The sequence below is a fragment of the Segatella copri genome (assembly GCF_949820605.1).
Taxonomy (GTDB): domain Bacteria; phylum Bacteroidota; class Bacteroidia; order Bacteroidales; family Bacteroidaceae; genus Prevotella.
In genome coordinates, this window is the sequence record NZ_CATKVU010000007.1 from 1 (window position 1) to 115,343 (window position 115,343).

A 115,343-nucleotide genomic window follows, 5' to 3' on the forward strand; every position below is an offset into this window, starting at 1 on the left:
AGACCGTGAAGATTTACGAGCAGGGCAAGAAGTACTACGATGCGCTGAAGTCGGTGAACAACCTCGTCAAGGACGCACGCAAGGTGCAGCAGACCATCCTCATGGTGGGCGACATCACGGACATCTACATCAACAACTACCAGAAGATGATGCACGATGACAATTTCTCCGTGGAGGAACTCTCCGCCATCGGCTTCGGCTACACCAAACTGCTGGAGGAAAGCAACGATGTGCTGACAGAACTGAAGAATGTGGTGAACATCACGACCCTTTCCATGACGGACAAGGAGCGAATGGACGTGGTGGAACGCTGCTACTCGAAGATGAAGCGTTACCGCAATCTCGTGAGCTATTATACCAACAAGAACATTTCCGTGAGTTATCTGCGTGCCAAGAAGAAAAACGACCTCGACCGCATTATGGGACTCTACGGCAAGTCAAACGAGAAATACTGGTAGCCTATGGATTTCGAGAATCTTCACCAGATACTGCGCTCCCTGTATGACGAGATGATGCCGCTGTGTTCCGACATGACGGACATCGCCAAGGGACTTGCAGGACTTGGGGCGCTGTTCTATGTCGCCCTGAGGGTTTGGCAGTCACTGTCAAGGGCAGAGCCGATAGATGTATTTCCGCTGCTCCGTCCGTTTGCCATCGGACTTGCCATCATGTTCTTCCCGACCATCGTGCTCGGTACGCTCAACAGCGTGATGAGTCCCATCGTGCAAGGTACACATTCCATGTTGGAGACACAGACCTTCGACATGAATGAATACCGGGCGCAGAAAGACAAACTGGAGTATGAGGCGATGAAACGCAATCCGGAAACTGCATACCTTGTAAGCAACGAGGAGTTTGACAAGCAGCTTGACGAACTCGGCTGGTCACCAGGCGACGTGGTGACAATGGCAGGAATGTATGTGGAGCGTGGCATGTACAGCATGAAAAAGAGCATCCGTGATTTCTTCCGTGAACTGCTGGAGCTGCTGTTCCAAGCCGCTGCACTGGTCATAGACGTGCTGAGGACATTCTTCCTCATTGTCCTGTCCATCCTCGGACCGCTTTGTTTCGCCATATCGGTATGGGACGGATTCCAGTCCACGCTGACGCAATGGTTCTGCAGGTACATACAGATTTATCTCTGGCTACCCGTTTCGGACTTGTTCAGTACCATCCTTGCCAAGATACAGGTGCTGATGCTGCAAAACGACATCGAGGCATTGCAGAACGATCCGAACTTTTCCATTGAGGCAAGCAACGGTGTTTACATCGTTTTCCTCATCATCGGAATCATCGGTTACTTCACCATACCGACCGTGGCGGGATGGATCATACAGGCAGGTGGCGGCATCGGCAACTACAACCGGAACGTGAACACGGCAGGCTCACTGGGCGGAAGCATTGCAGGAGCAACGGCTGGAAATGTGGCAGGACGTGCCGGAAGGCTCATCAAGAGCGGATTTAAGAAAATATAGTCATTCATGAACAATACAACGAAAAGAAAAATGGAATTCAAGTCATTGAAGAATATCGAGACCTCGTTCAGGCAGATACGCCTGTTCTGCATCGTCCTCGTCATCGGTTGCGCTGTTGTCGCAATATGTTCGGTGGTGTTCGCATTCAGATTTGCGGAGAAGCAACGCGAGAAGATATACGTCCTTGATGGAGGCAAGTCGCTGATGCTCGCCCTCTCGCAAGACCTCTCACAGAACAGACCTGCCGAGGCAAGGGAACACGTGAGACGCTTTCATGAGCTGTTCTTTACGCTATCTCCCGAAAAGAGCGCCATCGAGCACAACGTGAAACGAGCCTTGCTGCTGGCAGACAAGAGCGCATACAACTATTACCAGGACTTTGCGGAGAAAGGTTTTTACAACAGACTCATCGCGGGAAACATCAACCAGTCGCTGCAAGTTGACAGCGTGGTCTGTAACTTTGATAACTACCCTTATCAAGCCAAGACCTACGCACGGCAGGTGATACTCCGAGAGAGCAATGTGACGGAGAGAAGTCTTGTCACCGTATGCAGGTTGGTGAACGCCACACGCTCCGACGACAACCCGAATGGTTTTACCATTGAAGGTTTCACCATTGTGGAGAACAGGGACATCAGTACAGTAGAACGATAAAAATAGCAAGAATGGAAAATCCGATAAAGACAATCCAAGAAAAGGTGAATGGTATGAAGGGAAGACTGCGTGACAGGCTGGATTCCCTTCCGCCAAGGGTGAGACTGAAAGTCGTGCTCGTCATGTTCGGCTTGTTTGCCCTCTGTAGCCTTTACATGATAGGTTCAGCCATCATCAACTTTGGAAACGGCAAGACCTCAAATATAGAGGTTGAGCATATTGAGAGTGTAAAGTTGCCCACCGACAAGGGGCAGCAAGTGACCAACCAAAATGAATTGACACATGGAGAAGGAGAAGAATGACAAGGTGGAGCCGGATAAGGCTCCAAAGGAAAAGAAGCCTTTGACAGAGGAACAGCGTATCAAGCGCAACAAGATGATAGCCATACCGTGCATGTGTCTCGTCTGCGCATTGGTGTTATGGCTCATCTTCAAGCCGTCGGCATCAGAGGGTGAGAAAGGCAGCAAGGGATTCAACATGGAAATGCCTGATGCGGAGAAGACTGATGTGGAGGCGGACAAGCGTAAGGCATACTCCAAGGAGGATCTTGCCAACAAGCAAAAGGAAAAAAGCAGAGCAATGAACACTCTTGGTGAGTACATGCCAGGCATTGATTCGACAGCATCCGGTCAAGGCAAGGATTTTGACCTGATGCAGTCTGGGCAGCAGCCAACAAAGGAAGAAAGGAAAGAGGCGGATGCCATCCGCTCGTCTGCCGAGGCATACCAAACCTTGAACACGACCTTGGGCGGTTTCTATGAACAGCCACAGCAAGGGGGAAGCAGCGAAGATGCTGAGTTGAGGAAACGTCTTGACGAGCTGGAGGCAAGCATGATGCAGCAGGAAAACAAGCGTTCCAATATGGACGAGCAAGTCGCCCTTATGGAGAAGTCCTATCAACTTGCGGCAAAGTACATGCCTGGTGGAAATGCCAATGCGGCAAGTCCTTCATCGGCTGAAACAGCAACAGAGGAAAACAAGGAAGCTGTCACCAAGGGCAAGAAAGCCAAGGTTTCCTCTGTAAGGCAAGTGCAAAGGCGTGTGGTCTCGTCTTTGACCCGCCCCATGAGTAACGAGGAGTTTGTCGCCTCTTACTCGGAAAAGGCTTCGGCAAGGTTCAATACCGCCATCGGAAGAGGTGGTGTTTCCGACAAAAACACGATTTCTGCCTGCATCCACGGCAACCAGACCATAACGGACGGACAGGCAGTAAGGTTGAGACTGCTGGAAGCCATGCGTGTCGGCAATAGAGAGATACCACGAAATTCTGTCATTGTCGGAGTGGCACGATTGCAAGGCGAAAGGCTTTCCATAGCCTTGAAGTCCATTGAGCACAACGGCATGATTATCCCGATTGAGCTTGCCGTCTATGACAATGACGGTCAGGAGGGCATCTTCATTCCGAAGTCGATGGAGGTTGACGCAGCCAATGAAGTCGGTGCCAACATGGGAAGCTCGCTGAACAGCAGCATCAACATTTCCTCCAATGCCGGGGCACAGCTTGCCTCCGACTTGGGAAAAGGTGTCATACAAGGCGTGTCGCAGTATATCTCCAAGAAGATGCGTACCGTCAAGATACACCTGAAGGCTGGCTACAGGGTCATGCTCTACCAAGAGGAAGATTAGCCGAAAGGCAACAACATTTATACCACTTAATCCAAAAGTTTAATTAAAAGCAAACCAAAATGAAAAAGACAACAATCATGTTCGCCCTTATGCTGGGCGTAGCCTGCACTGCATCAGCGCAGAAGACAGGCAAGAAAAAAGCGCAGAAGTCTGTAAAGACTGAGCAAGTAAGCAATGTTTCTTCCGACCAGGAAGAGAAGCTGACCTTGACCAAGGAGGTGTATCCGCAGAAGGAAGAGAACAGCAACCTCTATCACGGCTTGACCAAGAAGTTGACCTTCGACCGCATGATTCCACCTCATGGTTTGGAAGTGACTTATGACAAGACGGTTCATATTCTCTTTCCTGCCTCTGTCAAGTACGTTGACTTGGGTTCAGAGGATTTGATAGCTGGCAAGGCGGACGGTGCGGAGAATGTTATCCGTGTAAAAGCAGCCGTGAAGAACTTCAAGAAAGAGACCAATATGAGCGTCATCACGGAGAATGGCTCATTCTACACATTCAATGTGAAGTATGCCAAGGAACCGCTCATGCTCAATATCGAGATGGCTGACTTCATCCATGACGGTGAGGCGGTGAACCGTCCGAACAATGCACAGGAGATTTATCTCAAGGAGTTGGGCAAGGAAAGTCCCATGCTGGTACACCTCATCATGAAGTCCATCCATAAGGAGAACAAGCGCAAGGTGAAGCACATCGGCAGCAAGCGTTTCGGAATCCAGTACCTTTTGAAGGGCATCTATGTACACAGCGACTTGCTGTATTTCCACACAGAAATCAAGAACCAGAGCAACGTGCCGTTTGACGTGGACTATGTCACGTTCAAGGTGGTGGACAAGAAGGTGGCGAAGCGAACCGCCATTCAGGAGCAGGTGCTTCTTCCTGTCCGTGCCTACAACTATGTGGTGCGTGTGGCTGGCAAGAAAACGGAGCAGACGGTGTTCTGCTTGCCGAAATTTACCATTCCCGACGACAAGGAGCTTGTCGTGGAGATGAACGAGAAGGAAGGCGGTCGCCATCAGTCGTTTGTCGTGGAGAACAGCGACTTGGTGCGAGCTTTGACAATCAACGAACTTAGCGTGAAGTAACGGATGAAAAGAAGAAACATTGCAATCATGGCGATGCTTGCCCTCACCGCAGGGCAGGCATTCGCCCAACGATGCCTTCCTCAGATGAAAGGCATCGAGGTGAAGGTCGGCATGGCTGACGGAGTATATAACGGCAAGAAGTCCTGCAAGGCTGGCTATTATGCAGGTCTCGGACTTTCGAGCTATACCAAAGGTGGTGACAAGTGGACGTATGGGGCGGAATATCTGCAAGTACATCAGCCTTACCGTAACACTTCCGTTCCAATAGCACAAATGACGGGCGAGTTCGGTTATTCCTACAACTTCCTTTCCGACAACAGTAAGACGGTGCTGTTCTATATCGGAGGTACGGCACTGGCTGGCTATGAGTCCGTAAACTGGGGCAAGAGAACCATGTCGGACGGAGCGACCTTGCAGAACAAGGGAGCGTTTATCTATGGTGGTGCCGTGGCATTGGAAACGGAAATATACCTGTCGGATGCTATAGCTTTGACCGCTTCCGTTAAGGAAAGGCTTGTTTGGGGCAACAGCACGGGACATTTCCACACGCAGTTTGGCATCGGCATGAAGTTCATCATCAACTAAAACAGTGAGCCTATGGATATCAATGAAATCAAACAAGTGCCTATCGTGGACTTTCTCTATATTCTCGGCATTGAGCCTGTCAAGCACAAGGCTTCGGGACTTTGGTATCATGCGCCATACCGCAACGACCGCAATCCTTCGCTTCGGGTATCAACGGACAAGAATGTCTGGTATGACTATGGCATCGCCAGAGGTGGTGACATCTTCAACCTCGCAGGGGAGTTCATCAACAGCAATGAGTTTGTGGCACAAGCCAAGTTCATATCTGAAACGCTTGGTGGCAGTTTCCCGACATCGTTTCAGCATTATCAAAGAACAGAAGAAAAGGCTGTGAAGGCGAAAGGCAATCCCTTTAGTGATATTGTGGAAAAGGCATTGAGCCATCCTGCACTTCGGCAATACTTGCGTGAGCGTGGCATATCGGCTGACGTGGCGAGCCGTTTCTGCTGTCAGGTGGAATACCGATACAATGGCAAACAGTTCTTTGCTGTCGGTTTCAAGAACAACAGCGATGGCTACGAGATACGCAACCGCTTCTTCAAAGGTTGCGTGTCGCCAAAGGACGTCACTCTCATTGGCAGGAACAGCAACGTCTGCCATCTGTACGAGGGTTTTATGGATTTCCTCTCTGCCGTCATGCTCGGTATAGGTCGTGGTGAGGATCATATTATCCTCAATTCGGTGGCTAATATGCAAAAGGTGCATCATCTTTTAGATGGCTATGCACAAGTGTATTGTCACTTGGACAATGACGAAGCTGGCGAGAATGCCTGTGTCGAACTGCAAAAGCGATATGGCGATAAGTTCATTGACCATTCGCATCTATACACAGGTTACAAGGACTTGAACGAGTACCTGATGAGCCATAAGACAAGAAAGTAACAATCATTCAAAAACATCAAGACAATGAAGAAGAACAATAAAATCAAGAAATCAGTGAGCGTATTGGCATTCCTTTTCGTGTGTGCCGTGTCGGTAATCCTTTCATCGTGCAGCGATGAGCTGGACATTCAGCAGTCGTATCCTTTCAAGGTGGAGACGATGCCTGTGCCAAAGGACATTGTGCGTGGACAGACCGTTGAAATCCGCTGCGAGTTGAAGGCGGAGGGAAAGTTTGACGGCACCATCTATACCATCCGCTATTTTCAGCATGACGGAAAAGGCTCGTTGAGAATGGAGAACGGAACGGTGTTCCAACCAAACGACCGCTATCTGTTGGAGAACGAGAAGTTCCGTCTTTACTATACCTCGGCAAGCACGGAGACACAGACGCTGACAGTGGTGGTGGAGGACAACTTCGGCAAGTCATACGAAGTGGAGTTCAACTTCAACGATACTGATGAGGAGGAAGAGTTTGCGAGAAGTGCCAACAAACTCGGTAGCGTATGAGGTTGATGATATTGTTAGCCTTGCTTCTTGTATCGGGCAGCTTGTCTGCCCAGACGCAAGGGGCGATAAAGCGAGTTCGTCATGTGTCACGTTTTGAGTTGGCTGTCGCCTGCATCAAGAAGTACGAGGGTCTGCACGGACCGAAGCATCATCCTTATGTCGGATATGGGCACAAGCTGTTGCCTGGCGAGCGGTTTTCTCCAAGAATGACGGAACGGCAAGCCGATGCATTGCTGCGCTCTGACCTCAGAAAGCTCTGCGCCATGTTTCGTGACTTCGGTCGTGACTCGCTGCTCTTGGCTGCACTTGCCTACAATGTGGGATGTGGAAAGGTGATGAAAAGCCGGATGTATGCCAAGATGCGAAGTGGCAACAGAAACATCTATCGTGACTATGTGGACTTCAAAAGGTGGAACGGAAAGATAGTGCCTTCCATCGAGCGAAGAAGAAAAATGGAGTATCTGCTCTTGTTTACTCCATAGTATAAGGTTTTATAAAATAGGACAGTCCTTTTGATTGGGGGCTGTCCTTTGTTCTTTGCAAGCATCGCAGATAAGGAAAAGACGGTTTCTTTGCCACTTTCTTTTCCGCTCCTCGGCTCAAGAAAGAAAGTGGCGGAACGAATTTTCATCGCTCCGCCGATATGGATTTCATGTCGTTGCAACCATACGCTGCTCTATAAGTCTTGCATTGCTGTTCACCAAGTTGATGATGTCAGCATGGTGCTCGGTATCCTTATTCTGTAGTCCGTGGCATTGTACGACTTTCATCTGTTCGAGTGAAAACTCCACGGTCTCAACCCTTTGTTCGGCTATTCTTGCAGAGAAGATGATGCAGTCGGGATTGAGTGAATAGTTTGTACCGCTGCCTACGCAATGATGCATCGCCTTGCCCTCAAGAACGTGCTCCCTGACGCTTTCAAGCATTCTCACCACGATATTGCCGTCCGTGAACATCAAACCGAAGAAACGGCTCTTCATTTCCTTGAACTTGTCCTCGTTCTTCAATGCCTTGCGTATCTCCTCCTCGGTACGCTCCTTTTCTTTCTTTGCTCTGATTTTCTCGGATATTCTGTCGTGCTCGGCTTCAAGGTTGTCGGGGCAAATGTAATGTGGACTTCTGATGTCCTTGCCCATTTCTACCAACATACAGATGTAGTCCGCCCATTTGCCGATGTCTGTAATAAGGTAATGGTTGCGGTTGGCTATCTTGTAGGCATTCCAACAAGTTTCCAAGTGCCGTGGGTGGTCTATGAAGTGGCGGACGTGTCCGTAACGACATTGCTTCATCATTGTTTCGATGCGGTGGTCTGTCAGCATCGCCTTGAACAATGTAAGCGGTTCGATGCCGTGAAACGCTCCGTCAAAGCCGTTGCGCCATATCTGAGGAATGACTTTCATATCGGGGCAGACCGGAAATGAAGCAATATGCTGATAGGTGGTGTTGTCCTTGCGCAGTTCAATGTCGGAGTCGTAGCAGAACGTGTCCATATAGATACCCATTGTGCGCTTGCGTGCCATAACCTCCACCTTGCCTTTCTCGTTCATCCAATAGCGTGCCACCTCCCAACAATAAATGTCTGCCTTTTGTCCCTTGCGGTAATAGGCTTTCATCTGAAATGCTCGCATAAGTTGCAGTTCCTTGCGCTCGGTGAGTACACTGAAATAGGTAGAAGACATTGCCTTCTGTCGCTTGGTGCGCTGCACTTCCAACTTTGCCTTACACTTCGGGCAGACACATTTGTCCGCATCCTCGTCCGTAGTCCAAGTGTGTCCGCAGTCCATGCAGGTGGTCTGTCCGTGTTTCAACTGAAAGGCATAGTGGTCAAGGCATTCACGGAATGCCCATTGCATTTGCGCTCCCTTGATAGGTCGTAACCCCTTGTTTGAGGTTACGACTTGCTTCTGATATTTCGTTCTTGGTTTCATAACGTGTCGAATAATGATGGTTGGTGTACTTCTGTTTCCGTTCTCTGTGAGGTGCGCTTGGCGGTATCTCTGTTACGCATCTTGTTCATCTGCTCTTGCTGATATTGGCGGATGGCTTCCTGTCTTGCCTGTGCCTTCTCCTCCTCTGTGAGTTCGATGTGGTGGTTAACAGACACTTGGCAGTTCAATGGTTTTCCTACCTCGATGTCCTTCTCCTCGTAGTAGTGGATGGCTTGCCCATATATCTCGTCATCGCAAAAGCCGTTGCAACCGCTCTTCTGTACCCAATTAAGGATATAGGTGACGCAATCGTCTATGTTCTTGTCGGGGTTGTCATACTTGGCTGCAAAGAGTTCGTCCTCCATAGCACGCTCCTCCAAATAGGATTGTATGGTTCTCTTGAAATATTCTGTAGTGTTCATGTCTGATGTTGTTAAAGGGGTTGTTACTCGTGATAGATGATGTCGCAGTCCTCAACTTCTGTAGGCAGTCCGAAGAACGGATAATGGCTGAAGTAAGGTTCTGTGCACATGTCCTCGTTGTATCTTGGACTTACTATCTCAATATTGTTCTTGCGCATGGCTTCGTCCACCATACGGATTTCCTCGTCTGTCAGTCCGCTTGCATCGCCATTGATGATGTAGCAGAGTGCCCATGTAGGTATCGCTTCAATGCTTCTGTTCATATCGCTTGTACTTTAAAGTGTTAATAACCAAATGAATGTTCCAATCAGTACCACCATAGAAAGAATGGAAATGATGATGCCGAAGATGAACTTCACAATTCCTAATATGACTTCACCGACCATGCAGAGAGCCATATATCCCAACCAAGCCACCAAAGTGATGAGGGTTGAGCCGACTGCGGAGAGTAATCTCCACCAAGTCTGTGTTATGTTGATGTTTGTTGTCATATAGCCTTGAATTAAATTTATTTGCGGTTCCAGGAACTGAAGGGAAGTTCTCGTTTCTTCACCTTTTTGTCGCTCCATTTTCCGACATTTTTTTTTGCGTCTTCCTGTCGCATCGGTCGTTTCGTTTCAGGTGCCTTTCAAGGGCGGCGAGGCTGGAAATACAAGGTTTTTCGGAAAAATACTACCCAACGGTGTGGAGATTTTTTTGAAAACCGAAGGCTCGACCTTTTATTTCCAAAGCCCGCTGCCATACCTTTGCACCTGCACGATAACGGTTGATGCCAAAAGGAAAGACCATGTGGAGGAAAGAAAATCAGAGCGGCAAATGAAAATAGAAACTTCACGGAAGTTTTTGGACTGCACGATTATCGCATACTCATTTCTGAGAAATGGATACAACGTCGTCTTACAAACGTCTTGAAAAATGGAAATCGCATACAAAAATGGCACAGCCATCAGAAAAATTCCGATGAAAGAAGAGTATGGCTTGTCCATGCTTCTTGCATCGGGTTTTCTCCAAGGCTGTGCAGCCAAGCATGAAAGTGGTCGTTGAGGTTTACATCAATGACTTCTTTCTTGCGGTGGAGTATGCAAACAAAATGGTACGGCAAATCAAGGAATGGTGTTTCTTTTGATCGGTTAGCCTGCAACCGACAAAAAGAAACACTTTTCCTCATGCCGTACTACTGAGACATGAAAGGGTGGCGTGCCACTGTTTCATGTCGTTTGGATTGTGCGATAAAAAATGGAACTGCGAGTTGTGGCTATAAAAATCAGCCGTTGTCAGCACGGCAAACAAAGAAAAGTCCTTGGCAGTATAGTCTTGAAGCATTTCAAGGCATACTGTCAAGGATTTTTCTTGCCGTGCCATAGTCGGAGGAAGTTAGTCTGAGGTATGAGGACTGTCTTTCTTCGACGACGGCTGACTTTTATACAAAACACACGAAAGAATGAGAATATGCAAACGAAATAGACAATTCAAAAAACAGGAACCATTGCCACATAAGTTTGAATGGATTGAAATGGAAATAGCAAAGAATAGAGAAGAATAAGGTTTAATAAAAACAGATTTACCCAAGCAAAAAATCGAGGATAAAAAATCTTAAAACATTCTTTATCCCCGATTAAATATCGTACCTTTGCAACCGAAAGAGTTCTTTGGATGGTTATGCAAATCACAGCAGGATGCTACATTCTGTTTATTTCTAATTCGTAACCTCTTCTTTTTATGAGATAAAAACTTATCTCATTCTCAATCACTTATAAAAAATACGTACTTTCCTCTTCTGAAACAAACAGTTTCATGGTATGAAATAAAGTGTCTCGTGTCGATAAACTTTTTAAAATGACAGATAATGAAATTTACCATAACACATAGAAATAAAAAGAACCAACTCCTGGTAAGTACCAAGAGTCTGGAACGTTTTCTGGGGCGCATTGTAAACGATGACGCCAGGAATACCGTGGAGAACTTCCGTGAATATGTACCTTATCTCACGAATGGTTATGATGGGTATAAGGATATGCCAACCTGGATGCATGTTCACCCTGCGGCAGAATTTCAGAAATCGGAGAATGGACTCCTGAAGATGAAGAAAAACAACGGCGTTCTGCTGCTTACGTTTGTTGATATAAATGAGGATGGAGGTATGGATGCCATCAAGCAGAAAGTAGCCAGTCTGCCTTCTACTCTTGCAGCCTTTGTGGGAGCCGATGGCATCAGTCTGCATGTTCTGGCGAAATATGCGCTGGCAAAGGGGACGTTACCTGATGAGGAGGTTGCAGCCGACAGGATTTACAAGCAGGCCTTCCTGACCTTTGCTCCGCTTTATCAGGTGCTGGTAAAGGCAAAGATGCAGATGCCCGAGCCTTCTATCTTTTCCGATTTCCTGATGACAAGAGATTCTTTTCCTTATTATCGTGAAGATGCCTTGCCCCTGACGTTGAATGAAGTCTTTCATGGCGCAGAAAAACCGGTGGAGAGCGTTGATGAGAAGGAGGCTGGCCACTCTTCCGGAGGTGTGGATAACGACAGTAAGGAGTTGAGTGACAATATCTTGAGTATGATAGGATTTCTGTGTAAGAAATATGATTTCCGTTATAATTCGGTGATGAAATGCACAGAATATAGGTCGAAGGAAAAAGATTATTGGGGTTATCAGCCTGTGGATGCCCGTGTGCAGAAGCGCATGACGCTGGAGGTACAACTCGCCAACATCCGTGTGAGTATCAAGGATGTGCGCAATTATCTGGAGTCGGATCTTCTTTCTACCTATAATCCTGTAGAAAACTTCCTGTTCAAGTGCGAGGGGAAGTGGGATGGCAAGGATCATATCCGTGCCTTGGCGCGCACGGTGCCTACGGATAATCCTTATTGGGAGGATTGGTTCTATACCTGGTTCCTGGCGATGGTTGACCAGTGGCGTGCTTACAGTCATCGCAAATACGGCAACTCTGTGGCACCACTTCTCATCTCCAAGCAGGGTTACAACAAGAGTACTTTCTGCCGGTCTCTGGTTCCGCCGGAGTTGCAATGGGGGTATAATGATAATCTCGTATTGTCAGAGAAACGGCAGGTGCTTCAGGCGATGTGCCAGTCGCTGGTCATCAATCTGGATGAGTTCAACCAGATTTCTCCTCAGGTGCAGCAGGGATTCCTGAAGAACATCATCCAGTTGCCGAGTGTCAAGATAAAGCCTCCGTATGGCAGTCATGTTCAGGAATTTCCGAGAATGGCATCTTTTATCGCCACGAGCAATATGGAGGATATCCTCTCCGATCCTTCCGGTAATCGCCGGTTTCTGGGTGTAGAGCTCACGGGACCTATCGATGTGAGCCAGCGTCCGAATTATGAACAGCTCTATGCGCAGGCGCTTTCTGCATTACGGGCAGGCGAGAAGACTTATTTTGATGCGGAGCAGACCCGACTGATCATGGCGAACAACAGGAAGTTTGAGGTGGTTTCTCCGGTAGACCAGTATTTCGATCTCTATTTCGACCTGATCGATAATGCCGAACAGGGCGAGTATCTTACGGCAGCCGAGATTTTCCAGGAGCTGAAGAGTCACATCGGTTCATCGTTGAAGTTGAACAGTCTCATAGCCTTCGGCCGCAAGCTTTCTCAGATGCCAACCATCCATCGCAAGCGTTTCAACGACGGAATGCGGTATCTGGTAGTGAGAAAATCGTGATGGATAACCCCAAATCGTGATGGATAGCGTGATGGATATTCCCGTTTTCGGAGTATCTATCACGCTATTTAAGTATCTGTATATTAGTGCATTAATGCGCGTGGTATATGTAAATCGTGATGGATGATAGATAATTATCTAAAACTTATTCACGAATATGGCTGCGCTGGGTTACGAATATGGCTGTGCTGGGTTACGAATATGGTTGCGCTGGGTTACGAATATGGCTGTGCTGGGTTACGAATATGGTTGCGCTGGGTTACGAATATGACTGCATCGGGGTACAGATATGGCTGCGTAGGCTAACGGAGCCGTATCCGTAGGCTTACCGAGACGTCTGCATCAACTAACTGAGACGTCTGAACTCGCTGACTGAACTACTTGAGTTAGCAGATTGAGCCACTAGAGTTAGCAAACTGAGCCACTTGAGAATTTTTCTTCATGTGCTTGCGTGCAACCATAGAAAAAATCAATTACGAAAACTCATTTGATTTCGATGCGGAGGGAATCCTTGTTGAATCGGATGCCGTCACGATTGATGAATCTGGATAAGGAACCATCGGCAGCCAGTTCTTTAGGAGTGCCGATAGAGAAACGGCTTTCTTCCATCAGCCAGAGACGGTCGGAGAGCTGGAGCGCCAACTCTACATCATGGGTTGACAGTAATATGGATTTATGCTGTTCGTGCGCCAGACGGCGGAGCATCTGTAGGGTTTCTATCTTGCTGGGGAAATCGAGGAAGGCGGTTGGCTCGTCCAGGATGATGATGCGGGTTTGCTGCGCTAGGGCTTTGGCTATCATTACCTTCTGACGCTCACCATCGCTCAGTTCGCTGATGTTTCTCTGGGCAAGATGCTGAATGCCCGTTTCCTGAAGAGCAGAAGCAACAATCTGCTTGTCGGCAGCAGATAATGTGCCCCAGAAACCGGTATAGGGAGAACGGCCTATGCCTACAATCTCTTCTGCTGAGAGCTGGGCATGGTCTGTCTTCGATGTGAGAACGATGCTGATTTCTCTGGCGAGTTCCTGGGCTGAGAAATCGGAAAGAGATTTGTCTTGAATCAGAATTTCGCCATCAAGTGCTGGCTGAAATCCGGCTAAAGTTCTGAGTAAGGTAGATTTGCCCACTCCGTTGGCTCCGATGAGACAGGTCAGTTCACCGGCTTTGAGCGAGGCATGAACAGGTGAGGCTATCGCCCGGAGCTGGTGCTTCGAACGATAGCCTATAATCAGATTCTTTAATGCAATGCTTGATACCATCTAAAGAATATTTTCACCTTGAATGTTTACTTCCTGATAGAAAAAAGGAAGAATTACTTGGCTGCCAAAACCTCAACCTCTACGAGGGCGCCCTTTGGCAACTTCTCTACAGCTACGGCAGAACGAGCTGGATATGGCTGGCAGAAGAACTCGGCATAAACCTCGTTCATGGCAGCGAAATCGTCCATGCTGTTCAGATAAACTGTAGTCTTAACCACATGAGAAAGGTCGGTACCTGCTGCCTTCAGGATGTTCTGGGCGTTGGTGAGGCTCTGGCGAGTCTGCTCCTTGATGCCACCTTCTACGAAATTGCCTGTTGCAGGGTCGATAGGAATCTGACCAGATGCAAAAACAAAACCATTTACTTCGATAGCCTGGCTATATGGACCGATAGCTGCAGGCGCATTGTCTGTGTGAATTGCGTTCATAATTTATTTTCTTTTTCTATTATTAAATCAATCTAGATGCAAATTTAGATAAAATTTCTGAATTATAAGCCAGTATAATAAAAAACTTCAATGATTTCCCTCGAATTGTGCGAAATTAGCCTTGTTTTTCGAGAAATCAAGACCACAACTGCAAAAAATCCTACTAACGTGCTCTGAGTCACAAAAATATTTATTATCTTTGAAGCAGTGTTCGTTAACTGATTTTTTAAACTTCAAAAATGTAGGCTTATGAAAGCAGTATGTGGTCTTGACGTGCACAAAGATAGTATTTTTCTTTGTATTTTGCACAGTGATGGTGAATTATTTGAGCAAGTTTTCGGTGTTTTAACATTTCAGCTGGAAGAAATGCGGAAATTGCTCCAAAAGCATCATGTTTTTGAGGTTTGTATGGAGAGTACCAGTATCTATTGGATACCAATATGGCGTGTGCTTTCTCCTCATTTTACTCTGCGTCTGGTAAATCCTTATTTCATCAAGCAACTTCCAGGTCATAAGAGTGATATCAAGGATGCCCAGTGGATAGCAGAATGTACATTGAAGGAATTGGTTAGGGGAAGTTTCGTTCCTCCAGAGATTATTCAACAGCTTCGCCAGTACGATCGCCGAATCTTTGACCTCAATGCTGAGATTGTCCGTAAGGTTTCCAAGGTGGACGGCGTACTCCAACGTTGCAATATCCGCTTGAGCAATTATGTATCCAACATCGAGTGTAAGAGTTACCGCGATGTCGTGCGCAGGCTCTCGGAAGGTGTCACAAATCCAAACGAGCTGATGAAGCTTGTTCATGGTCGCATTGTCAATCGTCATGGTGCGGAGACGATATTAGCCTCATTGACAGGCGTTGTCTCCCAGGCAGAAATAGATGTACTGCGCCAACTCCATGAGGAGATTGGCATCGCCGAGAGCCACAGAAACGAATGTCAGCAGAGAATGTTGGAGATATGCGAGAAGCATTTTCCAGAGGAACTCGAACGCTTGCAGAAAATTCCAGGAATCAAGGAACGTGCCGCAACATCATTGATCGCAGAGATCGGAACGGATATGAGTAAGTTCGAAACGGCAAACCACCTTGCTTCCTGGAGTGGACTGAGACCAAGAAATGACGAGTCCAACAAGAAAATCAAATCTCGTAAAATTACCCATGGCAATGTCTACCTCCGCAACACCATCATTCAATGTGCCTGGGCTGCCAGTCGTCAGAAAGACTGTTTCTTCAGTAGATTCTCGTATCACCAAACAATTGTGAGAAGAAAGAACAAAATGAAGGTGATTGTTGCTGTGGCGAGAAAGTTACTTGTCGCCGTATGGCATGTCTTACATGACAAGACAGACTATGTTGACTTCAAACCAGATCGTGAAGAATCCGCCAACAACGGATGACCATGATATACCTTCCATGATAAAGCTATTATCTTTGTGATGGGTTTAGACCTCGTTTGCAAATTAACTTAATGTCATGGGAGGCTATGGAAGTCAGTATGAGTAAAACTCGAAGAGGAAAGTATACTGATAATCGCATTTGCTATATAAGCAAGTGCAAGGGAGACATGCGCCTTTATTTACGAAGAAAAGGCAAACTCCCTTGTTTTAGTTACCTTGTGCGAGGGAAATCATTTTCGTTTTATAGAGGAAAGATAAGCATTTTTTCCCATAATAGGTCTATTTCGCATCAAAATTTAATAAGTTTTCTTACTATATTCGCTCGGTGTACATCCAAATTGCTTCTTGAAGCTGGTTGAGAAGTGGGAGAGGGTGTTGAATCCCGTCATGTAGGCAATCTCCGAGATGTTGTACTTGCCTTCCACGATGAGGGTGGCGGCACGATTGAGCTTATAGGTCTTGAAGAAGACGCTTGGATTCTCTCCTGTGAGTCCCTTGACCTTGTAGTAGAGCTTTGTGCGGGAGATGTGCATCAGTTTCGTTACCTTGTTGACATCCAATTCCGAGTTGGCTAGTTCCTGCTCCATCATATGATAGAGTTCGTCCATGAAGAGTTTGTCTTGTGGCGACAGCACTTCTTCCACGTTCTTGTCGGTCTCCGTGGCGTTGGTTAGGATGGTCTTGGTCTTCTCACGGTTGGTGAGTTGCGAGTTGATCATTGCCAGGAGAACCTTGGGGGTGAATGGTTTGGTAACGTAGGCATCTGCTCCACTGTTCAGACCCTCCACTTGGTTTTCGGTGGTTGTCTTTGCCGTTACCAGGATGACTGGGATATGGCAGAGTTGGATGTCTTGCTTGATTTCCTTGCAGAGATCATAGCCGCTCATTCCCGGCATCACCACATCGCTGAGGATGAGGCTAGGTTCTTCCTCCCTTGTCGCCTTCAAGGCACTCTCGGCATCGAAACGATAGATGATGCGATAGGATGATGCCAGGAGGGTACGAAGATAATGCACCACTTCGGTGTCGTCATCTACGATGAGTATTTTCGGACGGTTGTCAGTACTGTTGTCTTGACTTACCTTGTCTGCCACTTTCTGACTGTCGTGCAGTGGAAAAGCCATCTTCTGGTCTTGCTCCAAAGGGGCTTTCTCGTTGGCGGCATAGAGGCTCTCATCGGTAGGCAGGGTAACGGTGAAGATGGCTCCCTGGCAGTCCTTGCGATTGCCCGCCTTTAAATTGCCATGGTGAAGGACGGCTAGGCTGCGGGCATAGTAGAGTCCGATGCCAGTGCCCCAGTTGATGGTGCCTGTGGACTGGTTGTTCAACTGATAATATCGCTTGAAGATATTCTCCACCTCATTCTGTGGGATTCCCTTACCTGTATCAGCCACCGTGATGGTGATAATCTGTTCTCCCTTGTTAGTGGTACCGGTGTCGAAAGATACATCTATCTTACCGCCACGAGGGGTAAACTTCATGGCGTTGGACATCAGGTTGTTGATAATCTTTTCCAGTTTGTCGGAATCCAGAAGCATCAGGTAGGAACCTTCTAGTCCGTGACAGTTCAAGGTGATACCTTTCTCCTCTGTATTCACGATGAAGAGGTCCATGATGCGTTTCATCTCGGTGATAATGTCGGTTTGCTTGACGTGCAAGCGGAGCGTGTCGTTCTCCAACTTGTTGAAGTCGAGCAACTGGTTGACGAGTCTCAGCATTCTATCCACGCTTCGGTTGATGATGTTCAATAGCAACTTGTCGTGCTTGTTGATGCTTTCACTTTCACAGAGTTGTTCCACTGGTCCCGAAATCATGGTGAGTGGTGTCCGGAACTCATGCGAGATGTTAGCGAAGAAACTCATGTTCATCTTGTTGACGCGCAGTTCTTGCTCCTTCTCATCCTTAGCCTTTTGAACCATGTTCTTCTCGATGCTGATGCGCATCTTCTGCCGATAGATCACGAAGCCGACGCACCCCATTATAATAAGGTATAGGCACCAAGCCCACCAAGAGTTCCAAGGCTCAGGGGCGATGCTTACCAGTATGCTTTTTTCGGCGATGGTATTGTTGGAGTCGTTGCCTACCATCTTGACCTTGAAGGTATAGTTGCCAGCTGGCAGATTAGAGTAGTACGCCTCGTTGTTATTGCCTGCATCAATCCATGTATTGTCGAATCCTGCCATTTGGTAGAAGTAATGGATGTGCTTGTAGTCGCTGTAGTCGATGGCAGAAAAGGCGATGCTGAAGCTGTTCTGTTTGTAGCTTAGGTGGATATGGGGTGATTCTTCCATACTCTCCTCGATACATCCATTCTTGCCAGGAAGCATAATCTCATTATGTACCTTGAGTGTTTCGAAAAGCAGACTTATCTTTTGGTTCGTGTTTACGTTTTGGGGATTGAAAATGGTGAGTCCCTGGGTACCGCCGAAGATGAGAGTTCCATCTGACAGCTTGCACGATGCCCTATCGTAGAATTGGAAGCCTTTCACACCGTCAGCCTCGTTGTAGGTGGTTACCTTTTCTGTTTTTCCATCTATCTTGTTGAGTCCATACAGCGTACTGACCCAAATGTTTCCATCTCTATCTTCCTCGATGCTTGAAATGTCGGAGCAGGAGATTCCTGCTATGGTGGTCAGCTTGCGGCTCTTTGCGTCATACTTCAAGAGTCCGTTGGTAACTGTACCCAACCAGATGTTGCCCTTGCGGTCTTGATAGTTCTTGGTTGGGATATACACATTTCGCTTGATGCACTTCTTCCAGTCATCTGGATTCACTTTAAACTCTTGGACATCGAAGTTGTCTCCATTCATTTCTAGGATAGGTTTGTAGAAGGCAGATATGAGCATGCTGCCATTCTGCAAGAGCATGATGCTGGGAATGAAGCAGAAAGTGGTAGGGAAGAGTTGTTTTTTGGTCATCTCTCCACTTTGTGCTGAAATGCAGTAGATGTTGACGGATGCCGTGGATACCCAGATGTTTCCCTTTGCATCTTGGCTGATGTCCATAGGCATGAAGCAAGGGTAGGAGGCTACCTTGTTGAGATTGTTGCCATCGTATTGGTACTTTGCCACATGGTCGCCATTGGCTAGCCATAGATGATTGCTGCTATCTACAAAGATGTTGATGATGGCATTCTTCTTGTTGCCGTTGCTGTAGGAAACCATCGGTATGTCCTTGAGTTGCTGGGTTTGCAAGTCATACATATAGAGTCCGTTCTTCTTGGTAGAAATCCAAAGGTGGTGATTCCTGTCGGCGGCTACGGAGAGTACGGGCTGTTTGCCGATGGCACGTTGAAGGGCAGGCATGCTGTTAAACATATCCTTGTATCTGTAGATGGTTTTTACGCCATCGTCTTCAGACCCGAGCCAAAGGTTGCCCTTGGAGTCGGTTAACATCTTGTTGACTTGCATATCAGGCACTTCGAATGGGAAATTCTTGTCGCTTTGTGGCAGGATGGTTCCCTTCTGGGCATTGAAATAGAGTAATCCGTGTTTGGTGGTGCTAAGCAGAAGGTTGCCTTTTGCGCCATACGGATGGATGTAGTTGACCATGTCGTTGGGGATTTGCAAGCCTTGCAATGCTGCAGGGAGCCCCCCCCCATTTCCTGGTATCCGTATCAAAGAGCTGCATTCCATTGTAGCCAGAGATGTAGAGCTGATGCCCATCGAGGAGAAAAGAGGCGATGGGATAACTCTGTACAGGGCTTTGGACGATAAGTTTGAGGTCTTGGGTGCGATATCCCTTGACAGAGTAAGAGGTAACAATCCACATCACATCTTTTCGGTCTATATGGCAAGAGTAGTTATAGCAGTTCTTCTCCACCATCTTGGAGAGCTTGATGATGGCTGTGTTGGTATTTTCGTCATATTGATATAGGTCTGTCATCGTGAGGAAGAAGATTCTTCCCTCCTTGTCTTCCAGGATTTTTTCGATGTTCTTGTTAGAGCCATTGATACTTACTCGGTTGAAATTGCCATTGGCCTGGTATAGGCATACGCCATAGACGGTGGCTACCCAGAGTCGGTTGTGGGAGTCACGATAAATGTCGGTAATATTGTTGTCGGGCAATCCCAGTGAATCGTCCACGCAGTAGTATTGGTGATACTGGTTGCCATCATACTTGTTGAGACCACGGAAGGTACCTATCCAGATTTGTCCGTATCTGTCTTCGCAGATGCTCTTCACCTTTTGGTTGGAGATATGATTAGACAGGACGAGGTTCTTCTCGGGTGAAGAGACTTCGGGGATGTCTTTTTGGTCCTGGCAAGCAGTAAGAAGAAGGGCTGCCAAGAAGATGAGTACGTTATAAAATACCTTTGTTCGTTTCATAATCGATGGTTTTGATAGTTGCTGCAAAAGTACTATAAAACCTTGATATATACAAGGTTTATAAGACTTTTTTAACAAATACGCAAGTTTTTGAACATATAGAAAACCCCATTTTGAACAAAAACGTAACACAAAAAAACAAGTTAGAAAAAGGTGTATGATAAAAAGTACTACCTTTGCAGCCGTAAACAATTAACTGATTTACAAGAATAAAAGCTTAACTAATAAAGTATTATCTTTAATGAGTAAAATCTATGAGAAAAATGAATGATTACAGAAGGTTCCTGACCTTCGTGTTCTTATTGATGATTTCCGGTTCTGCTGCCTTGGCGCAGGAACTGATGAAAGTGACGGGTCTGGTTGTTGACCAGAATGCTGAGCCATTGATTGGCGTTACTATCAAAGTAAAAGACGACGCCAAAAGCGGCACTGTCACAGGATTGGATGGAGATTTCTCCATCATGGTACAAAAAGGAAAGACCTTGGTCTTCTCTTATCTAGGTTATCAAACTAAAGAGGTGGCAGCCATCACCTCCAAGTTGAAGGTAAATATGAAGGAAGACAACAAGGTGCTGGATGAGGTTGTAGTAGTAGGATATGGTGTACAGAAGAAGAGTTCTGTAACAGGTGCCATCTCTCAGGTGAAGAAAGAGGATATGGAAAATCGTACCATCACCAATGCCAAGTCTGCTCTTCAGGGTAAGACCGCAGGTGTACAGATTGTCTCTTCTTCTGCTCGTCCGGGTGCATCACCAACCATTCGTATCCGTGGTTTCTCTTCCAATGGTTCTTCCGATCCTCTCTATGTAGTAGATGGTGTGCGCCTAGGCGATATTAGTGGTATCGATCCTAATGACATAGCATCTATGGAAGTGTTGAAGGATGCCGCTTCTGCTGCCATATATGGTGCAGAGGCAGGTAATGGCGTGGTTCTCATTACTACGAAGAAAGGTACTGTGGGTAGTGGAAAGATAACATATGATTTCCAATATGCCATCGAATCGCTTGCTAAAAAGCCTAAGTTGCTCAATGCCGAAGAATATATCCAATATATGAAAGAAGGTAAGACCTTTACCGAGGATTATCTCTTGAAGAATTGGGATGGAACAACCAATACCTCCTGGGTAGATGCCATCTATGGTAAGGGTAAGATGCAGAAGCACAACCTGGGCTTTATGGGTGGTAACCAAAATGGCAACTACTATCTTTCGCTTACTTATCTTGACAATGATGGTATGGTAAGAGGTAATAATGACCTCTATCGTCGTCTCACCGCTACCATCAATGCTGAATATCAGATCAAGCCATGGTTGAAGGTGGGCACTACTAACCAGATTGAAAAGTATAACGTTCGTTCTGTTTCAGAGGGTACTGAGTATGGTTCTATGATGGCAGCTGTGCTTTCTATGGATCCATTGACCCCCGTTGCATACGAGGGTGGAAACTTGCCTGATCATGTTGCTAGGGCCTTGGCAAGCGGAAAGCATCTCTTGACCAATGCGGCTGGTAACTACTATGGTGTGTCTGCTTTCTATGCAGGTGAGCAATACAACCCATTCGTGATGCGTGACAATGGCATATCTCGCAACAGTGGATTCAATGTGAATGGTTCCATTTATGCAGATTTCAAGCCTATCAAGGATCTTGTGATTACTTCTCGCTTTGGTTACCGTTTGTCGGGTACTCGCAGTTCTTCCACTTCACTTCCTTACTATGGAAATCAAACGCAAAGCCGTGATTTTGTAGATCAGAGTGCAACTTCTTCTACCTCTATTTATTATCAATGGGAAAACTTTGCCAACTATATGAAGAAGTTTGGTGACCATACCGTGAATGCCATGGTTGGTATGTCTTTCCAGGAATCTACCTATGATTATGTGCAGGGTGGCTTGAAGGCTAATGGTGAAGACGCTGTCAAGAAAAACAATCCATTGTTCTACTATCTGAATTTTGCATCCGCTTCTGCTACCAAGTCTGTAGGTGGTGAGAAAACTCGCTCAGCCAAGTATTCTTACTTTGGTCGTTTGGGTTACGATTATAAAAATCGTTATTATCTGCAGGCTTCCCTCCGTGCAGATGCTGCCGACTTATCTAAGCTTCCAGCTACCAATCGTTGGGGATATTTCCCAGCTGTGTCTGGAGGTTGGACCATTTCTGAGGAAAAGTTCTTCGAGCCTTTAAGAGATGTTGTGGCTAGTTTGAAATTGCGTGCCAGCTGGGGCCAGAATGGTAGCTTGGCTGCCTTGAGTGGCTATGCCTACAGCACCGATATGGCGCAGGGTAGCATTTATCCGTTAGTTCCTGGTAATAATTATACAACGTCTGTTACTCCATCTAGTATGGGTAACGATAAACTGAAGTGGGAAACATCAGAGCAGACCGACTTGGGTATTGATGCGCTCCTCTTCGCTGGCAGAATGAACTTCAGCATGGACTATTTCGTGAAGAAGACCAAGGACTTGCTCGTGAGTGGTACCACTCCATCTTTGGTTATCGGCGGTACTACATCTCCTATCAATGCTGGTAACGTAAGCAACAAGGGATTCGAGTTTGAACTCGGTTGGAGAGATAACATCGGTGATTTCAGCTACAGTGTACGTGGCAACCTCGCTACCTTGAAGAACGAGGTTACTTATCTCGACCCATCCTTGACTCGTTTGCAGGGTACTACCTTTATGAATGTGCCTCTCACATACTTCGAGAAGGGCTATCCTGTGTATTACTTCCGTGGCTATAAGTTTACAGGCATAGACCCAAAGACGGGCGATCCAACTTTTGCCGACCTGAACGATAGTGGTGATTTGACCGATGATGACAAGATGGACTTGGGTAGTGCCATTCCAGACTTCACCTATGGTATCACCTTGACCGCAGCTTACAAAGGTTTCGACTTGGCAGTATTTGGTTCTGGTGCATCAGGCAACAAGATATTCAACTGTATCAACCGTACCGACTTCCCTATGGTCAACAAGATGAAGGAACTCTTCTATGACGACCGTTGGACGGAGAGCAATCCTAATGGAAGCAAGCCACGTGCTGGTGCCAACAATATGGACAAGTATGCTACATCCAGCGCAATGGTATATGATGGATCTTATTTCAAGATTAAGCAGATTCAGTTGGGCTACAGTTTGCCGAAGACTCTTCTCAAGAAGGTAGCAATCAGCAACTTGCGCCTCTATGTATCTCTTGATGACTTCTTCACCATCACCAAGTACCCAGGCTTCGACCCTGAGGTTTCTACCAATGATGTAGTGGGTATGGGTATCGACAAAGGCGGTTATCCAACCTCAAGGAAGGTAGTGATGGGCTTCAACTTGGAGTTCTAAGGTCTGGAGGTTCATATAACTAACACTATACATAATATATAATAACATTAGGAAATTATGAAAAAGAATATCATATATAGTCTGCTTCTCGTTGTGGCAGTGTTATTTGCCGGTTGTGAAGACAGACTCGATATAGCAAAGCATGGCAATATGGGTGGTCAGGATGATTTCTACAAGACCAATGAGCAGACCGAGCAGGCGGTGGCTGCCATGTATAGCCGTGTGAAAGGATTGTATTTTACTTGGTTCTTTACCAAGAATCTGCTTTCGGATGATGCTTGGTGTGGCGGTGGTAATCGTGGCGACAACAACTCACACGAGCAGATGAATGAATATACCTTCGATTCTAGCAACAGTAATATCGAGGGCCTGTTCTCGGGTCTCTATGGTGTCATCTATCAGTCAAACCTCGTCATAGAGAAGGTGGCTAATGATACGGAAGTCAAGAAACGTGCCATAGCCGAGGCTTATTTCTTCCGTGCTTGGGCTAACTTCGAGCTGGTTACTCTTTGGGGTACAGCTCCATTGGTAGATCATCTCTTGGCTACAGATGAGTACCGTCAGCCAAACAGTACTCCAGAGGCACTTTGGGCTATTGTGGAGGCAGACTTGAAAAAGGCTATCGGTATGAATGTCTTGCCTTCCAAGAAGAACAAGGACGATCAGGAGACGGGTATGCGTGTTACCCAGGAAGTGGCAAAGGCTTATTTGGGCAAGGCTTATCTCTTCCAGAAAAAGTATCAGGAGGCTGCATCCGTACTCAATGAGGTGGTGGATTCCAAGAAGTACGACCTCTTCCGTGGCGACTATGACATGCAGTTTCATGCCGTCAACAACAACAACTGTGAGTCTATGCTCGAATTGCAGTGGCGTAACGACCAGGAGCAGGCTTGGTCCCAGTGGGACATGACCTTCGTGATGCAAGGATGGCGTACTGGCAATATGACGTTCGAAGGAAAGGCTGCCGACGAAGTGGCTCAGGGAACCTACGGCTTCTTGAACCCTCGCAAGTCTCTCTATGATGCATTTGTAAAAGCAGAGGGCAAGAATGGATATCGTTTGCAGAAGACCCTGCTCAACAGTGATCAGATGGCAGCATACGGTGTGAAGTTGAATCCTGGTCAGTACATCTATGGATGTGAAGGATACCTCTTCTTTAAGAACCGCATATTGAAGAGTGACAACATCATGGATAATCCCGGGTTCCAGGTAGTGCAATATACCGACCGAAAGATTATGCGTTATGCCGAAGTTCTCCTCCTGGCTGCCGAGGCAAACTTGCAGGCTGGTCAGCCAGACAAGGCTCTCTATGACATCAACCAGATTCGTGAACGTGCCAAGGAAACTCCATTGACTAGCGTTACCTTGGACGACATCAAGACGGAGAAGCGGTTGGAACTCTGCCTGGAAAGTACCCGATTCCAGGACTTGGTACGTTGGGGTGATGCCAAGAAAGCCTTGGCTTCACAGGGTAAGGAAATTCCTAACTACTCTTCCAAGGGCGTAAGTTGGGATTTCTCCAATTCTACTTTCGGATTCCAAGACAAGCACATGTTGCTTCCTATTCCTTTGAAGGAAAGAGAATTGAATCCTAATATCCAGCAGAATACGGGATGGTAATATTGAAAAAGATAATAGAGTTTTGGTAATTAATATAAATAGTAAAACGTTATATCCAATGAAAAGATTTTCGATATTAGCAATAACATTGTGTGCGTTTTGTGGATCTGCCTTCGGACAACAAGCTTTGTTCGGAGGACAGATGCCTCTATCTCCTGAGATTCATGCAGACAAGACCGTTACTTTCCGCTGCATGGCACCAGAGGCACATAAAGTACAGATAACAGGTGACTTCTTGCCAACTAAGAAAGTTGATACCCCGATGGGTAAGTATGATATGCCTGGAGTAGCCGATTTGAAGAAGGATGAGAAGGGTGTGTGGTCTTTTACAACCACTGCTCCTTTGGCACCAGAGCTTTATAGCTATACCATGATGGTGGATGGCGCCAGTGTTACCGACCATCTCAACGTCTATACCGTGCGTGATATCGCCAACGTTTCCAACTATTTCTTGGTAGACGGAGGAAAGGCTGATCTCTACAAGGTCAACAAGGTAGCGCATGGAACCGTATCAAAGGTCTGGTATGATGATGCCAAAGCTGGCCTTACTCGCCGTATGACAGTATATACTCCTGCAGGTTACGAGACCAGCAAGCAGAAATATCCTGTGCTTTATCTCTTGCATGGTATCGGTGGCGACGAGGAAGCGTGGATGGATTTGGGACGTGCTTCGCAAATCCTCGATAACCTCATTGCGCAAGGTAAGGCGAAGCCAATGATCGTCGTCATGACCAATGGCAATATCTCTCAGGAGGCAGCTCCAGGACAGACTTCGGATAATCTGATAGTTCCTACATTGGGATTGCCTAAGACCATGGAGGGCTCTTTCGAGGTATCTTTCCCTGAGGTAGTGAAGTTTGTGGATGCCCGTTATCGCACTTTGGCAAATAGTCAGAACCGTGCCATAGCAGGTTTGTCTATGGGTGGCTTCCATTCCCTTTACATTTCCATCAACAATCCTAAGACCTTTGGTTATGTGGGGCTCTTCTCGGCAGCCATTGGCAAGGAACAAAGAAGTGGTGGCGCCAACGAGTACATCTATGATAACTTCGACAAGAAGTTGGCAGACTTGTTTGCTGCCAAGCCAAAGCTCTTCTGGATTGGTATCGGCAACACCGACTTCCTCTTTAAGGACAATACCGCCTTTAGAGAGAAACTGACCAAGAACCATTATCCGTTCACCTATATGGAGACCGATGGCGGTCATATCTGGCGCAACTGGCGCATCTATCTGGGTGAGTTTGCCCAGAAAATCTTTAAGTAACTTCAAACAACATCACAATGAAAAAGATAACATTTTTGGCAACAGCCTTGCTCTTGAGCATGAGCAGCTTTGCACAACAAGCTTTGTTCGACAACGTACCTGTGGTATCTCCAGAGGTAAACGCCAACCATACAGTAACCTTCCGTCTCAAGGCTCCCAATGCACAGAAAGTGCAGATTACGGGCGACTTCTTGCCTACCAAGCAGATTGATACCCCTGTGGGAAAGTATGATGCACCGGGAGTGGCAGACTTGGTGAAGGATGACAAGGGAGTATGGAGCTTTACCAGCACTAATCTTTCTCCTGAGCTTTATTCTTATAATCTCATCTTGGATGGTGTGAAGATTGTGGATCCTGGAAGCGTCTATATCACTCGTGACATCACTTCGGAAACCAATATTTTTATCTTGTCTGACAAGAAAGGCGACTGTGGTGACCTCTACACCGTCAATGAGGTGCCTCACGGAAATGTGTCTAAGGTGTGGTATGATAGTCCTACACTCAAGATGCAGCGTCGTATGACCGTCTATACCCCAGCAGGTTACGACAAGGGAAAGGATTACCCAGTGCTCTACTTGCTTCATGGCGCAGGTGGTGATGAGGATGCTTGGACTACTTTAGGTCGTGCACAGCATATTCTTGATAATTTGATTGCCACAGGTAAGGCTAAGCCTATGGTAGTGGTGATGACCAATGGCAACCCTAACTGTCAGGCTGCTCCTGGCGAATGGTCGGCAGGTATGTATGTGCCTTCTTTCTATGGTTACCAAGGTGCCAAGGCGGTGGCTACGATGGATGAGAGCTTCCCTGATGTGATGAACTATGTGGAGAGCCATTACAAGGTGGGCAAGGATAAGGCGCATCGTGCCATCTGCGGTTTGTCAATGGGTGGTGGACACTCCTTTGACATCTCTCGCCGTTTCCCTAATAAGTTTGATTACGTTGGTCTATTCTCCGCTGGTTTGCATGTGGGAAAGACTGGCGATTTTCGCACCGATTTCTATAAGATGCTGCAAGAGGACGAGGAGGCGAAGCAGCAGTTGGCAACCTTGTTTAAGAACAAGCCAAAATTGTATTGGATAGGTATGGGAAAGACCGACTTCTTGTATAAGAGTACAGCCGGCTTGCGTCGCTATTTCGATGAGAAGGGGTATAAATATACCTATATGGAGACCGAGGGCGGCCACATCTGGCGCAACTGGCGTGTCTATCTCACAGAGTTCGCACAGAAGATTTTCAAATGATAAAATAAGTTTTTCAAGTAAGAGTTTTGTAAAAGATTATTAAAAAAATAAGATATAGACAATGATAAAACAATTATTAGTTTCTTCATGTGTGCTTTTTTCTGCGACTTTCGTAGTTCAAGCACAGAACCCAAAGTTGGGTGTGTCTCCTATCCAGGATGTCATCAATGCGATGACTCTTGATGAGAAGATTCAGTTGGTGGTAGGTTCTACGGGTAAGTATGAGAGCCAGATGGAGGCTACCATTGGTAACCAAGGTCAGTTGGTACAGGGTGCCGCAGGTCAGGTGAATGGTATTGAGCGTCTGGGCATTCCAGCTACGGTTGTAGCCGATGGTCCTGCTGGTCTTCGCATCGACCCTAAGCGCAAGAATACCGATAAGACATTCTACTGTACCCACTTCCCTGTGGCTACAGTGATGAGCTCTACCTGGAACAAAGACTTGGTGTATTCCGTAGGTACCTCTATGGGAGACGAGGTGAAGCATTATGGCGTAGATGTCTTGTTGGCACCTGCTACCAATATTATGCGTAATCCTCTTTGTGGTCGTAACTTTGAGTATTATTCAGAAGACCCATTGTTGGCTGGTACCATTTGTGCTGCTATGGTGAATGGTATCGAGAGCAACGATGTCGGTACTTCGTTGAAGCACTTCGCACTGAACAACCAGGAGACCAATCGTACTCGTAACAATGTTATCGGTAATCCACGTACTTTCCGTGAGATTTACTTGAAACCTTTCGAAATCGTTATCAAGGAGGCTCAGCCTTGGACAGTGATGACTTCTTACAATCTCATCAATGGTACGATGTCTAGTGAGCGTTGTGACTTGATAACAGAGATTCTTCGCCATGAGTGGGGATTCAAGGGTATGGTGATGACCGACTGGTTTGGTGGTCTTAGCGCAGCTGCCCAGATGGAAGCGGGTAACGACCTGTTGATGCCAGGTAAGGCAGAACAGGTGAAGGAGATTCGCAAGGCTGTGCTCAATGGTCGCCTGTCGATGGAAATCCTCGACCGCAATGTACGCCATATCTTGGAGTATATCATGCAGACTCCTCGTTTCAAGCAGTATGTTGCCGACAACAACCCTGATTTGAAGGGACATGCTTTGGTGGCTCGCAATGCCGCTACCGAGGGAATGGTGTTATTGAAGAATAACAAGAATGTATTGCCACTCGTTCAGAAGATTAAGAACATAGCTCTCTTCGGCAATACTTCTTATGATTTCATAGCTGGTGGTACTGGTTCTGGCAATGTTAACCATGCTTATGTGGTAAGTTTGTTGGATGGTTTGAAGAATGCTGGCTATCAGGTGGATGGCGACATCCAAAAGTCATACATAGAGTATGCTCCAAAGGCAAAGGCAAATTTGCCAAAGCCAAAGAATCCTTTGGAGGCTTTCTTGCCGGGTCACTTCATCCCTGAGATGAGCCTTGCTGAATTGAATATGTCAGCTGCCGTCAAAAACAACGATATGGCAATCATCACTATTGGTAAGTCGTCTGGTGAGTTCTTGGATCGAAAGATTTCTGATAGCTTCAATCTCACCAAGGAGGAGAAGGATATGATTTCTGGCGTTTGCAACGCTTTCCATAAGGCTGGTAAGAAGGTGGTTGTCATCTTGAATGTTTGTGGCGTTATTGAGACCAAGAGTTGGATTGGCGGTCCTGATGCTGTATTGCTGTCTTGGTTGCCTGGTCAGGAGGGTGGTAACTGTGTTGCTGACATCTTGGCGGGTAAGGAGAATCCTTCTGGTCGTCTTCCTATGACATGGCCTGTAAGTTATAACGATGTTCCTTCTAAGGCTGATTTCCCTAACCCTGAGACTGTCAAGGTTGACGATGTACTTGGTATGTTCATGGGCAAGGGCATCGGTAGCAAGGGCGACATGAAGAATGTGGATTACACCGAGTATAATGATGGTGTTTATGTAGGTTATCGTTATTACCAGACCAAGAACGTGCCTGTATCTTTTCCTTTTGGTTATGGTATGAGCTATACTACCTTTAAGTATGGCAAACCTGTGGTAACGAAGGATGCACAGGGCAATATCAAGGTCCTGGTGACTGTGAAGAATGCTGGTAAGGTAGCTGGTAAGGAAGTTGTTCAGGTATATGTGGCAGCTCCTGGCAAGGATATGGATAAACCAGCCAGGGAACTTCGTGGTTTCGCCAAGACTAAGAATTTGCAGCCTGGTGAGTCGGAGACAGTTACTATCGACATCCCATACAAGAACCTGGCTTCTTTCAATGAGGTTGATAGTCAGTGGCAGGTTGAGGCTGGTGATTACAAGGTGATGGTGGCAAAGAATGCTGCCGATCTCAAGCCTCTCACTACCGTGATTACTGAGAAAGCTGGTGTAACCGAGAAGGTTCGCCCTTGCTTGCTCAAGGAAGTAAAGTAGCTCTATGAAAGATAAAGCTCAATAACAAAAGAGCTTGATGGTAATAAAGCTTTTAATGATATATAAAAAGAGGATGCGCTATCAACTGACGGCGCACCCTCTTTTTATATTTTATGGATTTTTGTAAGTCTCTGCACGGTTATACTATCCAGAGATGGAATCCCTTTGATTCCAAAGCCTCCTTGATTTCTCTTACGTGTTCCTCGTCGCGAGTCTCCATGGTGAGGCGGAGCACGCAGGCATTCACCTTGTTGCGGTTGGCAGAACGGTCGTGGTGAACACCGGTGATGTTGCCACCCAATCCGGCGATGACAGAGCAAACCTCTACCAATTCGCCCGGTTTGTCATCCAGCTCCATCTCGATGGTGCAGAGACGGCCGCTCTTGGCAAGACCACGGGTGATGACGCGGTTCAGGATGGTTACGTCGATATTACCGCCGCTTACCACGCAGATGGTTTTCTTGCCCTTCACCGGAACCTTGTTGTACATCACGGCTGCCACGCTGGCCGCACCGGCACCTTCGGCTACCATCTTCTCGCTCTCTATGAGTTTCAGGATGGCTGCACAGATCTCATCCTCGCTCACGGTTACGATTTCGTCAACATAGTTGGAGCAGGTTTCAAAGGTAATCTTGCCCGGTTCCTTTACGGCAATACCATCGGCTACGGTTGCTACAGAAGGCAACTTCTCCTGTTTGTGATCGTGCAGACTCTGTACCATACTTGCTGCTCCTTCAGCCTGAACACCATATACCTTTACATGCGGATTCAACGATTTGATGGCGAAAGCCACACCCGAAATCAGACCGCCGCCGCCAACAGGTACTACTACAGCCTCTACATCAGGCAGCTGGTCGATAATTTCCAATCCGATGGTGCCCTGCCCGGCGATGACATTCTCATCATCGAAAGGATGAACGAAGGTGTAGCCATGCTCATCTTTCAGTTCCAGTGCCTTCTGGTAGGCATCATCGTAAACGCCAGGGACCAGACATACCTCTGCACCGAGACGCTTGGTGGCTTCCACCTTACTAATAGGAGCACCTTCAGGCAGACAGATGAGGCTCTTGACGCCCATGGCTGTAGCTCCCAGCGCTACACCCTGTGCATGGTTGCCCGCAGAACAGGCTATCACACCCTTTGCCTTTTCTTCATCGGTGAGTTGTGAAATCTTATAGTAAGCACCACGAATCTTGAACGAACCGGTCTTCTGCAGGCACTCTGGTTTCAAATAAACATCACTCTCTGGGTTGATTCTTGGCGTGTGAACCAGCTCAGTCTTTCTTATTACCTTGCTCAGCACGAAGCGAGCCTTATAGAAATTGTCAAGTTGTAACATAACTGCTGATATGTGTATAGTTTATTTCGTGCAAAGTTACTATTATTTGAAGAAAATACAAAATAATTCGGTTTAATTTTTGTTTATTCGATAATATTACCTCAGTTCGGGATAAGAAATAGTGCCTAAAAAAGTTGGTAATCTCCGATATTTTTTGTATCTTTGTAGTTGAAATCCAATTAGTTACAAACATAAAAAGATATCATTATGGAGATTACCAAGGACAAAGTTACAGAATTATTTTGTATTATTGATGAATTTTACAAAGTTTTTGATGCTGAAAATGCAGGAAAATTGCTTTTGGGTGAAGATGGAGTAAAGCGCAGACGACGTAAAGCCTCTTTATCTGATAGTGAAATCATGACGATTTTGCTGTATTTCCATTTCGGCTCGTTCCGAAACTTCAAGCATTATTACCTATTCTTTATTAGAGGAACTTTGAAGTCATATTTTCCAAATGCGGTGTCTTATAACCGTTTTGTAGAACTTGAAAGTCGCGTATTCTTCCCTCTCATGTTCTTCCTGAATCTCCGTGCTTTTGGCAGATGTACAGGTATAACCTTTGTTGATTCAACCATGATACCAATATGCCACAATCTCAGGCGTTATGCCAACAAAGTGTTCAAAGGCATTGCCACAAACGGAAAGGGAACAATGGGATGGTGTCATGGGTTCAAGCTACATCTGGCTTGTAATGATAGAGGTGAGATAATTGCTTTTGTTCTCACTGGTGCAAACGTTAGCGACAAAGATCCAACGGTATTCGATGTGTTGGCTAAACGTCTGTATGGTAAGCTGTTTGCAGATAAAGGCTATATCTCGCAAAAACTCTTCGATTCGCTTTTTGAGGAAGGCATCCAGTTGGTAACAGGACTGAGAGTGAACATGAAGAACAAACTAATGCCGTTCTATGACAAGATGATGCTACGTAAAAGATACATCATTGAAACGATTAATGACCTGTTGAAAAATACGGCTCAGATAGTACATTCACGTCACAGGTCTGTTGCGAATTTCATCATAAATATTATTTCTGCATTAGGGGCATACTGTTTCTTTGACAACAAGCCCAAGGCACTTACTGGATACGTTATCGAAGATACGAAACAGCTTAGTCTTTTCTAACATTGCATATTTTACATGAGGATTTTGTCTCAGCAACCATCCAAGATATATAGATGGTTGCCAAGCCTCTGTGTCCCTTATATAAAAACATTATAAAGCCTTTAGATAGAGCTCGTTATCCCGAACTGAGGTATAATATTGCTTAACTTTGCCGATGTAATTAAGCATAAAAACATAGTAACAAATAAACTAATTACTTTTATCTGGAAATGAAGAAAAATGTTTTAGCAGTAGTGCTGGCATTGATGGCGAGCATCGGTGCATACGCAGAGAAGAATACTGTCAGCTCTCCTGATGGTAAGTTGAATGTCGTGGTAGAAGACCGCGATGGTAAACTCTATTATTCCATCGACTATGCAGGCAAGCGAATGATGGAGGAATCACAGCTCGGACTCCTTGCCAATGTAGGCGATTTCAGTCAGGGGTTGACCTATCAGGGCAAGAATGAGATAAAGGTGGAGAAGAGCTATGACCTCCGCACCGCCAAGGTTTCGCATGTAGATTATCATGCCAACCAGCTCAACGTGACATACATCAATGGTAAGAAGCAGCCAATGACGATTACCTTCAATGTAAGCAACAACGATGTGGCATTCCGTTATACTTTTGATCAACTGAAGGCTCAGCATATCATCGTAAACGAGGAGAAGACTGCCTTCAATCTTCCTAAGGTAACCACCACCTACCTCTGTCCACAGTCGGATCCGCTCATCGGTTTTGCCCGAACCAAACCAAGTTATGAAGAAGATTATAAGGTGGATCAGCCTCTTACAGCCAAGTCGGGTTATGGACATGGCTATACTTTCCCATGCCTCTTCAAGGTAGGTGGCGATGGCTGGGTATTGGTCAGCGAGACGGGTACTCACGGCAACTATCCGGGTTGTCACATCAGCGATTACGATGCTGCCAAGGGTTATCAGATAGCCTTCCCAATGGAGAAGGAGGCAGATGGCATCGGTTCTACATCGGCAGCTTTCATTCTTCCGGGTTCCACTCCATGGCGCACCATCACCGTGGGTTCAGATTTGAAGCCATTGGTAGAGACTACCATTCCATACGATGTAGTAGAGCCAAGATTCGAGGCTTCCCAGAAATACGGAACTGGTAAGTATGCCTGGAGTTGGCTCATCTGGCAGGATGAATCCTGCAACTATAACGACCAGAAGCAGTTCATCGACCTGGCTGCTACCATGGGATATGAATATGTGCTGGTTGATGCGCTCTGGGATACCCAGATTGGTAGAGACAAGATAGCAGAGTTGAGCAAGTATGCGCAGAGCAAGAATGTGAGTCTGATGCTCTGGTATAATTCCAATGGTGTGGCCAACGATGCACCTCAGGGACCTCGTGGCATCATGGATAACATCGTGGCCCGCAAGAAGGAGATGACCTGGATGAAGAGTATCGGCATCAAGGGTATCAAGGTAGATTTCTTCGGTGGCGACAAGCAGCATACCATGCAGCAGTATGAAGACATCCTTAGCGATGCCAACGATTATGGCATTCAGGTTATCTTCCATGGTTGCACCCTGCCAAGAGGTTGGGAGCGCATGTATCCTAACTATGTATCGAGCGAGGCTGTACTGGCTTCGGAGAATGTATTCTTCTCTGATTATCATGCCAAGCAGGAGGGCTTTGAGCTGACCATGCATCCATTCTGCCGCAATGCCGTGGCTGCGATGGATTGGGGTGGTACCATCATGAACAAGTATCTCTCTAAAGATAACAAGAGTCGTCATCGCCGTTATACTACTGATGTTTTCGAGATGGCTTCGGCTATCATGAACCAGGCTGCCATCCTGTGTATCGCCATCTATCCGAATAATCTCTCTGAGCTTCCTCAGCACGAGATTGATTTCCTGAAGAGCGTTCCTACAACCTGGGATGAGACCAAATTCATCGCCGGTTATCCTGGAAAATATGCCGTTGTTGCTCGTCGTCATGGTGATAAATGGTATGTGGCTGGTTTGAACGGCACCGACCAGGTGATGAAGCTCACCCTGAATCTGCCAATGCTTGCCGGCAAGAGCGTTACCTATTATCATGAAACTGCCAGCAAGGACAAGAAGGCTCTCTGGCCTGTTTCTCAGATGAAGACCGTAAAGGTGGATAAGAAGGGAAACCTGAAGGTAGTCATGCAGCCTAAGGGTGGACTGATTGTTGAAAGGTAAAAGGGTAAAAAAGTAAAAAGGTAAAAAGAAACTAGGGAGATTATACCCCGCTAGGCTTTTTTACCTTTTTACCTTTTTACCTTTTTACTTTTAAAAATCCTTTTTACAGAAATGTTCCAAAGCAGCAGCTACGCCATCTTCTTCATTGGAAAGCGTGATGTAGTCGGCTTCGGCTCTAACCTCAGGTGCTGCATTCTGCATGGCTACACCCATGCCTGCCAGTTTCAGCATGCTCAGGTCGTTGTAGCCATCTCCGAAAGCAATCATATCGGCTGGGGTGAGATTGATTTTCGACAGAAGGCGGAGCAGGGACTTAGCCTTGTCGATTCCTTTAGGAACCAGTTCCAGGAAGAATGGGGCTGAACGGAAGATGTCCATCCTGTCGCCCAGAATCTCAGAAAGCTCGTTTTCTGCCTTGAGCATATCTGCCGGGTCGCCTGTCATGAGGAGCTTGGTTGGGTGAGGCTCCAGGGCTTCGAACAGGTTTTCTACCTTTCGGATGTTCATCTTGTTGATGCGCGATTCTTCCTTCACATACTGATCGTCGGGCATCTCGGTGATAATCTCGTTGCCGGCATATCCCAGCAGGGCATGATTTTTCTCCTTCGCATACCTATATAATATAGGTATCACCTCATCAGGCAGGAACTGGGTGAAGAGTTTTTCGCCAGTCTTGGCATTCACGATGTTGCCGCCATTATAAGATAGGATGTATCCGCCTCGCTTATCCAGTTCCAGACATTCTGCCACCGGTTCGATGCCGTAGGTCGGTCTGCCTGAAGCAAGGATGATAACAACACCCTCGGCTTCTGCCTGGAGCAGCGCTTCGCGGGTTTTCGGGGTAACCACCTTGTCGTGGTTGGTCAGGGTGCCATCCAGATCAAGGGCGATGGCACGGTATGGAAGATGATTCATATTTGATATATTATTGTATTTCTAATTTGACTGCAAAGGTAAGATAAAAAAACGATTGTAACAAAAAAAAGCGTTAAATATGATATAAATATAGGTGTTTGACTGATAATTACCTGCTTTTTATTGTTTATTATACACTATAGTCGGAAAGTTTTCTTATCTTTGCAACTGAAATAACAAACAATAATATAAAATTAATAAAACCTATTTGAAAATGAAGAGATTAATTTCAGCAGTATTGCTTTCGGCAGCCGTAGTTGTGCCAACCATGGCGAAGAATGCGAAGACATTGGGCAATGGTTATCCATTTACTCAGGTTCCTTTCACCAGTGTGAAGATTTCACAGAATACTTTCTGGGGTGCCCGACTGAAGGCAGCCCGAGAGGTAACCGTGCCATTGGCTTTCAGCAAGTGTGAGAGCGAGCACCGTTACAAGAACTTCGAGATGGCTGCCTATACCTTGCAGCATCCTAACCACCCGGGTTTGGATACCAAGGAGTGGGATGTGAGCAAGTTCATGGGCTTCTCTTTCGATGATACCGATGTTTATAAGACCATCGAAGGTGCCAGCTACATCCTCCAGACTTATCCGAACAAGAAGTTGAAGGCTTACATCGACAGCGTGCTCGATGTAGTAGCTGCGGCACAGGAGCCAGATGGCTATCTCTATACCGCCCGTACAATCAACCCAAAGCATCCACACCAGTGGTCGGGAAATAAGCGTTGGGTCAAGGACGAGGAGGCGAGTCACGAGCTTTACAACCTCGGTCACATGGTAGATGCAGCCTGTGCTCACTATCAGGCTACGGGTAGCACCAAGTTTCTGAACATCGCCAAGCGCTATGCCGATTGCGTGGTAAAGGAGGTGGGACCTAATCCAGGACAGACTACCATCGTTCCTGGTCATCAGATTGCAGAGATGGCTTTGGCTCGTCTCTATACCTTGACCGGTGAAAAGAAGTATCTGGATGAGGCTAAGTATCTGCTCGACTATCGTGGCAAGACTCATATCCGCAACCCATATTCTCAGAGCCAGGCTCCTATCCTGGAGCAGAAAGAGGCGGTAGGTCATGCGGTGCGTGCCGGCTATATGTATGCCGGTATTGCTGATGTGGCTGCCCTGACCAAGGATTCTGCCTATATGAAGGTCATCGACCGCATTTTCGAAAACATCGTTGGCAAGAAATACTATCTTACGGGTGGTGTAGGTGCCCGCCATGACGGTGAGGCATTTGGTGATAACTATGAGTTGCCAAACATGACTGCCTACAACGAGACCTGTGCAGCCATCTCTATGGTTTACCTCTTCGAACGTATGTTCCTGCTTCACGGCGAGAGCAAGTATATCGACTGTTTGGAGCGTAGTCTGTATAATGGTGTCATCTCGGGTATGAGCATGGATGGTGGTAGATTCTTCTATCCAAACCCATTGTCTAGCGATGGCAAGTATGCCTTCAATGCCGATGGCAACACCATCCGCCAGCCTTGGTTCGGATGTGCCTGCTGCCCAAGTAACTTGTGCCGCTTCATCCCTTCTGTTCCGGGTTATCTCTATGGCGTGAAGGACAACAATATCTATGTGAATCTCTTTGCCGGTAATATATCTACCATCAAGGTGAATGGCAAGGATGTGGTTCTGGAGGAGACTACCGAGTATCCTTGGAACGGCGATATCAAGATTGCTGTGAAGAAGAGCGGTGTGAAGAATGCCAACCTCCTGGTCCGTATTCCTGGATGGGTTCGCAACCAAGTGGTGCCTAGCGATCTTTACAAGTATAGCGATGCAGAGAAGCCTGCTTACACAGTAACCGTAAACGGCAAGGCTGTAGAGGCTGATCTCGATGCCAACAAGGGTTATCTCCCTGTCAAGAACATCAAGAAGGGCGATGTCATCCGCATCCATTTTGATATGCCTATCCGTACAGTTGTAGCTAACGATAAGGTAGCTGATGATAAGGGCAAGGTTGCCGTAGAGCGTGGTCCATTGGTATATTGCGCTGAGGCTGTGGATAATAGCAATGAACCTGTGCTCCATGCCGTTATGCCAGAGAAGCCAAGCTTCACTCTCGTTGACAACTACAGCATTCAGAACACGGAGACCAAGGGAGCCCCAGCCTTCACCGTAAAGGCTATCGTTACCTCTCCTGCCCATATTATCTACCAGAAGAAGGAGGATGTGGTCGCTGTAGATTGCACCCCTCTCACCTTGATTCCTTACTATGCCTGGAATCATCGTGGTGCCAACCAGATGAATGTCTGGTTCTATCAGGGCTTGTCGTTTATGGATAAGTAATAAATAGTTTTTTTAATCAAGAAAGCCTGGCAAACGGCGTTTGCCAGGCTTTCTTGTTAATATAGGTTAATCCCATTAAGAAAAACACTTTTTTTCCGTTTATGTTGTAGTTTTGAACAAATAAAACAAAAGAGAGCAAATGACAGAGAATGAATTCATCCATATCGTTCCGCAGTTGCGGCAGATAACCTTGCAGATCAGTCAAGGTTATGGTGTTGGCTGCGATGAGGCTGAGGATATCGCACAGGATGCGATGCTCAAGCTCTGGGCTATCAAGGATGATATTCAGTCTGCTGCTCATGCCAAAGGTTCGATGGGTTGCATCGCCAAGCATCTTTGCATCGACTTCTTTCGCAAGCGGAAGATGATTTCGATAGATGCCCAGCCTTTCGATAAGTCGCCTAGCCACTATGCGCCGCCCGATGTGGAAGTGGAAAACTCGGAGAACGAGCTGTGGCTGCAAAAACGCCTCAAGGCTTTGCCCTCCAACCAATATCAGGTGCTTTATCTGCGACAGGTAGAGAAGAAAAGCTTTGAGGAAATAGCGCAAATCGTGGGCATCACCCCTGAATCTGTATCTGTCTTGCTTTCGAGGGCAAGAAAGCAGATGTTGCAGGAAATCAGAAAAAGATGTCGATAGCCCTTATATATAAAATAGGTATAATCAATAAAGGAGGAAACTGGATATGAACGAAAAAGAAAAGGACATACGACTGTTGCTCGACCGATTTATGGTTGGTGAGACTTCTCTGGAAGAGGAGGCTCTGATAGGGGAGTGGTTTCGTAAGCATCCCGATGTGAGCGATGACCTGAAGGAATACCAGATGATGTTTGGATATTTCGACGAGGGTATGCCTCTTGACCATGAGGCGGAGGAGCATGTAGAAAATGCTCATCCAAAGGCTAAGGCACGAATGCGCCGCCTATGGTTGCCGCTTAGTTTGGCTGCATCCATCGCCTTGCTGATAGGGTTTGCTATTCCTTGGGTAGGGCGACAGACAGGGCATCGGGATGATTCGAAGATGGCTCAATTCGAAGGAAGAACGCCTCCGGAGGATGTTGATTCTGCTGTTGTCCACGAGGAGAAATCGACAGATGCCAATCTTTCCATGCCTGAAAAGATAAAAAAGTCGGGTGATTCCGTATCTCCCAAGACAAGGAAGCACAAGCAGAGGCAATATCGTCAGCATCTGTTTGCTCCTGCTTCTCCAAAGCTTTGGATAGCTCAGAATATTGCTACCGATTCTTTGTTGGCAGAGCCGGAAAAGCTTGCCGATGAGCATCTCTGTGAGATGGAGGCACAGCAGAACGAAATGTTCTTCAAACTCTATCTCATCAATGCTCTTCAGACCCAGTCGCTCAATGCCGAAGTAGCCAGTGCCTCGTTCGAAAGTGAGGAGAATGTGCATGATGAGGACTATGTGAGTGGTGACCAAGAGGTTTATTAACAAGAAACAATTAAAAAGAAGAAGAATATGAAAACAACTTTTAAATTAGCATTTGTGGCTTGCCTGATGATGCTCTCTTCGGCTTGCCATGCTCAGGAGCCTATACCGGCTATCGACCAGGCTTTTGATGTATTCGCACAGGATTTGTTGAAAGGCGACTTTGTTACTTCTTCCTCTATGAATACCTATAATATTGGTATGATGAAGGGATTTGAGTTCGCTATTCCTGAGAGAAAGCAGAAAATGGTTGATACCTTTCAAAAGGCTTTATTGAGCAATAGTCGCCTCGCTTATATTAGTTTTACCAAGAAAGCGGGCTCTCTCAGTCTTGAAACGAATCGGGTGGGGTATGGCAAGGATAATTCCATGACTTACGAGTTTGGTACTCACAAAGACCGCAACTATAACCTGCAGTATTTCCGCGACAGCAAGGATTCTACCATGCGATATGTTTATGCCTTGGTATGGTATCAGGGAATGGATCGTTCGGTAAAGGGCAGTGTATATAAGTTCTACTCCAAGGATCCGCAAACCTATAAGAAGCCATTATCTTATAAGATGAATGCTGTTCAAGGTTTGGATTCTCTTGTTTCTCTGGGCAACATCAGGTATAACAAAAATCTGGTTCGCAGTTATGGATTGGATATGACTCCTCCAAAGGATGCGGCAGAGTTTATAATGCAACTCAACACGCTCCGTGCTGCCTTTAAGAATGCCAGAAACCAATACCCTTATTGGGGAAATCAGGTGACTCGGCGTACCCTCCAGACGGGCATTGCCAACAAAATAGTCAAGCTTTGTAAGGGATACGGCAAGTTGCTGAATGCTGACGAGAAGAAATTCTGCGCCTCTTCGCTGAATAAGATGAAGAAGGATACAGACGATGAATATCTGCAGAGTCTTCTGGAACTGACTGCCAATTCTTTGAGAAAGTAGTAAGTTTTGGAGGTATAAACAGAGGAAAAAGTGAAATTCTCTCTCTTAAAATACCGCTTAAAGCGATATTTGCTCTAAAATTATCATTTTCTAGACTTCGGTCTTGTTATAATTTCGTAACTTTGTACGCAAAAAGTAAACGATATGACTAAGAAATTGATAATGATATTAGGCTTGGTGCTTTCATCCATGTTGATGAAAGCCCAGGTTTTTTTTTGTGCCTTTCCCGAAGGCTGGCGACAAGTATTGGCAGAAGCAGGTGCCCGTAGCGATGCGCAACGACTATATCCAGTTGGGCAATCTCTATCAGAAGAAGAAGCTGGAGAATATGGGCAGATTCATCACCACGATGTATATCAACGACCTTACCTTCGTGAATTTCTCGGATGCCCAGGCTCAGAATGTTCCGAATATCAACATCCTCTTTCCTTATGGAGCCTATCTCCAGAATGAGCAGATGATGCAGCTGGCGGCATACGTGGCAAAGAAATATCTGTATATGCAGAACCCTTCTGAGCTTTACCGGAAATAGCCAACTGGCAAAATATAAATAGCCAACTAGCAAACTGCAAACAGCCGACTAGCGCATGAGTCGCTAGTCGGCTGTTTTACTGGAACAGTTATCGAAAACTCCTTTATTTTGTTTTCGTATAGGCTTCCTGCCAAATACTCTTCACTCTTCACCAAAAGCCCCGAATCCCCTGTGTTTATCGGCATTCCGAGGGGTGAAGAGTATTCGGGCACTCTTCACCTACTCTTCACCACTCTTCACCCTTCAGTTCTGGCTGATTTGCAATCTACCTATCAGTCTTTCGCCTCTGTTCCCGTTTCTGAAGGTGAAGAGTGGTGAAGAGTGGGTGAAGAGATAAAAACAACTCTTCACCCCTCGGAATGCCGATAAACACAGGGGTTTCCGGCCGAAAGGTGAAGAGTGAAGAGTATTTTGATGATAGCTTCGTTTATTTCTTAAACTGTCTATCTAAAGGTGATGCTTACTGAATCAGCAAGAACAATCTGGGAGTTTGGTGGCCTCTTTGGTTAAGAATCTGTTGATTTCATTTTCAAATTGATCACGATGAGGGCTTCCTATCTTGCCTATATGCTTATCTAATATATCTTCTTCTGTATAAAATCTCATATTATTTCTTTTAAAAAACAAGATTAATACTACTGTAAAACTACGAAAAGAATCCGAAGCGCTAAGGCTGAAAAAACTTATCCCTTTCTTCCGAAATCGGCTGGAATCTCGCCCCATTTCTTCGTCTCCCATTTTATAATAGGTATGTTGATGGGGTGGGTGCGGAGCCAGTTTTCGGCTCGGGCGATGACCTGATAGAGCTGTTCGGTCTGGGGAGTGCGCTCCAGTTTGGTCTTGCATTGTTTCTTGCTTACCCATAGCTGGGCATTCACGCTGTCGCTATAAATTATCTTGTCGGTAATGCCCTTCTGCTGCATCAGGGCGAGGGCATGGACGATGGCGAGAAACTCGCCGATGTTGTTGGTGCCGTGGATAGGACCATAATGGAAAACCTGGGCACCGGTCTGAAGGTCGATGCATTGGTATTCCATCGGACCGGGATTGCCGGAACATGCGGCATCCACAGCCCAAGCGTTGGCTCTTACCTCGTTGGGCAGAGGCAAAACGGTATCGTTTCTCCATGAAGGAGGATTTACGGGCATTTTATTCATCTTTATTCTTTTTGGGGTTGGAAAACAAAAAGGATTGGCTAAAACTGAAATGAGCATGCGCCTTGGAGTCGAGCTCCAGGGCCATGCTCATTATGTCAAATAGTCAATATTTTTTATTTTTAAATTGTAGGTTATTATATCTTATGTATATATTACATTCTTTCTGGAACCTCGATGCCGAGCAGAGACATACCGTTCTTCAGAATCTTAGCCACGTTGGCTGCAAGAACCAGACGGGTAATCTTCTCAGCCTCGCTCTCAGCATTCAGGATGCTGTAGTCGTGATAGAACTGGTTGAACTCCTTGGTCAACTCGTAGCAGTAGTTAGCAATACCACCAGGGTTGTAGTTGTTGCCGGCATCGGCTACGGCTGCTGCGAAGTCGTTCATCTTCTGGATGAGGTCGATCTCCTTCTCGTTGATAGGAGCATCTGCGCCCAACTCTGCAGAAATCTCGATGCCCTCGGCTGCTGCCTTGCGCATGATGCTGCGGATACGAGCGTAGGTATACTGGATGAAAGGACCTGTATTACCATTGAAGTCGATACTCTCTTCTGGGTTGAAGAGCATGTTCTTGCGGGCATCTACCTTGAGGATGAAGTACTTCAACGCTCCGAGACCCACGATGCGTGAAATCTCCTGGCGCTCTTCCTCGCTCATGTCCTTGAACTTGCCAAGCTCATCGCTTGTCTGGCGAGCATCCTTGATCATCTCTGCCATCAGGTCATCTGCATCTACTACGGTTCCCTCGCGGCTCTTCATCTTACCGTTAGGCAACTCTACCATTCCGTAAGAGAAGTGAACCAAGTCCTTACCCCACTTGAAGCCGAGACGGTCGAGCAGGATAGAGAGCACCTGGAAGTGGTAGTTCTGCTCGTTACCTACTACGTAGATCATCTTGTCGATAGGGAAATCCTTGAAACGGAGGTCGGCAGTACCGATGTCCTGAGTCATATAAACAGAGGTGCCGTCTGAACGGAGCAGGAGTTTCTGGTCGAGACCCTCGTTGGTGAGGTCTGCCCAAACAGAGTTATCGTCCTTGCGGAAGAAGAGACCCTTCTTCAATCCTTCTTCTACCTTCTTCTTACCCTCGAGGTAAGTATTTGACTCATAATATATCTTGTCGAAACTTACACCCATCATCTTGTAAGTCTCATCGAAGCCAGCGTAAACCCAGCTGTTCATCTTCTGCCAGAGTGCACGAACCTCAGGGTCGTTGTTCTCCCACTTTACGAGCATCTCGTGAGCCTCCTTGATCAGCGGAGCCTCTACTTTAGCTTTCTCTGTGGCAGCTTCTTCGTCCATGCCCTCTTTCATGTACTGAGCCTTGAGCTCTGCGATTTCCTCACGATAGTGCTTGTCGAAGGCTACATAGTAGTCACCGATGAGGTGGTCGCCCTTCTTGCCGGAAGTTTCAGGAGTTTCGCCATTGCCCCACTTGAGCCAGGCGAGCATAGACTTACAGATGTGGATACCACGGTCGTTCACGATGTTTGTCTTGATTACCTTGTTGCCGTTAGCCTCCATAATCTGGGCCAATGACCAGCCGAGGAGGTTGTTGCGAACGTGACCGAGGTGGAGAGGCTTGTTGGTGTTAGGAGAAGAGTACTCAATCATGACGAGCGGACTGTTCTCAGTAACTGGCTTCTCACCAAACTTAGGGTCAGCGTTGATGGTATTCAAGAGTCCTACCCAAGCGGCAGGAGCGATAGAAAGGTTGAGGAAACCCTTAACCACATTGAAGTCTGCGATAACGTTAGCGCAGTTTTTCTTCAGGTATTCGCCGATTTCCTGTGCTGTATCCTCAGGCTTTTTCTTTGACATCTTGAGGAATGGGAATACGACGAGGGTAAGGTTACCTTCGAAATTACTCTTGGTCTTCTGCAGGGCTACCATCTTCTCAGGTACGTCCTGACCATAAAGCTCCTTCACCGCAGCGATGACCGAGCTGATGATTTCGTTTTCTATCTTCATTATTTAATATATCTTTTTTACCGGTAAAATTATCTTTTTAAACTGATTGAAGAGGGATTTGCATGTTCCCTTTCCGTTTATGCGGCTGCAAAATTACAAATAATAATTGAATTGTGAAAGAAAAATTGCACATTCTTTTGTTTTTTGTCGCATTCTTTTGTTTTTTATTGCTTTTGCAACAGAAATGAAGTCTTACAAGGCTTTTGAAGGAAGCTTTTTATAAGAGGATTTTAGGAAGAAAGGAAAGAGAAACGGAACTAAAAACGAAAAAAGAAGATAGAAAAAGCGAAAAAGGAGCAAAGACTATGAATAAGTCTCTACTCCTTTTCTTATCATTTGACAGTTGGATTTAACTTCATTTGTTGATGTTGGATCTTGCTTCCGTGAATTACCCCTCGAGGATAATAGCTGCCACGTCTTCGGGCGAATTCCATAGGATTCCGTCTTGCAACTCATCGTCGGTAAATCCGTTGAGTGCTTCCTGTGCTTCCTTTGGAGTAATGGCTGGAGTGCCGTCCTCGTTCTTAGTATCGAGCAAAGCCTGCAAGATGGCTGCTCTGTATTCTTCGATTGTCATCATAATTTTTATGTCGTTTCGTTGTTTATTTTATGATGGCAAAGGTAATGCATTTTTTTGGAAACACCAAACTTTTTTGTCATTTTCTTTTAGCGGATATTGAAAAAGTTTTATATATTTATATGCCTTTCTATGATGGTATGGCTACCTTTAAAGGTGGAAACTGCAGCACAAAAGAAGATGTTTCATGGTGCTGACTATGTGTTCATGGCAGACATGTGGAACCCAAAGCACTTGAGTGACAGCAGACACTTGTGGGTACCTATTTCTTGGGAAAATGGTGCTCCGGTGTTGAAAAAACAATAAAAAATACGGTCGTTCTGCTTGTTTCTAACTTAATTTTCATATATTTGCAGTTGCTTAGCTGAGGCTACCGGCAACATGGAGGCATATAAGATGCTCAAGTAAGATGCCTATATATAATAAGGTATAGAATAGCCTATATATAATAAGGTGTAATTTCAATCTAATGTATAAATAACTAACAAACATGAAACAGAGACTGTTCGTAACATTGAGTTTGGCAGGATTAGCAATGGCAACCTTTGGTGCAACCAAACCGAAGACTGCCATTAAGTCGTTGAATAAGACGACCATCCAACAGCCAACTTACACAGAATGGCACGACCTTCAGGTGAATGCCATCAATCGTTTTCCGTTGCACACCAATTTCTTCACCTATCCGGCAGATGACTGGGTTTCGGAGAAGGATGGTAAAATCGTGAGCAAGGATATCCTGCACATGAACAAGACGGAGAGCAAGTATTTCCTTTCGCTCGACGGAACCTGGAAGTTCAACTGGGTGGCTAATGCCGACCAGCGTCCTACCGACTTCTACAAGGAAGATCTTGATGATTCCAAATGGAAGACCATGAATGTTCCAGGCAACTGGGAGATGAACGGATTCGGCGATCCGGAGTATGTAAATAATGGTTTTGCATGGCGTGGACATTTTGACCAGCAGCCACCAGCAGTTCCTACCAAGGACAACCATGTTGGTTCTTACCGCCGTATCATCGACATTCCTGCCAACTGGGATGGCAAGCAGGTTGTAGCCCATTTTGGTAGCGTTACTTCCAACATATATCTCTATGTAAACGGCAAGTTTGCCGGTTATGCAGAGGATAGCAAGGTAGCTGCCGAGTTTGACATCACTCCTTATCTGAAGAAGGGCAAGAATCTGATTGCCTTCCAGACCTTCCGCTGGTGCGATGGTTCCTGGGATGAGGATCAGGACTTCTGGCGCTTGAGTGGTGTGGCTCGTGAAAGCTATCTCTTTGCCCGCGATGCCAAGTTGCATTTGGAGGATATCCGTGTTACTCCTGACCTTGTAAACAACTACAAGGATGGTGTGCTCAATATCTCTACCAAGGTAAAGGGTAATGGCAAATTGGCCTTCATCCTGTTCGACAAGGACGGCAAGCAGGTAGCAACCACTACTGGCGTAGCCAAGAATGGTACTGCCAATTTCTCTCTGCAGGTAGCTAATCCTCAGAAGTGGAGTGCCGAGACACCTTATTTATATACCCTGCAGGTTTCCCTGATGGGTGCTCAGAAGAAGGACGCTATGAAGGCGGCTAGCATGACTCCTGTCAAGGTAGGTTTCCGCAAGGTGGAAATCAAGAACAAGCAGTTCCTTGTCAACGGTCAGCCTGTGCTCATTAAGGGTGCCAACCGTCATGAGATGGACCCTGATGGAGGTTATGTATTGAGCATGGAGCGCATGATTCAGGATATCAAGACTATGAAGCGCCTGAATATCAACGCTGTCCGTACCTGCCACTATCCTGACGATCCACGCTGGTACGAACTCTGCGATGAGTATGGTATCTATGTGGTAGCTGAGGCTAACCAGGAGAGTCACGGTTTCCAGTATGGCGATGATGCTGCTGCCAAGAAACCGATGTTTGCCAAGCAGATTATGGAGCGCAACCAGCACAATGTTTCCATGTACTTCAATCATCCTAGTGTCGTAACCTGGAGTATGGGTAATGAGACTGTGATGGGCGATAACTTCCTGCAGGCTTACAAGTGGATCAAGAGCCAGGACCAGAGCCGTCCGGTTCAGTATGAGCAGGCTCGCAGAGGCGAGGGTACCGATATTTTCTGCCCTATGTACTATCCTGTAAGTGCTTGTGAAAAGTATGCGAAGGACCCTAACAGTCCGATGCCACTCATCCAGTGTGAGTACAACCATACTATGGGTAACTCAGGCGGTAACCTGAAGGATTACTGGGATCTGATTCGCAAGTATCCTATCCTCCAGGGTGGTTTCGACTGGGATTTCGTTGACCAGGGCTTGCACCGCAAGGTATTGAAGCCGATGACCATCAAGAATCCTGAGAAGATGAGCAATGAAGAGCTCCGCAAGATAGAATATTGCTACGGTGGTGATTACAACAATTATGACCCTAGCGACAACAACTTCAACTGCAATGGTATCATCGGTCCTGACCGTCAGCTCAATCCTCATGCCTACGAGGTAGCCTACCAGTATCAGAACATCTGGGCTAAGATGGTGAATGCAGAGAAGGGCGAAGTAAGTGTATACAATGAGCACTTCTTCCGCGATCTGAGCAACTATGCCTTGGCATGGAGCCTCATTGAGGATGGCGTGGAGACTCAGAACGGTACCATCGCTGATATCAATGTAGCTGCCCAGCAGACCAAGAACTTCACCATCCCTTACGACCTTTCTAAGGTAAAGGGCAAGGAGGTGTTCCTCAACATCGATTTCCGTCTGAAGAAGGCTGAACCTCTGATGGAGGCTGGTCAGATTGTGGCTTATGCCCAGCTGGCTGTGAAGGAGAAGAAGTGCTGCGGTCATTGTGCAGACAACATGGCTAAGGCTCAGAACGGCAAGAAGGTGAAGGCTAAGCTCATCGACAAGAAGGGCGAGCAGGATATCACCGTTACTACTCCTGATCTGACCGTGAAGGTGAATCGTACCACCGGTCTCATCTCTGAATATACCTATCGTGGCAAGTCGCTCCTCGGCGAGGGCGGTACCCTGAAGCCAAACTTCTGGCGTGCTCCTACCGATAATGATTTCGGTGCCGGCCTGCAGAAGAAGTTCCAGGTTTGGAAGAACCCTGTCATGAATCTGAAGTATGTATCTGCAGAGAAGGACAAGAAGGCAAACACCATCAGCATCTGTGCAACCTATGAGATGCCAGAGGTGAAGGGTGAGCTGGAAATCGATTATCTCATCATGCCTAACACCGGTGCGATGAAGGTAAGCCAGGAGTTTGATGCTTCTGATGATGCCAAGGTCAGCGATCTGTTCCGTTTCGGTATGCTGATGCAGTTGCCATACGATATGGACAAGAGCACGTATTACGGCCGTGGTCCTATCGAGAACTATTCTGACCGTGAGGACTGCATGCGTATTGGAATCTACAGCGATGATGCCGACAACCAGTACTTCCCATACATCCGTCCACAGGAAAGTGGTACCAAGGGCGATATGCGCTGGTGGAACCAGACCGATGCTTCCGGCTTCGGATTCCAGGTGAAGAGCTGCAAGCCATTCTATGCTTCTGCCATCCACTTCGACACCGAAGAACTGGATGATGGTGATGACAAGGATCAGCGCCACAGTTTCAATCTGAAAAAGTCAAGATTCACCAATCTCTTCCTCGATGCAGAGCATTCTGGTGTGGCTGGTGAGAACTCTTGGGGGGCATGGCCTTTGGAGAAATATCGCCTCCATTATGGCGATAAGAACTTCACTTTCGTGCTCATTCCATTAGATAAATAGTAGAAAAGCAGGGATTTATACGAAAATCCAATATATTTAAACAGAAAATCCACCTCATTCGGGGTGGATTTTTTTATCTTTGCAGAAGATTTACTGCACTCGGCAATTTGAAAGCAAGCTTTCATTGCGCTCGTTTGTGTAATCTTTGCAGCAAATTACTGCACCACCTATATTTAATAAGGTGCAAGTACAGACCTAAAAAATAAAAATAACGAACAATATGAGAAAAGCAAAAATTTTCGCAGCAGCATTGCTGGCGATGTCTTCACTCGGAGCTTTCGCACAGCATCAGTTTACTGTTCAGGCTAACAAGCCTGGAGCAGAAATCCAGCCTACCATGTATGGTATCTTCTTCGAGGATATCAACTTCGGTGCCGATGGTGGACTTTATGCAGAGATGGTAGAGAACCGTTCCTTCGAATTCCCACAGCGCCTGATGGGATGGAATACATTCGGAAATGTAACCCTCAGCGACGTAAAACCTGCCTTCGACCGCAATCCTCATTATGTAACACTTGAGAGCGCAGGCGCACGTGAGAAGCAGACTGGTCTTGAGAACCGTGGCTTCTTCGGCATGGGCTTGAAGAAGGATATGAAGTACGATTTCACCGTATATGGCCGTCTTCATCTCATCGATGGCAAGCAGGGCAAAATTCGCGTAGAACTCGTCAATTCAAAGAATAATGTCATTGCCAAGCAGGTCATCAACATCACCAATAATAAATGGCAGAAGCTTACTGCTACCCTTACTTCTCCTCAGACCGATGCCAAGGGTTTGATGCGTGTTTATCTGGAGAAGGGTTCTGAGAGCGTAGACCTCGACCATATCTCTCTCTTCCCTGAGGACAACTGGAATGGTCTCCGTGCCGACCTCGTACAGGATTTGGCTGACTTGAAGCCAGGCATCTTCCGTTTCCCTGGCGGATGTATCGTAGAGGGAACCGACCTCGACACCCGTTATGAGTGGAAGAACTCTGTGGGTGCTCCTGAGAACCGTCCTCTGAACGAGAACCGCTGGAGAGATACCTTCCCACATCGCCTTTTCCCTAACTACTATCAGTCATTGGGCTTGGGCTTCTATGAGTATTTCCTCCTTTCAGAGAAGATTGGTGCTGAACCATTGCCTATTCTCTCTGTAGGTCTGGCTTGCCAGTATCAGAACGATGATAAGGATCCTAATGCGTATGTAGCAGTCAAGGATCTCCAGAGCTATATCGACGATGCACTCGACCTCATCGAGTTTGCCAATGGTCCTGTCACCTCTAAGTGGGGTAAGCTCCGTGCCGATATGGGTCATCCAGCACCATTCAATCTGAAGCAGATTGGTATCGGTAACGAGCAGTGGGGTCCGATGTATCCTGAGCGTCTGCAGAAGTTCATGGAACAAATTCATGCCAAGTATCCAAAGATCAAGATCTGCGGTTCATCTGGTCCATCTGCTGATGGAAAGGATTTCGACTACGGTTGGAAGCAGATGCGCAAGTTGGGCGTAGACATGGTGGATGAGCACTACTACAAGAGTCCAGAATGGTTCCGCAGCAATGCCAGCCGTTACGACAAGTACGACCGCAAGGGTCCTAAGGTCTTTGCCGGTGAGTATGCTGCTCATGCCGAGAATGATCCAAACTCTTGGGAGGCAGCCCTTTCTGAGGCAGCTTTCATGACCGGTTTGGAGCGTAATGCTGATGTGGTTTATCAGGCTACCTATGCACCTCTCTTCGCTCATGTAGAGGGATGGCAGTGGCGTCCGGACCTCATCTGGTTCGATAACCTCAGCTCTGTCCGTTCTGCCAACTACTATGTTCAGCAGCTCTACGGTGAGAACAAGGGTACCAATGTGTTGAAACTTACCGAGAACGGCAAGGCTGTAGCAGGCGAGAATGGTCTCTATGCCACCGCTTGTTTCGACAAGGCTACCAAGAGCTACATCGTAAAGATTGCCAACACCTCTAACGAGGCAAAGGAAATCAACGTAACCTTTAATGGTATCAAGAAGTTGAACCCAGGTAAGGTAACCATTCTCCATGCCGACGATATTCAGGCAGAAAACAAGATAGACAATAAAAATGTGGTTGTTCCTGTAGTATCAGATGCACAGGTTCAGGGCAATGTATTGAACGTGAAGATGAAGCCAAACAGCTTTGTTGTATACCGTTTCTAATTGCCTACCTCCAATCTTCAATAAACCCTTAATGTACAAATAGATAAGTGGATAATGTGAATCCCTTGCGACTCTAGTGGTTGCAAGGGATTTTTTCTCTTCTAATGCCCTTGAAATTACATGGCGACGCAGGAGTTTCTGTGTCAGGACGTAGGAAAGATTACGTCGCCATGTAGGAAAAAGGCACTTTTATTCCTAATCCTGCTTGTTAGCAGACTATCAACGGCTTCTCAATAGGGATAATGCATAGAGAGGCAGTATGGTGACATGCCTTATGGCATTATCGTCCTGCTTGTCAATGTAATCAAATGATCCAAAATTCTCTAAGGAACAACGGAATGCTTCGGTGAGCTTTTTCTCTCTCATGAATAGCCAGAGACTCTTCATGCCGCCCTGAGTGCCCGATTTGATTTCGATAGGGGTAATCTTCATGTTGTGGATTTCCAGATAGTCTATCTCGGCAACACTCTTCCCCTTCTGCTCCCAATAAAACATCTTCTGGCGCTGGATGCATGGTTTGTAACGCATCATCTCGAGTCCGGCAACCATTTCTGTTACGCCTCCCTTATTGACAAGCTCCTGAGGAGTGCCGGCTAAAATAAGTTCTATGAGCTGCTGAGACAGGTCGCCTTCCAGTTGAAGCACGGCTAACAGTAATCCTGGGTCCAGAAAGAGGACCTTCATGCTTTTCTCGTCAGCTTCCGCATCCAGCGGAATACCATTGCCCGAGGTAGCGACCACAGGAGTAACGATTCCTGCAAGTGTCAACAGGCGGATGGCTTCTCTGATTTGTGAACTCTGATAATCTGCTGATATTTGCTTGTATGTCAACTTCTCTCCTGCCTGATGACAGATGCCACGCATCGTTGTGCGCAGTAAATCTGGGTTGACTCTCTTTTTATACTTGCTGAAATCATCTTCGTATGTCAGAATGATGTCTTCCTGGATGTTTCCGCATGGAATCTTCCTTCCAGGCGATGAGTTCTGAGTCTATGTTTCTATGTATATATTCTGCCATAATCGTAACTGTTTGAATAACAGGTGCAAATATAGCGAAAATACTCAAATCCGAGAAATAAATCGCGTTAAAATACTCAAATCCGAGAAATAATCGGCAATAAAATACTCAAATCCGAGAAATAATATGCGTGAATTGTCTTATCTTTTGCAGGCTAAGAATAAGAAAAGTTTGAATTTTGCATAAAAAATACGCTCAAACGCTAGCAATTTGCTCATTTTTTCGTAACTTTGCACCCGCAAACTTATAATAAATAATAAAAGAAAGAATGGCTAATTTGAGATTTGAGGTTGTAGCCGATGCCTTTAAGAAAAGACCTGTAGAGGTAAAGGCTCCCAAGGTGCGCCCTTCGGAGTACTTCGCCAAGTATGTATTCAACCGCCAGAAGATGTACAAGTATCTGCCATCTGATGTGTATGAGAAACTCATCGATGTGATAGATAACGGTACTCGTCTGGACCGTTCCATCGCTGATGCCGTGGCTGCCGGCATGAAGCTCTGGGCTGAGGAAAACGGGGTAACACATTATACTCACTGGTTCCAGCCATTGACAGAAGGTACTGCCGAGAAGCATGATGCCTTCGTGGAGCATGACGGAAAGGGTGGTATGATTGAGGAATTCTCTGGCAAATTGCTTGTCCAGCAGGAACCTGATGCCAGCTCATTCCCTAACGGCGGTATCCGCAATACCTTCGAGGCTCGTGGCTATTCTGCATGGGATCCAACATCGCCTGTGTTCATCATCGACGATACCCTCTGTATCCCTACCATCTTTATATCTTATACCGGTGAGGCTTTGGACTACAAGGCTCCATTGCTCCGCTCGCTCCATACTCTGAGTGAGGCGGCTACCGAGGTGTGCCACTATTTTTACCCTCAGGTGAAGAAGGTGCAGACCAATCTCGGATGGGAGCAGGAATACTTCCTGGTAGATGAGAGTCTCTATTCGGCTCGCCCTGACCTGATGCTCACAGGCCGTACCCTGATGGGACACGACTCCGCGAAGAACCAGCAGATGGACGACCACTATTTCGGAACAATCCCTGAGCGTGTGCAGGCTTTCATGAAGGATCTGGAAGTACAGGCGCTCGAACTCGGCATCCCTTGCAAGACCCGTCATAACGAGGTGGCACCAAACCAGTTTGAGCTGGCACCTATCTATGAGGAGTGCAATCTTGCCGTAGACCATAATATGCTCCTGATGAGTCTGATGAAGCGTGTGGCTCACAAGCACGGTTTCCGTGTGCTCCTTCACGAGAAGCCATTCGCTGGCGTCAACGGTTCGGGCAAGCACAACAACTGGAGTCTCTGCACCGATACCGGCGTACTGCTCCATGCAGCAGGCAAGACACCGGAGGACAATCTCCGCTTCGTAGTCTTCATCGTAGAGACCCTGATGGGTGTATATAAGCACAACGGACTGCTGAAGGCATCTATCATGAGCGCTACCAATGCGCACCGTTTGGGAGCCAACGAGGCTCCACCAGCCATCATCTCTTCATTCCTCGGCAAGCAGTTGACCGACCTCCTCGACCATATCGAGAAGGCAGACAAGGAAGAACTCTTCGCCCTGGCTGGCAAGAAGGGTATGGAGCTGGATATCCCTGAGATTCCGGAGCTGATGATTGATAATACCGACCGCAACCGTACCTCTCCATTCGCCTTCACCGGAAACCGTTTCGAGTTCCGTGCCGTAGGTTCAGAGGCCAACTGTGCGTCATCTCTCATCGTACTGAATGCTGCCGTAGCTGAGGCTCTCGAAGACTTCAAGGCTCGTGTAGATTCCTTGATTGCTAAGGGCGAGGACCAGACATCGGCTATTATAGATATTGTACGCGAGGATATCAAGACCTGCAAGCCTATCCGCTTCGACGGCAACGGCTATTCTGATGAGTGGAAGGAAGAGGCTCAGAAGCGAGGTCTGGACTGCGAGGCATCCTGCCCGGTAGTCTTCGACCGTTATCTGGATAAGGAAAGCATCGAGATGTTTGCCAAGACCAACGTGATGAGCGAGAGCGAGTTGAAGGCGCGCAACGAGGTGAAGTGGGAGACCTATACCAAGAAGATTCAGATTGAGGCTCGTGTGATGGGCGACCTGAGCATGAACCACATCATCCCTGTGGCTACCCACTATCAGAGCCGTCTGGCAAAGAACGTAGAGGGCATGATTCACATCTTCGGTGGCGAGGAAGGTAAGAAACTGACAGCCCGCAACGTGAAGATTATCCGTGAGATAGCCGAGCGCACCGAGGCAATAGAGCGTGGTGTAGAGGCATTGGTAGATGCCCGCAAGGTAGCCAACAAGATAGAGAGCGAGCGCGAGAAGGCAGTAGCATATCACGACACGGTAGCTCCAAAGATGGAGGAAATCCGTTATCAGATAGACAAGCTCGAGCTCCTGGTAGCCGATGAACTTTGGACTTTGCCAAAGTATCGTGAGCTGTTGTTCATCAGATAATATTTCCTGGATAAGGAATTAAGATAATAAAAAAAGAGTGCATTGTTTGTTACAGTGCACTCTTTTTTTGTTCCGGGAATATGGTAAAGTTGGTTAAGAGTAATATAAAGAACGTGAGGAAGTTTGTTTCCTTGCTTGTTTTTTAGTACTTTTGCCCCATAATTATGGATTCAAGTGTGGAAAATGTGGGGAATTACACAAAAGAGGTATCAAAAATGTGTAAAACTCCACATTTTTCCCACTTCAAGAAAAATAAGGATATGTTTAACAGAACGATTATTCACGAATTGGAGCAATGGAAAGAGCGTAGAGACCGCAAGCCATTGATGATGCTGGGAGCTCGACAAGTAGGCAAGACATCGGTGCTGAAGAAATTTGGAAAAGACAGCTTTGAGCATTGTGCTTATTTCAGTCTTGATGAAGAAGAGGATGTTTGTGATATCTTTTGCAAGACCAAGAACCCGCTGCAAATCATCGAGCAGTTGTCGTATCTTACATCCGAGCCAATCTTGCCTCAAAAGACTTTGCTTATCCTTGATGAGATACAGGATTGTCCGGAAGCCATTAGTGCCATGAAATATTTCTGCGAAAAGACCCCCGAGTATGCTGTGGCTTGTGCCGGTTCGCTCCAGGGGTTGGCTTTTGGGCATCAGGGATTTTCGTTTCCAGTGGGAAAGGTGGATCACATGAACATGTATCCTGTTACTTTTTCTGAGTTTCTGGAACAGCGTGATGCCAGACTCTATCAGTATTATATGTCGATAGATAGTTTGGAACCACTTCCTGATGTGTTTTTCGACCGTCTCTTGCAAGCCTTTACCGCCTATCGTATTTCTGGTGAAATGCCGGCAGTGGCTATGAAATAGAGAAAGATTTGAATGGTGTGGAAACGATGCTTCGTAACATACTGCAGGATTATTCCTTGGACTTTGTGAAGCATGCCACGCCTTTGCTTGCCAATAGAATTTCGCATGTCTGGCGGTCATTGCCGTCACAGTTGGCCAAGGAGAATAGAAAATTTGTTTATCAGCTGGTCCGTCCTGGTGCGGGAGCCCGTGAATATGAGAATGCTCTTACATGGCTTCAGAATGCAGGACTGATATACAAGGTAAGTTTGTGTTCTACTCCACAGGTACCTTTGAAATCATATGAAGATTTGAGCATCTTTAAGATTTACAGTCTTGATGTGGGCTTGTTGCGAGTTCTTGCAGAGTTGAGTCCTGAGGCATATTTGAGTGATAATCCAATTTTTAAGGAATATAAGGGAGCTTTGGCTGAGAGCTATGTTCTTCAGAGTCTGGTGGCCAATGGAATCAGTTGCTCTCATTATTGGGCATCAGGAAATACGGCCGAAATAGAATTCATTATTCAGCGTGGTTTGGATGTGATTCCTATGGAGGTGAAGTCGGGAACAAGTGTTACCGGGCGCAGTTTGATAGAGTATAACAAGAAGTATTCTCCCCGTCTGCGCATCAGATATTCCATGCTTAATCTCAAAAAGGATGATACTTTTGTCAATATCCCTCTTTTCCTGGCAGATAGAACAGAGCAGTTGATAGGATATGTGCAGTGGCCTTGCTATGTGGCAATGTAAATATTTATATCCATAATTAGTTTCCTTGGCTTGGGGTAATCTAGCAGTGAGAAGATGGATTATAACATGCATGTTTCCTCTTTTTTATCACTTTCAGCAAAATAAAATTCTATAGTTGTACGACTATAAAGCTACAGTTGTACGACTATACATGCTATAGTTGTACAACCATAGAGCTATAGTTGTACAACTATAGGGTTCTTAGTCGTACAACTATAGAATTCCTATTCGTTATTTTAAAAGTGTAAATGTGTAACGCGTTGATTTACAGTATATTGCTATTTATTGTTGTATTTGCAATATTCATGAATAAATTGGAGTCAGTTGAAAATATGGAAATCTCAGCGATGTAAAGCTAAAGAAAAAATCACGGAAGAACCTGATGTTGCCTCATCATTATAATCGGCACCTTTACCATATAAGTCTTTTCTGATTGCAGAACGATGGGAACGAAGGCTGTCAGCAGTTTATAGCGGTCGAAGAGATTCTTGATGCCTATTCCTGAGCTGGAGAAAGCCGATGGACTTTCTTCCGGATAAGGAACGAAGGCATTCGCTACGCATACATAGTCGCCATCCCTGTAAATATGTATCGCCAGTGGATGCTCCTCCGAATGCTGGTTATGCTTCACGGCATTCTCTACTAGAAGCTGAAGACTCAGTGGCAATATCTTCTCGTCATCGCTGTGACAGATACCAGCATCTATGGTAAACACAAAGTTGCCCGTGTATCTCATCTCGATGTGATGGCAGTAATCACGGATGAATCTTAAACTTTCGTTCAGCGAAACGGTATCGTCGCTGATATGGGCTACAATATATTTGTAGATATGGGCCAACCTGACGGTAAACTCGCTAGCTTTCCGAGGATCTTCCTCTATGATGCCCGATAATGTGCCCAGACTGTTGAACATGAAATGTGGATCAAGCTGTAGTTTCAGCATGTTCAGCTGGGCCTTCATCGCCTTTTCGCTTTCGCCCTTCAGTTGTTGTGCCATCTCCAGGTTTTCATCATTCTTCTGCTTCAGAATAATTCCACAAGAACGCACCATGCTCACGTTTGATATCAGGATAAACATGACGAGTTGGATATAGAAAAGTTCCACGGCAGAATTCTGCAATCCATTCATTTCCTGGATATCACAGATTCCATAGCTTAAAAAAGCACTGCAGACGGTATTGAAGGCCAATGATATCAGGCAAAAAATATATATCCTGACATTGGTGATACCCTTGTCCAATATGCGTTTGGCTACATAGTCGCATGCCATATTACTGCCAGTAAAGTAACCCGAGAACAATATCAAATATAAAAACACAAGGTACATGGAAGTCTCAGAGAATGGATCTTGCACCAGAATCGACATTGGAAATCTGAAATATACTATGATATAAAAGAAGAAAAATGTGGTGACACTGATTCTGCTAACTCCCAATATTGAGAATGGAAGCCCTATTAATGCCATTATTTTTTTTTTCGTAAGTTTCATAATGAATAACTTTTAATTGGTTCTACATTTTGTTTGCAAAGGTATAATAAAAAGCTTTAACCGAAAAACAAAAATCCCATTAATCGTGAAAAACAGGCAATGAATGCCTCTATTTTTGCCTTAAATCGTTACTTCAGCTCTTGCAAACCATTGAAAACAGGGGCAGAACCATTCATTCCTTAAAAAATACTGTTCAGGGAATCATGGGGATCCATCTTGAAAAACTCTTTGTACTTTTGCATCGTCAATTAGTAATAATCATTAAATATCACAGTTATGAAAAGAATCGTTTATTTAATGGGCGTTGCATTCGTCCTCATGTTAGCGTTGGTGTCATGTACTTCTGCTGATGCAGATTTGTCTGATACAATTACAGTAAATCAAGCTAATAGTATTACGCTTAAAAAAATTCAAGAGTACAATCAAGTAATGCTGTTACAGCATCCTCAAACTAGAGGCACAAATGGTGGACTAAAGATCGCTGCACATGATATTGTTGGTGCATTTTCTGGAATCAATGCTGGAAAAGCTATTGCAGGGCTTTTTGGAATTGCAACAGGAGGAACGGGATCTGCTGCCACAATAATTGGCTGTGGAATCATTGGGGGTGCTGCTGCTTCGTATAAATGTTATAGAAATAATAAGGGATTAACTACAAAAATTGAGGATTTTTATAAATATTCTTTGAATATCGTCAATGAGAATTTAAAGTCCGATACGACTAATTATTATATTCCATATATGTATCAATAGTTCGTTAATAATTCAATAATGTGCTAAGCAGCTATACGCTGTAAGCACGAGAGATCTTTGAAAATCTTGCTAATTAAAGTTCGGTTCGGGGTGTACCCACTTGCTTTAAAAATTCGTTTCACCAGATAAATGTTGGTCATCAGTGACTTGAATGAAGACATAGAATATTCCATTCCCATCTCCTTCATAGTTACCTTGGCAACATTTAGTGATGTGAACGAGGCATTGAAAGCAAAATCGAGTTTCCACTTATCGCGAGCCTGGCAGTCCATAAGACCAGTATAGCCTTTGGCGTCACGAAAGCAAAATTCGATCTGGAACCTGGTTCTATAATAAAGAAGTACCTCTTCACCCGAAAGTGAGGTGTCTGTAGAGAAGAATAGTTTCTTCTTGCCATTCGGCATCTGCCAGATGACAAGTCTAACTTTACACTTGAGCGCCTTGGAATAGGCAATCAAAGTATAAGCTGTTCCTTCTATATCTTTCATCTCCATCTTCTCCATTCGAGTGAGGTCAAGATTCTTCATATCAATCTTGCCATCCTTGGTCTTTGGGCGACCACGTTTTCCAGTACGTGGACCAGCATAGACATAAAAGAGACAAGCATTGTCACGAAAGCGGCTTATCAAAGAGAACCCTTCTTTCTTTATCCCATTAACAAATGTACTTGTAGAGAAGTAAGCATCTGCAACTATGAGGGTTGAGAGTTTGAGAAGTTCATTGCGGTAACGCTTAATGACGCTGATATAGAAATCTACCATAGTCTTGTTTCTAAGACTCAGTTCTTTATTACTTAGCGACTGGTGTGCTCTTAACATCATGCAGTCTTTGGCAACAATATCAATGAGTCCAATACCCATGATTTCGAGACCATGTTTAACAGACTGTGCACATCCCGACCAAAAACGACCGATATGTGGAGTCTTCTTGCCAGCTTTGCTGATGTAGCTGGGATCAATGGCAATAGCCCATCTTCCCTGTTTACCAAAGAAGCGCTTGGCAAGTGAGACATTAAGTTTGAGCCAGTCAATGCTTTTCGACTTTTTTAAGCCGAATGCGTTGCGGTAGGTTTGCTCAACATGTGAGCCATACCTCCCCATTTGGGTGAAATTTATCTTTCTTGGTATTACCATGAACAAAATTATCACCTCGATGAGTATTTTCTCGAAACTTTTTGTTAACTTTGCAGCCGAATCTTCAACTGCATCTTTAAAGATATCCATATATTGGTCAAGTCCTGTATTCATATAATTTTGCGTTTGTCGTGATTTGCAAAGTTACTGAAAATCAGCGACTTGACCAACTTTTTATAGTTAAGTTTTCATAAGCATTTCTTAATATAAGTTATTGATTTACAGACGATTAAATATTAATTTAACGCAGTATTGATGTATAATCCTAAAATTATACATGTAAAGCTTCCAAAAGACTTTGAAACATTAAAAGATGTGGGGGAAGCTCATAACAAACTTCTTTTAGGAAGTAACTATAGCTCTCCTTCAACAAGAGCAACCGTAGTACGAGATCCTGTAGATGCTAAAATACCACCTATTCTTACACTGGACAAAGAAAAAGTTAAGATTGCATTAAATAGTAAGGATTTTAAGAATCAATTTGATAAAATTATCTCCAATTTGGATAAGTCTACCATTGATGGAGAGCTAGATATAAATGGCTATTTTAGAAAAAATCCAACTGGGTCTGTTCGTGCTGAAAATGCTATAAAAGAATACTTGAAACTTTTTACAACATATCCTGAAAATGTAGATGATATCATACAGATTACCAACGATTATATAAATATTATAGAATCGAATAATGAATTTAATGATGATGAGAAAGCTATGATTTATGCTGGTTTAATGGTATCTATTTATAGTCCGCAAATATGGGATAATTTTAAATAGTCTATTATATTTCACAGAACTTTCGTATGTAGCTCAAGTACGTCTGGGCTTACTTGCGAAAGTTCAATATGTCATAGTTACAGGCATATCTGAATGAAGTAATAACTATATTTACTTAAAAAATTGTAGTTTAACATCCTTTTATTGTTCTTGATACAATAATTTATTGTAGAATCGTTCTTATAAAAAAGTACGTATGAAATAAATATAAACAATTGAGTTTTTGTAGGTGGCATTCTTGGTTTTCTTAAGGATAAGTTGTAAGGTTTTTCTTTTCAGTTTCCGAAGGGGGACAAATGTAAGCAAGATTAGATCTTATTAGCTCCTTCGGGGAAATACAAATAGTCTTGGATGCTTGCTGCCTGCAAAACTTCTCCAAAAATATTAAGTCATGGCAATGAAACTGTTAGTAATAGAAGATGAAAAGAGAATGTTCAATCAGCTCAGAAAGATGCTGTTGAAGATAGAACCCAATGTGGTGATAGAGGGTCCGGTGACGAGTGTGGCTGAGCTGAGAGAAATTCTCGAAGACGGCAATCGTTACGACCTCATCCTTTCTGACGTGAGAATCAACGGAGGTACCTGTTTCAATGCCTTTGAAAAGCAGAAGCCGACGGTACCCGTCATTTTCATTACCGCCTATGATGAGTATGCGCTGAAGGCATTCAGAAATAATGGCGTGGCGTATGTCCAAAAACCCGTAGAGGAAGACGAATTGAAGGAAGCGATGGAGAAAGCCAGAAAAATGCTTTCTCCACAGGAGAATATCACCCGGCTCCTCGCCATGCTCCAGCCTCAGACCCCAAAATACAGGGAACGCTTCCTGATCCCAAAAGGTGACCAGTTTCAAATCGTCAACAGTTTTTCCATCAGTCATTTCGATGTTGATGGCAAGAATACGATTGCCTATCTGGAAGATGGCACATCGGTTCATATTTCTGAGAGTATGAACGAACTCGAAGCCGAATTGGATCCCAAGATGTTCTTCCGCTGCAGTAGGCAGCATATCATCAACATCGAAGATATCGTGAAGATGGAGAGCACCTGGAATGCCAAGCTTATCCTCAGGCTCCGCCGCTATCCCGAGAAAGATTTCGAGGTGAGTAGAGATAGAGTGAAGGAACTGAAGGAGAAGCTGAACCAATAGTAGGGGAAGAGGGCTTTTCTTGCTTTTAACGAATGGGTAATGATAAGGTTATATTTTGTAGCCTTATCATGGCCTTATACTATCTATTTTTTATCATTTTTCCTTTTTTTCTTACTAAAAATAAGAAAAATAGAATATTTTTGCAGATTTTATGCAAAAAAAGATAATATTTCATATTTTTATTGTAACTTTGCAGCCGATATCACATTATTACATAATAATTTTAAAATAAGACGAGAAATTATGGAAAAAAGACTCTCGCTCTTCTTTGTTTGTCTCTTGATGAGCATCGGAGCTGCGTTTGCCCAGATTGACGTATCTGGAACCGTAATATCTGCGGATGACAATGAACCGATTATTGGTGCCTCTGTTTTAATTTCTGGGGGGGCAGCCACTAAGGGTACAGTCACGGATATTGACGGTAAATTTAAACTGAATGTTCCTAACGGAACTAAACTCGTGTTTAGCTACGTGGGAATGAAAAGTCAGACATTGGCTGCTACTGCCAACATGAAGGTGGTGCTTCGTCCTGAAGCGCAGTTGCAGGAAGTGGTTGTGACTGGTTTGCAGAAAACAGACCGACGCTTATTTACCGGTGCTACTGACCGTGTAAATGCCGAGGAAGCAAAATTGAATGGTGTTGCCGACATCAGCCGTTCTTTGGAAGGCCGTGCTGCCGGTGTGTCTGTGCAGAACGTGAGTGGTACCTTTGGTTCTGCTCCGAAGATTCGTGTGCGTGGTGCAACATCAATCTATGGTTCTTCAAAACCTCTTTGGGTAGTGGATGGCGTTATCATGGAGGATGTATCCGATGTGAGCGCAGATGATTTGGCTTCCGGTGACCCGGAGACTCTGATTTCTTCTGCCATCGCAGGCTTGAACTCTGATGATATCGAGAGTTTCCAGATTCTGAAGGATGGTTCTGCTACCTCTATTTATGGTGCGCGTGCGATGGCAGGTGTCATCGTCGTTACTACCAAGAAGGGTAAGCAGGGACAGGCTCATCTGAACTATACCGGTGAGTTTACTACCCGTCTGATTCCATCTTATGACAATTTTGATATTCTCAACTCTCAGGACCAGATGGCCATCTACAAGGAGTTGAGGGATAAGGGATGGCTCAATCTTTCTGATATTCTCAATGGTAGCGACTATGGTGTATATGGAAAGATGTATGAGCTCATCAATACCTACAACAGTACTTCTGGTATGTTCGGACTTGCCAACAATCAGGAGTCTCAGAATGCTTATCTCCAGCAGGCTGAGTATCGCAATACCAACTGGTTCAAGCAGCTTTTCTCTTCTGCCATCATGCAGAACCACTCTGTAAGCTTGAGCGGTGGTACCGAGAAGAGTAACTATTATGCTTCACTTTCTGCTATGGTTGACCCAGGATGGTACAAGGATAGCAAGGTGAACCGTTATACCGTGAGCATGAATATGACCCATCATATTCTGGATAATCTCTCTGTCAACTTGATTGGTGGTGGTTCTTACCGTAAGCAGAGAGCTCCAGGAACTTTGGGACAGGATGTGGATGTAGTATCAGGTCAGGTGAAGCGTGACTTCGATATCAACCCATATTCTTACGCCCTGAACACATCACGTGCGCTCGATCCTTATACTTATTATCATGCCAACTATGCAGCATTCAACATCCTGCATGAGCTGGAGAGCAACTACATCGACCTGAACGTGGCTGATGCCAAGTTCCAGCTGGAGCTGAAGTGGAAGCCTTTCAAGGATCTGGAACTCTCTACACTGGGTGCCATCAAGTATAGCACTTCTTCGCAGGAGCACAACATCCTGGAAGATTCAAACCAGGCGTTGGCTTACCGCGCCATGGACAACTCGCTGATACGTGATGCCAACAAGCTGCTCTTCCTTGATAAGACCAACCTCTATGCCTTGCCAGTATCCGTGTTGAAGCAGGGTGGTATCTATCAGCGTACAGAAAACCGTATGGTGGACTATGACTTCCGTGCCACAGCCAACTACAACCATACTTTTGCACAGAAGCACATCGTCAACCTCTTTGGTGGTCTTGAAACTACCGGTATCAGCCGTAACCGCACCTGGTTTAACGGATGGGGTATGAACTACCGTGGTGAGACAGCTTACTTTGAGTATCTCTACTTCAAGAAGCTGGATCAGGAGAACTCAAACTATTACAGCTTGCGCAACACCGATTCACGTAGTGCCGCATTCTATGCCAATGCAACCTATTCTTTCAACGGCAAGTATGTAGTGAACGGAACATTCCGCTATGAAGGTTCTAACCAGATGGGTCGTACTACAAAGGCACGTTGGATGCCTACATGGAATCTGTCAGGTGCATGGAACGTACACGAGGAGAGTTTCTTCCCTAAACTCAAGCCATTGTCAAGCCTCACCTTCCGTGTGTCTTACAGTTTGACAGGTACTCCTCCTGATGCATCTTACTGCAGTGCGCTCACCAAGCTCTCGATGAATACCCTTTATCGTCCTACTACTTCCGACAAGGAGTTGGGATTCGTAGTGGCAGCACTCGGAAATGATGAGCTTACCTACGAGAAGAAGCACGAGTTCAACTTCGGTGTGGATGCAGGTTTCTTCAATAACCGTCTGAACGTGACCTTCGATGTATATCAGCGTCGCAACTTCGATGAGATTGCTCCTGCCGTTCACCAGCTTTATGGCAAAGCCTATGCCAATGTGGGTTCCATGAAGTCATGGGGTGAGGAGTTGAGCATCTCTTCTACCAATGTAAAGACCCAGAATTTCAGCTGGCAGACCAGTCTGATCTACTCTCACAACCGCACGGAGATTACCGATCTCTACAATCAGGGGCGTGTCATCGATTTGGTACAGGGCAATGGTTTTGCCAAGCAGGGATATCCTGCGCGTGCCTTGTTCTCAATCCCATTCGTGGGCATTAATGAGAAAGGTTATCCTGTATGCATCAACGAGAAGGGACAGACTACCGTGGGTAACCTGAACTTCCAGGAGCGTGATAATACAGATTATCTGATTTACGAGGGTTCTACAGACCCAGTCTATAATGGTTCTTTGGGTAACACCTTTAATTATAAGGGCTTCCATCTGAATGTGTTCCTTACATACGCCTTCGGCAACGTGGTTCGTCTTGACCCGGTTTTCAAAGCCAAGTATAACGACTTGACATCAATGACCCACAACTTCAAGAACCGCTGGATGCAGCCTGGTGATGAGAATGTTACCAATGTGCCTGGTGTACTGAGCCGTTATGAGTATGAGCAGAACAGCACATTGCTTGCTACTGCCTACAATGCTTACAACTATACATCTGTTCGCACAGCCAAGGGTGACTTCATCCGCTTGAAGGAAATTTCATTGGCATACGACTTCCCACACCGCTGGTTTGAACACTCACCAGTGAACAACATTTCATTGAAACTTCAGGCTACCAACCTCATGCTGCTCTATGCAGACAAGAAGCTGAACGGTCAGGACCCAGAGTTCATGAATGCGGGTGGTGTGGCTTCACCAATGCCAAAGCAGTTTACTCTTACATTGAAACTTGGACTTTAATTATTGTAGAAAATAAAAATGAAAATAAAGAAATTATATATCGCCATTGTAGCGTTGGCACTGTCGGCTGGCATGACTTCCTGCAACGATTATCTGGACAAGCAGCCAGATAGCCGTCTGGACCTGCAGAGTCCTTCCGATGTGTCTAAGCTCCTGGTTAATGCTTACCCACAGGTACATCCAGCCTATTTGTTGGAGATGTATTCTGACAATACCGATTGTAACCTGAATACCGGTTGGGATGCTGCCAGTCGTTTCCAGCAGCAGGCATACGAATGGGACGACATTACAGAAACCAGTGATTATGAGGCTCCTTCTACTTATTGGTCAACCTACTATGATGCCGTCACCACAGCCAATATCGCTTTGGAACACATCAACAGTCAGGCAGACCAGAGCTCTTATTCTGCCCAGAAGGGTGAGGCGCTCCTGTGCCGTGCCTATGCCATGTTCCAGATGGCCAATGTATTCTGCATGGCTTATGATGAGACCACAGCAGCCACAGACCTGGGTCTCCCTTACCCAGAGGTAGTTGAGACCAATGTACACGTGAAGTACGACCGTGGTACCCTTGCCGAACTCTATGCCAAGATTGACAAGGATTTGCAGGAAGGCTTGAAGCTGGTAGGTTCTACCTACGACAAGCCAAAGTTCCACTTCACATCTACTTCTGCTGCCGCTTTCGCAGCCCGTTTCTACCTCTATTACCAGAAGTATGACAAGGCTGTGGAGTATGCCAACAAGGTATTGGGCAGCAACGCCAAGGGTATGCTGAGAGACTGGAACACCTGGGGTGCTCTTTCTGCCAACAAGCAGATTCAGCCTAATGCCTACATCGACTCATCTGTGAAGGCAAACCTGCTGCTGCAGGTGGTTGCTTCTGAATGGGGAGCCATCGGAGGTCCGTTCCAGTATGGTGACAAGTATGCACACAGTGCCATCGTAGCAACCAAGGAAACCGTTCAGTCAGAAGGTCCTTGGGGCATCAGCGACAAGGTGTTCAACTACACCGTGTTCTCTAATGCATCTCTTTCAAAGTATATCGTACGTAAGATTCCTTACGATTTTGAGTATGCTGATATCCAGGCTGGTATAGGTACTCCTCACGCCGTGTTTGCAGAGTTTACAGCCGATGAGACCCTGCTCGTAAGAGCAGAGGCACAGGCATTGCTCGGTCATTATGCAGAGGCTCTGAACGATTTGAACACCGAGTTGGCTGCCTTCTCAAAGACGGGCGTACAGCTTACCCTGGATGACGTGAAGAAGTTCTACAGCGATGCAGTTACCGCTTATTACACTCCTGAGAAGCCAACTCCACGCAAGGCATTCCACACCGCCTTCGCCATCGACAAGGATACAGAGGAGCCTATGCTGCAGTGCATCCTTCACCTGCGCCGAATCATGACTGTTCACGAGGGCTTGCGCATGCAGGATGTAAAACGCTACGGCATCACCATCTACCGCCGTGATGTGAAGAGCAACTATAAGATTACAGGCATCACCGACACCATGGAGGCCCGTGACCCACGTCTTGCCATCCAGTTGCCACAGGATGTAATCACAGCGGGTGTTACACCAAACCCTCGCAATAAGTAAAAAACATAAAGTAATAGTAAGAAATGAAACATAATATATATATGTTGATGTTGGCATTGGTGATGGTTTTGGGCTTCGTGTCCTGCTCAGACAATGACCCGGACGGACCAACCATCTTCCCTGTTACCTCTCCAGAGAGAGACCAGTTGGACATGTGGTTGCAGAAGAACTACACCAGTCCTTACAACATCGATTTCAAGTATAAGATGGAGGACATCGAGTCTGATTATAAGTATACCCTGACACCAGCCGATTCTGCCAAGTCAGCTAAGTTGGCTATCATCATCAAGTATCTTTGGCTCGATTCATACGCCGAGGTGTTGGGACCTGATTTCGTGAAGCGCAATGTGCCAAGAGTTATCCACCTGATTGGTAGCCCAGCCTACAATAGCAACGGAACTATAGTTCTGGGTACTGCCGAGGGCGGTCTGAAGGTTACACTCTATCAGGTGAACAGTCTGACCGATGCCATGCTGGAGAGCTATGCTTCTATGACAGAGTATTACTTCCACACCATGCACCACGAGTTCACCCACATCCTGAACCAGAAGAAGCCTTACGACACATCTTATAACAAGATTACCGAGTCGGGCTACGTGAGTGGTAACTGGTATCAGATAGCAGATTCTGTGGCTCACGGCAAGGGCTTTGTTACTCCATACGCCATGTCTGAGGGTCTGGAGGACTTTGCCGAGATGCTGTCAACCTATATCACTTATACTCCTGAGCAGTGGCAGGCTATCCTCGACGATGCCCAGAAGGTAGGTGGCGACGAGGCTGTATCTGCATTGAACCAGAAACTTAACATCGTGAAAAACTATATGCTGGATTCATGGGATGTGGATATCAATGCATTGCGAGCAGCCATCCTGCGAAGAGGTAAGGAGTTAAGTTCTTTGGATTTGGAACATTTAAAATAGAATAGATTTATGAAACATATATTTATAGCTATCGTTTGCTTGTTGGGCAGCATGAGCTTGCAGTCGTGTCTGCACGATGACAAGGAATTCTTCGACGACTCGGCTGCCAACCGCATCGAGAGCACTGTAGAGAACACTCAGAAGCTTCTGGAATCTTCTGAGAACGGATGGCAGCTTCATTATTTCACAGGCAAGGGAATGACCGGTGGCGGCTACACCTTCCTCATGAAGTTTGCCAATGGCAAGGTGACCGTGGCTGGTGATACAGCCGTTGCTGCGCCTACAGAACGCGCCACATCCAGTTATACCGTTGACCGCAGCATGGGCCCTGTGCTCTCGTTCAACACATATAACGACATCTTCCATTTCCTGGGAGAGCCTAGCTACGGTGAGATTGAAGGTGATCAGGGCGATTGGGAGTTCGTGATTACCAAGCTCACAGAAGACAGTATCTTCGTAAGAGGAAAAAAGTGGGAGAACGAGATGGTATTCACCCGCATACCTGCCGATCTGGACTGGACTTCTTATCTGAACAGCATCGCTGATGTGCAGAAGCGCCTGGGTGTGAACTATCGCGTAGGCAATTCTACTGATGCAAGCAAGATGATTGAGATTAATTCCAGCAAACGCCGCATCCTTTCGCGTACAGCCAACGGCCAGATTGTAGAGCAGCCTTTCTATGTTACTACCACCGGTATCCATGCCGTAAATGAGCCAGTGGTTCTGGATGGCAACGAGGTACAGGACTTCCTGGTCAGTCCGACTGGCGTGTTGTCTGCAAAAGACAACGAGGCTCTTACCTTGAAAACTTATGCTCCAAGCATCGATACCTGGGTAGGCAAATGGATTCTCTCAGCCATGCAGGGTTCCTGCGATATAACCATCTCTAAGGTAGAAGATGAGGAGAACATGCTGAAGGGTACATTCACCACAGGTGGATATACTTATAATATAGGATTGGATTTCGACCCGGAGACGGGTAATCTTAACCTGCCATCTCAGTTGATTGAAGATCCTAGCGGTAAATATCCAGCCCTCAGACTGATGAATGCAGACCTGAATAAGGGAACATTGCTCGGAAAGGGTGGTATGAATGTGGTATGGCACGGCGTATCTCAGGAAGGTGACTTCGAGGACGATGGCACACTGGCTTCTGAGGGCTATGCTTCTGATACATTCATCGCCCTGGCTTGTACCACAAAAGGAGAGCCTATCAAGGAGAATGGACAGTATGTGTTTGTCATCGAATGGTATTATCTTTCTAATTTGACTCCAAACAAATAAACAATGAAGATGAAGAAATCTATATATGTAATAGGTATAGCTGCCATGGGGCTGATGGCCTCATGCAGCAGTGACAGCGATTATCAGGCTGTGGCCGAGAGCACTATCAACGTGCTTTCTGCCCAGACTTCGCTCGGACCTAATGCCAGCGAAGGTGAAGTAACCGTGGACTGTACTCCTGCCAAGGCTTACACCGACGAACCTTCATGGCTCAGCGCCAGCATCGAGGGCAGCACCGTGAAGTTGGCGGCTCTTGCCAACGACTCACGCCAGTCGCGCAACGCCAAGCTGGTTATCAAGAAGACAGAGGCTGACTCTGTGGTAATCAATGTTTCTCAGTATGGCCTGGTGCTCGAGATGAACAAGGCTGATATGATTTTCAGCAGCGACGAGGCTACGGAGTTCGTGAAGGCATACAATTCCAACGCTGATGTGAAGGTTATCTATGCTCCTGAGTGGGCAAAGGCTTCGGTTGATACCGTGAGTAAGGAATTGAAGGTATCGCTCAGCGAGAATACTACAGGTCATCTCCGTGCCGACTATATCAAGTTTCAGGTGGCAGCCGTTACCGACTCTTTCGTGGTGAAGCAGTTTGACTTCGACAAGGATATTGCCGGCGAGTATGTTTATTCTTACTATGATTTCAACGAGGATGACAAGCTGGAGCAGCAGACCGTGCATGCTACATTGAGCCGCACAGAGCTTTCTATTCCTGAAATGGGACTGGTATTCCCAATCACTGTGAATGAGAAAACAGGTAGCGTGGAGACCCGCAGCAGCCAGTGCCTGGGTAAGGTGGGTAAGTACTTTATCTACGATACCTTCCTCGACGAGGAGGGCGCTTACTACATGGGTTCAGAGTCTGGAGTTATTTCTGCCACATTCAAGTATAGTAAGGATTATGGCACTTACGGATTCTTTGGCGGTACTGCCTATAATGTCAACAATCAGTCGGGCAACTTCCTGGCTATGATTCTGCAGGTGTTCAAGGCGAAGAGTCCTTCCAAGTCTAACTACGTGCTCGATCAGGGTTGGATGGTACAGCCATTCCTCATGGATATACCAAAGGGCGGTGATGCATCTTCTGCGAAGCGTCAGGCTCCAGCCCTGGCTCGCCAGATGGGTTCATCTGCCAGCAACATGGCAGCCAAGCTTGCTGTATGGCAGTCGTATCGCAAATCATCTATCATAAAATAAACTTAATAAAATAAGTAATCATGAGATTATTATCTACACTTTGCCTCTCTTTGCTCCTGGGAGCAAGCGGCACAGCGGCGATGGCCTCCAGCAAGGCATCGTTTGCCAAGAAGTTTAAGAATGCTGATATCCATCGCCTGGTTTCTGTGCCAGGTATGGTGGATTGCAGCAACAGTGCTTACCAGATGCGCCAAGCTGGCTTTGCCAATATCAGCAATGCTCCTACACGCGTAGGCGATACTCCTACCAATTCGGCTTCGGGTGAGGCTTACGGATGGGTTACCGGTTCTGACGGCGGCAACTGGTATTTCACCCAGAGCATCGTTTCTAGAGACTCAGTATTTAGCGAGTATTATACTGCTCACTTCCATGAGTCTTCAGAAATCACGCTGTTCGATAACAACCACAAGCAGGTGGGCTCTTTCAGCGTCAAGGTTCCTGAGGGATGGAAGCATGTACAAAACATCACTCCATACGGTCCTGTTACCAAGAAACTTTTCGATAAGGACGGGAAGTCTAACGAAATCCTGGTGGAGTTCCACGATGCCTTCAACGGCGAAAACAAGTATCTGACTCGTGCCTACGATGTCAATACCGGTGAAATCAAGTTCGAGATGGAGGGTACCGGTCTGGTATTCGATGCATCTAAGGGCTGGAACAGCTACCAGCGCCTGATCATGACTCACGAGTCTGACAGCCTGTATAACATCGATGTCATCGCTCCTCCTGCCTCGGGACAGGACAATTGGTACGTGGAGCATACCTTCAGCTTCAACATCGATAACCGAATCAGCTATCTGCAGGGTTCCTGCTTCAACTGTATGAACGTGGATGGCACTCCTTACTATGTTCTGGCACAGTATGAGAAGCCATATACCGATACCGATGCTGGTGATGGTAACCAGGATATCGTACAGAATCCAGACAACTTCCTGGTGTTGAGAACTTTGAACAAGAACTACAAGCAGGTGGATAGCCTCCGTGTTTCCATCAATGCTCCTGAGGGTGTTCCTTACCGTTCTGCTGCCTTCGGTCTCTTCGGCAACAACGACTTGTCTGAGGGCTACTTCAGCAACAACGGCAAATTGAACTACGTGGTAGAGCTTCTCGACTATACTCCTTCTCTGGATGCCGACCTGGCTTCATTCGCCGTTTACGATTCAGAGCATGGTAAGTTGAAGGATATCTGCGACAAGGTGACAAGCAACCAGTGGGCTTTGCTGAACACCATCCATGGCAAGTCTGACCAGATGTGGTTCCTGCAGACCCTGGGTACAGGCGAGAGTGCTGGCCAGCAGATTCAGCTGGTAGATGTTCCTTCCTGCAAGAAGGCAGGTGTGTTGCCACAGAACATCGATGGTAACAACATCTCATCTAACTTCGACCGTTACCCAACTTCTGCCAATGCGCAGGGCTATCAGTATGTCATCGCTTTGGCAAATGCAGAGGGTAGCGAGGCTGGTGAGGTTCTGGCTCCTATCGCTTGGGTGAACCCTGATTGCACTATCGATCACGTAGACAGACTTAACCTGGGTACAAAGGCTGAGCTCTTCACTCCATTGCTCAACAGCACATCACTCAACCCATATCTCTTCAACACAGATGATGATATGGAATATGTATACCTTGCCAAGAAGCGCCGCGAGGATGGTAGCAACAAGCTCGACAACGTCTTGGAGGTTGCCAAGGTTGACGGAACCGTCCTGAAGTCATGGCGTGGTGATGATACTCATTCTATCTCACAGGCAGGTTTCCCTGTGATGAACGAATTGGGCAAGTACCAGATGTTCGTTGTGTTCAGCGATACTAAGAACAACAAGTATGACATGAGCTTCTACGACCTTCCTTTCACCAAGTTTGAGCAGGGTGGTAAGGGTACTGTAGAGGATCCATACCTGATTTCTACTACGGGTGACTTCCAGCAGATGGCTCTGGAGCCAACCAAGAGCTACAAGCTGGTGGCTGACATCGATATGGCGAAGGCTGCACAGTGGTGGACTCCTATCAAGAGCTTTACTGGTTCTTTGGATGGTGATGGCCATACTGTATATAACCTCGGTATCAGAACTACAGAAGGTCATGTAGGTTTGTTTGGCTCACTCGATATCAATGGTGTTGCCAAGAACTTGATTTTCGTGAACCCTACTGTTGATGTAACCAATACCAACCAGTATATAGGTGTGTTGGCTGGTGAGACCAGCTATTCTACTGATAGCAAGGCTAAGGGTGCCAATGTGGATAGTGTATTTGTTTATGGTGCCAAGATTGCCGGTGAGGATGCAATGGTTTCTGCTGCGGGTGGTCTCGTAGGTTGCGCTAATCTCTATACCAATATTGCCAACAGTTCTTTCCAGGGTGAAATCTCTTTGCCTAACTCAGAGAATGTGGGTGGTATCGTTGGTCAGACTCGTACAAGTTCTGGCGTAAATGCATGCTATGCAAATGTAAATGCCACAGCCAAGAGCAATCTGGGTGGTATCGTTGGTATTGCAGGTTCTGTTCAGGATAAGTGTGCGTTCTCCAACTGCGAGGTTCGCGGTAAGTTGACTGCAGAGAATACTGTAGGTGGTTTCATCGGTGATAATTTCTTCAACGGTATCTCTAATGTGATCAGCCATGCTGATATCGTAGCAACCAGCAAGTCTGCCTGGAACGGATATGCTGCAGGTGGTATCGTTGGTGTGATGGAGAGCGCCTGGAATGGTGGTGCCGGTTATGTAAAGAACTGCGTCTTCGACGGCTCTATCAAGGCTTTCGAGAATGGTGAAGAGGTAAGCAACCCTGCTACTACTCATCAGATTGCCGGTAGAACTATCGCTGATGAGGACTATGCTGCGGGTGAGACTCCTAAGACAGAGACTCGCTTTTCTAACAACTATACTGCCAACAATGTGGGTAACACAGATGCTGCCAGCGTTGAGGGTGCCTTCAAGGCAGCCAAGGAAATGAACAAGGACTTCTTCGCAGGTTTGGAGTATGCTTACGGAAGCACTCTCGCTGAGCCTTGGAAGGAGGACGGAAGCAAGGTTCCTACTCTTTACTTCAACAATATCGCAAAGGCTCTCGCTGTTAGCGCAGATGATGTAACTGTAGGTACTGACGATAAGGGCGCTGTTGTAGTTCAGGTTTCTGTATATGGTATGGAGAACGCAGACCTGGAGTCTGACCTGGAAGTTTCTGCTACTGGTAATGCTACTGCTACTCTTGGTGAGGCTCATGGCAACAGCATCGACCTGGTTATCAAGGGTACGAAGATGGGTATCGGTGAGGTTACCGTTAGCTTCGGTGAGTTCTCTGCTACAATCAATGTAACAGTTCTCAAGAACTATGTAAGCGGTATCGAGAACGTAGAGGATGCTGCGGCTTTGGTTATCAAGGCAGCTGACGCTCAGATTTCTGCCGAGGGTGCTGACGCTATCTATGTTTACAGCGTAAACGGCAAGCTCGTAGGCAAGACTTCTGGTGCTGCTTTCAGCACAGCAGGTTTGACCTCTGGTCTCTACATCGTAAAGGCAACTGATAAGGCTGGTCATAAGGCTACAGCCAAGTTTGTTATCAAGTAAGTATGAAAAAATTAATCATATTCAGTTTATTGGTGGTCTGCTTTGTGCAGGCCACCTTTGCTATTCCTGCTTATCCGAAACCTTTGAAGGTGAAGCAGGCTGATGGCTCCTGGATCACCATCCAGATGCATGGTGATGAGCATGGCCATTATGTGATGACTTCCGATGGTATTCCGCTCGTGTTCAATGCCCAGCTGCGAAACTACGAGTATGCCGACTGGAAGAATGGTGAGGTGCAGGCTAGCGGCATCAAGGCTACAGAGGCTTCTGACAGAAGTGCTCAGGTCAAGAAGTTCATCGAAAGCCAGGACAAGTCTGCCATCTTGGAATCTTTCAAGCGTGCCCGTCTGCAGCAGCTGCAGCAAGTCTTCTCGGCTCGCAGAAATGCTTCTCTAAAAAACGGCATCAATTCTGCGTCCCCGCTCTCAGCGGTTTCATCGCTGGTCTCCCGTTCCAGCAGCAATCCGCAGGAAGAAAAATTAAATAATTTCCCTACCACAGGCGAAGTTCATTCATTGGTCATCTTGGTGCAGTTTGCTGATACGAAGTTCTCTACCGTGGGTAGCGATGCGCATCAGTTCTTCAACAGTATGCTCAATGAACCGGGTTTTACTTATAGCAATGGTGCCAACGGAAGTGCGAGAGATTTCTATGTGAACAGCTCCAATGGCAAATTCCAACCTCAGTTTGATGTCATCGGCCCTGTAACATTGCCAAAGAAGTATTCTTATTATGGAGCCAACAAGGGTTCTTCTACGGATAATCCGGTAGCCCTGGAGGAGTTCGTGAGAGAGGCTTGTACTCTTGCCGACCCATTGGTGGATTTCTCGCAGTATGATCACAACCAGGATGGCTTCATCGACAATATCTATTTCTTCTATGCCGGAAAGGGTGAGGCTGATTCGGGTGATGGCAATGCCATCTGGCCACATTCTGCCTATTATGCTGATATCGCCAAGGAAGCTGGGGGTACCCAGAAGTCGCTGAAGTTGGATGGCATCGAGGTGGGAAACTATACCTGCAGTAACGAAATCAATGGTACCATCATCACACCTCAGCCTGCGGGCATCGGTACCTTCGTGCATGAATTCGGTCATGTGCTCGGCCTTGCCGATCATTATGATATATATTATGGTATGGCAACCTTTACCCCTGGTTCCTTCGATACCATGGATAGGGCTTCCTACAACAACAACGGCAATACGCCTGCGGCATTCTCTGCCTACGAGCGTGCCTGCCTGGGATGGCTCGACCTGACCGTGTTGAAGAATGGGGTAGATACCCTCAATGTCCTGCCTGACCTGAACGACAGCAACAAGGCATACATGGTGCCTGTGGGAGGAACCAATGATCAGGAATACTTCATCATGGAGAACCGCCAGCAGAAGGGCTGGGATGCGTTCATTCCGGGCCATGGCATGTTGCTCTGGCATATCGATTATGATGCCAAGGCTTGGGAGAAAAATGAGTTGAACATCACTGGCACTCATCAGCGTGTAGATATCGTTGAGGCTGATAACAAGCTTACCGATAATACCCGTTCGGGAGATCCGTTCCCTGGAACATCGAATGTGTCTCAGTGTAATCTGACTTCCTGGGCTGGTGGCAAGGTGATGTCTCTGGATGATATCGAGGAGAAGGATGGCATCATCAATCTCATGCTCGGCGGACTTAATCTGAAACTGAATACTCCTGACGTGAAGGTTACTGAGATCCAGGATAGCAGTATTGTGGTAGGATGGACAGATGTGCCGGTTGCCAAGCGATATGTTCTGAACATCAGCTCAGTGGTGAATGGAAAAAAAGAACCTCTGCCGCTCTATAATAATAAGGTATATACAGCAGCACAGCCTTCTCTTCATGTTGAGCGCTTGAGTCCTGAAACTACCTATGAGATTACCTTGCAGGCAAACCGTGGCTCTTATTCTTCTGATGTCTACACCCAGCAGTTCACTACTGCCGCTATTCCTTTCAGCAAGTATTATGTGACTGATGTAAAGGCTACCGCAGTCGGTAAAACAGGCTTCACGGCTTCATGGAAAGGTATGGAAGCAGCAGATGATTACGTGGTGACCTTGCATCAATTGGTTTATGCTTCAGAGGCAACCCAGAAGGGCTATGACTTCGGCAATGAACTGGAGGGCATGCCATCACTTTGGGAAACCAATGGAAACCTGAGCATGACTTCGTATGGCGAGGAAGTGCCTTGTCTCCGTCTGAACAAGATGGATTCCTATCTGAAGATGGCATCTGCCAAGGAACGTATCTCTTCTGTCAAGTTCTTCGCCAAGTCATCTTCTTCAACCAAGGCAACCTTGGCAGTAGAGGCTTATCAGAATGGAGAATGGAAGCAGATTGCTACTTTGCAGGGAGGTGCAGACATGGCTTCGGGAGATACCTATAGCTATGATTTGCCGGAGTTGGCTGATTCAGTAAGACTGAATGTCATCCAGCGTACTTCCGGTGCTTTCTATATCGATGATGTGCTTTTGGGATGCAATGCATTGATTCACGAACCGGTGGCAGCCTACCAGAAGGTTTCTACCAATGGCAAGACAGAATTTGCATTCTCAGGTCTGGACACAGATGCTACCTATGCGCTGGTAGTAAATGCCAGCAAGAAGGGTGAACTTTCTTACGGTTCCAAGGAACTCATCGTGACACCGGCAAGTTCTACGGGTATCAGTTCTGTCACAGCCACCCCGTCACGTAATGGACAGAAGAGATACTACGATCTCAATGGCCGCAGGGTTTCTGCCACGGATATGCGTCATGGCATTTATATCGTGAAGCAGGGAAACAGCGTATATAAAATCGTTAGATAGTAAATATTAGTATTATTTTTTTTAAAGTGTAAGTATTAAGAAACAAATTACTTTTTGCGGCTATCACTGTCAGCGAGGCTGTTAAGGTTGGCAAGGTTTACTCTATCGACGTCAAGCGCGTAAGCAAGTCTGCCAAGGGTCTTGTTATCATCAATGGCAAGAAGGTGATTTTAAAGTAAGTTATATATCTTCTCTCGAGCCCACGAAGTAGGGCTTTAAATAGACTTCATTTCGGCTCCCTCGGTCTTTGTGCTGAGGGAGCTTTTTTTGCTTATCCTGAGCAGAAAAGCGCAAACTAAGTTAAATATTCATAAAAGTTTGGGGTTAAGACTCGTAACCTACACATAATCAAATAAAAATGTGTAATTTTGCAGTCCGATTATTTCGGGGATACACTTAGAGTCCCCAAGATATGGTGTGTTAATAGCATGCCCTGTGGCCGGGGTATGTGGTTAGTGAATCACCTGTCTGAATAGTGAGTAAAAAAGATTAAAACGTTTTTTAGTAGTAAATTTAAATTTTAAAATGGACACATTAAGTTACAAGACTATTTCCGTAAACAAGGAAACAGCTAAGAAAGAGTGGGTCGTAATCGACGCTACCGACCAGGTTGTAGGTCGCCTCTGCTCTAAGGTTGCTAAATTGCTCCGCGGAAAGTACAAGCCAACTTTCACTCCACACGTAGATTGTGGTGACAACGTAATCATTATCAATGCCGCTAAGGTAGTTTTCACTGGTAAGAAGGAAACAGATAAGGTTTACACTCGTTACACTGGTTATCCAGGTGGTCAGCGCTTCAACACTCCAGCAGAGTTGCGCAAGCGTCCTGATGGAATGGACAAGATCCTCCGTCACGCTATCAAGGGTATGTTGCCAAAGGGCCCTCTCGGTCGTTCTTTGATGGACAACCTCTTCATTTACGATGGCACAGAGCACAAGCACGAGGCACAGCAGCCAAAGGCTATTGATATTAACCAGTATAAATAATTAAGGTAGAATGGAAGTAATTAATGCAATTGGTCGCCGTAAGAGCGCTGTAGCTCGTGTATACCTCACAGAGGGTACCGGTAAGATCACAATCAACAAGAAAGATATTGAGACATATTTCCCATCAGCAATCCTTCGCTATGTAGTAAAGCAGCCATTGCAGTTGCTCGAAGCTGAGGGTAAGTATGATATTAAGGCAAACCTCGACGGTGGTGGTTTCACCGGTCAGAGCCAGGCTCTCCGCCTCGCTATCGCTCGCGCACTCGTTAAGATCGACGCTAACGATAAGAAGGCTTTGAAGGATGCAGGCTTCATGACACGTGACTCACGTGCTGTTGAGCGTAAGAAGCCAGGTCAGCCAAAGGCTCGTCGTCGCTTCCAGTTCAGCAAGCGTTAATCTTATACATATTTTATTATATATACAGATTATATATAGCTGAGCTAAAAAGTTTAGTATCTAAATCGGTGAGATTCCATTAATCGGGGACTACTCATCGACTGATCTAACATTAGATTCAAAAAGAAAGTAAACACAATTAAAAAAGAAAAAACAATGTCAAGAACAAATTTTGACCAGTTACTTCAGGCAGGTTGCCACTTCGGACACCTCCGTCGCAAGTGGAATCCAGCAATGGCTCCTTACATCTTCATGGAGCGTAACGGTATTCATATTATCGACCTCAACAAGACTGTCGCTAAGATTGACGAGGCTGCTGAGGCTCTCAAGACAATTGCCAAGACAGGTAGAAAGATCCTGTTTGTCGCTACTAAAAAACAAGCTAAGGACGTAGTTGCTGAGAAGGCAGCTTCTATCAATATGCCATACGTAAACGAGCGTTGGGCTGGTGGTATGCTCACCAACTTCCCTACAATCCGTAAGGCAGTTAAGAAAATGACAAACATCGATCGTCTGTTGAACGATGGTACATTCTCTAACCTCTCTAAGCGCGAGTTGCTTCAGGTAAGCCGCCAGCGTGCTAAGTTGGAGAAGAACCTCGGTTCTATCGCAGATATGGCCCGTCTCCCAGTAGCCCTCTTCGTTGTTGACGTAATGAAGGAGCACATCGCTGTTAAGGAGGCTAACCGTCTTGGTATTCCAGTGTTCGGTATCGTAGATACCAACTCTGATCCTAGGAATGTTGATTACGTTATCCCAGCTAACGACGATGCTAAGGATTCTGTAGATGCTATCCTTACTGCTGTTTGCGGTGCTATCGCTGAGGCTCTCGAGGAGCGCAAGGCTGAGAAGGCTGACGACAAGGCTGCTGCTGAGCAGAAGGACCAGCCTAAGAAGAAGGCTGCCCGCAAGGACGAGGCTGAGTAATTAGGCAAAGAAATATATACTGAAGCCATTGATTCTGTTTATGATTCGATGGCTTTAGTAGCTTTTAAGCAAAGATTATTATTAACTTTTTAATATAAAAATATTATTATGGCTGTTTCAATTGAAGATATCAAGAAACTTCGCGCTATGACTGGTGCTGGTCTTGCTGACGTTAAGAAGGCACTCACAGAGGCTGAAGGTGATTTCGATAAGGCAAAGGAGTTGCTCCGTGAGCGTGGTCTCGCTATCGCTGCTAAGCGTTCTGACCGTGAGACTTCTAACGGTTGCGTTCTCGTTAAGAAGGTTAACGATTTCGCTGCTATCATCGCTCTCAAGTGCGAGACTGACTTCGTAGCTAATGGTGCTGACTTCATCAAGTTGACATCTGATATCCTCGACGCTGCTATCGCTGCCAAGGCTCACACTCTCGACGAGGTGAAGACTTTGAAGGTTGGCGATGCTGATGTTCAGGCTGCTGTTACACAGCGCTCTGGTATCACTGGCGAGAAGATGGAGCTCGACGGCTACTGTGTTCTCGAGGGTGACAACATTGAGGTTTACGACCACATGAACAAGCACACATTGTGTACTATGGTTCAGCTCAACGAGAACAACGAGGAGGCTGGTCACAAGGTAGCTATGCAGGTTGCTGCTATGCGCCCTGTAGCTCTCGACGAGTCTTCAGTTTCTGAGGAGACTAAGAAGACTGAGCTCGAGGTTGCTGTTGCCAAGACTAAGGAAGAGCTCGTAGAGAAGGCTGTTAACGCTGCTTTGAAGAAGGCTGGCATCAACCCAGCTCACGTTGACTCTGAGGAGCACATCGAGAGCAACACCAAGAAGGGTTGGTTGACACCTGAGCAGGCTGAAGAGGCTCGCAACATCAAGAAGACTGTTGGTGAGGAGAAGGCTGCTACTTTGAACCCTACTATGATCCAGAACATTGCTAATGGTCGTCTGGCTAAGTTCTTCAAGGAGAACTGTCTCGTTGACCAGGAGTTCCAGTTCGGTGACGGTGACAAGCAGACTGTTGCTCAGTACCTCGCTTCTCAGAGCAAGGATCTCAAGATCGTTGCTTACCAGCGCTTTACTCTTGCTGCTGAGTAATCATTACTCAAAAGCAAGCGTTAATTTGACTTATAGTTAAATTAGAATACCGGGAGTTATGAAGTTAAGCCTCGCTTTGCTTCTAACTCCCATTTCTTTTTTATATAAAAATTTGATGTTATGAAGATATTTGCCATCGGTATGAACTATACCGAACACAATAAATCGCTGCATGGTACGTTATCTAAACCAGAGCGTCCTGTCATCTTTACCAAGGCAGATTCTGCTTTGCTCAATAACGGCAAGCCTTTCTTCATCCCTGATCATCTGGGAAGAATAGAGTATGAAACCGAAGTAGTGGTCAGAATATCCAAGTTGGGAAAGACCATTCCGCAGCGTTTCGCCCACCGCTATTACGATGCAGTAACCGTAGGTATCGACTTTACGGCACGCGAGATGCAGAAGAAACTGCGCGAGGCTGGCCAGCCTTGGGAACTCGCCAAGGGATTCGACGGTTCTGCGGTTATCGGCGAATGGGTCGACATCCAGAAGTTCCGTGATATCCAGGCACTGCACTTCCGCCTCGACCTCAATGACAAGACCGTACAGGAAGGCTGCACGAGTGATATGCTCTACAAGGTAGATGAAATCATCTCCTACATCAGCCAGTACTTCACGCTCAAGACGGGCGACCTGCTCTATACCGGATGTCCTACAGGCTGCGGTCCTGTCAACATCGACGACCATCTCGTAGGCTATCTCGAAGACAGGAAGGTGCTCGATTTTCACTGTAAATAAACAATATTGCAAGTAATATATCGATATGAACACAACGAAGGTTTGGAAATACATGCTGCTGGCATGCCTGCTCATGCTGGTGGTTCCTGCTCAGGCACAGCGATTCTTCAATCTGACCTCTTCTGAAGTCAGAGTAGATTCTGTGTTGCCCCGTTTCGTGTATTCCATTCCTTTGACCGGTGCATATCGTGATTCTGTATATACCGTCAGCCTGAAATATGGCGAGTATATCGATATGACTGCCTCCGACATCGCTAATTACAACCGCCTTTCGGGTGCAGTTCCTCCTGAGCAGGTATTTCCCCAGCAGCGGGTTACCGAATGCCGTAAGCAGGGCGTACTCCAGATAGATTTCAGTCCTGTCGTGTTCCGCAATAACCGCCATCAGCTGCTGGTCAGCTTCATGCTTCAGGTAGATGCCCGTCCTCTGAATCGCTCCGAGCGTTCCAGTCGAGGTTCTCTGTTGGCTAAGGGTAAAGTATCAGCCTTCACTTCTTCTGATGCTTTGCGCTCAGCTACCTCTCTTTATGCCTCCCATTCCGTCCTAGCCTCAGGCAGATGGGCGAAGATCAGAGTCAGCGAAACCGGTTTCCATCAGCTTACCGAACAGGTAGTGCGCCAGGCAGGCTTCTCCGATATCAGCAAGGTGAAGATTTACGGCTATGGCGGCAATCTGCAGAACGAAGCCCTTCTGGCGAGCGAACTGCAGGCTACCGACGATTTGCAGGAAGTTCCCCAGTGCATCGTTGGCGGCAAGCATTATTTCTATGCCCAGGGACCGGTTTCCTGGAAGTCTGAAACCGCCCTCCAGCGCATCCGTAATCCTTATTCCGATTACGGCTACTATTTTATTACCCAGACCGATGGAGAGCCACTGGTGCAGGATTCAGCCACCTTTGTCTCTTCCCATTATCCGCAGCCTTACGATTACCATTCCCTCTACGAGTCAGATGGTTACAGCTACTATCATGGCGGCAGAAACCTCTTCGATGCAGAAGAACTGAAGGTGGGTGATGAAAAGAAAGTCGTAATCACGAATACCACCGGTTCTGCGGCAGGCAAACTCTCCGTAGCCCTGACTACCACCACAAACAGCGTGGCTCAGATACTGAAGAATGGCAAGGCTTTGGGCGAAATCACCCTTTCTCTCAAGGATGACAATCCGTTGGAGGATATATCTTACCTCAAGGCTACAGAGAAGGTTGCCACTTATCCCATTTCCGATTTCCAGGATAAGGATACCATCTCCATCAAGGTCTTGTCAGGTGCTTCCATCCGCCTCGATTATATCTCCGTAACGTGGGCAGAGCCTGGAAGCTGTGCCTTTACCGCTGCGAACCTGGCCTCCGGTGGAAAGATTCCGGCTGCCCAGTATGTCTACGGCATCACCAACCAGGATCATCATGCCGATGGAGCAGCCGATATGGTCATCATCATCCCGACCTCACAGAAACTGCTGAAACAGGCTCAGCGACTGAAAGAATTTCATGAACAGCACGACGGACTGCGCGTTACCATCGTTCCTGCCGATGAACTCTATAACGAATTTTCTAGCGGTACCCCCGATGCCAACGCCTACCGCCGCTACCTGCGCATGCTTTCCGATAAAGCGCAGAGCGAGGCTGACATGCCGAAATATCTCCTGCTCTTCGGCGACTGCGTATGGGATAACCGCATGCTTACCTCCGGTTGCAGAATCCTGAATCCAGACGATTATCTGCTGTGCTTTGAGAGTGAAAACTCCTTCAGCGCCGTATCCTGCTTCGTCAGCGACAGTTGGTTCGGCATGCTTGGTGAGGGAGCCGGACTGTATCCTAACCGTGAGCTGCAGGATGTAGCCGTAGGCCGCTTCCCGGTAACCTATGCAGAAGAAGCCCAGGTGCTGGTAGACAAGACCATCAGTTATGCTCAGAATGCCAATGCAGGCGCCTGGCAGAACACCCTGATGTTTATGGGCGATGACGGAAACGGAAACCTCCACATGCAGGATGCCGATGAGGTGGCAAATGATGTGCTCACCACCTATCCCGCCTATCTCGTCAAGAAGGTGATGTGGGATGCCTATACCCGCGAAACCTCCTCTACGGGCAATACCTATCCCGAGGCAACGAGAATCATCAAGCAGCAGCAGGCTGCAGGAGCCCTCATCATGGATTATGCCGGACATGGCGATCCTACCCAGATGTCGCACGAATCGGTTCTGAAACTTACCGATTTTGCCGATTTCCGCAATACCAACCTGCCGCTCTGGGTAACTGCCTCCTGCGATATCATGCCGTTCGACGGACTCGAAGCCAACATCGGCGAATATGCGCTGCTCAACGAAAAAGGCGGCGCAGTAGCCTTCTATGGCACCACCCGTACCGTTTACGCCCAGTATAACAAGCATATCAACCGTGCCTTCATCCACAGAGTGCTCAGTCTGGTAGACGGCAAGCCTGTCACGATAGGCGAGGCGCACCGACTGGCTCAGAACGACCTGGTAAGCGGCAACGGTCCAACTTCCGGTTCCGATATCACCGAAAACCATCTCCATTATTCCCTCTTGGGCGACCCGGCTCTTGCACTCAATCTGCCTATGCATCAGATTGTGGTAGATTCCATCAATGGCATTCCTGTTGCCGAGTCTGAAACCCTGCCGATGCTGAAGGCAGGCTCTATCGCCCGCATGGCTGGTCATATCGAGGGAGCAGACGACTTCCGGGGCGTCATCACCGCTACCGTAAGAGATTCCAAGGAGACGGTTACCTGTCGCCTGAACGATACCGGCAAGGATGGCGCTGAGAAGGCATTCGAATACAAAGACAGAACCAAGACCCTGTATCAGGGCACCGATAGCGTAAGAGGCGGCAAGTTTGCCTTCTCCTTTGCCGTTCCGCTGGATATCAATTATTCCAACCAGAGCGGTCTGGTCAACCTCTATGCGGTGAATACCTCCAAGACCCTCTCTGCCCACGGCTCCAGCGAGCAGTTTACGGTAGGCGAGAGCGAGGAGCAGAAGAACGATTCCATCGGTCCTTCCATCTACTGCTATCTCAATTCGCCTTCCTTCGTAGATGGCGGCAAAGTCAACGCCACTCCGTTCTTTGTGGCAAAGATAACCGATAAGGACGGAATCAATGCTGCCGGAAGCGGTATCGGCCACGACCTGCAGCTGGTGATAGATGGCGATATGTCGAAGACCTATGTGCTGAACAGCAATTTCACCTACGATTTCGGAACCTATATCAGCGGTTCTACCTATTACAGCATACCGCAACTGGAACCGGGCAAGCACGAACTCACCTTCCGAGCCTGGGATATCCAGAACAACAGTTCTATGGTGAAGCTCCGTTTCAATGTGGTGAAGGCACTGAGTCCGGCGCTCTTCGATGTGGGTGTAACCGCCAATCCGGCTAAAACCTCCACTACCTTCATCATCAGTCACGACCGCACAGAGAGCGATATGGACGTGGTGGTAGAAGTGTTCGATTCATCGGGCAGACAGCACTGGCGCCATTCCGAAAGCGGTGTACCTACCTCGGGCAGCTATACCGTAAGCTGGGACCTCACCTCCGATAGCGGCACCCCTCTGGGCACCGGCGTATATCTCTATCGCGTCAAGGTGGCGAGCGATGGCAGCAGCTACACCTCTAAAGTCAAGAAACTCATCATTATTAAATAAAAATATATTTACAATGGCAATGAAAAGAATCTATAAGATATTCATCTTGGGATGTCTCGCTCTGATGGCATCAGAAGTGAAGGCGCAGGATAAGAAAGACCTCTTCAATCCTGTGAACTATGCAGTCATTTCGCAAACCATAGCTCCTGATGCCCGTGGTGGCGGTTTGGGAGATGTCGGTGCGGCTACCGACCCTGATGTCAACTCCCAGTACTGGAACCCGGCAAAATATCCTTTCACCATTTCGCGTGCCGGTGTGTCGCTCAGCTTCACCCCTTGGCTGCGCTCGCTGGTCAATGATATGAATCTTGCCTATCTGTCTGGCTATTACCGCATTGGTGATTACAGTTCCGTATCTGCATCGCTCCGCTATTTCAATATGGGCGAAGTGTTTACCAGCAAAGAGGGTGCCGAGAGTGGCACGGGTATGACCATCAATCCTTACGAGATGTCGGTCGATGTGGCTTATTCTCTGATGCTCAGCGAGAAGTTCTCTCTTGCTGCCGCCATCCGCTGGATCTATTCCGATATGCGCTTCGATTATACCGAAGATAATTCGCCAGCCTCCGCTTTCGCAGCCGATATTGCTGCCTATTACCAGAACTATGTGGTCATCGGCCAGCGCGAATGCCAGTTGGGTTTGGGTTTGAATATTTCTAACATAGGTAGTAAGATTACCTTCAGTGGCAAGGAGTATGGCGAGTTCCTGCCAGCCAACATGCGTCTGGGTGCCTCGCTGATGATTCCTATCGACGAATACAACCGCGTTACCCTGGCAGCCGATGTCAACAAGTATCTGGTGCCTACCGTTCCGAAGCAGGAAGAGGGTGAGGACAATTCAGAATATGAAGACCGTGTGCATCGTGAGTATGATGATATTTCGGGCATCAGCGGTATCTTCAAGAGTTTCAGCGATGCCCCTGGCGGTTTCAAGGAAGAGCTGGAGGAAATCAACTACGGTCTGGGTGCCGAGTATGTATATAATGATAAGTTTGCGCTGCGTGCCGGTTATCATCACGAGAGTCAGAGCAAGGGTAACCGCAAGTACTTCACCGTGGGTGCCGGTTTCAAGATGAATGTCTTTTCGCTCGATGCTGCCTATGTGGTGGCTACCGCCAAGAGCAACCCGCTCGACCAGACCCTCCGCTTCACCCTGTCGTTTGATATGGATGGACTGAAGGACCTGTTTAAGAGGTAATGTTGAGTGTTGAATGAATAGTGTTGAATGTTGAGTGTTGAATGTTGAATGAATAGTGTTGAATGTTGAGTGTTGAATGTTGAATGTTGAATGAATAGTGTTGAATGTTGAATTTTTGCCTAACGGACTCAAGGGCGCTAGCCTAATTCAACATTCAACATTCAACATTCAACACTAAAAAATCAACACTATAATATAAATTTAAAGTGATGAATATACGTGTAGGATTTGGATATGATGTCCACAAGCTGGTGGCTGACCGCGACTTGTGGCTGGGAGGAATCAAGATAGATTATGAATTGGGATTGCTGGGCCACAGCGATGCCGATGTGCTGATACATGCCATTTGCGATGCCCTGCTGGGCGCTGCTAACATGCGTGATATCGGATATCATTTCCCCGATACGGCAGCAGAGACTCTGAATGTGGATTCTAAGATTCTGCTCCGCAAAACGATGGAACTGATAGCTACCAAGGGTTATACACTGGGCAATATCGATGCCACAGTCTGTGCCGAACGCCCTAAACTCAACCCGCATGTGCCAGCCATGAAAGCATGTCTGGCAGAGGTGATGGGGGTAGATGAAGACCAGATATCCATCAAGGCAACAACCACCGAGAAACTCGGATTCACAGGCAGAATGGAGGGAATCTCCGCCTATGCCACCGTTCTTATCCAGAAAGGATAGAACGCAAGCAAGGCGCCCTGTAAAGGCAAAAGCCTTATAAACTGCAAAGTGTCAGGAAGTTGTTAATTTCCGTTTTTTTTGTTCATTTTTGCTTGATATATATCAAAAAAATGCAAAAACGTCACACTTTCTTGGCTAAATATTTGGTGGATAGCCGAAATAGTAGTAATTTTGCAGCGTCAAAAGGTTAATAGATTGTTTAGGTTAGTAGTAATAGATTTAGGTTTTTAGTTATTAGGTTTTAAGGTAGATTGTTTAACCGATAATTGAGAAAGTCGTGAGACTATTTTGATTAGATTTTTTAAGTTAAACATATTACATGCCACAGCTCGTTGAGAGTTGTGGCATGTTTTTTTATGCCCCATTCTCCCCCTTCCGTTTCCTCTTTTCCGATTTCCTCGAAAAAACATGCCTTTTTATTTTGTTTTGTCTCCGATTTGTGCTATCTTTGCAGTATCAATCAATATACGCAGCTTTTTGCGGTATCAAAAATATACGCAGATGAGAGTACTCATAGTAAATACAAGTGAAAAGACAGGCGGAGCGGCAGTAGCAGCCAACCGCCTGATGGATGCCCTTAACAACAATGGCGTTAAGGCAAAGATGTTGGTACGCGACAAGGAGACAGAAGACATCACCGTGGTCAGTCTGCCCCGTTCGCTCAGGTTGCAGTGGAACTTCCTGTGGGAGCGCTGGTGCGTATTCTGGCATCTCCATTTCTCCCGTCAGCGCCTCTGGGAGGTAGACATGGCAACATCGGGTACCGATATCACCAGGCTCCGCGAGTTTCAGGAGGCAGATGTCATCCATCTCTCCTGGATCAACCAGGGCATGCTCTCACTCAAGGACATCCGCAAGATTATCCGCAGCGGCAAACCGGTGGTATGGACCATGCACGATCTCTGGCCCGCTACCGGCATCTGCCATTATGCACGCGGCTGCAACCGCTATGCCTCCGCCTGCGGCAACTGTCCGCTTCTCCCCAATAAAGGCAGCAAGAACGACCTCTCAGCAAAGATATTCCGCCGCAAGAAGGAACTCTACCATCGCGGCGCCATCTCCTTCGTCACCTGTAGCCGTTGGCTCGAACGGCAGGCTAAGGGCAGCGGTCTCTTCGTAGGGCAGCGCATCACCAACATCCCGAATCCGATAGATACCCACGTGTTCTGTCCTCAGGATCAGGCAGAGGCGCGTCTGCGTGCCGGTCTGCCAGCCGACAAGCATATCATCCTCTTCGTATCCCAGCGCGTAACCGACGAGCGCAAGGGCATGCGCTATTTCATCGAAGCCATCGACCGGCTGGTAGCGCGCTATCCTGAGATGAAGGAGAATACCGCCATCGCCATCCTGGGCGGCCATTCCGAGGAAGTAAACCTCACCCTGCCGTCCTATTCGCTCGGCTATGTCAGCGATGAGAAGCAGATAGTGGCAATCTATAATTCGGCAGATGCCTTTGTGCTGCCATCGCTCGAAGATAACCTCCCTAACACCATCATGGAGTCGATGGCGTGCGGCGTGCCGGGCATCGGGTTCAGGGTAGGAGGAATACCGGAGATGATAGACCATCAGCAGAACGGCTACGTAGCCAACTACCGCGATACCGAAGACCTGGCGAGTGGCATCCACTGGGTGCTCGAAGAGGCCGACAGGGCGGCGCTGAAGCAGGCATGTCTGCAAAAGGTAGCACAGAACTATTCGCAGCATGCCGTAGCATTGAAATATATTGAAATTTATAACGAGGCGATGGCCTACAAAAACTATAAGTTATGATTAAGTTCACCGTCGTAACCTGTACGTACAATGCCGAAAAGGAGTTGCAGCGTACCCTCGACAGCGTGCAGCGCCAGACCTACTGCAGCATCGAGCACATCATCATGGATGGCGGTTCCCGCGACCGCACCCTCCAGCTGGTGAAGGCATATCAGCATCGCAATGCAGTAGGCGAGAGCTCGCACGAAATCGTGGTCATATCAGAGCCCGACAAGGGACTTTATGATGCCATGAACAAGAGCATCGACCGAGCTACGGGCGATTACCTGGTGTTTATGAATGCCGGCGACACCTTTCCTACAGCCGATACGCTGGAGTACGTAGAAGGCTGTGTAGGCGAAGAAGAAGTACTGCCCGGCGTACTTTACGGTGATACCGATATCGTGAACGAGATGGGCCATTTTCTGCGTCATCGCCGTCTAGCCCCATCCAAGAAGCTCACGTGGCGTTCGTTCATCTGGGGCATGCTGGTGTGTCACCAGTCATTCTATGCCCGCACAGACATAGCCCGTGAGATTCATTACGATCTGCACTACCGTTATTCGGCAGATGTAGACTGGTGCATCCGCATCATGCGGGAGTCATCTCGCCGCAAGTTGCCGTTGCGCAACGTCCATGCCGTCCTCACCCATTTTCTGGATGGCGGCATGACCACGCAGAACCACAAAGCCTCCCTGAAGGAGCGTTTCCAGGTGATGCGCACCCATTACGGCCTTCTTCCCACCCTTGCAGTTCATGCCTGGTTCGTGATAAGAGGGGCTGTAAAGAGATAAATAGAAGAAGATTCCGTTTGGCGTTCTGGCTTTTTCTAACGCCTATGGGGAAATGATATTTTTCTTACGTCTAGCTTGTTTTCGAAGTGTGAAAAATGTAGACAAAAAATAGGAGAGTGTGTCGTAAGTCTAGATAATTGCAGCCGAGGACGGGCTGAAGGCCCAAAAGCTCCTAGCCCAGGGCGTATTGGATGTGACTTATGATGCACTCTCAATTTGTTAAACAAGCTTTGAGTTTTACATTGATGAAAAGTCCTCTTCATTAACTGTTCTTTTGTACGCAAGTTCATGCAGAAAAGTACTGATACGGTTCAATCAGCTAACTCAAGTAGTTCAATCAGTTAAGTCAAGTGGCTCAATCAGTGAGTCCAGCCGTCTGTGTAACCCAGTTCAGCCATATCTGCAACCCGATGCAGTCGAATCCTTAACCCGATGCAGTCGAATCCTTAACCCAACGCAGTCGAATCCTTAACCCAACGCAGCCATATCTGTAACCCGACGCAGCCGCTTCAGTTGGTAAATGGAAGTACATCGTTTGTTTACCTCATTTAAGCGCTCAATGACTACCAGGGCAAATTACCTTTTTACTGTTACCATCAGAGCTAATAATAGCTACCATCAGGGAGAATCATGGTTCTTCAGAATATGCCCGAATCACTACCAGGGAGAATCTTAAAAATACAAGATACTGAATATCAGACAGTTATGTGCAGATTTTTCTACCCTACACTATACCAAGTATATTATATATATACATTTACATCTTTTACACTATACGTAATACGGGAGGAAAAAGATTTTTTTTTCAACATTTCAGCTCATTTTGTCTGAAAAAATGTCTAAAACTCTTGTGCGGATGAAAATAAAGTCGTAACTTTGCGCTATAGAATTTTAAAACAGATGGTTATGAAGTACTTAGATCCTAAGGCAGACCTCACGTTCAAGAAGATATTCGGCAATCATCCTGATCGGTTGAGAAACCTCCTGTATGTCCTTCAGTCACTCAGCGAGGACGAGTTGATACACCTGCAACAGTATCTGCCGTCAGTAGAAGAACTGGAATTTTCCGGCTTTACAGATGCCGAACTCCGTGCCTACGACAAATTCTGGGATTCCGTAAGTGTAGAAAGGACCCTTTTGGATGACAGATACCAGAAAGGCAGAGAAGAAGGCATGAACCAGCGTAGCCTTGAGATTGCCAGGAATATGCTGGCAAAGGGGATGGATGCATCGACAGTCTTGGAAATAACAGGACTGTCGATGGAAGAGATACAACAGCTGAGAGCTAGAGGATAGTCTTCAGGTCGGCGATGATGGACTGGGTGTAGGCTCTTATCTGAGATTCTGACAGATCGCTGATATGCTCGGGAGCGAGGGCGGCGATGTGCTGGCGGCTCTCCATCTCTATCATCGTGGCGATAGGGAGGAGCTTGTGGGCTGTCTTGCCGATGGCTTCTATTGATAACTCGCCATCTGTTGCCTGCTGGAGGTTCTGGAGATGGGATGACAACTCCTGCTTGACGGTGCTGAGTATCTCGGCTTCTGCCTCCGGATCGCCTTCTGCAAAGGTCAGAAGGGGTGCAAAGCGGGATTTCTTATTGGTTTTCTCTGCCATATCCTCTGCTGCTGATGCAGTATTCTCTAATCCGAGGATTTCTTTCAGTTTCTCTGTGCTGAACGGCTTGAAGAGGCAATCGTCGAAACCGGCTTCTTTCAACTCTCTGATGATGCTGGCATCGTGGGCAGTCATCGCTACTACCTTCATGTGGCTGTGGTTGATGTGCTGAATCATCCTGATGCCGTTCATCTCGGGCATTTCGATATCCATCATCATCAGCGCAGGATGCTCGTTGTGGAGCACGGTGAGCGCCTCGGCTACATGCAGACAGGCAAAGACTTGCCAACTGTCGCCTACCAGCTTCTTCAGCATCTCCTGAAGCAGACGGAGCTGCAACGGGTCGTCATCGAGCAGCAGTATTTTGTGATTTTCGAAATGGGGCTTGGTTGGGGCGAGCGGCTTCTGCTCTTCTGCCTCTTCTGCTGCAGGAGCGGTACCTAAGGCAAGCGGAATGGTGACGGTGAAGGTGCTGCCCTTGTCCTTGACGGATTCAAGACGCAGGGTGCCCTGAAGCAGATTGACCAGTTCCTGGGTGATGTTCAGTCCGAGACCGGTGCCCTCGATGCCCTGGGCACTCTTCAGACGGGTAAACGCCTGGAACACCTTCTGGCGCTCTTCGGTGGTCATGCCCTTGCCGGTATCCCTTACCGAGAAGGTGAGGAGGTGCTGGGGACTGATGGATGCCTGGATGGTGACGCTGCCCCGGTCGGTATACTTGATGGCATTGCTCACCAGGTTGTTGAGTATCTGGCGGATACGGAAGGCATCGGCACGGTAGTAGGTCTGCGGACTGCTGATGCCATCGAGCTCCAGATGCAGTTCCAATCCCTTTTCCTGGCTCAGGATCTGCATCTCTCCGGCACACTGGCGGAACATGTCGGCAGGCGAGAAATCTACAGGGTTCAGTTTCATCAGTCCGTTTTCCAACTGGTGATAATCGAGCAGGGCGGCAACGAGCCGGGAGAGATGGGTGGCAGAACCCTTGATGCTGTTGAGACAGGAGATGCCCTGCGGGGTGTCGACATAATCCTTCATCAGGTCGATGAAGCCCGAGATGCTGGCAGCCGGAGCCTTGATGTCGTGGGTGATGGTGAGGAGCAGGCGTTCGCGCTGGTTCATGATGCGCTTGATTTCCTCGTTAGCCTCTTCTAGATTCTCGCGGTAGATGCGTTCCTTCTGCGTATCGCGGTAGATGTAATAGACGAGGATGACGGCGGCTGTGATGGCTACGATGGCAAGCAGACCTATCTGCCAGAGCAGATTCTGGCGCGCCTGCATCGCCTGGTTGATAGCCTGCTGCATCGCCTGACGTTCGCGCTGGTGGATATCGTTGAGCTGCTGGGAGGAGCGCAGGGCGAGGCGGGCATTGGTTATCTGCAGGTCTCTCACCTCGCGGTTGATAGCATCGTGGTTATTGCGCGTAGACAGCTTCTCCTTGCGGTCAATCTGTTCCAGAATATTGGCTACGTTTCCGGCTACGTTGACCGGGGTTGAGAGGGTATCGGTGACAGCCTGGTTACTGTCGCGTCTGATGCTGAGCGTTTCGGCATGTTCCTTCTTGAAGGCATCGGCAAGGCGGCGGAAGAAGCCCTTGCGGGTTTTCATCACCTCTACGGTAGTGTTCTTTGCCACATGAGTCTTGGGTGCCTTGGAATGCACGACAACGGAATCTTCGCCACTGTTGAGGCTGTTCATCTTCTCGTGCAGATAGTTGTGGGATGACTTGCCCTGCATGGCGCGGGTAAGCTGCTGCAGATTGGTCTGTTCCTCCTTGAGCAGGCTGGACATGGTGCTGTCGGCTGCCTGTCGCTTTTCGATATAGTCGCGGGTTGCCTGGTTGATAGCGAGCACGGTTGTGGTGTTGCGATATACCAGCCCTATCGCCAGAATCAGTACGATGGCGACGATGATGTAACCCAGGGCTACCTTGAAAGGAACGTTTGTTTGCTGCATCTTCTTATCTTTTAATGTTTTGAGTCTTTTTGCTATTTGCGTGCAAAGTTAATCAAAAATGCGATATAAACCAACGAAAACAGGAGATAAATGCCAAAATCTGGTCATCTATCTCCTGTTTCATTGAAAGCGACGCGTAATTACTATTTTCTGAAGGTGAATTTACTCTGCTACGGTTGAATCCACTGTTGTTGCTGTAGTGTCTGTAGGAGTCTCTGCTGGAGTCTCAGCTGGTGTTGCTGTTGTGTCGGCTGGAGCTACTGTGTCTACTGGTTCTGAACCTGCAACGTTTACCATTCTGTTACCTGCAAATACATTGCTAACTGATACCATTGCTACTGCTGCGATAACTGCAAATACTAACTTTTTCATAATTTTTCTGTTTTTTAATTGTGAATATTATTGTTTATTAATTCTCTTGCTGAAACTCATTTGCGAGTTCGCTAAATAATATCACAATAGGCGTGCCAGAAAATGATGAATTTTGTTAAGTATCTGATAATCAGTGATGATGGTGTTTTGTGCAAGAAACGGGATGTGGGGAAAGTGGGGAAAAGGTGTAGAAAAATTCCCCAATATAGTGTGGAATATATTGGGGAATCTTTTACTCCATGCCGTATTTCTTCATTTTGTTGTAGAGTGTCTTGCGGTCGATGGCAAGCAGTTGGGCTGCCTTGCTCTTGTTGCCGTGGGTGGCTCTCAGGGCAGCGGCGATGCTTTCCTGTTCCGACTGTTCGCTGTGCAGCTGCATATTGATTGGTCGGGCTGTGGAGGTTTGTGCCATCGTCTTCTCCAGTTCCTGGGCACCGATATACTTGCCACGGGTGAGCAGGGTGGCGCGCTTCATCACATTGTTCAGTTCGCGCAGGTTGCCCGGCCAGTCGTATGAGGCAATGATTTCTGAGGCTTTGGCATCCATTCCGAGCACATTCTTGCCCAGTTCCTGGTTGGCATGCTTGATAAAGAGGTTGGCAAAGAGGAAGATGTCGGCACCTCTGTCCTTGAGGGCAGGCATGTAGATGGTAAACTCGTTGATGCGGTGATAGAGGTCCTCTCTGAACTTGCCTTCGGCTACCGCCTGCGCCAGATTCTCGTTGGTGGCACAGATGAGTCGGATATCCACATCTATCTCCTGCGTGCTGCCCAGCGGACGAATTTTTCTCTCCTGCAAGGCTCTGAGGAGCTGCACCTGTACTTCGTAGTTGAGGTTTCCCATCTCATCGAGGAAAACCGTTCCACCGTTAGCTATCTCGAAGGCACCCTTCTTATCCTGTTCGGCTCCGGTAAAGGCACCCTTCTTATATCCGAAGAATTCAGATGCTGCCACCTCCTTAGGGATGGCGCCGCAGTCGATGGCATAGAAAGGCTTGTCCTTGCGCAGACTCTGTTCGTGGATGCTGCGCGCCACATATTCCTTTCCGGTGCCGCTGGCTCCGAGAATGAGCACTGACATCGGGGTTGGGGCAACGAGCGAAACGAACTCGTAGAGCTGTTTGGAAGCCTCGCTTTCACCTTTTATATATCTAGGCACCTCCGTAGCGCCCTGCTGCTCTTCTTGGGACGCATCCTGCATGGCGGCAGATTCCGCACGCTGAGGGGCAGAAACCGCAGAAACAGCTGACTGGATAGCCTCACGGATTTTCTCTAAGAGGATTTCGGGATGGAAGGGTTTAGCCACGTAATCGGTAGCACCCGATTTCATGGCACATACGGCATTCTGAACCTCTGCATAGCTAGTCATTACGATAAAAGGCAGGTGGGCATCGGTCTTTCTGATATGCTGGAGCAATACCAGTCCGTCATGGTCGGGCAGGCGCAAGTCGGAAAGAACCAGATGGAATGCATCGCCGGCTCCCATCGCTTTGATAGCAGCGCCTACAGATGTTACCCTTTCCACATCGAATCCTTTCTTTTTGAGCCAAGTCTGTATCATGGTTCCGAATGCCAAATCGTCTTCTACAATCAATATCCTCTTCATAATGTTCAGTTTTATCCTCTTCTAAAATATCGTTATATATAACTTTGTGCAAAGGTACGGAAAAGTTGTATGGAAAGCTATTTAATTCACATTATTTAGCATTAAAACCGACTAAAATTCTACAAACCCTGTTCTATTATCTTATTTTTAGTGAAAAGAACAATTGTTTTCGGATAAAAGCATGCTAGTTGCTTTATTTTTTGTATCTTTGCATAAGAAAAGCTGCACTCGGCAATTTGAAAGCAAGCTTTCATTGCACTCGTTTGCATTTTCTTTGCATAAGATAAATAAGATTTAGAGTCATGAATCCGATAGTACAAACCATCATATTGTCAGCTTCGGCGGTGCGCATATTGCCGCATATCGCTCTGTATCTGCTCCATAAGAAGGAGATAGATGCCGACCTGCTGAAGGTGCAGGACAGGAAGCCTACGGTGCTCAATCTGATTAAGGCATGCACCCGCGAAAGGAGTTTCCGCAATCTGTTTTATTACCGCATGGGCGAATACCGTTCGGTTTTCATCAGCTGGCTGTTGCCTCCCGAGCGTACGATGACCATCTGGTGTCCGCATATCGGGGAGGGTGCGCATCTGGAGCACAGCTATGCCACCTATCTCAACGCAGAAAGTATAGGTGATGACTTCTACTGTCTGCAGATGGTGACGCTGGGCAACGGCAAGGGCGGCAGACCTATCATCGGAAATGACGTGAAGATTTATACCGGCGCCACGGTCTTCGGCGGCATCCATATCGGCAATCACGTGACGATAGGCGCCGGTGCCGTGGTATTCCAGGATATTCCCGACGGGGCTACCGTGGTAGGGAATCCGGGGAGAATAGTAAAACAGGAAGATAAAAAAGATTAGAAGATATGGCAGAAACACTGAAGGAGAAAACAGCCAAGGGACTTTTCTGGGGGGCAATGAACAATGGAGCGATGCAGGTTATCGGACTGGTATTCGGCATCATCCTGGGACGATTGCTGTCGAAGGAAGACTACGGAATGATGGCGATGATCAATGTGTTCCCGCTGATAGCAATTGCGCTCCAGAACAGCGGATTCGCTTCTGCCATCGGTAACCTGAAGCATCCTATCTCCAATGATTACAACTCCGTGTTCTGGTTTAATATCATCGTGGGCGGTTCTCTTTATGTCATCCTTTTCCTCTGTGCCCCTTTCATTGCAGATTTCTATCATGATGACCGGCTTATCGCGTTGTGCAGGCTGGCTTTCGTCACGATTCTCTTTTCCAGTCTGGGTACGGCTCAGGCTGCATTCCTCTTCAAGAACATGATGGTGAAGCAGCAGGCGAAGGCGAGTATCACGGCGGTGCTGCTGTCGAGTAGCGTGGGTGTGCTGATGGCATGGAATGGCTTTGCCTATTGGTCGTTGGCAACCCAGGGCGTGGTCTATGTAGGACTGAATACCCTGCTGGTATGGCATTATTCCACCTGGCGACCTTCGCTGAAGATAGATTTCACGCCTGTGAAGACGATGTTTCCGTTCAGCTTCAAGATAGCTGCCACAACCATCGCCACCAAAATCAACGACAATGTGATGAATATCCTTTTGGGACGTTTCTACAACAATGCCATTACGGGTAGCTACAACCAGGCTTATCAGTGGAACTCGAAGTGTTATCTGCTGTTGCAGGGAATGCTGAATCCGGTCATCCAGCCAACGCTGGTGAATCTCTCTGACGACAAGGAGCGCCAGCTGATGGCTTTCAGGAAGATGGTGAGGTTTATCTGCTTCCTTTCCTTCCCCCTGCTGTTCGGACTGGGACTCGTTTCCAATGAGTTTATCATCATCACGCTGACCGAGAAATGGCAGTCGAGTGCAGAACTGCTGCGCATGCTGTGCGTGGGCGGTTCGGTGATGCCGCTATATACGCTGTTTTCCAACGTGGTGATCAGCAAGGGTAAATCCGGCGCCTATTTCTGGTGTACGGTATCGCTGAGCGTTACCCAGATTGTGCTGATGCTGTTTCTCTGGCCTTACGGCATCCGTCTGATGGTATCGGTCTACGTGGCGTTGACCATCATCTGGATGTTTGTATGGTATGCGCTGGCTTACCGCTATATCAGCTACCGTCCGCTCGACTTTCTGAAAGATACCTGTCCGTTCCTGCTGGCGGCTCTGGGCGTGATGAGTCTCACCTATCTGGCAACGATGAGCATTACCAATCTGGCATGTCTGCTCCTGGCAAGGGTCGTGATGGCAGCCGTATTGTATTTCTTGGTCATGAAGATAGCCCGGGTTGCGATATTGGACGAGTGTATCCGTTTTGTATTAAAGAAAAAAATAGAAGAATATGATGGAAAATCAGACAAGACAATATAGTAATGAGGAACTGAGAGCCCGGTTCAATCCTGAAGGTTCCCAGCTGTGGAAGCATCAGCAGAGGATGGTAGAGCTGCTGCTGGCTTTTGATGCCATCTGCAAGCGCCATCACATCCGTTACTGGCTGATAGGCGGTACGCTGATAGGTGCAGCCCGCCATCAGGGTTTTATTCCCTGGGATGATGATATGGATGTGCAGATGCTGCGGGAGGATTATCTGAAGATGATAGAGATTCTGCCCCGAGAACTGGATGAAACGATGGCGCTGCAATGCAGACAGACGGACGAAAACTACTTCTTCCAGTATGCCAAGTTGAGAGACCGCCGTTCGGTGCTGGATGAAAACAATGGCTATGACAGGATTTTCAAGGAGCGTGGCATCTATATAGATATCTTTCCTATCGACAAGCATCCCAAATGGCTGCAGCGGCTGTCGATACAGACCATCGGACACACCTATAAGATATTGAAGCGGAAGGACCTGAAGGATGAGGTGATTATCGGCAAGGTGATGCGCTGGGTGCATCTGAATGAACGGGTGATTTATCCGGTGATGAGGGGCATCGCCAGACTGACCGGTGGTGTCTATCTGGATGCTTTCGGCGTGCCTTTTGTCGTAGAGCGCCATCTGGAAGACATCTTCCCGCTGACTACCCTGGAGTTTGAGGGGCATCAGATGCCTGTGCCGGGCAACTACGACAAGGTGCTGACCGACCAATATGGCAACTATATGCAGTTGCCGGATCTGGACAAGGTGAATCTGCACGTCGGCAAGTTGGAGTTCAAATCATGAACCGGTTATAAATGGAAAATTCCAGCAACTAAAGCGATTGCTTGAGTTGCTGGAATTTTTGTTGGCAGTGCTGCTTATAGCTGTAACCGAACCATTTGCGCTGGTATTTTCTATAGGTATAGATGGCGCAGAATCTGAGGGAATCGAAGAGTGAATGTCTGCCCACCTCATAGATGGTAGGCGGAATCCTGACAAAATACAGGTCTGCCACCGTATCGAAAGCCGAGAAAGCCTTTGCCCCCGGCAGACTCAGCAGCCATTCTTCTGCCATGAAACGGTTGTGCAGCTTGGTATCTTCGTCTAGGGCAGGGAGCGTTCTGAAATAAGACGCCTTCGCCCACCAGAAGTTGCCGGCATACATCCTGTTCTTGAATGGAGGGAAGAGATAGCTTCCGTAGGTATCATATCCCGCTTCCAGGGTGTTGACAGCCACTTTCCACTGGTTCATCAGGAAATATTCCATCATTCTTCTCCATGCCACGATCTTATCCACGAACCCCCTGAATTCCCTGTCTTCCTGATGCAGGGTAGTCTGATAGGTGATTCCTTTGGTATGGAAATAGTAGAAGAGGAAGTCTTCGTGCTGCGATTTCTCATACATATAGTCGAGTGCCGGAAATTCGAATCGCTGTGGATTGGTGGTCTTGGAAACAAATTCTATCTTATCTGCCGCATATTGTCGCAGGATATCTTCCAATTCCATGATATCTTCGTTGTTTCTGGCGATGCAGCTGATATAGAGTCGGTTGCTTGCCTCGAGCAGTCCGCTGTCGGCGAGATGCTGCATCTGTTCCCTTACCATCTCTTTCCAGTTGGCGTCGCAGAAGATATGGTAGATGCCGTAGATGGGAGTAGAACAGGCTGGAGTATGGCTCCAGGACGACAGGTCCTTGCGCTCGTATATTCCCAATGTACTCTTGTATATTCTCTTTAGAATGGATGTCATGATGCTGATGGATGCTTTTTAATGAGATGCAGATGATGCTTTCAAGGAATTGATGAGACGCTGGAACATGGTTTTCATGTCGTATCTTGGCGTCCAGCCGAGCTGATGCACCTTGCTGCAGGACAGACGGAGCCGGGTCATCGGAGAATAGCCCATGCCTTCTTTCAGCTGGATTACCGGCTGGATATCCGGATTGAAAGTGTTGCAGAGGAACTTCGCCATATCGATGATGGAAATGTAGGTTGACTCGTTGGCAACATTGTATGCCTCACCGTCTTCACCCTTCAGCAGGATGAAAAGGATTGCCTCGATGGCATCAACCGTATAGCAATAGCAGCGGCTCAGTTCACCGGTGGTATGGAGAACGATGTCTTCTCCGGCAATGATGTTGCGGGCAAACTGTGCGAAAACGCGGTTGTCATCTGCCGTAACTCCTGCTCCGAAGGTCTGGGCGAGGCGGGCAGTCTTGACATGCACCCCATATTCGCGGGCATAGGCATGGCATAGGCATTCGGCTGCTCTCTTGGCTACGGGATAGCTGCTGCGGGTATCTGAAAGATGGATGTAGCCCTGCTCTTCCTCGCTGAGCGGATGGGAATCATCATAGATGCTTCCATATACCTCCAGGGATGAAACATTGACGATAGAGGCGGTGTTCTGGCAGAGGGCGAAACGCAGGAGCTGGGCTGTGCCGTCGAAATCGGTCATCATGGTTTCTACCGGCTTGCTGACAAAGTATTGGGATGCAGTAGGACTGGCAAAATGCACCAGATAATCGATATGAACCTCCTGCGGCAGCTCCTCTGTCTTGCTGAAATCATGCTTCAGAATCACGATGTTCTTGCCCAAAACCTCTGCAGAATGGGCATCTCCCTGAGGATGTCCCAGTACCTGCTGCGCCTTTTCAGCGTTTCTTACGAAGCATACGATGGTCAGGTTCAGTCCGTGCTGTCTGTCGAGTTCTTCCAGGCAATGAACCATGCAGGAGCCCAGCAAGCCCGTAGCTCCCGTAATGCCGATGGTCTTGTTTCTCAGTTGTTCGTAAAGCGGAAAGCTTTTGGCAAAGTCTTTCCAGTCTTCCAGTTCTATTTCGTTATGTTTCATTTCTTCTCTATCTTTATCAGAAACCGAAAATCTGCTGGTTCTCATGTACCGTTACCATGGCACGGAACACAAAGAAATCGGTTGGTGTTGTAATCTTGATGTTCTCCATCGGACCGATGATGGTACCGAGTTTATAGCCGTAGTGGCTCATCATCGTACAGGAATCGATGAAGTTGTGTCTGCCTTCTTCAATCGCCTTGCGGTGTGAAGAGAGGATATCTTTCAGTCGGAAACTCTGTGGCGCTCTGGCAATCAGAGAATTGTCTCGTTCCGGAATTTCCAGCGAGTTGTCTTCCTGTTTTACGATGAAAGTCTCTGTGGCTGGTATACAGGTGATGCAGGAGCCGCATTCTTCCACCTTTCGGATATTGTCTGTAATGGTTTCCTCGTTGATGAGTGGGCGTACGCCGTCATGAATGAGCACGTTGGCATCCTTGCCGCCGGCAAACTCCTCGGCAGCACAGAGTCCGTGATAGATGGAATCCTGTCCGCTGTTGCCACCCGGTACAATCTTCACCACCTTGCTGATTTCGAACTTGCGTATCATCTTCTCCAGGAAAGGAATCCATGATTCGATGCAGGCTACGACGATGCCATCTATCTCCGGATGATTGTCGAACAATTCCAAAGTATAGATGATGATAGGTTTGCCGTTCAGTTCCAGAAACTGCTTAGGTCTTGACTTGGTGTGCATTCTGAGGCCGGAGCCTCCTGCAAAGATGACTGCTATGTTCATAAGATTCCTTTTTTAGAGAGTTATTATAAAGAATGGGGCTTTTGGGACCGCTTATTTCATGATCTGGGTTGCCTGGTCTGACATGTAGGTGAACAGCCAGTAGCCATTCCATGCCCAGAGATACAGGGTGAGTAACCAGCAGAAATATCTCAGGATAACCTGTTTGCCCGGTGTGAGCGTCTTCATCAGATAGGCGATGGCAATAGGAATGATGAATATCCAGTGGCAAGCCATGATATACATCTCGTTCAGACCGAATCCCATCACAAAATGGATGACGATGTCTAATCCTAGCCAACTCAGTACCAGAAGGAAGAATCTGTGCCGGATGCCAACCACGATGCCGATGATGAACAGCAGCGAGATGATGGCTTCGATGACATAATTGAATGCATAGTTATACTTCACGATGGTAGGGCGGTTTACGCACATATCGTCCAGAAGATAAGAGTCGTGGAGCTGGATGGATTCTCCCATCATGTTGTGAATCAGGGCATCGGTCCTGGAAGTTGACGTATCGGTCCATTTCCAGAATCCCTCCTGCTTCATCGGTTCTCCGGTATGTGCCATAACCCAGGCGTGATGGATGGAATCCTTCCGCTGCTGTTCCGGGTCCTTGGCATGTGCCTTTACCTCAATCTGCTTATCTGCATGAAACTGGGGTTCCCTTACCTCCGTATAGATAAGATAGGCAGTAGTTACCAGCAGGATGGCTGGCAGAATCATAGCCACGAGATTCTTAGGGGCGAAGACCTTCCTGCCGTTGGTAAACCAGGCTGCCAGATAGGTCTTGGCAATGTTGCTGAGGGTGACCCCTCCGGTCAGGAAACTGAGGATGCCGATGGTCCAGGCAGACAGTTGGCGTCTCTTCTTCATCGCCATGCCTGCCAGATACAGCGTCATGGTCAGCATGAGGAGCGACCAGCAGAAGTGGTCGGGTACCAGCATGGAAACCATCACCATACCGAAGGAATAGAGCATGGTGGAGAAAAGAATGCAGTCTTTCTTCTTCAGTTCTATGATTTCCCGGAAGATGCGGTATACGAAGATGAAGGAATAGAAGGCGCTTGCTATGAGCAGGATAGCCATGAATATCATCGCATAGTTGGTATCGCCCGAAGATATCAGTTCCTTATTGATGAGATAGAAAGGATAAAGGATGACTGCAAAGAGCGGATGGCGCGGAATCTCGAAATAGAGTTTGCCATTCGACATAAAGATATACGACCATGCATCAAAGCCGGATACATGGAAGGTTTTGGCGAACAACTGCCAGAAGCTGACGTGGTGCGCTCTGAGGAAAAGGTTGCCGTATTTGTAGAAGAACAACCCGTTGAGCAGCACGAATACCAATAGAGCCACGAGGCCCGGTATCCTTTCTTCTTTCTTTATTTTAAAAATATTCTTCATTGTCTTATTCTTATTTTGGGTGCAAAGTTAGTGTAAAAAATTGATTGTGAGAAGAAAAATGAGGAAATATTTCGTTTTGTCTGGTTTTTGTGGCGGTTTTATTTGGCGTTGTCTTCTTTTTAAGTTATCTTTGTGGCAAAAAAGGAAATGACAGTTTCCGATGATTGTGTATCGTTAACGAATATCATATATATGAAACAGCCAGCTAAGATTGATGTCGCCGTATTGATGCTCTTCTTCAATCGTCCCGACAATTTTCAGAAAGTGTTCGACGAGGTGAAGAAGGCTCGTCCTGCCAAGTTGTTCCTTTATCAGGATGGAGCAAGGGGCGAACGTGACGTGTCGGGTATCGAGGCTTGCCGGCAGATTGCATCTGATGAGAATATTGATTGGGAGTGCGAGGTTCACCGCTCTTATCAGACAAAGAACCAGGGATGCGACCCGTCGGAGTATCTCTCCCAGAAATGGGCTTTCTCGATGGTGGATAAGTGCATCGTGCTGGAAGATGACGATGTGCCGAGCCAGTCGTTCTTCCCTTTCTGCAAGGAGATGCTCGACCGCTATGAGCACGATGAACGCATCGCCATGATTGCCGGATTCAATGAGGATGAGATAACGCCCGATTGCGAGGACAGCTATTTCTTTACCTCTATCTTCGCTATCTGGGGATGGGCTTCCTGGCGTCGCGTGGTGGATAAATGGGAGGGTGACTATGCCTTCCTGCGCGACAAGCAGGCTATGCAGCGTCTGCAGTCGCTGGTGAAGCAGCGCGGATTCCGCAAGGATTTCATTCCGATGTGCCGGGATCATGCCCATAGCGGCAAGGAGTTTTATGAGAGTATCTTCTGGGCTTCGATGCTGCTGAATTCCAGTTTGGCTATCATGCCATCCAGGAATCTCATCAACAATCTGGGTCTCTCTGCAGATTCTACCCATTTTGCGGGTAGCATGAAGACCACCCCGAAAGCTTACCGCCGTATCTTCACGATGAAGCGCCATGAACTGGAGTTTCCGCTGAAACATCCTAAATATGTGGTGGAAAACGTAGATTTCAAGGAACGGTTGTACAAGACCAATGCCTGGGGACATCCGCTCATCAAGATGTCGCGCTCTCTGGAGGAACTGCTACTGAACTTGCGCTATGGCAATTTCTCAGGCATCTTCAAGGCAATGGGGCGCCGCTGGCGCAAAATGCTGGGAAGTGATAAGCATGTTTAATCGCAGACTTAAAATAAATAAGCACGCCTGCTCTCTGACTTGATTGAGAGTGGACGTGCTTATTCTTTTATTTAGCAGAAATATCCGATAATCAGGATGCCGTTATATATCAGCAGGAAGAGTCCTATGGTGAGCAACAGACTCTTCAGACAGAGGCTGTAGCGCTGATGCCTGGTTTCTTTCAGAAGGAAACCGATGGCGATAGGGAGGGCATATATCCAATGGCCTGACATGATATATACTTCGTTGAGACCGAATCCGAGTCCGATATGCAGCAGCATGTCGAGGCCGAAATACGACATGACCAGCCAGAGATACCTGCTCTTTCTGCCAGCCCAGATGCCGGCAAGGAACAGGATGATGATAAGTGCCTCCACGATATAGTTGAAGGCATATCGGTAGTTGACGAACATCGGGCGGTGGCGCAACTCATCCTGCAGCACGTAATCCTGATGCAGCTGGATAGATTCGCCCATCAGGTTCTCTACGATAGACAGGGTTCGGGAACTGGTGGCATCGGTCCAGTTCATGAATTCGCCTTTCATGATAGGGGCACCTTGCTTAGGTCCTCTTTTCTTTCTGGCTTCATTCCGTGCCAGTTGCTTTGCCTTCTGTATGCTGTCGTTCTTGGCTTTCTGTGCTATTTCTTCAGGCGTAATGATCTTCAGACCTCTTTGGATGGAATCTTTTGTCAGCGAATCCTTTATCTGTTTGAGTTGTGCCATACGCTCCTGTCGGGCTTTCTTTTCGGCAGCCTTCTTGGCTTTCATCTCCTTTCGTGCCATCTCGACAGGCCATACAAAGGTGCGGTATTCCCATCGGCAGAATCCCCATAGCAGGGCTGCTGGCAGGATGACTGCCAGAAGGAGATGTTTAGGGCGGAAGAAACGCTTTCTGTTGACAAAGAGGGCTGAAAAGAAGATTTTCAGACCATTATTGAGTGATGTGCCGGCTGTCAGAACGAAATATACCACCGTTTGCCATATCTTGAGCGGGTGGTTATGTTTGATTCTGCGTCCGGAGACGTAGAGTGCCAGAATGAGCAGCAGCATGGAGATGACGAAGTGGTCGGGCACGATGCAGGTTACCATGACGTAGCCGAAGGAGAAGAACAGCAAGGTGAGAATAGAGGATGCTGCCTTGTCCAGTTCCAGTACTTCGCGAAAGATTCTCTGCAGGAAAAGGGTGGCATAGAACCCGCAGAACATCTGGATGATTACTGCGATGAAAAGGGCACAGTTGTAGCCTGTGAGTTTCATCAGCCCCATATTGATGAGGTAAGGGATATACATGTAAAAGGCGAGCAGCGGGTGGCGGTATACATTATATGCCGCATTCCAATCGCTTAATACCCAATAGGTTAAAGGGTCGAAACCGGATACGCAGAAGTGGCGGATGAAGTTCTTGTAATAGTCATCCGTAACGAGGGTAAAGGTACCGGCATAGCGGGCTATCACTACACCATTCAGTATGGCTAGTGCCAGGAAGATGCCCAGTGCGAGCCATCTTTCCTCTTTCTTGATTTTAAAAATATCGAATATCTTTTTCATATCTTTTTTTTATCGTGTTTTGGGAATCCCCTTATTTCTTCAGGAAGAACCTTACCAGGAGAAAGTTTACCGGGATGCAGATGCAGAGGGTGGGTATTTATTCTTGATATCCATTCTTCTATCTGCTCCCTACGACTTGGATGCTTTTTTAATTGATGTTGTTTTCCTCAAATTCTGCAATCCATTCTTTGACCTTAGCTTGCAGCAAATTCTTATCTGGCAAATACAACTGATAAGCAGAGGCGTAAATATTTGCATCTTTAGGTAATGTCAGTTCTACAAGCGCGTCATTCTTCTCCTTGCATAAAACAATATACCAATCGTTGTTTTTTCGAAGTCTTGTTTTATATATCGGTCAAAATAATTAACGTACATTTGCATCTGACCAAGATCTTGATGAGTGAGCTTGTCAATCTTTAAATCGATAAGAACATAGCATTGCAGAAGACGGTTGTAAAGTACTAAATCTACATAGTAATTGTCTTCATCAAAGGTGAAACGCTTTTGCCGTGCTTCAAACAAAAATCCCTTTCCTAATTCGAGTAGGAATTGCTGCATTTTGCTGATGATGGCATTCTCTAACTTAGATTCTGAATAAGCTGCATCAGGCTTTAAGCCTAAGAACTCTAAAGTCAAAGGATTCTTGATGACATCAGAAGCTTTCTCTACAGTTTGTCCTTCCTTTGCTAGTCGCATCACCTCATCCTTGTTACGACTTAAAGCTAATCGTTCATAAAGGCAACTGCCCACTTGACGACAGAGTTGTCTTTTAGACCATTGCTGCTGAACACATTCTATTTCGTAGAATGAACGTGCATCTGGATTTTCTACACGCATCAGAATGAGATAATGACTCCAGGAAAGATTAAAAATCTGATGTTCATCTGCTTTTGAATTGGCTAACCACTGGTTAGCCTTTTGGCTTTCAACAGAAAAATCAGTATTTAGTCTTTCTGCGTATGTAAGATAAAATTGTTTTATGTTCTTTAAGCTTGGATATGACCAGCCACTCCCAAAACGCTCTGTCAGCTTTTGGGATAAATCCTTTATAACCTGTTTCCCGTATTGCGCACGAATATTTCCTTTCTGTTCATACTCTACGATATATTTGCCTATATAATATTTGGTATAGACTTCTGCAGTGTTGACTGAAGTCTTCACATAAGATCTTGTTTGCTCAATGAGAGCAGACACCTTACTAAATAAGTCCTCATTATTTTTGGCTGTTTTTATCATTTCATTTGCCATAACTCTATTATTACTATTATATATTATACAATATATATTCTATTTCTTCAGGAAGAACCTTACCAGGAGGAAGTTTACCGGGATGCAGATGCAGAGGGTGGGTATCATAGCCAGCTGTTTGGCTAGACCCAAGCCTACGAAGAGGTTGAGGCAGAGGGTCTGCATCGAGTAGTTGACGATGTGGGAGAGGGTGAATCCTGCTCCGCGCTTGGCATTCGCCTTTACCTTGAAGGTATAGCGGGTACTGGCGATGAAATTGAAGATGAAACTCACGATGTAGGCGATGGTGTTGGCTGTGGTAGCCAGGCTGTGGTCGCCCATGTCGGGGATGAAATGGGTCAGCGCCGGCATCATAGCCAGGTAGATGACATATTGCAGTACCGTAGCCAGTCCGCCTACGATTCCGAATCTGATGACTTCGCCCAGCTTCTCCCGCTTGGCATTATCCATATTATTTATCTTGTTCTTGATATTCATGTTGCAAAAGTACTTCAAAATCTCCAAATTACCAAATATATCGTGGTATTATTTATCTCAGCATTTTTCCTTTTCCGAAGAGATAAGCCAGATGGGTCTTCTCCATCATCTTGGCGATGCCGATGCTTCCGGCAATGGCGATGAAGATGGTAACGAGGGCAAAACAGATTTCGCTCCTGTCCCAGCTAAAGAGGGGATGATAGAACTTGGCTGCCATCGTAAAGATGGGGTGGAATAGGTAGATGGGTAGCGTGTTGCGGCCTATATATAATAAGGTGTCTTCTGTCTTTCGGACGCAGGCATTATCCTGTAGGCGTTTGATGAGGCTGTGTATCCACATCAGGGATGAAATGCAGCACCAGCAGGAGAATACGATGGCGAGCGTGCCCCAGTCGTACCATTCTTCTAAGCCCAGCAAGTTGATCCAGAGCAGCAGGGCAACCGGTGAAGGACGGAAAATTCTGTCAAAGCCGATATGGCATTGACTGAGCACCACTCCGATGAAATAATAGGTGGCGGCACTGGGCGAAAGAGCGGGTGTCTTGGACAGGAGCAGGAGTAGGGTGGCGAAGATAAAGAGGCTTGAGGTGGTGCTCATCGTCGTTTTTCCCTGTCTGAGGGTTCCCCAGGTTGCTCCCTTGAAACTGACGTAATAGAGAATGCCGCAGATAATCATGGTCTGGATGAACCAATAGGGACCGATGGAAGTAACGAATATCTTCTCGCAAATCTGAGAGAGTGACAGTTCCGTGATGCCATCTCTCACCGGCATGAAATAGGAGAGTACCGAGAAACCGGTTACCATGATGACGTAAGGCAAAGCGAGACACATCAGGTATCTTCCCATCTCCTTTGGGCTTTTCTCGATATTCACGAGATAGCCTGTGATGATGAGGAAGGTAGGCATCATGAACGAGAGAATGCCTGCCTTGAGCTGGGGGTATGCGTTGCCGAAGCTCACGATATGAATCAATATCATGAGAATAATGAGTATGGCTCTTATCCAGTCGATGTCTGTATTCCTTTGTTTCATAATGAATATATTCAAAATCTTTACTTGTTGATGTTACAATTGGTGGCAAATATACATAAAATATTCTTTTCCTCAAAATCTTTTTGCCTAAAATTCCCCCAGATTCTCAAAATCTTGCCTGTGTAAGTCTTAAAGAACTGTACGGCACGGGCTGAAAGCTCAAAAGCTCTTAGCCCAGGGGAATAATAGCAATCTACAAGGCATTCTATAGCCAAATCGAAGGAAAATTGCTCGATTTGGCCATAGTATAACCTATTCTTTAGCCAAATCGAGTTAAAATTCATCGATTTGGCTATAGAATCCTTGTTTTTCTCGGATAATTATCTTATATTTGCACCATCATTAAAGTTAGATTTAAAAGGTATGGAGCAAATTATCGGACGAAAGAAAGAAATCGAGCTGTTGACAGAATATTATCATTCTGGCAAAGCTGAGTTTGTGGCTGTATATGGCAGGCGTCGTATCGGCAAGACTTATCTTGTGAGAAATCTCTTCCGTGATAAGTTTGCCTTTGATATGTCTGGGTCTATAGAGGCACCAGCTGAGGCGCAACTCTCTAATTTCGGGTTTGCGCTGAGGGAATATGGAGATTCCAAACAGCCTATTCCTACGAATTGGACAGAGGCTTTTGAGGCATTAAAACAGTTGTTAAAGGCAAAAATGAAAAGAGAACGACTCGTTGTTTTTATCGATGAACTACCGTGCTTGGATACGCCGAAATCTGGTTTTCAACAGGCTTTTGAGCACTTTTGGAACGGATGGGCAGCTTACCAAAGTGAAATCATGCTTATCGTTTGTGGCAGTGCCACGTCGTGGATGATAGCCAATCTGATAGATAGTCATGGTGGGCTTCATAATAGGATAACGCACGAGATGTGTCTTGCTCCTTTTACTCTTTGTGAGACGGAACTGATGCTGCAAGCTTATGGATTCTCATGGACTCGCATTTCTATCCTTCAGATATATAGCATCCTTGGTGGGGTGCCTTATTATCTCAGTTTGTTGGATAAAAAGCAAGGTGTGGAAGGGAATGTCGACAGATTGTTTTTCTCATCCCACGCTGAACTGAAGCGAGAATATGGAAGACTATATTCGTCCTTGTTTAGAAATTCTGAGTCCTATATGCGTGTCATAGAGGTACTTGCCTCATGCAGACAAGGTATGACCCGAAAGGAAATCATGGAGAAATTGAAGCTGAAATCGGGTGGAACTTTGACAAAGGTTCTTAGTGAATTGATAAATTGCGATTTTGTAAGAGGGTATAATACCAGGGATAAGAAGATAAAGCAGAAAGATCAAATCTTTCAGCTCACCGACCTCTATACATTATTTTATATGACGTTTTGCCATCCTGGTACGACGGACATGGGATATTGGACTCACTTGATGGGAAAACCTCGTCAAAATACTTGGTATGGCTTGGCTTTTGAGCGAGTTTGCATGTTGCATATTCCTCAAATCAAGCATTTCTTGGGGATAGACCAAATCCATACCGAGTATTATTCTTGGCGAAGTAAGGTTTCAAAGCCAGCTGCGCAAATCGACTTACTGATAGAACGTGCCGATAATCTCGTGAATCTATGTGAAATCAAGTATTCGCAGCTGCCTTACACGATCACTAAGGAGGAGGATATGCGCATTCGTAATCGTATGGCAGATTTCGTGGCAGAAACTGGGATAAAAAGTGGCATTATCCCAACGATGATTACTACTTTTGGCGTGCGCTTTACACAGTATGCAGCCTTGGCTCAAGTACAAATTACAATGGACGACCTGTTCACTTGATTTTGGGCTAATAACCACGTTTTATCTAAAAGGCTTGTAAATGACCTTTATCGGCATAGGCGAGCATCTCCTTGTCGCCTCGGCTGTCGCCAAATGCCTCTATATCATATTGCGTGCGGTCGAAAGATAATGAGGGGGTACCGTAGGTATTGGCGGCAGTGGTGGTCAGTGCCTCGCAGATGCGATGCACCTTTTCCTCGCCATAACAGTTGTTGCTCTTGAACTTACCGGTAAGTCTGCCGTCAATCACTTCTATCTGGGTGCCTAAAACCCTGACTCCATCTAGACCGCGAACTTTAAAGAACGGGCGGACCCAATTGTCGATGCTGGCACTTACGATGAAAACCTGAGCACCTGCAACCAGGGCTTCGTGTACTAGCGTAACACCTTTGGGGCGCAACAGATGCTGGTATTCTTCGGCAAAATCGCGGCAGAGCGCATCAAACTTCTCGATACGCATGCCGGCAAAAAGATGGGCAAAGATGAGTTGCTTCGCCTTCCAGTTGGGAAAGAGATGCAGCTTCATCAGTACCAGGAGCGGACTGTACATCAGGAAAACCATCAGAAAACGACCGGTACCCTTGGCATATCTGATGAATTCCAGCAGGGTATCGCTTGTTGTCAGCGTTCCGTCGAAATCGAAACAATATAATTTTTTCTTCATTTTCTTATACGATATAAATAAGGATCAGGAAGGAGAGCAACCAGGCGAGCACGATAAACTGGGTGATGCGGTCGCGCAGGATAATCTTCGTAGGGTCACCACTCTTCTGGTCTACCACAGCAATCTGGATGTATCTCAGCAAACCGACCAGCACAAAGACACTCGTAAGATAGAGATTCTCGGTATGGAAATTCTCGATAACCTCTGGACTCACCGTATACATGATGTAACATACCAGGGTTACGGAAGCCGTAATCGTGATAGCCTGGTTGATGAAAGTGAGGTTGTAGCGGATGGTATTCTTGCGGGGAGCCTCGCCCGTCTTCTCCATGCGCAGTACATCATCGCGGCGCTTGGCAAAACTCATGAAGAGGGTGATGAGGAAGGTCATCAGCACAATCCACTTACTGAGTACGATGCCCGTTGCTACACCACCTGCCAGCAGACGGAGTACGAAACCGAAGGCCACGATACACACATCGATGATGGCATATTGCTTGAATTTGGCGCAGTAGCCGAGATTCAGAAGCCAATAGAAGATGATGATTCCCATCGTCTCCCATGAGCCGAGTAGGCTGCATACACCCATAGAGAGGGCAAACATCAGGAACATCAGTCCGTATGCCTGTTTGATGCTGACCGCTCCCGATGCTATCGGACGATGGCACTTGACAGGGTGGCGGCGGTCGGCCTCCACATCATAGATATCGTTGAAACAATAGATGCTCGATGCGGCAAAACTGTAGGCGAAGAAAGTAATCAGACCCGCCAGCAGGGCATCTGCATGCAACAGGGCGCCGCCAAAGAACAGCGGTAAGAAGATAAAGCCATTCTTGATCCATTGCTTCGGGCGAACCAGTCGCAGCAGCGCAGCAAAACCTTTACTGTCTTCCAATTTATTCTCGTTCATAAAACTCCTATTTTTCTTAATAAATAAACTCCTTTTTTACTTGATAAACTTAGCTAACTCTTTAGAAATCCATCCGGCTATCTTGCTCAGAATCCATGCTGCAGGCAGGGTGATGCCTATGCAGATGAAGAAGGTAGGCCAATAGCCCAAGTGATGCGGTTCTATGTATTTCAGCACGAAGTGGATATGGAGCAGATAACACTCCAGGCTCAGCGCTCCCACAAACATGAACCCCTTGTTAAACCAGCTCGGTGTGCGGCGAAAGATGCGGTTCAGCAGCAGGATGCTGGTGATGGTGAGCGGGATATAGAGCATGCGTTCCAGGAAGAGCGGAAACATGCCGTGCTTCTCCTGTTCCAGGAAGATGCTCGCCAGCAGCGTCATCAGGAACATGAGCCATATCATCCATATCGAAGCACCGTCGAGCGTCTGTTTCTGTCTTACCATCTCACCCATGTTGATGCCGATGAAGAAGATAGGCACGCGGCTCCAGAAAATCTCCAGATGTCCTACAGCCTGATGTATCGGGGTAACATATTGTACCAGGATGCACCACATGATCATCACCACCGGCAGCCAGCGGTAGATAGGATGGCGCTTGATGAGTTCCATGTAGGCAGGGGCAAAGAGATAGAGCATCATCGTAGCCGGGATGTACCAGAAGTTGAGCTCATCATGCAGCCAGAACCCCCAGTTGATGGTTATCTCGCCAAAGAGATAGATCCAGTTCCAGGTGCTTCCGCCCTGGAAAGAAGGGATATAGAAGAGGCAGGCTATGATGAGCCAGGTAGGGTAGATGCGCAGATAACGGCGGATGAAGAAATGTTTGGCAGAAGAATTCTTCATCCACGAGAACCAGAGACCTATTCCGCTGAGAAAGAGGAACATGTCTACACCGACATTGCCCATTCTGCGAAGCCCGAAAAAGGCATCTTCTCTAGGCAATCCCACATGAAAGAGGATGATGAACAGCATGGCTGCTCCCATCAACTCGCCGCGAAACCGGCTAATATTCGCCAGTTCTATATCTTTAATCTTCATAAGCTAAGTGAAGAGTGAAAAAACGAAGAGTGAAGAATTCTCTTGTCTTCTTGTTTGTTTTTTGGTTATGGAGGTGAAAAACGAAGGGTGAGTTTCAATAGCTATTGAATTCTTCACTCTTCACTCTTCGTTCTTCACTCTCAATACTTCGGGTTGGGAATCTTCTTCATCAGTTGGGTGAAGAGCCATGCCAGGCAGATGCTCGATATGATGTAGAGGAGCAGACCGGCATAGATGTCGCCCTGACGGCTGATAGGGATGAATATCTTGCGGGTGATAGGGTGGCATACGAAGAGAGCGGCGGAGATGCTTCCCATCCACTCTAATACCTTATAAATGCCTGATAACCAGCTGATGTTCTGGAGTAGGTCGGCTACCAATACGCTCAGCAAACAGAAGAAGAAAGGCACGAAGGTCCAGCCAACCATGCTGCCGCTCAGACTGTAGATAAGCGACAGACAGAAGATGCAGCCAAAGAAGTTTGTGATAGGCGAATGGAAGGTCATCAGAATCTTCTCGCCATAGCGGGCATAGAGGATGCCCAAACCGAATGGCAGCATGCTGCCCATAAAGTTGTAGCGGTAGCGGTTCATCACTTCGCTCTCCGGATTGTCAAAACCCAGGATGAGCTGGATGCCGATGCAGATGGCCATCAATCCTACGGTCCATCCCCAATGGCGGCGATAGAGCAGCAGACGATAGACGATGTAGAGTTGCAGCATCAGACCGAAGAACCAGTACGGCCCCGGCCAGATAATGTTATCCGGATTTGGCAATACATTATTGAACATGCCCAGCATCGCAACAATGTCGAGCGCTGCATAGTGGTGAGAGCCAGGCGTGATAAGGTCGAGCATCGTGAATGCCACGAAACCTACTATCATCATCTTGAAGAGCTTCAGATAGTGATAGCGGATAAAGTGGAGCAGTTCGCGCCAGTTGATGCTTCCTGTAAGTTTCTTGCCCGAGATGTTGTACATTCTGGTCTGCTGTTCGGTAGAGAGATGAGGTTTAGCCTCATATTTCATCACCAGTCCGTAAGCACTCAGAAAGAGGAATACGGGCACACCGTAATGACCGAAGAACGAGAGCAGGTGCACAGGCAGGTTGAGGTCCATGCTGACCATTACCTGGTTCAGCCAGTCAACATTGTGCTGGAAGTATTGATACTCGTTCTCCTTGACAATAGGTCCCAGCCAATGGCAGTAGTTATGCAAGAAGATGCCGATGATGGCGAGTCCTCTCAGAGCATTGCATGCCGGGCGTGATAGAATAGCACTATTCATAATCAGTTTCTCCTTTCTTTCTTTTTTACCTTTTTACTTTCTTCCTTTTTTATCTTTTCCAAATGCGCATCACGAAGTTTGTCGTAGTCGGCTGAGTTTTTGAGGATACGTGGTCGCATCTCGTCATATTTCGGACTCAGGATGTTATATTCCTCCTTGTAGGTAGGTGTCTCAATGCCAGCCAGATACAGCAGGAGATGAGGCAGGGCATCGGTCATGAAGCGCTTGTCCTTAGCCTTGCGTATCTGACGGTAAATGTCGCGGTGGTTCCTGATATATTTTGGCGAACAGTATATCCAGAACGGAATTTCAAACTCATAGTGAGCCAGCGGCCAGTCGATTTCTGCAGAATGGTTACGGCAGATGAAGCCACGGTTCTCTTCATAGCATTCCTCGCCATGGTCGGGCACGTAGATGACGATTGCATCCTGCTTTTGGAAACGCTTTACAATCTGGGCTACGATAGAGTCGTTGTAGAGGGTGGCGTTATCGTAATGACTCAGCATCTTGCGCTGGGCATTGGTCAGTTCAGGACGTTTGTCTTCATAACTGCTTGCCCAGAACCGGGCTTGCTTCGTGCGGTAGCGCTGCTTATAGTTTACATGCTGGCCCATCAGGTGGAAGATGGTGAGGTTGTGCTCCTTCTGGAAGTTCTTCAGACTGTCATCGTAATCCTTCAGCAATCCGTCGTCCAAATCGTGGAGCTGGGTGTTGCGATGGTCAAACTGAATTTTGCTCAGTTCCGGGTTGTTCAGGAAGAAACCGCCGCTGAAGTCGTAAACCGCCTCCTTTGCCTGTGGCAGGAATTCGTTGGTGATGAAGGTTACGTTGTAGCCTGCCTTTCGGAACACTTCAGGGAAGAGCGGATAGTCGCACCATTCGCCTTTCTCGCCTACCACATGGGTAGAGAGCATGTTCTTGAAAACGAAACTGGTCAGGTTCCAGCAGGTTACCACATCGGTAAACTTGGTGAGTTTGCGCGATTTCTCCAAGGCTACCTGCTGTGGAGTAGTATCCATAAAATAGCCGTACTGCTGGGAATGATGGCGGCCGAAGCTTTCGCCGATAATCAGCACGATGTTTGGCGAGCGGTAGCTGCAGCTGTCAACCTTTACTTCGTGGGCAGCATGAATGAGTTGGGTAATCTGATGCGCAGCCAGCTGGTTGGCATAGATACTGAACTGGAGTCGGTAGACAGGCAGATAGAGTACAGCATGATCCTTTTCTGTCAGAATATGCTCTACTTCGCCTATCGTTCTACCGTTCATGAGTTTATGGTAAGCCATCTTGTTGTGCCAGGAGGTGCAGCATCCTATGATGAAGATGATGAGGCATAGGATTCCGAAACTGGCAGGCATGGCTGCAGTCATGCGGGGGATAGCCATCAGCCGTTTCTTGACAGAAGCCAACTCCAGAACGGTAATGATGAAAACGTATAGCTTGATGAGTCGCTTGCGGAAGATGGCGATGAGAATCTGGATGAGAGCCAGAAGCAGGATCCAGCCCACACTACTGAAGAGAACCTCGGCAGAGATGAGGGCTGAGAGAAAACTGCTAGCCTCCGAACTGTTGGTCTCGCCCACCAGCATCAGCATAGAAGGGTTGAGCGTAGAGCCGAAATTCACGTAGCAATAGGTGTCGGCGGCAGCTGTACTATATAATATAAGGTATAGTACGGCACGCAGACCCCAGCGCACCTTTTTGGGGAAGATGGCGACAACGGCACACACAACATAGAGGTCGACAAAGAGTTCCAGGAACAGATTGTCGTATAAAGTCCCCTTGGCTGGTGTAGTCACGATAGAACTGATCATGCCCAGCAGGTACATGAACACAAAGAAGTTGGCATTTCTGCGAATCGGCGCAGAAGCCACGTTCAGACACTTCTTAATGATTTCTTTCCAACTCATTTTTTGCTGTTTGTTGTTTAAATATGATTTAAAGCGGTTTCGGAGAGAGGGATGCCTAGAGCTGCCTGTAGTTTCTGACAGCCAGTTGCTCGATGCATTCCGGCACCATTCCCTTGATGCTTTCCTCCTCTTTGATACGCTTTCTGATTTCCGTGCTGCTGATGTTGAGCAGTGGAGTTTCTACGATGGTAACGCCTTCTGGCACATTGCCAATGCAGGCTCCCTGGCGCGGATAAACCACGATGGGATAGTGGGCTAGGATGTCGTCGTGGTGGTACCACTTGTCGAAAGCAGCCCAGTTGTCACCACCAATCAGCAGGGTGAACTCGTTTTTGGGGTAATCCTTGCTGATGGCTTGCAGTGTGCGCCAGGTATAAGATGGCTTAGGCAGGCGGAACTCGTAGTCGCATGCCTTCAGTTGTGGCTCGTGCTCCAGCGCTTTCTCTACCATTTCCAGGCGCAGCTGGTCATCGAGCAAGTCGGTAGCGGTCTTCTTGAATGGGTTCATGGGCGAAACCATGAACCACACCTCATCCAGGCAGACCTTCTCGCAAAGGCTTTTCGCCAATGCGATATGGCCCGTATGTATGGGGTTGAAGCTACCGCCAAAGATTCCTACCTTCTTCATTTCTTACTCTGCGTCTAGGAAGGTCTTGACGAGTTGATAAACCTCCTGCTCAGCCTTCTCCAAGTCATCGTTTACGACCACGTGGTCAAACTGAGGGGCAAAGGTCAGCTCATAGCTTGCCTTGGCAAGGCGCTGCTCGATAACCTCAGGCGCATCAGTATTGCGGCCAACCAGACGGCGGCGCAATTCTTCTACCGAAGGTGGCTGGACAAAGATGCTCAAGGCACGCTCGCCATAAAACTTCTTGATGTTTACACCACCCTTCACGTCAACATCGAAAATCACCGACTCGCCCTTGGCAAGCTGGTTTTCTACCTGTGACTTCAGGGTGCCGTAGAATCTGTCCTGGTAAACCTCCTCATACTCCAGGAACTCGTCAGCCTCAATCTTAGCCTTGAATTCCTCTGGAGAGAGGAAGAAATACTCTACACCATTCTGTTCTGTACCGCGCGGAGCACGAGAGGTGCAGCTGATAGAGAAAGCCAGCTTCAATTCTGGGTGCTCTTTCATCAGCCAGTTTACTATTGTGCTCTTACCGCTGCCCGATGGGGCGCTGAAAATTAACAATCCGTTCTTCATTTTACTTTGAACTTTGAATATTGAACTTTGAACTTTATGATTAGTAAAGCAAATGAATTCTTCACTT

The 115,343-nt window shown here is 46.9% G+C and carries 89 protein-coding genes and 2 pseudogenes; 57 read left to right on the plus strand and 34 right to left on the minus strand.

The window, feature by feature from the left end; genetic code table 11:
* From RCO84_RS14790 to RCO84_RS14835, 10 genes are all read left to right on the plus strand, one after another.
* Nucleotides 1-458: hypothetical protein (locus tag RCO84_RS14790; RefSeq protein WP_317583548.1), on the plus strand; the 458-nt coding region annotated here is incomplete at its 5' end.
* A 3-nt stretch (nucleotides 459-461) separates the two neighbouring features.
* Complete coding sequence (traJ, locus tag RCO84_RS14795) at nucleotides 462-1,475, plus strand: conjugative transposon protein TraJ (protein WP_068856391.1); 1,014 nt, start codon at nucleotides 462-464, stop codon at nucleotides 1,473-1,475.
* A 30-nt stretch (nucleotides 1,476-1,505) separates the two neighbouring features.
* Nucleotides 1,506-2,129 carry a conjugative transposon protein TraK gene (gene traK / locus RCO84_RS14800; RefSeq protein ID WP_068856390.1) on the plus strand — a complete coding sequence of 208 codons (624 nt, stop codon included), beginning with the start codon at nucleotides 1,506-1,508 and terminating at the stop codon, nucleotides 2,127-2,129.
* A gap of 11 nt (nucleotides 2,130-2,140) precedes the next feature.
* Complete coding sequence (locus RCO84_RS14805; protein ID WP_287830127.1) at nucleotides 2,141-2,431, plus strand: TraL conjugative transposon family protein; 291 nt, start codon at nucleotides 2,141-2,143, stop codon at nucleotides 2,429-2,431.
* A complete protein-coding gene (gene traM / locus RCO84_RS14810; RefSeq protein ID WP_317583551.1) occupies nucleotides 2,412-3,755 on the plus strand; it encodes a conjugative transposon protein TraM in 1,344 nt (447 codons plus the stop codon). Before RCO84_RS14805 ends, traM begins: the two co-directional genes overlap by 20 nt.
* Nucleotides 3,756-3,814: 59 nt before the next feature.
* Nucleotides 3,815-4,843 (plus strand): conjugative transposon protein TraN, encoded by a 1,029-nt coding sequence (gene traN, locus RCO84_RS14815; protein ID WP_195204526.1) that lies wholly within the window; start codon nucleotides 3,815-3,817, stop codon nucleotides 4,841-4,843.
* Between the two features lie 3 nt (nucleotides 4,844-4,846).
* On the plus strand, nucleotides 4,847-5,428 hold the full coding sequence (locus RCO84_RS14820) for a conjugal transfer protein TraO (RefSeq protein ID WP_287830124.1): 582 nt from the start codon (nucleotides 4,847-4,849) through the stop codon (nucleotides 5,426-5,428).
* A 12-nt stretch (nucleotides 5,429-5,440) separates the two neighbouring features.
* Complete coding sequence (locus tag RCO84_RS14825) at nucleotides 5,441-6,310, plus strand: toprim domain-containing protein (RefSeq protein ID WP_264906987.1); 870 nt, start codon at nucleotides 5,441-5,443, stop codon at nucleotides 6,308-6,310.
* Between the two features lie 15 nt (nucleotides 6,311-6,325).
* On the plus strand, nucleotides 6,326-6,817 hold the full coding sequence (locus tag RCO84_RS14830) for a DUF3872 domain-containing protein (RefSeq protein ID WP_373690147.1): 492 nt from the start codon (nucleotides 6,326-6,328) through the stop codon (nucleotides 6,815-6,817).
* Nucleotides 6,814-7,299 carry a lysozyme gene (locus tag RCO84_RS14835; protein ID WP_264906991.1) on the plus strand — a complete coding sequence of 162 codons (486 nt, stop codon included), beginning with the start codon at nucleotides 6,814-6,816 and terminating at the stop codon, nucleotides 7,297-7,299. Before RCO84_RS14830 ends, RCO84_RS14835 begins: the two co-directional genes overlap by 4 nt.
* 168 nt (nucleotides 7,300-7,467) lie before the next feature.
* On the opposite strand, the gene RCO84_RS14840 is transcribed toward RCO84_RS14835, so the two are convergent.
* From RCO84_RS14840 to RCO84_RS14855, 4 genes are read right to left on the minus strand one after another with little or no spacing between them, the layout of a single operon-like run.
* Nucleotides 7,468-8,745 (minus strand): PcfJ domain-containing protein, encoded by a 1,278-nt coding sequence (locus RCO84_RS14840; RefSeq protein ID WP_317583556.1) that lies wholly within the window; start codon nucleotides 8,743-8,745, stop codon nucleotides 7,468-7,470.
* Nucleotides 8,742-9,167 carry a PcfK-like family protein gene (locus RCO84_RS14845; RefSeq protein WP_317583558.1) on the minus strand — a complete coding sequence of 142 codons (426 nt, stop codon included), beginning with the start codon at nucleotides 9,165-9,167 and terminating at the stop codon, nucleotides 8,742-8,744. The genes RCO84_RS14840 and RCO84_RS14845 overlap by 4 nt, the downstream gene beginning before the upstream one ends.
* 23 nt (nucleotides 9,168-9,190) lie before the next feature.
* The gene (locus RCO84_RS14850; RefSeq protein WP_022159259.1) at nucleotides 9,191-9,430 is read right to left on the minus strand and encodes a DUF6926 domain-containing protein; all 240 of its coding nucleotides are present in this window, start codon (nucleotides 9,428-9,430) and stop codon (nucleotides 9,191-9,193) included.
* A gap of 12 nt (nucleotides 9,431-9,442) precedes the next feature.
* Nucleotides 9,443-9,658, minus strand: a complete 216-nt coding sequence (locus RCO84_RS14855; RefSeq protein ID WP_005823733.1) for a hypothetical protein — start codon at nucleotides 9,656-9,658, stop codon at nucleotides 9,443-9,445.
* Nucleotides 9,659-10,082: 424 nt separating this feature from the next.
* Between RCO84_RS14855 and RCO84_RS14860 the strand changes: the two genes are divergently transcribed.
* Nucleotides 10,083-10,211: a hypothetical protein gene (locus RCO84_RS14860; protein ID WP_264911349.1), complete on the plus strand. Its 129-nt coding sequence runs from the start codon at nucleotides 10,083-10,085 to the stop codon at nucleotides 10,209-10,211.
* Between the two features lie 802 nt (nucleotides 10,212-11,013).
* A complete protein-coding gene (locus tag RCO84_RS14865; protein ID WP_317585528.1) occupies nucleotides 11,014-12,849 on the plus strand; it encodes a VapE domain-containing protein in 1,836 nt (611 codons plus the stop codon).
* A gap of 483 nt (nucleotides 12,850-13,332) precedes the next feature.
* On the opposite strand, the gene RCO84_RS14870 is transcribed toward RCO84_RS14865, so the two are convergent.
* Complete coding sequence (locus RCO84_RS14870; RefSeq protein WP_317585529.1) at nucleotides 13,333-14,109, minus strand: ABC transporter ATP-binding protein; 777 nt, start codon at nucleotides 14,107-14,109, stop codon at nucleotides 13,333-13,335.
* Between the two features lie 53 nt (nucleotides 14,110-14,162).
* Nucleotides 14,163-14,537 (minus strand): RidA family protein, encoded by a 375-nt coding sequence (locus RCO84_RS14875; RefSeq protein ID WP_317585531.1) that lies wholly within the window; start codon nucleotides 14,535-14,537, stop codon nucleotides 14,163-14,165.
* 249 nt (nucleotides 14,538-14,786) lie between these two features.
* Between RCO84_RS14875 and RCO84_RS14880 the strand changes: the two genes are divergently transcribed.
* Nucleotides 14,787-15,938: an IS110 family transposase gene (locus RCO84_RS14880; RefSeq protein WP_293467028.1), complete on the plus strand. Its 1,152-nt coding sequence runs from the start codon at nucleotides 14,787-14,789 to the stop codon at nucleotides 15,936-15,938.
* A 296-nt stretch (nucleotides 15,939-16,234) separates the two neighbouring features.
* Here RCO84_RS14880 and RCO84_RS14885 read toward each other — a convergent pair whose 3' ends face one another.
* Entirely contained in the window at nucleotides 16,235-19,489 is a 3,255-nt protein-coding gene (locus RCO84_RS14885; RefSeq protein WP_317585532.1) for a response regulator, read from the minus strand.
* Nucleotides 19,440-20,267: a ligand-binding sensor domain-containing protein gene (locus RCO84_RS14890; protein ID WP_317585533.1), complete on the minus strand. Its 828-nt coding sequence runs from the start codon at nucleotides 20,265-20,267 to the stop codon at nucleotides 19,440-19,442. The genes RCO84_RS14885 and RCO84_RS14890 overlap by 50 nt, the downstream gene beginning before the upstream one ends.
* Before the next feature lie 254 nt (nucleotides 20,268-20,521).
* Here RCO84_RS14890 and RCO84_RS14895 point away from each other — a divergent pair, with 254 nt between their 5' ends.
* The 5 genes from RCO84_RS14895 to RCO84_RS14915 all read left to right on the plus strand — a co-directional run bounded on the left by RCO84_RS14895 (nucleotide 20,522) and on the right by RCO84_RS14915 (nucleotide 30,131).
* On the plus strand, nucleotides 20,522-23,596 hold the full coding sequence (locus tag RCO84_RS14895; protein ID WP_373690158.1) for a SusC/RagA family TonB-linked outer membrane protein: 3,075 nt from the start codon (nucleotides 20,522-20,524) through the stop codon (nucleotides 23,594-23,596).
* 57 nt (nucleotides 23,597-23,653) lie between these two features.
* Entirely contained in the window at nucleotides 23,654-25,216 is a 1,563-nt protein-coding gene (locus tag RCO84_RS14900) for a RagB/SusD family nutrient uptake outer membrane protein (protein WP_144153585.1), read from the plus strand.
* A 58-nt stretch (nucleotides 25,217-25,274) separates the two neighbouring features.
* Nucleotides 25,275-26,480 (plus strand): esterase, encoded by a 1,206-nt coding sequence (locus tag RCO84_RS14905; protein WP_317585537.1) that lies wholly within the window; start codon nucleotides 25,275-25,277, stop codon nucleotides 26,478-26,480.
* A gap of 17 nt (nucleotides 26,481-26,497) precedes the next feature.
* A complete protein-coding gene (locus RCO84_RS14910; RefSeq protein WP_317585538.1) occupies nucleotides 26,498-27,724 on the plus strand; it encodes an esterase in 1,227 nt (408 codons plus the stop codon).
* Between the two features lie 64 nt (nucleotides 27,725-27,788).
* Complete coding sequence (locus RCO84_RS14915) at nucleotides 27,789-30,131, plus strand: glycoside hydrolase family 3 C-terminal domain-containing protein (protein WP_373690169.1); 2,343 nt, start codon at nucleotides 27,789-27,791, stop codon at nucleotides 30,129-30,131.
* Nucleotides 30,132-30,270: 139 nt separating this feature from the next.
* Here RCO84_RS14915 and ilvA read toward each other — a convergent pair whose 3' ends face one another.
* Nucleotides 30,271-31,470, minus strand: a complete 1,200-nt coding sequence (gene ilvA, locus RCO84_RS14920; protein ID WP_217755645.1) for a threonine ammonia-lyase — start codon at nucleotides 31,468-31,470, stop codon at nucleotides 30,271-30,273.
* A 207-nt stretch (nucleotides 31,471-31,677) separates the two neighbouring features.
* On the opposite strand from ilvA, the gene RCO84_RS14925 reads away from it, so the two are divergent.
* Together RCO84_RS14925 and RCO84_RS14930 are read left to right on the plus strand one after the other, a co-directional pair.
* Complete coding sequence (locus RCO84_RS14925) at nucleotides 31,678-32,595, plus strand: IS982 family transposase (protein ID WP_118142112.1); 918 nt, start codon at nucleotides 31,678-31,680, stop codon at nucleotides 32,593-32,595.
* Nucleotides 32,596-32,804: 209 nt separating this feature from the next.
* Nucleotides 32,805-34,766, plus strand: coding sequence for a glycoside hydrolase family 97 protein (locus RCO84_RS14930; RefSeq protein WP_317585540.1), 1,962 nt, complete (start codon nucleotides 32,805-32,807; stop codon nucleotides 34,764-34,766).
* A gap of 90 nt (nucleotides 34,767-34,856) precedes the next feature.
* Here RCO84_RS14930 and RCO84_RS14935 read toward each other — a convergent pair whose 3' ends face one another.
* Nucleotides 34,857-35,681 (minus strand): Cof-type HAD-IIB family hydrolase, encoded by an 825-nt coding sequence (locus RCO84_RS14935; RefSeq protein WP_317585541.1) that lies wholly within the window; start codon nucleotides 35,679-35,681, stop codon nucleotides 34,857-34,859.
* 214 nt (nucleotides 35,682-35,895) lie between these two features.
* Here RCO84_RS14935 and RCO84_RS14940 point away from each other — a divergent pair, with 214 nt between their 5' ends.
* From RCO84_RS14940 to RCO84_RS14965, 6 genes are all read left to right on the plus strand, one after another.
* Nucleotides 35,896-37,974 carry a glycoside hydrolase family 127 protein gene (locus RCO84_RS14940; RefSeq protein ID WP_317585542.1) on the plus strand — a complete coding sequence of 693 codons (2,079 nt, stop codon included), beginning with the start codon at nucleotides 35,896-35,898 and terminating at the stop codon, nucleotides 37,972-37,974.
* A 139-nt stretch (nucleotides 37,975-38,113) separates the two neighbouring features.
* Nucleotides 38,114-38,614, plus strand: a complete 501-nt coding sequence (locus tag RCO84_RS14945) for an RNA polymerase sigma factor (protein ID WP_144154066.1) — start codon at nucleotides 38,114-38,116, stop codon at nucleotides 38,612-38,614.
* A gap of 46 nt (nucleotides 38,615-38,660) precedes the next feature.
* Nucleotides 38,661-39,422, plus strand: coding sequence for a hypothetical protein (locus RCO84_RS14950; RefSeq protein WP_117691831.1), 762 nt, complete (start codon nucleotides 38,661-38,663; stop codon nucleotides 39,420-39,422).
* A 27-nt stretch (nucleotides 39,423-39,449) separates the two neighbouring features.
* Entirely contained in the window at nucleotides 39,450-40,358 is a 909-nt protein-coding gene (locus RCO84_RS14955; RefSeq protein ID WP_317573061.1) for a hypothetical protein, read from the plus strand.
* Between the two features lie 217 nt (nucleotides 40,359-40,575).
* Entirely contained in the window at nucleotides 40,576-40,890 is a 315-nt protein-coding gene (locus tag RCO84_RS14960; RefSeq protein ID WP_233339765.1) for a hypothetical protein, read from the plus strand.
* Between the two features lie 193 nt (nucleotides 40,891-41,083).
* Nucleotides 41,084-41,227 (plus strand): hypothetical protein, encoded by a 144-nt coding sequence (locus RCO84_RS14965; protein ID WP_194252705.1) that lies wholly within the window; start codon nucleotides 41,084-41,086, stop codon nucleotides 41,225-41,227.
* Nucleotides 41,228-41,573: 346 nt separating this feature from the next.
* Here the strand turns inward: RCO84_RS14965 and RCO84_RS14970 are convergent, their stop codons facing one another.
* The 3 genes from RCO84_RS14970 to RCO84_RS14980 form a co-directional block, all read right to left on the minus strand.
* Nucleotides 41,574-42,047, minus strand: a complete 474-nt coding sequence (locus RCO84_RS14970) for an RNase H family protein (RefSeq protein ID WP_117727337.1) — start codon at nucleotides 42,045-42,047, stop codon at nucleotides 41,574-41,576.
* Nucleotides 42,048-42,199: 152 nt separating this feature from the next.
* Nucleotides 42,200-44,020, minus strand: coding sequence for an arginine--tRNA ligase (argS, locus tag RCO84_RS14975; RefSeq protein ID WP_317585543.1), 1,821 nt, complete (start codon nucleotides 44,018-44,020; stop codon nucleotides 42,200-42,202).
* Nucleotides 44,021-44,408: 388 nt separating this feature from the next.
* A complete protein-coding gene (locus RCO84_RS14980; protein WP_317585544.1) occupies nucleotides 44,409-44,600 on the minus strand; it encodes a hypothetical protein in 192 nt (63 codons plus the stop codon).
* 487 nt (nucleotides 44,601-45,087) lie between these two features.
* Here RCO84_RS14980 and RCO84_RS14985 point away from each other — a divergent pair, with 487 nt between their 5' ends.
* The gene (locus RCO84_RS14985; protein ID WP_317585545.1) at nucleotides 45,088-48,357 is read left to right on the plus strand and encodes a glycoside hydrolase family 2 TIM barrel-domain containing protein; all 3,270 of its coding nucleotides are present in this window, start codon (nucleotides 45,088-45,090) and stop codon (nucleotides 48,355-48,357) included.
* Between the two features lie 220 nt (nucleotides 48,358-48,577).
* Entirely contained in the window at nucleotides 48,578-50,518 is a 1,941-nt protein-coding gene (locus tag RCO84_RS14990; RefSeq protein ID WP_317585547.1) for an alpha-L-arabinofuranosidase C-terminal domain-containing protein, read from the plus strand.
* A 219-nt stretch (nucleotides 50,519-50,737) separates the two neighbouring features.
* Here RCO84_RS14990 and RCO84_RS14995 read toward each other — a convergent pair whose 3' ends face one another.
* Nucleotides 50,738-51,481, minus strand: coding sequence for a DUF4143 domain-containing protein (locus RCO84_RS14995; RefSeq protein ID WP_317585792.1), 744 nt, complete (start codon nucleotides 51,479-51,481; stop codon nucleotides 50,738-50,740).
* A gap of 323 nt (nucleotides 51,482-51,804) precedes the next feature.
* On the opposite strand from RCO84_RS14995, the gene RCO84_RS15000 reads away from it, so the two are divergent.
* The 3 genes from RCO84_RS15000 to RCO84_RS15010 all read left to right on the plus strand — a co-directional run bounded on the left by RCO84_RS15000 (nucleotide 51,805) and on the right by RCO84_RS15010 (nucleotide 55,588).
* Nucleotides 51,805-53,994, plus strand: a complete 2,190-nt coding sequence (locus RCO84_RS15000) for a glutamine synthetase III family protein (protein WP_287798341.1) — start codon at nucleotides 51,805-51,807, stop codon at nucleotides 53,992-53,994.
* A gap of 260 nt (nucleotides 53,995-54,254) precedes the next feature.
* Nucleotides 54,255-54,860 (plus strand): ATP-binding protein, encoded by a 606-nt coding sequence (locus RCO84_RS15005; protein ID WP_317585549.1) that lies wholly within the window; start codon nucleotides 54,255-54,257, stop codon nucleotides 54,858-54,860.
* A 26-nt stretch (nucleotides 54,861-54,886) separates the two neighbouring features.
* Entirely contained in the window at nucleotides 54,887-55,588 is a 702-nt protein-coding gene (locus RCO84_RS15010) for a DUF4143 domain-containing protein (protein WP_317585550.1), read from the plus strand.
* Between the two features lie 367 nt (nucleotides 55,589-55,955).
* On the opposite strand, the gene RCO84_RS15015 is transcribed toward RCO84_RS15010, so the two are convergent.
* Nucleotides 55,956-56,717, minus strand: coding sequence for a sensor histidine kinase (locus RCO84_RS15015; RefSeq protein ID WP_287819477.1), 762 nt, complete (start codon nucleotides 56,715-56,717; stop codon nucleotides 55,956-55,958).
* 636 nt (nucleotides 56,718-57,353) lie between these two features.
* On the opposite strand from RCO84_RS15015, the gene RCO84_RS15020 reads away from it, so the two are divergent.
* On the plus strand, nucleotides 57,354-57,830 hold the full coding sequence (locus RCO84_RS15020; RefSeq protein WP_317585551.1) for a hypothetical protein: 477 nt from the start codon (nucleotides 57,354-57,356) through the stop codon (nucleotides 57,828-57,830).
* A 23-nt stretch (nucleotides 57,831-57,853) separates the two neighbouring features.
* Here the strand turns inward: RCO84_RS15020 and RCO84_RS15025 are convergent, their stop codons facing one another.
* The gene (locus RCO84_RS15025; protein ID WP_317585552.1) at nucleotides 57,854-59,077 is read right to left on the minus strand and encodes a transposase; all 1,224 of its coding nucleotides are present in this window, start codon (nucleotides 59,075-59,077) and stop codon (nucleotides 57,854-57,856) included.
* A gap of 141 nt (nucleotides 59,078-59,218) precedes the next feature.
* Between RCO84_RS15025 and RCO84_RS15030 the strand changes: the two genes are divergently transcribed.
* The 20 genes from RCO84_RS15030 to RCO84_RS15125 all read left to right on the plus strand — a co-directional run bounded on the left by RCO84_RS15030 (nucleotide 59,219) and on the right by RCO84_RS15125 (nucleotide 89,361).
* Nucleotides 59,219-59,737 carry a hypothetical protein gene (locus tag RCO84_RS15030; protein ID WP_317585553.1) on the plus strand — a complete coding sequence of 173 codons (519 nt, stop codon included), beginning with the start codon at nucleotides 59,219-59,221 and terminating at the stop codon, nucleotides 59,735-59,737.
* Nucleotides 59,738-60,134: 397 nt separating this feature from the next.
* Nucleotides 60,135-60,884 carry a LytR/AlgR family response regulator transcription factor gene (locus RCO84_RS15035; protein ID WP_317585554.1) on the plus strand — a complete coding sequence of 250 codons (750 nt, stop codon included), beginning with the start codon at nucleotides 60,135-60,137 and terminating at the stop codon, nucleotides 60,882-60,884.
* A gap of 243 nt (nucleotides 60,885-61,127) precedes the next feature.
* Nucleotides 61,128-64,433, plus strand: a complete 3,306-nt coding sequence (locus RCO84_RS15040) for a SusC/RagA family TonB-linked outer membrane protein (protein WP_317585556.1) — start codon at nucleotides 61,128-61,130, stop codon at nucleotides 64,431-64,433.
* An 18-nt stretch (nucleotides 64,434-64,451) separates the two neighbouring features.
* On the plus strand, nucleotides 64,452-66,029 hold the full coding sequence (locus tag RCO84_RS15045) for a RagB/SusD family nutrient uptake outer membrane protein (protein WP_317585558.1): 1,578 nt from the start codon (nucleotides 64,452-64,454) through the stop codon (nucleotides 66,027-66,029).
* Between the two features lie 23 nt (nucleotides 66,030-66,052).
* Entirely contained in the window at nucleotides 66,053-66,949 is an 897-nt protein-coding gene (locus RCO84_RS15050) for a zinc-binding metallopeptidase (protein WP_317585559.1), read from the plus strand.
* 9 nt (nucleotides 66,950-66,958) lie between these two features.
* Nucleotides 66,959-68,233 (plus strand): DUF4302 domain-containing protein, encoded by a 1,275-nt coding sequence (locus RCO84_RS15055; RefSeq protein WP_317585560.1) that lies wholly within the window; start codon nucleotides 66,959-66,961, stop codon nucleotides 68,231-68,233.
* A gap of 3 nt (nucleotides 68,234-68,236) precedes the next feature.
* A complete protein-coding gene (locus tag RCO84_RS15060) occupies nucleotides 68,237-69,430 on the plus strand; it encodes a BACON domain-containing protein (RefSeq protein WP_317585561.1) in 1,194 nt (397 codons plus the stop codon).
* A 20-nt stretch (nucleotides 69,431-69,450) separates the two neighbouring features.
* Complete coding sequence (locus RCO84_RS15065; RefSeq protein ID WP_317585564.1) at nucleotides 69,451-72,993, plus strand: T9SS type A sorting domain-containing protein; 3,543 nt, start codon at nucleotides 69,451-69,453, stop codon at nucleotides 72,991-72,993.
* A gap of 2 nt (nucleotides 72,994-72,995) precedes the next feature.
* The gene (locus RCO84_RS15070; protein WP_317585565.1) at nucleotides 72,996-75,818 is read left to right on the plus strand and encodes a M6 family metalloprotease domain-containing protein; all 2,823 of its coding nucleotides are present in this window, start codon (nucleotides 72,996-72,998) and stop codon (nucleotides 75,816-75,818) included.
* A 525-nt stretch (nucleotides 75,819-76,343) separates the two neighbouring features.
* Nucleotides 76,344-76,805, plus strand: a complete 462-nt coding sequence (gene rplM / locus RCO84_RS15075; RefSeq protein WP_006848007.1) for a 50S ribosomal protein L13 — start codon at nucleotides 76,344-76,346, stop codon at nucleotides 76,803-76,805.
* A gap of 10 nt (nucleotides 76,806-76,815) precedes the next feature.
* On the plus strand, nucleotides 76,816-77,202 hold the full coding sequence (rpsI, locus tag RCO84_RS15080) for a 30S ribosomal protein S9 (RefSeq protein WP_006848006.1): 387 nt from the start codon (nucleotides 76,816-76,818) through the stop codon (nucleotides 77,200-77,202).
* Between the two features lie 156 nt (nucleotides 77,203-77,358).
* Nucleotides 77,359-78,129: a 30S ribosomal protein S2 gene (gene rpsB, locus RCO84_RS15085; protein WP_144154088.1), complete on the plus strand. Its 771-nt coding sequence runs from the start codon at nucleotides 77,359-77,361 to the stop codon at nucleotides 78,127-78,129.
* A 108-nt stretch (nucleotides 78,130-78,237) separates the two neighbouring features.
* On the plus strand, nucleotides 78,238-79,233 hold the full coding sequence (gene tsf / locus RCO84_RS15090; RefSeq protein WP_264910388.1) for a translation elongation factor Ts: 996 nt from the start codon (nucleotides 78,238-78,240) through the stop codon (nucleotides 79,231-79,233).
* A 120-nt stretch (nucleotides 79,234-79,353) separates the two neighbouring features.
* Entirely contained in the window at nucleotides 79,354-79,971 is a 618-nt protein-coding gene (locus RCO84_RS15095; RefSeq protein ID WP_022120436.1) for a fumarylacetoacetate hydrolase family protein, read from the plus strand.
* 25 nt (nucleotides 79,972-79,996) lie between these two features.
* Nucleotides 79,997-83,635 carry a type IX secretion system sortase PorU gene (gene porU, locus RCO84_RS15100; RefSeq protein ID WP_317585567.1) on the plus strand — a complete coding sequence of 1,213 codons (3,639 nt, stop codon included), beginning with the start codon at nucleotides 79,997-79,999 and terminating at the stop codon, nucleotides 83,633-83,635.
* A 19-nt stretch (nucleotides 83,636-83,654) separates the two neighbouring features.
* Nucleotides 83,655-84,833: a type IX secretion system outer membrane channel protein PorV gene (porV, locus tag RCO84_RS15105; RefSeq protein WP_287861181.1), complete on the plus strand. Its 1,179-nt coding sequence runs from the start codon at nucleotides 83,655-83,657 to the stop codon at nucleotides 84,831-84,833.
* 209 nt (nucleotides 84,834-85,042) lie between these two features.
* Nucleotides 85,043-85,522 carry a 2-C-methyl-D-erythritol 2,4-cyclodiphosphate synthase gene (gene ispF / locus RCO84_RS15110; RefSeq protein ID WP_118151411.1) on the plus strand — a complete coding sequence of 160 codons (480 nt, stop codon included), beginning with the start codon at nucleotides 85,043-85,045 and terminating at the stop codon, nucleotides 85,520-85,522.
* Nucleotides 85,523-86,023: 501 nt separating this feature from the next.
* A complete protein-coding gene (locus RCO84_RS15115; RefSeq protein ID WP_317573091.1) occupies nucleotides 86,024-87,292 on the plus strand; it encodes a glycosyltransferase family 4 protein in 1,269 nt (422 codons plus the stop codon).
* Entirely contained in the window at nucleotides 87,289-88,065 is a 777-nt protein-coding gene (locus tag RCO84_RS15120) for a glycosyltransferase family 2 protein (RefSeq protein WP_317585568.1), read from the plus strand. Before RCO84_RS15115 ends, RCO84_RS15120 begins: the two co-directional genes overlap by 4 nt.
* A 906-nt stretch (nucleotides 88,066-88,971) precedes the next feature.
* A complete protein-coding gene (locus tag RCO84_RS15125) occupies nucleotides 88,972-89,361 on the plus strand; it encodes a hypothetical protein (protein ID WP_317585570.1) in 390 nt (129 codons plus the stop codon).
* Here the strand turns inward: RCO84_RS15125 and RCO84_RS15130 are convergent.
* The 3 genes from RCO84_RS15130 to RCO84_RS15140 all read right to left on the minus strand — a co-directional run bounded on the left by RCO84_RS15130 (nucleotide 89,351) and on the right by RCO84_RS15140 (nucleotide 93,614).
* Entirely contained in the window at nucleotides 89,351-91,636 is a 2,286-nt protein-coding gene (locus RCO84_RS15130; RefSeq protein WP_317585571.1) for an ATP-binding protein, read from the minus strand. The genes RCO84_RS15125 and RCO84_RS15130 overlap by 11 nt on opposite strands.
* 162 nt (nucleotides 91,637-91,798) lie before the next feature.
* Nucleotides 91,799-92,008 carry a hypothetical protein gene (locus RCO84_RS15135; protein ID WP_117691865.1) on the minus strand — a complete coding sequence of 70 codons (210 nt, stop codon included), beginning with the start codon at nucleotides 92,006-92,008 and terminating at the stop codon, nucleotides 91,799-91,801.
* Nucleotides 92,009-92,240: 232 nt separating this feature from the next.
* Nucleotides 92,241-93,614, minus strand: coding sequence for a sigma-54-dependent transcriptional regulator (locus RCO84_RS15140; protein ID WP_317585573.1), 1,374 nt, complete (start codon nucleotides 93,612-93,614; stop codon nucleotides 92,241-92,243).
* A gap of 302 nt (nucleotides 93,615-93,916) precedes the next feature.
* On the opposite strand from RCO84_RS15140, the gene RCO84_RS15145 reads away from it, so the two are divergent.
* The 3 genes from RCO84_RS15145 to RCO84_RS15155 are packed head-to-tail and all read left to right on the plus strand — an operon-like array spanning nucleotide 93,917 to nucleotide 96,751.
* The gene (locus RCO84_RS15145) at nucleotides 93,917-94,480 is read left to right on the plus strand and encodes a serine O-acetyltransferase (protein WP_317585575.1); all 564 of its coding nucleotides are present in this window, start codon (nucleotides 93,917-93,919) and stop codon (nucleotides 94,478-94,480) included.
* Between the two features lie 5 nt (nucleotides 94,481-94,485).
* Nucleotides 94,486-95,958, plus strand: coding sequence for a lipopolysaccharide biosynthesis protein (locus RCO84_RS15150; RefSeq protein WP_317585576.1), 1,473 nt, complete (start codon nucleotides 94,486-94,488; stop codon nucleotides 95,956-95,958).
* A complete protein-coding gene (locus tag RCO84_RS15155) occupies nucleotides 95,930-96,751 on the plus strand; it encodes a LicD family protein (RefSeq protein ID WP_317585578.1) in 822 nt (273 codons plus the stop codon). Before RCO84_RS15150 ends, RCO84_RS15155 begins: the two co-directional genes overlap by 29 nt.
* 28 nt (nucleotides 96,752-96,779) lie before the next feature.
* Here the strand turns inward: RCO84_RS15155 and RCO84_RS15160 are convergent, their stop codons facing one another.
* Genes RCO84_RS15160 through RCO84_RS15175 form a run of 4 tightly spaced genes read right to left on the minus strand, consistent with a single transcriptional unit; the run spans nucleotide 96,780 to nucleotide 100,947 of the window.
* Complete coding sequence (locus RCO84_RS15160) at nucleotides 96,780-97,697, minus strand: hypothetical protein (protein ID WP_317585579.1); 918 nt, start codon at nucleotides 97,695-97,697, stop codon at nucleotides 96,780-96,782.
* Nucleotides 97,698-97,715: 18 nt separating this feature from the next.
* The gene (locus RCO84_RS15165; protein WP_317573098.1) at nucleotides 97,716-98,801 is read right to left on the minus strand and encodes an NAD-dependent epimerase/dehydratase family protein; all 1,086 of its coding nucleotides are present in this window, start codon (nucleotides 98,799-98,801) and stop codon (nucleotides 97,716-97,718) included.
* Nucleotides 98,802-98,817: 16 nt separating this feature from the next.
* The gene (locus RCO84_RS15170; RefSeq protein ID WP_287820417.1) at nucleotides 98,818-99,537 is read right to left on the minus strand and encodes an IspD/TarI family cytidylyltransferase; all 720 of its coding nucleotides are present in this window, start codon (nucleotides 99,535-99,537) and stop codon (nucleotides 98,818-98,820) included.
* Between the two features lie 51 nt (nucleotides 99,538-99,588).
* Nucleotides 99,589-100,947 (minus strand): DUF6080 domain-containing protein, encoded by a 1,359-nt coding sequence (locus RCO84_RS15175; protein WP_317575980.1) that lies wholly within the window; start codon nucleotides 100,945-100,947, stop codon nucleotides 99,589-99,591.
* Nucleotides 100,948-101,139: 192 nt separating this feature from the next.
* On the opposite strand from RCO84_RS15175, the gene RCO84_RS15180 reads away from it, so the two are divergent.
* Nucleotides 101,140-102,165 carry a hemolysin activation protein gene (locus RCO84_RS15180; RefSeq protein ID WP_317585580.1) on the plus strand — a complete coding sequence of 342 codons (1,026 nt, stop codon included), beginning with the start codon at nucleotides 101,140-101,142 and terminating at the stop codon, nucleotides 102,163-102,165.
* Between the two features lie 71 nt (nucleotides 102,166-102,236).
* Here RCO84_RS15180 and RCO84_RS15185 read toward each other — a convergent pair whose 3' ends face one another.
* The 4 genes and pseudogenes from RCO84_RS15185 to RCO84_RS15200 all read right to left on the minus strand — a co-directional run bounded on the left by RCO84_RS15185 (nucleotide 102,237) and on the right by RCO84_RS15200 (nucleotide 106,473).
* Nucleotides 102,237-103,715 (minus strand): DUF6080 domain-containing protein, encoded by a 1,479-nt coding sequence (locus RCO84_RS15185; protein ID WP_317585581.1) that lies wholly within the window; start codon nucleotides 103,713-103,715, stop codon nucleotides 102,237-102,239.
* Nucleotides 103,716-103,863: 148 nt separating this feature from the next.
* Nucleotides 103,864-104,963: pseudogene (locus RCO84_RS15190) on the minus strand (PDDEXK nuclease domain-containing protein).
* 39 nt (nucleotides 104,964-105,002) lie between these two features.
* Nucleotides 105,003-105,440, minus strand: a complete 438-nt coding sequence (locus tag RCO84_RS15195; RefSeq protein WP_287797825.1) for a GtrA family protein — start codon at nucleotides 105,438-105,440, stop codon at nucleotides 105,003-105,005.
* A 52-nt stretch (nucleotides 105,441-105,492) separates the two neighbouring features.
* Nucleotides 105,493-106,473, minus strand: a complete 981-nt coding sequence (locus RCO84_RS15200) for an acyltransferase family protein (protein ID WP_317585582.1) — start codon at nucleotides 106,471-106,473, stop codon at nucleotides 105,493-105,495.
* A gap of 363 nt (nucleotides 106,474-106,836) precedes the next feature.
* Between RCO84_RS15200 and RCO84_RS15205 the strand changes: the two genes are divergently transcribed.
* The gene (locus tag RCO84_RS15205) at nucleotides 106,837-108,258 is read left to right on the plus strand and encodes an ATP-binding protein (protein WP_317585584.1); all 1,422 of its coding nucleotides are present in this window, start codon (nucleotides 106,837-106,839) and stop codon (nucleotides 108,256-108,258) included.
* 21 nt (nucleotides 108,259-108,279) lie between these two features.
* Here RCO84_RS15205 and RCO84_RS15210 read toward each other — a convergent pair.
* The 7 genes and pseudogenes from RCO84_RS15210 to gmk form a co-directional block, all read right to left on the minus strand.
* A pseudogene (locus RCO84_RS15210) lies at nucleotides 108,280-108,922 on the minus strand (HAD family hydrolase).
* 4 nt (nucleotides 108,923-108,926) lie between these two features.
* Nucleotides 108,927-109,832 (minus strand): decaprenyl-phosphate phosphoribosyltransferase, encoded by a 906-nt coding sequence (locus RCO84_RS15215; protein ID WP_287839420.1) that lies wholly within the window; start codon nucleotides 109,830-109,832, stop codon nucleotides 108,927-108,929.
* Between the two features lie 36 nt (nucleotides 109,833-109,868).
* Nucleotides 109,869-110,873, minus strand: a complete 1,005-nt coding sequence (locus RCO84_RS15220; RefSeq protein ID WP_317575975.1) for an acyltransferase family protein — start codon at nucleotides 110,871-110,873, stop codon at nucleotides 109,869-109,871.
* Nucleotides 110,874-111,013: 140 nt separating this feature from the next.
* The gene (locus RCO84_RS15225) at nucleotides 111,014-112,159 is read right to left on the minus strand and encodes an acyltransferase family protein (protein ID WP_317585587.1); all 1,146 of its coding nucleotides are present in this window, start codon (nucleotides 112,157-112,159) and stop codon (nucleotides 111,014-111,016) included.
* A gap of 2 nt (nucleotides 112,160-112,161) precedes the next feature.
* Entirely contained in the window at nucleotides 112,162-114,069 is a 1,908-nt protein-coding gene (locus RCO84_RS15230; RefSeq protein ID WP_287820272.1) for a phosphoethanolamine transferase, read from the minus strand.
* Between the two features lie 55 nt (nucleotides 114,070-114,124).
* Nucleotides 114,125-114,697 (minus strand): nicotinate (nicotinamide) nucleotide adenylyltransferase, encoded by a 573-nt coding sequence (gene nadD / locus RCO84_RS15235; protein ID WP_287820273.1) that lies wholly within the window; start codon nucleotides 114,695-114,697, stop codon nucleotides 114,125-114,127.
* Between the two features lie 3 nt (nucleotides 114,698-114,700).
* Nucleotides 114,701-115,276: a guanylate kinase gene (gene gmk, locus RCO84_RS15240; protein WP_287829177.1), complete on the minus strand. Its 576-nt coding sequence runs from the start codon at nucleotides 115,274-115,276 to the stop codon at nucleotides 114,701-114,703.
* Nucleotides 115,277-115,343: the final 67 nt, after the last annotated feature.

What these genes read in the sequence shown, in the direction of transcription:
- traJ (WP_068856391.1), top strand. Translation starts at nt 462, where the DNA reads ATGGATTTCGAGAATCTTCACCAGATACTGCGCTCCCTGTATGACGAG.
- traK (WP_068856390.1), top strand. Translation starts at nt 1,506, where the DNA reads ATGGAATTCAAGTCATTGAAGAATATCGAGACCTCGTTCAGGCAGATA.
- RCO84_RS14805 (WP_287830127.1), top strand. Translation starts at nt 2,141, where the DNA reads ATGGAAAATCCGATAAAGACAATCCAAGAAAAGGTGAATGGTATGAAG.
- traM (WP_317583551.1), top strand. Translation starts at nt 2,412, where the DNA reads ATGGAGAAGGAGAAGAATGACAAGGTGGAGCCGGATAAGGCTCCAAAG.
- traN (WP_195204526.1), top strand. Translation starts at nt 3,815, where the DNA reads ATGAAAAAGACAACAATCATGTTCGCCCTTATGCTGGGCGTAGCCTGC.
- RCO84_RS14820 (WP_287830124.1), top strand. Translation starts at nt 4,847, where the DNA reads ATGAAAAGAAGAAACATTGCAATCATGGCGATGCTTGCCCTCACCGCA.
- RCO84_RS14825 (WP_264906987.1), top strand. Translation starts at nt 5,441, where the DNA reads ATGGATATCAATGAAATCAAACAAGTGCCTATCGTGGACTTTCTCTAT.
- RCO84_RS14835 (WP_264906991.1), top strand. Translation starts at nt 6,814, where the DNA reads ATGAGGTTGATGATATTGTTAGCCTTGCTTCTTGTATCGGGCAGCTTG.
- RCO84_RS14840 (WP_317583556.1), bottom strand. Translation starts at nt 8,745, where the DNA reads ATGAAACCAAGAACGAAATATCAGAAGCAAGTCGTAACCTCAAACAAG.
- RCO84_RS14845 (WP_317583558.1), bottom strand. Translation starts at nt 9,167, where the DNA reads ATGAACACTACAGAATATTTCAAGAGAACCATACAATCCTATTTGGAG.
- RCO84_RS14850 (WP_022159259.1), bottom strand. Translation starts at nt 9,430, where the DNA reads ATGAACAGAAGCATTGAAGCGATACCTACATGGGCACTCTGCTACATC.
- RCO84_RS14855 (WP_005823733.1), bottom strand. Translation starts at nt 9,658, where the DNA reads ATGACAACAAACATCAACATAACACAGACTTGGTGGAGATTACTCTCC.
- RCO84_RS14860 (WP_264911349.1), top strand. Translation starts at nt 10,083, where the DNA reads ATGGAAATCGCATACAAAAATGGCACAGCCATCAGAAAAATTCCGATG.
- RCO84_RS14865 (WP_317585528.1), top strand. Translation starts at nt 11,014, where the DNA reads ATGAAATTTACCATAACACATAGAAATAAAAAGAACCAACTCCTGGTA.
- RCO84_RS14870 (WP_317585529.1), bottom strand. Translation starts at nt 14,109, where the DNA reads ATGGTATCAAGCATTGCATTAAAGAATCTGATTATAGGCTATCGTTCG.
- RCO84_RS14875 (WP_317585531.1), bottom strand. Translation starts at nt 14,537, where the DNA reads ATGAACGCAATTCACACAGACAATGCGCCTGCAGCTATCGGTCCATAT.
- RCO84_RS14880 (WP_293467028.1), top strand. Translation starts at nt 14,787, where the DNA reads ATGAAAGCAGTATGTGGTCTTGACGTGCACAAAGATAGTATTTTTCTT.
- RCO84_RS14885 (WP_317585532.1), bottom strand. Translation starts at nt 19,489, where the DNA reads ATGGTCAACTACATCCATCCGTATGGCGCAAAAGGCAACCTTCTGCTT.
- RCO84_RS14890 (WP_317585533.1), bottom strand. Translation starts at nt 20,267, where the DNA reads ATGAAACGAACAAAGGTATTTTATAACGTACTCATCTTCTTGGCAGCC.
- RCO84_RS14895 (WP_373690158.1), top strand. Translation starts at nt 20,522, where the DNA reads ATGAGAAAAATGAATGATTACAGAAGGTTCCTGACCTTCGTGTTCTTA.
- RCO84_RS14900 (WP_144153585.1), top strand. Translation starts at nt 23,654, where the DNA reads ATGAAAAAGAATATCATATATAGTCTGCTTCTCGTTGTGGCAGTGTTA.
- RCO84_RS14905 (WP_317585537.1), top strand. Translation starts at nt 25,275, where the DNA reads ATGAAAAGATTTTCGATATTAGCAATAACATTGTGTGCGTTTTGTGGA.
- RCO84_RS14910 (WP_317585538.1), top strand. Translation starts at nt 26,498, where the DNA reads ATGAAAAAGATAACATTTTTGGCAACAGCCTTGCTCTTGAGCATGAGC.
- ilvA (WP_217755645.1), bottom strand. Translation starts at nt 31,470, where the DNA reads ATGTTACAACTTGACAATTTCTATAAGGCTCGCTTCGTGCTGAGCAAG.
- RCO84_RS14925 (WP_118142112.1), top strand. Translation starts at nt 31,678, where the DNA reads ATGGAGATTACCAAGGACAAAGTTACAGAATTATTTTGTATTATTGAT.
- RCO84_RS14930 (WP_317585540.1), top strand. Translation starts at nt 32,805, where the DNA reads ATGAAGAAAAATGTTTTAGCAGTAGTGCTGGCATTGATGGCGAGCATC.
- RCO84_RS14935 (WP_317585541.1), bottom strand. Translation starts at nt 35,681, where the DNA reads ATGAATCATCTTCCATACCGTGCCATCGCCCTTGATCTGGATGGCACC.
- RCO84_RS14940 (WP_317585542.1), top strand. Translation starts at nt 35,896, where the DNA reads ATGAAGAGATTAATTTCAGCAGTATTGCTTTCGGCAGCCGTAGTTGTG.
- RCO84_RS14945 (WP_144154066.1), top strand. Translation starts at nt 38,114, where the DNA reads ATGACAGAGAATGAATTCATCCATATCGTTCCGCAGTTGCGGCAGATA.
- RCO84_RS14950 (WP_117691831.1), top strand. Translation starts at nt 38,661, where the DNA reads ATGAACGAAAAAGAAAAGGACATACGACTGTTGCTCGACCGATTTATG.
- RCO84_RS14955 (WP_317573061.1), top strand. Translation starts at nt 39,450, where the DNA reads ATGAAAACAACTTTTAAATTAGCATTTGTGGCTTGCCTGATGATGCTC.
- RCO84_RS14970 (WP_117727337.1), bottom strand. Translation starts at nt 42,047, where the DNA reads ATGAATAAAATGCCCGTAAATCCTCCTTCATGGAGAAACGATACCGTT.
- argS (WP_317585543.1), bottom strand. Translation starts at nt 44,020, where the DNA reads ATGAAGATAGAAAACGAAATCATCAGCTCGGTCATCGCTGCGGTGAAG.
- RCO84_RS14980 (WP_317585544.1), bottom strand. Translation starts at nt 44,600, where the DNA reads ATGATGACAATCGAAGAATACAGAGCAGCCATCTTGCAGGCTTTGCTC.
- RCO84_RS14985 (WP_317585545.1), top strand. Translation starts at nt 45,088, where the DNA reads ATGAAACAGAGACTGTTCGTAACATTGAGTTTGGCAGGATTAGCAATG.
- RCO84_RS14990 (WP_317585547.1), top strand. Translation starts at nt 48,578, where the DNA reads ATGAGAAAAGCAAAAATTTTCGCAGCAGCATTGCTGGCGATGTCTTCA.
- RCO84_RS15000 (WP_287798341.1), top strand. Translation starts at nt 51,805, where the DNA reads ATGGCTAATTTGAGATTTGAGGTTGTAGCCGATGCCTTTAAGAAAAGA.
- RCO84_RS15005 (WP_317585549.1), top strand. Translation starts at nt 54,255, where the DNA reads ATGTTTAACAGAACGATTATTCACGAATTGGAGCAATGGAAAGAGCGT.
- RCO84_RS15010 (WP_317585550.1), top strand. Translation starts at nt 54,887, where the DNA reads ATGCTTCGTAACATACTGCAGGATTATTCCTTGGACTTTGTGAAGCAT.
- RCO84_RS15015 (WP_287819477.1), bottom strand. Translation starts at nt 56,717, where the DNA reads ATGAATGGATTGCAGAATTCTGCCGTGGAACTTTTCTATATCCAACTC.
- RCO84_RS15020 (WP_317585551.1), top strand. Translation starts at nt 57,354, where the DNA reads ATGAAAAGAATCGTTTATTTAATGGGCGTTGCATTCGTCCTCATGTTA.
- RCO84_RS15025 (WP_317585552.1), bottom strand. Translation starts at nt 59,077, where the DNA reads ATGAATACAGGACTTGACCAATATATGGATATCTTTAAAGATGCAGTT.
- RCO84_RS15030 (WP_317585553.1), top strand. Translation starts at nt 59,219, where the DNA reads ATGTATAATCCTAAAATTATACATGTAAAGCTTCCAAAAGACTTTGAA.
- RCO84_RS15035 (WP_317585554.1), top strand. Translation starts at nt 60,135, where the DNA reads ATGAAACTGTTAGTAATAGAAGATGAAAAGAGAATGTTCAATCAGCTC.
- RCO84_RS15040 (WP_317585556.1), top strand. Translation starts at nt 61,128, where the DNA reads ATGGAAAAAAGACTCTCGCTCTTCTTTGTTTGTCTCTTGATGAGCATC.
- RCO84_RS15045 (WP_317585558.1), top strand. Translation starts at nt 64,452, where the DNA reads ATGAAAATAAAGAAATTATATATCGCCATTGTAGCGTTGGCACTGTCG.
- RCO84_RS15050 (WP_317585559.1), top strand. Translation starts at nt 66,053, where the DNA reads ATGAAACATAATATATATATGTTGATGTTGGCATTGGTGATGGTTTTG.
- RCO84_RS15055 (WP_317585560.1), top strand. Translation starts at nt 66,959, where the DNA reads ATGAAACATATATTTATAGCTATCGTTTGCTTGTTGGGCAGCATGAGC.
- RCO84_RS15060 (WP_317585561.1), top strand. Translation starts at nt 68,237, where the DNA reads ATGAAGATGAAGAAATCTATATATGTAATAGGTATAGCTGCCATGGGG.
- RCO84_RS15065 (WP_317585564.1), top strand. Translation starts at nt 69,451, where the DNA reads ATGAGATTATTATCTACACTTTGCCTCTCTTTGCTCCTGGGAGCAAGC.
- RCO84_RS15070 (WP_317585565.1), top strand. Translation starts at nt 72,996, where the DNA reads ATGAAAAAATTAATCATATTCAGTTTATTGGTGGTCTGCTTTGTGCAG.
- rplM (WP_006848007.1), top strand. Translation starts at nt 76,344, where the DNA reads ATGGACACATTAAGTTACAAGACTATTTCCGTAAACAAGGAAACAGCT.
- rpsI (WP_006848006.1), top strand. Translation starts at nt 76,816, where the DNA reads ATGGAAGTAATTAATGCAATTGGTCGCCGTAAGAGCGCTGTAGCTCGT.
- rpsB (WP_144154088.1), top strand. Translation starts at nt 77,359, where the DNA reads ATGTCAAGAACAAATTTTGACCAGTTACTTCAGGCAGGTTGCCACTTC.
- tsf (WP_264910388.1), top strand. Translation starts at nt 78,238, where the DNA reads ATGGCTGTTTCAATTGAAGATATCAAGAAACTTCGCGCTATGACTGGT.
- RCO84_RS15095 (WP_022120436.1), top strand. Translation starts at nt 79,354, where the DNA reads ATGAAGATATTTGCCATCGGTATGAACTATACCGAACACAATAAATCG.
- porU (WP_317585567.1), top strand. Translation starts at nt 79,997, where the DNA reads ATGAACACAACGAAGGTTTGGAAATACATGCTGCTGGCATGCCTGCTC.
- porV (WP_287861181.1), top strand. Translation starts at nt 83,655, where the DNA reads ATGAAAAGAATCTATAAGATATTCATCTTGGGATGTCTCGCTCTGATG.
- ispF (WP_118151411.1), top strand. Translation starts at nt 85,043, where the DNA reads ATGAATATACGTGTAGGATTTGGATATGATGTCCACAAGCTGGTGGCT.
- RCO84_RS15115 (WP_317573091.1), top strand. Translation starts at nt 86,024, where the DNA reads ATGAGAGTACTCATAGTAAATACAAGTGAAAAGACAGGCGGAGCGGCA.
- RCO84_RS15120 (WP_317585568.1), top strand. Translation starts at nt 87,289, where the DNA reads ATGATTAAGTTCACCGTCGTAACCTGTACGTACAATGCCGAAAAGGAG.
- RCO84_RS15125 (WP_317585570.1), top strand. Translation starts at nt 88,972, where the DNA reads ATGAAGTACTTAGATCCTAAGGCAGACCTCACGTTCAAGAAGATATTC.
- RCO84_RS15130 (WP_317585571.1), bottom strand. Translation starts at nt 91,636, where the DNA reads ATGCAGCAAACAAACGTTCCTTTCAAGGTAGCCCTGGGTTACATCATC.
- RCO84_RS15135 (WP_117691865.1), bottom strand. Translation starts at nt 92,008, where the DNA reads ATGAAAAAGTTAGTATTTGCAGTTATCGCAGCAGTAGCAATGGTATCA.
- RCO84_RS15140 (WP_317585573.1), bottom strand. Translation starts at nt 93,614, where the DNA reads ATGAAGAGGATATTGATTGTAGAAGACGATTTGGCATTCGGAACCATG.
- RCO84_RS15145 (WP_317585575.1), top strand. Translation starts at nt 93,917, where the DNA reads ATGAATCCGATAGTACAAACCATCATATTGTCAGCTTCGGCGGTGCGC.
- RCO84_RS15150 (WP_317585576.1), top strand. Translation starts at nt 94,486, where the DNA reads ATGGCAGAAACACTGAAGGAGAAAACAGCCAAGGGACTTTTCTGGGGG.
- RCO84_RS15155 (WP_317585578.1), top strand. Translation starts at nt 95,930, where the DNA reads ATGATGGAAAATCAGACAAGACAATATAGTAATGAGGAACTGAGAGCC.
- RCO84_RS15160 (WP_317585579.1), bottom strand. Translation starts at nt 97,697, where the DNA reads ATGACATCCATTCTAAAGAGAATATACAAGAGTACATTGGGAATATAC.
- RCO84_RS15165 (WP_317573098.1), bottom strand. Translation starts at nt 98,801, where the DNA reads ATGAAACATAACGAAATAGAACTGGAAGACTGGAAAGACTTTGCCAAA.
- RCO84_RS15170 (WP_287820417.1), bottom strand. Translation starts at nt 99,537, where the DNA reads ATGAACATAGCAGTCATCTTTGCAGGAGGCTCCGGCCTCAGAATGCAC.
- RCO84_RS15175 (WP_317575980.1), bottom strand. Translation starts at nt 100,947, where the DNA reads ATGAAGAATATTTTTAAAATAAAGAAAGAAGAAAGGATACCGGGCCTC.
- RCO84_RS15180 (WP_317585580.1), top strand. Translation starts at nt 101,140, where the DNA reads ATGAAACAGCCAGCTAAGATTGATGTCGCCGTATTGATGCTCTTCTTC.
- RCO84_RS15185 (WP_317585581.1), bottom strand. Translation starts at nt 103,715, where the DNA reads ATGAAAAAGATATTCGATATTTTTAAAATCAAGAAAGAGGAAAGATGG.
- RCO84_RS15195 (WP_287797825.1), bottom strand. Translation starts at nt 105,440, where the DNA reads ATGAATATCAAGAACAAGATAAATAATATGGATAATGCCAAGCGGGAG.
- RCO84_RS15200 (WP_317585582.1), bottom strand. Translation starts at nt 106,473, where the DNA reads ATGAAACAAAGGAATACAGACATCGACTGGATAAGAGCCATACTCATT.
- RCO84_RS15205 (WP_317585584.1), top strand. Translation starts at nt 106,837, where the DNA reads ATGGAGCAAATTATCGGACGAAAGAAAGAAATCGAGCTGTTGACAGAA.
- RCO84_RS15215 (WP_287839420.1), bottom strand. Translation starts at nt 109,832, where the DNA reads ATGAACGAGAATAAATTGGAAGACAGTAAAGGTTTTGCTGCGCTGCTG.
- RCO84_RS15220 (WP_317575975.1), bottom strand. Translation starts at nt 110,873, where the DNA reads ATGAAGATTAAAGATATAGAACTGGCGAATATTAGCCGGTTTCGCGGC.
- RCO84_RS15225 (WP_317585587.1), bottom strand. Translation starts at nt 112,159, where the DNA reads ATGAATAGTGCTATTCTATCACGCCCGGCATGCAATGCTCTGAGAGGA.
- RCO84_RS15230 (WP_287820272.1), bottom strand. Translation starts at nt 114,069, where the DNA reads ATGAGTTGGAAAGAAATCATTAAGAAGTGTCTGAACGTGGCTTCTGCG.
- nadD (WP_287820273.1), bottom strand. Translation starts at nt 114,697, where the DNA reads ATGAAGAAGGTAGGAATCTTTGGCGGTAGCTTCAACCCCATACATACG.
- gmk (WP_287829177.1), bottom strand. Translation starts at nt 115,276, where the DNA reads ATGAAGAACGGATTGTTAATTTTCAGCGCCCCATCGGGCAGCGGTAAG.